This window comes from Halomonas sp. KHS3 (genome assembly GCF_000830495.1).
GTDB lineage: Bacteria > Pseudomonadota > Gammaproteobacteria > Pseudomonadales > Halomonadaceae > Vreelandella > Vreelandella titanicae.
Map to the genome: position 1 here is coordinate 57672 of NZ_JWHY01000009.1, position 115343 is coordinate 173014.

91 protein-coding genes (2 of these 91 cut by a window edge) are annotated in these 115343 nt (G+C 56.2%); 41 read left to right on the plus strand and 50 right to left on the minus strand.

Features of this window, described 5'->3' with window-relative positions:
• On the plus strand, positions 1-1020 hold the 3' portion of the coding sequence (locus tag RO22_RS18525) for an MSMEG_0569 family flavin-dependent oxidoreductase (RefSeq protein WP_041159035.1). It extends 264 nt beyond the left edge of the window; 1020 of the gene's 1284 nt are visible here — the last part of the coding sequence; its start codon lies off the left edge, out of view; the stop codon is at positions 1018-1020.
• A 104-nt stretch (positions 1021-1124) separates the two neighbouring features.
• On the opposite strand, the gene ccoG is transcribed toward RO22_RS18525, so the two are convergent.
• Positions 1125-2573, minus strand: a complete 1449-nt coding sequence (gene ccoG, locus RO22_RS18530) for a cytochrome c oxidase accessory protein CcoG (RefSeq protein WP_041159036.1) — start codon at positions 2571-2573, stop codon at positions 1125-1127.
• Between the two features lie 345 nt (positions 2574-2918).
• Here ccoG and mapR point away from each other — a divergent pair, with 345 nt between their 5' ends.
• The 4 genes from mapR to RO22_RS24285 all read left to right on the plus strand — a co-directional run bounded on the left by mapR (position 2919) and on the right by RO22_RS24285 (position 7096).
• Positions 2919-4328, plus strand: a complete 1410-nt coding sequence (mapR, locus tag RO22_RS18535; protein ID WP_041159115.1) for a GntR family transcriptional regulator MpaR — start codon at positions 2919-2921, stop codon at positions 4326-4328.
• Between the two features lie 164 nt (positions 4329-4492).
• Complete coding sequence (locus RO22_RS18540; RefSeq protein WP_041159037.1) at positions 4493-5899, plus strand: cytochrome ubiquinol oxidase subunit I; 1407 nt, start codon at positions 4493-4495, stop codon at positions 5897-5899.
• Between the two features lie 30 nt (positions 5900-5929).
• Positions 5930-6937 carry a cytochrome d ubiquinol oxidase subunit II gene (cydB, locus tag RO22_RS18545; protein WP_041159038.1) on the plus strand — a complete coding sequence of 336 codons (1008 nt, stop codon included), beginning with the start codon at positions 5930-5932 and terminating at the stop codon, positions 6935-6937.
• A 36-nt stretch (positions 6938-6973) separates the two neighbouring features.
• Positions 6974-7096 carry a DUF2474 family protein gene (locus RO22_RS24285; RefSeq protein ID WP_082116842.1) on the plus strand — a complete coding sequence of 41 codons (123 nt, stop codon included), beginning with the start codon at positions 6974-6976 and terminating at the stop codon, positions 7094-7096.
• A gap of 91 nt (positions 7097-7187) precedes the next feature.
• Here the strand turns inward: RO22_RS24285 and RO22_RS18550 are convergent, their stop codons facing one another.
• From RO22_RS18550 to RO22_RS18585, 8 genes are all read right to left on the minus strand, one after another.
• Positions 7188-8570: an L-serine ammonia-lyase gene (locus RO22_RS18550; protein ID WP_027958309.1), complete on the minus strand. Its 1383-nt coding sequence runs from the start codon at positions 8568-8570 to the stop codon at positions 7188-7190.
• Between the two features lie 284 nt (positions 8571-8854).
• Complete coding sequence (gene purU / locus RO22_RS18555) at positions 8855-9721, minus strand: formyltetrahydrofolate deformylase (protein WP_022521486.1); 867 nt, start codon at positions 9719-9721, stop codon at positions 8855-8857.
• A gap of 75 nt (positions 9722-9796) precedes the next feature.
• Positions 9797-10432 carry a sarcosine oxidase subunit gamma gene (locus tag RO22_RS18560; RefSeq protein ID WP_041159039.1) on the minus strand — a complete coding sequence of 212 codons (636 nt, stop codon included), beginning with the start codon at positions 10430-10432 and terminating at the stop codon, positions 9797-9799.
• Positions 10425-13475 (minus strand): sarcosine oxidase subunit alpha family protein, encoded by a 3051-nt coding sequence (locus RO22_RS18565; RefSeq protein WP_041159040.1) that lies wholly within the window; start codon positions 13473-13475, stop codon positions 10425-10427. Before RO22_RS18565 ends, RO22_RS18560 begins: the two co-directional genes overlap by 8 nt.
• Positions 13472-13813, minus strand: coding sequence for a sarcosine oxidase subunit delta (locus tag RO22_RS18570; protein ID WP_022521483.1), 342 nt, complete (start codon positions 13811-13813; stop codon positions 13472-13474). Before RO22_RS18570 ends, RO22_RS18565 begins: the two co-directional genes overlap by 4 nt.
• A gap of 24 nt (positions 13814-13837) precedes the next feature.
• Positions 13838-15088, minus strand: a complete 1251-nt coding sequence (locus RO22_RS18575; RefSeq protein WP_027958314.1) for a sarcosine oxidase subunit beta family protein — start codon at positions 15086-15088, stop codon at positions 13838-13840.
• Between the two features lie 47 nt (positions 15089-15135).
• Positions 15136-16449, minus strand: a complete 1314-nt coding sequence (gene glyA / locus RO22_RS18580) for a serine hydroxymethyltransferase (protein ID WP_041159041.1) — start codon at positions 16447-16449, stop codon at positions 15136-15138.
• 285 nt (positions 16450-16734) lie between these two features.
• On the minus strand, positions 16735-17841 hold the full coding sequence (locus RO22_RS18585) for a hybrid-cluster NAD(P)-dependent oxidoreductase (protein WP_027958316.1): 1107 nt from the start codon (positions 17839-17841) through the stop codon (positions 16735-16737).
• Between the two features lie 363 nt (positions 17842-18204).
• On the opposite strand from RO22_RS18585, the gene RO22_RS18590 reads away from it, so the two are divergent.
• The 3 genes from RO22_RS18590 to RO22_RS18600 all read left to right on the plus strand — a co-directional run bounded on the left by RO22_RS18590 (position 18205) and on the right by RO22_RS18600 (position 22472).
• Positions 18205-19491, plus strand: coding sequence for an aromatic ring-hydroxylating oxygenase subunit alpha (locus RO22_RS18590; RefSeq protein WP_041159042.1), 1287 nt, complete (start codon positions 18205-18207; stop codon positions 19489-19491).
• 133 nt (positions 19492-19624) lie between these two features.
• On the plus strand, positions 19625-20263 hold the full coding sequence (locus tag RO22_RS18595) for a TetR/AcrR family transcriptional regulator (protein ID WP_027958318.1): 639 nt from the start codon (positions 19625-19627) through the stop codon (positions 20261-20263).
• A gap of 157 nt (positions 20264-20420) precedes the next feature.
• Positions 20421-22472, plus strand: coding sequence for an NADH:flavin oxidoreductase (locus RO22_RS18600; protein WP_041159043.1), 2052 nt, complete (start codon positions 20421-20423; stop codon positions 22470-22472).
• A gap of 20 nt (positions 22473-22492) precedes the next feature.
• On the opposite strand, the gene fdhF is transcribed toward RO22_RS18600, so the two are convergent.
• From fdhF to fdhA, 3 genes are all read right to left on the minus strand, one after another.
• Positions 22493-25354 (minus strand): formate dehydrogenase subunit alpha, encoded by a 2862-nt coding sequence (fdhF, locus tag RO22_RS18605; protein WP_235270531.1) that lies wholly within the window; start codon positions 25352-25354, stop codon positions 22493-22495.
• A gap of 10 nt (positions 25355-25364) precedes the next feature.
• Complete coding sequence (locus tag RO22_RS18610) at positions 25365-27083, minus strand: NADH-ubiquinone oxidoreductase-F iron-sulfur binding region domain-containing protein (protein ID WP_041159044.1); 1719 nt, start codon at positions 27081-27083, stop codon at positions 25365-25367.
• A gap of 138 nt (positions 27084-27221) precedes the next feature.
• Positions 27222-28412: a formaldehyde dehydrogenase, glutathione-independent gene (gene fdhA, locus RO22_RS18615; protein ID WP_041159045.1), complete on the minus strand. Its 1191-nt coding sequence runs from the start codon at positions 28410-28412 to the stop codon at positions 27222-27224.
• A 243-nt stretch (positions 28413-28655) separates the two neighbouring features.
• Between fdhA and RO22_RS18620 the strand changes: the two genes are divergently transcribed.
• Both RO22_RS18620 and RO22_RS18625 read left to right on the plus strand, forming a co-directional pair.
• On the plus strand, positions 28656-30236 hold the full coding sequence (locus tag RO22_RS18620) for a BCCT family transporter (protein WP_041159046.1): 1581 nt from the start codon (positions 28656-28658) through the stop codon (positions 30234-30236).
• 64 nt (positions 30237-30300) lie between these two features.
• Positions 30301-31188: a DMT family transporter gene (locus RO22_RS18625; protein ID WP_041159047.1), complete on the plus strand. Its 888-nt coding sequence runs from the start codon at positions 30301-30303 to the stop codon at positions 31186-31188.
• Between the two features lie 81 nt (positions 31189-31269).
• Here the strand turns inward: RO22_RS18625 and RO22_RS18630 are convergent, their stop codons facing one another.
• The 8 genes from RO22_RS18630 to RO22_RS18665 all read right to left on the minus strand — a co-directional run bounded on the left by RO22_RS18630 (position 31270) and on the right by RO22_RS18665 (position 42306).
• A complete protein-coding gene (locus tag RO22_RS18630; RefSeq protein ID WP_041159048.1) occupies positions 31270-32088 on the minus strand; it encodes an electron transfer flavoprotein subunit beta in 819 nt (272 codons plus the stop codon).
• On the minus strand, positions 32078-33382 hold the full coding sequence (locus tag RO22_RS18635) for an electron transfer flavoprotein subunit alpha/FixB family protein (protein ID WP_041159049.1): 1305 nt from the start codon (positions 33380-33382) through the stop codon (positions 32078-32080). The genes RO22_RS18630 and RO22_RS18635 overlap by 11 nt, the downstream gene beginning before the upstream one ends.
• A complete protein-coding gene (locus RO22_RS18640; protein WP_041159050.1) occupies positions 33379-35397 on the minus strand; it encodes a (Fe-S)-binding protein in 2019 nt (672 codons plus the stop codon). The genes RO22_RS18635 and RO22_RS18640 overlap by 4 nt, the downstream gene beginning before the upstream one ends.
• A gap of 83 nt (positions 35398-35480) precedes the next feature.
• Positions 35481-37553 carry a dimethylglycine demethylation protein DgcA gene (dgcA, locus tag RO22_RS18645; RefSeq protein ID WP_041159051.1) on the minus strand — a complete coding sequence of 691 codons (2073 nt, stop codon included), beginning with the start codon at positions 37551-37553 and terminating at the stop codon, positions 35481-35483.
• A gap of 23 nt (positions 37554-37576) precedes the next feature.
• A complete protein-coding gene (locus RO22_RS18650; RefSeq protein ID WP_027958329.1) occupies positions 37577-38122 on the minus strand; it encodes a DUF5943 domain-containing protein in 546 nt (181 codons plus the stop codon).
• 232 nt (positions 38123-38354) lie between these two features.
• Entirely contained in the window at positions 38355-39332 is a 978-nt protein-coding gene (locus tag RO22_RS18655; protein WP_009286052.1) for a dipeptidase, read from the minus strand.
• A 248-nt stretch (positions 39333-39580) separates the two neighbouring features.
• Entirely contained in the window at positions 39581-40726 is a 1146-nt protein-coding gene (locus RO22_RS18660; RefSeq protein WP_022521465.1) for a GlxA family transcriptional regulator, read from the minus strand.
• A 296-nt stretch (positions 40727-41022) separates the two neighbouring features.
• On the minus strand, positions 41023-42306 hold the full coding sequence (locus RO22_RS18665; RefSeq protein ID WP_041159052.1) for an MFS transporter: 1284 nt from the start codon (positions 42304-42306) through the stop codon (positions 41023-41025).
• A 330-nt stretch (positions 42307-42636) separates the two neighbouring features.
• Here RO22_RS18665 and RO22_RS18670 point away from each other — a divergent pair, with 330 nt between their 5' ends.
• Both RO22_RS18670 and RO22_RS18675 read left to right on the plus strand, forming a co-directional pair.
• Positions 42637-43257, plus strand: a complete 621-nt coding sequence (locus RO22_RS18670; protein ID WP_041159053.1) for a LysE family translocator — start codon at positions 42637-42639, stop codon at positions 43255-43257.
• A 22-nt stretch (positions 43258-43279) separates the two neighbouring features.
• On the plus strand, positions 43280-43843 hold the full coding sequence (locus RO22_RS18675) for a flavin reductase family protein (protein ID WP_027958332.1): 564 nt from the start codon (positions 43280-43282) through the stop codon (positions 43841-43843).
• 291 nt (positions 43844-44134) lie between these two features.
• On the opposite strand, the gene RO22_RS18680 is transcribed toward RO22_RS18675, so the two are convergent.
• The 3 genes from RO22_RS18680 to RO22_RS18690 are packed head-to-tail and all read right to left on the minus strand — an operon-like array spanning position 44135 to position 47669.
• Complete coding sequence (locus RO22_RS18680; protein WP_041159054.1) at positions 44135-45541, minus strand: Na+/H+ antiporter NhaC family protein; 1407 nt, start codon at positions 45539-45541, stop codon at positions 44135-44137.
• Between the two features lie 34 nt (positions 45542-45575).
• Positions 45576-46865 carry an NAD(P)/FAD-dependent oxidoreductase gene (locus tag RO22_RS18685; RefSeq protein ID WP_041159055.1) on the minus strand — a complete coding sequence of 430 codons (1290 nt, stop codon included), beginning with the start codon at positions 46863-46865 and terminating at the stop codon, positions 45576-45578.
• 6 nt (positions 46866-46871) lie between these two features.
• Positions 46872-47669: an IclR family transcriptional regulator gene (locus tag RO22_RS18690; RefSeq protein ID WP_022521459.1), complete on the minus strand. Its 798-nt coding sequence runs from the start codon at positions 47667-47669 to the stop codon at positions 46872-46874.
• A gap of 289 nt (positions 47670-47958) precedes the next feature.
• On the opposite strand from RO22_RS18690, the gene RO22_RS18695 reads away from it, so the two are divergent.
• The 4 genes from RO22_RS18695 to paaX all read left to right on the plus strand — a co-directional run bounded on the left by RO22_RS18695 (position 47959) and on the right by paaX (position 52231).
• Complete coding sequence (locus RO22_RS18695) at positions 47959-48435, plus strand: NYN domain-containing protein (RefSeq protein WP_022521458.1); 477 nt, start codon at positions 47959-47961, stop codon at positions 48433-48435.
• Positions 48436-48769: 334 nt separating this feature from the next.
• Entirely contained in the window at positions 48770-50122 is a 1353-nt protein-coding gene (gdhA, locus tag RO22_RS18700) for an NADP-specific glutamate dehydrogenase (protein WP_041159057.1), read from the plus strand.
• Positions 50123-50234: 112 nt separating this feature from the next.
• Positions 50235-50648, plus strand: a complete 414-nt coding sequence (gene rnk / locus RO22_RS18705) for a nucleoside diphosphate kinase regulator (protein WP_022521456.1) — start codon at positions 50235-50237, stop codon at positions 50646-50648.
• Positions 50649-51304: 656 nt separating this feature from the next.
• Positions 51305-52231 (plus strand): phenylacetic acid degradation operon negative regulatory protein PaaX, encoded by a 927-nt coding sequence (paaX, locus tag RO22_RS18715; protein ID WP_041159059.1) that lies wholly within the window; start codon positions 51305-51307, stop codon positions 52229-52231.
• A gap of 48 nt (positions 52232-52279) precedes the next feature.
• Here paaX and RO22_RS18720 read toward each other — a convergent pair whose 3' ends face one another.
• Positions 52280-54217 (minus strand): sigma-54-dependent Fis family transcriptional regulator, encoded by a 1938-nt coding sequence (locus RO22_RS18720; protein WP_052475693.1) that lies wholly within the window; start codon positions 54215-54217, stop codon positions 52280-52282.
• A gap of 238 nt (positions 54218-54455) precedes the next feature.
• Between RO22_RS18720 and RO22_RS18725 the strand changes: the two genes are divergently transcribed.
• The 3 genes from RO22_RS18725 to RO22_RS18735 are packed head-to-tail and all read left to right on the plus strand — an operon-like array spanning position 54456 to position 58683.
• Complete coding sequence (locus tag RO22_RS18725; protein WP_041159060.1) at positions 54456-55940, plus strand: aldehyde dehydrogenase family protein; 1485 nt, start codon at positions 54456-54458, stop codon at positions 55938-55940.
• A gap of 53 nt (positions 55941-55993) precedes the next feature.
• The gene (locus RO22_RS18730; RefSeq protein ID WP_052475694.1) at positions 55994-57307 is read left to right on the plus strand and encodes a hypothetical protein; all 1314 of its coding nucleotides are present in this window, start codon (positions 55994-55996) and stop codon (positions 57305-57307) included.
• Positions 57307-58683 carry an NAD(P)/FAD-dependent oxidoreductase gene (locus RO22_RS18735; protein ID WP_052475695.1) on the plus strand — a complete coding sequence of 459 codons (1377 nt, stop codon included), beginning with the start codon at positions 57307-57309 and terminating at the stop codon, positions 58681-58683. The genes RO22_RS18730 and RO22_RS18735 overlap by 1 nt, the downstream gene beginning before the upstream one ends.
• Here the strand turns inward: RO22_RS18735 and RO22_RS23900 are convergent.
• The 7 genes from RO22_RS23900 to paaY all read right to left on the minus strand — a co-directional run bounded on the left by RO22_RS23900 (position 58596) and on the right by paaY (position 66749).
• Positions 58596-59297 carry a hypothetical protein gene (locus RO22_RS23900; protein WP_052475696.1) on the minus strand — a complete coding sequence of 234 codons (702 nt, stop codon included), beginning with the start codon at positions 59295-59297 and terminating at the stop codon, positions 58596-58598. The genes RO22_RS18735 and RO22_RS23900 overlap by 88 nt on opposite strands.
• Entirely contained in the window at positions 59288-60988 is a 1701-nt protein-coding gene (locus tag RO22_RS18745; protein ID WP_052475697.1) for an ABC transporter ATP-binding protein, read from the minus strand. Before RO22_RS18745 ends, RO22_RS23900 begins: the two co-directional genes overlap by 10 nt.
• Positions 60989-61085: 97 nt before the next feature.
• The gene (gene peaD, locus RO22_RS18750) at positions 61086-62201 is read right to left on the minus strand and encodes a quinohemoprotein amine dehydrogenase subunit beta (RefSeq protein WP_041159062.1); all 1116 of its coding nucleotides are present in this window, start codon (positions 62199-62201) and stop codon (positions 61086-61088) included.
• Positions 62201-62554, minus strand: a complete 354-nt coding sequence (gene qhpC / locus RO22_RS18755; protein ID WP_052475698.1) for a quinohemoprotein amine dehydrogenase subunit gamma — start codon at positions 62552-62554, stop codon at positions 62201-62203. Before qhpC ends, peaD begins: the two co-directional genes overlap by 1 nt.
• Positions 62551-63978 (minus strand): quinohemoprotein amine dehydrogenase maturation protein, encoded by a 1428-nt coding sequence (gene peaB, locus RO22_RS18760; RefSeq protein ID WP_041159063.1) that lies wholly within the window; start codon positions 63976-63978, stop codon positions 62551-62553. The genes qhpC and peaB overlap by 4 nt, the downstream gene beginning before the upstream one ends.
• A gap of 9 nt (positions 63979-63987) precedes the next feature.
• On the minus strand, positions 63988-65550 hold the full coding sequence (gene peaA / locus RO22_RS18765) for a quinohemoprotein amine dehydrogenase subunit alpha (RefSeq protein ID WP_041159064.1): 1563 nt from the start codon (positions 65548-65550) through the stop codon (positions 63988-63990).
• A 599-nt stretch (positions 65551-66149) separates the two neighbouring features.
• On the minus strand, positions 66150-66749 hold the full coding sequence (gene paaY, locus RO22_RS18770) for a phenylacetic acid degradation protein PaaY (protein WP_041159065.1): 600 nt from the start codon (positions 66747-66749) through the stop codon (positions 66150-66152).
• Positions 66750-67335: 586 nt separating this feature from the next.
• On the opposite strand from paaY, the gene paaG reads away from it, so the two are divergent.
• The 10 genes from paaG to paaZ all read left to right on the plus strand — a co-directional run bounded on the left by paaG (position 67336) and on the right by paaZ (position 76508).
• On the plus strand, positions 67336-68127 hold the full coding sequence (gene paaG / locus RO22_RS18775) for a 2-(1,2-epoxy-1,2-dihydrophenyl)acetyl-CoA isomerase PaaG (protein WP_027958339.1): 792 nt from the start codon (positions 67336-67338) through the stop codon (positions 68125-68127).
• 1 nt (position 68128) lies between these two features.
• Complete coding sequence (locus tag RO22_RS25080; protein WP_022521452.1) at positions 68129-68296, plus strand: 3-hydroxyacyl-CoA dehydrogenase NAD-binding domain-containing protein; 168 nt, start codon at positions 68129-68131, stop codon at positions 68294-68296.
• Entirely contained in the window at positions 68289-68756 is a 468-nt protein-coding gene (gene paaI, locus RO22_RS18780; RefSeq protein WP_027958340.1) for a hydroxyphenylacetyl-CoA thioesterase PaaI, read from the plus strand. The genes RO22_RS25080 and paaI overlap by 8 nt, the downstream gene beginning before the upstream one ends.
• A gap of 110 nt (positions 68757-68866) precedes the next feature.
• Positions 68867-70180, plus strand: a complete 1314-nt coding sequence (paaK, locus tag RO22_RS18785; RefSeq protein ID WP_041159066.1) for a phenylacetate--CoA ligase PaaK — start codon at positions 68867-68869, stop codon at positions 70178-70180.
• A gap of 307 nt (positions 70181-70487) precedes the next feature.
• On the plus strand, positions 70488-71474 hold the full coding sequence (paaA, locus tag RO22_RS18790; protein WP_041159067.1) for a 1,2-phenylacetyl-CoA epoxidase subunit PaaA: 987 nt from the start codon (positions 70488-70490) through the stop codon (positions 71472-71474).
• Between the two features lie 134 nt (positions 71475-71608).
• Complete coding sequence (paaB, locus tag RO22_RS18795; RefSeq protein ID WP_022521442.1) at positions 71609-71890, plus strand: 1,2-phenylacetyl-CoA epoxidase subunit PaaB; 282 nt, start codon at positions 71609-71611, stop codon at positions 71888-71890.
• An 11-nt stretch (positions 71891-71901) separates the two neighbouring features.
• Entirely contained in the window at positions 71902-72726 is an 825-nt protein-coding gene (gene paaC, locus RO22_RS18800) for a 1,2-phenylacetyl-CoA epoxidase subunit PaaC (protein ID WP_052475699.1), read from the plus strand.
• Positions 72710-73294 (plus strand): 1,2-phenylacetyl-CoA epoxidase subunit PaaD, encoded by a 585-nt coding sequence (gene paaD / locus RO22_RS18805; protein ID WP_052475700.1) that lies wholly within the window; start codon positions 72710-72712, stop codon positions 73292-73294. The genes paaC and paaD overlap by 17 nt, the downstream gene beginning before the upstream one ends.
• 19 nt (positions 73295-73313) lie before the next feature.
• On the plus strand, positions 73314-74396 hold the full coding sequence (paaE, locus tag RO22_RS18810) for a 1,2-phenylacetyl-CoA epoxidase subunit PaaE (protein ID WP_041159068.1): 1083 nt from the start codon (positions 73314-73316) through the stop codon (positions 74394-74396).
• A gap of 69 nt (positions 74397-74465) precedes the next feature.
• The gene (gene paaZ, locus RO22_RS18815) at positions 74466-76508 is read left to right on the plus strand and encodes a phenylacetic acid degradation bifunctional protein PaaZ (RefSeq protein ID WP_041159069.1); all 2043 of its coding nucleotides are present in this window, start codon (positions 74466-74468) and stop codon (positions 76506-76508) included.
• 119 nt (positions 76509-76627) lie between these two features.
• Here paaZ and RO22_RS18820 read toward each other — a convergent pair whose 3' ends face one another.
• From RO22_RS18820 to RO22_RS18835, 4 genes are all read right to left on the minus strand, one after another.
• Entirely contained in the window at positions 76628-77923 is a 1296-nt protein-coding gene (locus RO22_RS18820; RefSeq protein WP_022521437.1) for a TRAP transporter large permease, read from the minus strand.
• The gene (locus RO22_RS18825) at positions 77916-78458 is read right to left on the minus strand and encodes a TRAP transporter small permease (RefSeq protein WP_022521436.1); all 543 of its coding nucleotides are present in this window, start codon (positions 78456-78458) and stop codon (positions 77916-77918) included. The genes RO22_RS18820 and RO22_RS18825 overlap by 8 nt, the downstream gene beginning before the upstream one ends.
• A 27-nt stretch (positions 78459-78485) precedes the next feature.
• Positions 78486-79535, minus strand: coding sequence for a TRAP transporter substrate-binding protein (locus tag RO22_RS18830; protein WP_009286067.1), 1050 nt, complete (start codon positions 79533-79535; stop codon positions 78486-78488).
• 430 nt (positions 79536-79965) lie between these two features.
• Positions 79966-80454, minus strand: coding sequence for a MarR family winged helix-turn-helix transcriptional regulator (locus RO22_RS18835; RefSeq protein ID WP_022521435.1), 489 nt, complete (start codon positions 80452-80454; stop codon positions 79966-79968).
• 333 nt (positions 80455-80787) lie between these two features.
• On the opposite strand from RO22_RS18835, the gene RO22_RS18840 reads away from it, so the two are divergent.
• From RO22_RS18840 to RO22_RS18870, 7 genes are all read left to right on the plus strand, one after another.
• Positions 80788-81756 carry an MBL fold metallo-hydrolase gene (locus RO22_RS18840; protein WP_022521434.1) on the plus strand — a complete coding sequence of 323 codons (969 nt, stop codon included), beginning with the start codon at positions 80788-80790 and terminating at the stop codon, positions 81754-81756.
• Between the two features lie 75 nt (positions 81757-81831).
• Positions 81832-83562 carry an FAD-dependent oxidoreductase gene (locus RO22_RS18845; RefSeq protein ID WP_041159070.1) on the plus strand — a complete coding sequence of 577 codons (1731 nt, stop codon included), beginning with the start codon at positions 81832-81834 and terminating at the stop codon, positions 83560-83562.
• Entirely contained in the window at positions 83549-83749 is a 201-nt protein-coding gene (locus tag RO22_RS18850) for a DUF2783 domain-containing protein (protein WP_027958349.1), read from the plus strand. Before RO22_RS18845 ends, RO22_RS18850 begins: the two co-directional genes overlap by 14 nt.
• A gap of 83 nt (positions 83750-83832) precedes the next feature.
• Positions 83833-85140 (plus strand): homogentisate 1,2-dioxygenase, encoded by a 1308-nt coding sequence (gene hmgA, locus RO22_RS18855; RefSeq protein ID WP_041159071.1) that lies wholly within the window; start codon positions 83833-83835, stop codon positions 85138-85140.
• A 36-nt stretch (positions 85141-85176) separates the two neighbouring features.
• A complete protein-coding gene (locus RO22_RS18860; RefSeq protein WP_041159072.1) occupies positions 85177-86196 on the plus strand; it encodes a fumarylacetoacetate hydrolase family protein in 1020 nt (339 codons plus the stop codon).
• A gap of 11 nt (positions 86197-86207) precedes the next feature.
• Positions 86208-86852 (plus strand): maleylacetoacetate isomerase, encoded by a 645-nt coding sequence (maiA, locus tag RO22_RS18865; RefSeq protein ID WP_041159073.1) that lies wholly within the window; start codon positions 86208-86210, stop codon positions 86850-86852.
• A 106-nt stretch (positions 86853-86958) separates the two neighbouring features.
• Entirely contained in the window at positions 86959-88149 is a 1191-nt protein-coding gene (locus RO22_RS18870) for a multidrug effflux MFS transporter (RefSeq protein ID WP_041159074.1), read from the plus strand.
• 70 nt (positions 88150-88219) lie between these two features.
• On the opposite strand, the gene RO22_RS18875 is transcribed toward RO22_RS18870, so the two are convergent.
• On the minus strand, positions 88220-91750 hold the full coding sequence (locus RO22_RS18875) for an indolepyruvate ferredoxin oxidoreductase family protein (RefSeq protein ID WP_041159075.1): 3531 nt from the start codon (positions 91748-91750) through the stop codon (positions 88220-88222).
• 177 nt (positions 91751-91927) lie between these two features.
• Between RO22_RS18875 and RO22_RS18880 the strand changes: the two genes are divergently transcribed.
• The gene (locus tag RO22_RS18880) at positions 91928-92410 is read left to right on the plus strand and encodes an Lrp/AsnC family transcriptional regulator (protein ID WP_022521426.1); all 483 of its coding nucleotides are present in this window, start codon (positions 91928-91930) and stop codon (positions 92408-92410) included.
• A gap of 184 nt (positions 92411-92594) precedes the next feature.
• Here the strand turns inward: RO22_RS18880 and RO22_RS18885 are convergent, their stop codons facing one another.
• The 3 genes from RO22_RS18885 to RO22_RS18895 all read right to left on the minus strand — a co-directional run bounded on the left by RO22_RS18885 (position 92595) and on the right by RO22_RS18895 (position 96459).
• Complete coding sequence (locus RO22_RS18885) at positions 92595-94055, minus strand: sodium-dependent transporter (protein ID WP_041159076.1); 1461 nt, start codon at positions 94053-94055, stop codon at positions 92595-92597.
• A gap of 331 nt (positions 94056-94386) precedes the next feature.
• Positions 94387-95949, minus strand: a complete 1563-nt coding sequence (locus RO22_RS18890; RefSeq protein WP_041159077.1) for a sigma-54-dependent transcriptional regulator — start codon at positions 95947-95949, stop codon at positions 94387-94389.
• A gap of 33 nt (positions 95950-95982) precedes the next feature.
• Positions 95983-96459 carry an Lrp/AsnC family transcriptional regulator gene (locus RO22_RS18895; protein ID WP_022521423.1) on the minus strand — a complete coding sequence of 159 codons (477 nt, stop codon included), beginning with the start codon at positions 96457-96459 and terminating at the stop codon, positions 95983-95985.
• Between the two features lie 128 nt (positions 96460-96587).
• Here RO22_RS18895 and hppD point away from each other — a divergent pair, with 128 nt between their 5' ends.
• Together hppD and RO22_RS24295 are read left to right on the plus strand one after the other, a co-directional pair.
• The gene (gene hppD / locus RO22_RS18900; protein ID WP_022521422.1) at positions 96588-97694 is read left to right on the plus strand and encodes a 4-hydroxyphenylpyruvate dioxygenase; all 1107 of its coding nucleotides are present in this window, start codon (positions 96588-96590) and stop codon (positions 97692-97694) included.
• Between the two features lie 14 nt (positions 97695-97708).
• Positions 97709-98086, plus strand: coding sequence for a Rieske (2Fe-2S) protein (locus RO22_RS24295; RefSeq protein WP_081742564.1), 378 nt, complete (start codon positions 97709-97711; stop codon positions 98084-98086).
• 280 nt (positions 98087-98366) lie between these two features.
• Here RO22_RS24295 and RO22_RS18905 read toward each other — a convergent pair whose 3' ends face one another.
• Positions 98367-99434: a TRAP transporter substrate-binding protein gene (locus RO22_RS18905; protein WP_009286077.1), complete on the minus strand. Its 1068-nt coding sequence runs from the start codon at positions 99432-99434 to the stop codon at positions 98367-98369.
• A gap of 77 nt (positions 99435-99511) precedes the next feature.
• On the minus strand, positions 99512-101863 hold the full coding sequence (locus RO22_RS18910; protein WP_200890267.1) for a cytochrome P450/oxidoreductase: 2352 nt from the start codon (positions 101861-101863) through the stop codon (positions 99512-99514).
• Positions 101864-102065: 202 nt separating this feature from the next.
• Here RO22_RS18910 and RO22_RS18915 point away from each other — a divergent pair, with 202 nt between their 5' ends.
• Entirely contained in the window at positions 102066-102746 is a 681-nt protein-coding gene (locus tag RO22_RS18915; protein WP_022521418.1) for an IclR family transcriptional regulator, read from the plus strand.
• A 346-nt stretch (positions 102747-103092) separates the two neighbouring features.
• Here the strand turns inward: RO22_RS18915 and tcuB are convergent, their stop codons facing one another.
• On the minus strand, positions 103093-104202 hold the full coding sequence (gene tcuB, locus RO22_RS18920; protein ID WP_041159078.1) for a tricarballylate utilization 4Fe-4S protein TcuB: 1110 nt from the start codon (positions 104200-104202) through the stop codon (positions 103093-103095).
• A complete protein-coding gene (gene tcuA, locus RO22_RS18925) occupies positions 104189-105613 on the minus strand; it encodes an FAD-dependent tricarballylate dehydrogenase TcuA (RefSeq protein ID WP_052475701.1) in 1425 nt (474 codons plus the stop codon). The genes tcuB and tcuA overlap by 14 nt, the downstream gene beginning before the upstream one ends.
• A gap of 161 nt (positions 105614-105774) precedes the next feature.
• Here tcuA and RO22_RS18930 point away from each other — a divergent pair, with 161 nt between their 5' ends.
• Entirely contained in the window at positions 105775-106464 is a 690-nt protein-coding gene (locus tag RO22_RS18930; protein WP_041159079.1) for a GntR family transcriptional regulator, read from the plus strand.
• A gap of 1 nt (position 106465) precedes the next feature.
• Here RO22_RS18930 and RO22_RS18935 read toward each other — a convergent pair whose 3' ends face one another.
• The 7 genes from RO22_RS18935 to RO22_RS18965 form a co-directional block, all read right to left on the minus strand.
• A complete protein-coding gene (locus RO22_RS18935; RefSeq protein ID WP_200890268.1) occupies positions 106466-107950 on the minus strand; it encodes an aldehyde dehydrogenase in 1485 nt (494 codons plus the stop codon).
• A 30-nt stretch (positions 107951-107980) separates the two neighbouring features.
• Positions 107981-109909, minus strand: a complete 1929-nt coding sequence (locus RO22_RS18940) for a TRAP transporter permease (protein ID WP_052475702.1) — start codon at positions 109907-109909, stop codon at positions 107981-107983.
• 97 nt (positions 109910-110006) lie between these two features.
• Complete coding sequence (locus RO22_RS18945; protein ID WP_051430490.1) at positions 110007-110975, minus strand: TAXI family TRAP transporter solute-binding subunit; 969 nt, start codon at positions 110973-110975, stop codon at positions 110007-110009.
• Positions 110976-111025: 50 nt separating this feature from the next.
• On the minus strand, positions 111026-111904 hold the full coding sequence (locus RO22_RS18950) for an NAD(P)-dependent oxidoreductase (RefSeq protein ID WP_200890269.1): 879 nt from the start codon (positions 111902-111904) through the stop codon (positions 111026-111028).
• A 459-nt stretch (positions 111905-112363) separates the two neighbouring features.
• Positions 112364-113293 (minus strand): SMP-30/gluconolactonase/LRE family protein, encoded by a 930-nt coding sequence (locus tag RO22_RS18955; RefSeq protein ID WP_027958364.1) that lies wholly within the window; start codon positions 113291-113293, stop codon positions 112364-112366.
• Positions 113294-113383: 90 nt separating this feature from the next.
• Complete coding sequence (gene dctP / locus RO22_RS18960) at positions 113384-114400, minus strand: TRAP transporter substrate-binding protein DctP (protein ID WP_022521409.1); 1017 nt, start codon at positions 114398-114400, stop codon at positions 113384-113386.
• 217 nt (positions 114401-114617) lie between these two features.
• Positions 114618-115343, minus strand: partial view of a TRAP transporter large permease gene (locus RO22_RS18965; protein WP_041159080.1) — the 3' portion only. 561 nt of this gene lie beyond the right edge of the window; only the last 726 of its 1287 coding nucleotides appear in the window; its start codon lies beyond the right edge, outside the window; its stop codon occupies positions 114618-114620.

Genomic DNA, 115343 nt, shown 5'->3' on the forward strand with positions numbered 1-115343 from the left:
CGCTTTGCCACCAAGGTTCAGCCTCCCGCCCTCGAAGGCGTTGCCGTTAATCGCGTCAGTCTGAATAGCAATGGGAAGTACGAAGTGAAGAGTTCCGCGGGTGAGTTTAGCGCGGATCAGGTCGTGGTGGCCTCCGGCGGTTATCATCTCCCTATCATTCCACGTATGGCAGAGCGATTGCCCGATCGGTTGTTCCAGCTACATTCCGCAGAATACCGAAGCCCTGAACAGTTACCCGAGGGGGCAGTGTTGGTGGTGGGCTCCGGCCAATCTGGCGCCCAGATTGCCGAAGACCTGCACATTGCTGGGCGAAAAGTCTTCCTCGCCACCGGTGATGCCCCGCGCGTGGCGCGTCAATATCGCGGCAAAGATGTTGTCGAATGGCTTGATGAAATGGGCTACTACGAGATGTCGGTCGATCAGCACCCATTACGTGAGGGAGTAAGAGATAACACCAACCACTATGTTACAGGGCGTGATGGGGGCCGGGAAATCGACCTGCGTAAGTTCGCGCTCGAAGGCATGGAGCTATTCGGGCTATTAGAAGAGTACCGCAATGGGGACTTTATCTTTCGCGATAATTTGCAAGCCAACCTCGATCATGCCGACAGTGTTTACTGCAACATAAACCAGCGAATTGATGCCTATATCGCCTCCCAGGGTATCGAGGCCCCACCAGCGTCCGAGTACACGCCATGCTGGGAACCGAACCAAGAGCGTTCCGAGCTAAATCTGGTCGACGCAGGGATTAGCGCCGTTATCTGGTGCATCGGCTTTCGCCCTGACTTTCACTGGCTTGATGCTTCGGTATTCAATGGTCAGGGCCATCCCATACACAAACGCGGTGTCACCCAACAGCCCGGCCTCTACTTTATTGGCCTGCCATGGCTGCATACCTGGGGCTCTGGGAGGTTCTCTGGGGTGGCGGCTGACGCTGAATACTTGGTTGAACGCATCAAAGCTTATCAGCGACAACAGGATGCGGCGTTACAACCGCTCTCGGAGCAAGCGTCAGCCTGACGCGGTTCACACTAGCCATTGGGCTGCTATCAGAGTGTTACTGCATCGTTACTCGCTTTGATCGCAGGTTTTTTCGCTTTTTAGATCGTGGCTACCCGTACCCACTACTCCCCTGAAGGCCCCAGGAAACGTGTTTCACTGACCTTCGTGATGGAAGGGTTATCTAATGCGATAAAGCGCAGTTCGATGGGATGGCTAGGTTGTGAAAGATTGTCCGCATCGGCGGTGAGTGCTAGACGCAGGCTGCGTGTTTCAAACGCCGCCACCTCTAAGGTATCCACTCCCTGCAGACGAAGCCCTGGCAACCCCGAGGCTGATACCGCGTAATGATGGGTTTGGCCATCTTGATTGCGCAGCGTCACGTTGTAGTAATTGATAATGCGACCCTCTACCGTGCTTTCAAACAATGCCTGACGGTCGCGGGCAATCTCTACATCAATGGGCACCCGGGCGTTCAAGAAACCGACTAACAGTACCACCATGGAGAATAACGCCGCCGTATAAGCCAACAGCTGGGGGCGCCAAAAACGGGTCGCTTTACCTTCCAGAACACGCTCGGTGGTGTAACGAATCAGGCCCAGCGGTTTATCAATCCGCGCCATAACGCTGTCGCAGGCATCGATACACGCCGCACAGCCAATACACTCGTATTGCAGCCCGTCACGAATATCGATACCGGTGGGGCATACCTGAACGCAGAGTTCACAGTCGATACAGTCACCGATTCGAGTTGCCTCAACACCCTTTTGAGAATGGTAACGGCGCGGCTCACCACGGGCAGCGTCGTAGGAAACAATCAGCGTATTAGCATCGAACATCGCTGACTGAAAGCGCGCATAGGGACACATATGCAGGCATACCTGATGGCGGAGCCAACCGGCATTCAAGTAGGTAAACAGGGTAAAGAAACCGATCCAGAACAGCTCTAAAGGGTGCATGTCCAGGGTAAACATATCCACCACTAACGCTCTTATCGGCGTGAAGTAACCAACGAAGGCTATTCCCGTTGCCAACGCAATCAGCAGCCAAGCCGCATGTTTGGCGGTTTTGCGCCATAGCGTATTCAAACTACGCGGTGCTTTATCAAGCCGAATGCGCCGGTGCCGAGGCCCCTCCAGGCGATGCTCAAACCAGATAAACAGAAACGTCCACACGCTTTGCGGGCAGCTGTAGCCACACCACACTCGCCCAGCCACTACCGTGATCAAAAACAACCCAAAAGCGCACAGCACCAGAATCCAGGTGAGCAAGATAAAGTCCTGTGGGTAAAACGTCGCCGCAAACAGGTGGAACTCCTGGGCTGAGAGGTCAAACCACACCAGCGGCCGATCACCCCAATTGATCCACGGTAAGCCGAAATAGAGCGCCATCAACAGCCAGTTAGAAAAGCGCCGGATACGCTGAAAAAAGCCGCTTATTTCTCGCACATAAATATGCCCGAGCTTCGGTGGCTTGCTACTGGGAGGCCGAGAGTTGGGCGACTTAGACGGAGGCGTATGGTGTTCAACCGCCGCCTCGGTAGTCAGGTCTTGCAGTGGAATGCGTTGCGTCATACCGATATCCAAAAAAGAGAGAATGGAGGTTTATGCGGTCGAGGGGCGTCGCGAGGTAGATGATTAAGCATTTGTTAGAAGGCGCGACTTTTAAGTTAGCCGCTACTATGCTCATACAGGGATGGCACAAACAGATGCAGTTTTAGAGAAATAAGGCGTATCAGTTAGCACTAACCTCTCATACAGCTGCTTTCTGATATGCTGTTTATTACTATATTTGAGCCTGTTTTACGCTTCGCACATGCGGCACAGTGGTGCTTTCTATCAGCAGAGAGGCGCGCTGTGCCAGCTAACACTGTGATGGAGCATTCGGGCGTTTTACTCAATGCACCGACGGTTTATCCCATGAAACGCTACGAACAGTTTGCCGATGAGATAGCGACGCTGATTCGCCAAGGTGTGCTTGGCCCAGGGGAACGAATCCCCTCGGTGCGCCAGGCTAGCCGCCATCACGGCATTAGCCCTTCTACGGTGTTCCAGGCTTACTATTTACTTGAGAACCGTGGGCTTATCACTGCAAGGGCACGCTCGGGGTATTTTGTGCGTGAACACGCCCGGCGTCTGCTGGACGAACCGCGTGTAACGCTGCAGCCCACCGACCCAGCAGAGGTAGAAGTCAGCGAGTTGGTGTTCTCGGTGCTTGGCTCGCTTCAGGATGACCGCACGGTGCCCTTTGGATCGGCCTTTCCCAGTCCTGAGCTGTTTCCGCTTTCGCGCTTGAGTATCAGTATGACGCGGGGGTTACGGGCGCTTTCGCCCCAACAGGTGGTGGCTGACATGACCACCGGGCATACCGATCTGTGTCGGCAGATTGCCCTGCGCTACATGCTGGGCGGCATTCAACTGCCGATGGAAGAGCTGGTGATTACCAACGGCGCGATGGAGGGCCTTAATCTAGCCCTACAGTGCGTTACCGAGCCGGGCGACTTGGTGGCAATCGAGTCCCCAGCGTTTTATGCCAGCCTGCAGGTGTTGGAGCGGCTAAAACTTCGTGCGGTGGAGATACCCGTTCACCCACGGGAGGGCATCGACCTAGAGGTACTGGCAGAGCGGCTAGAGACGCTTCCGATCAAAGCCTGCTGGTTTATGAGCCATCTGCAAAACCCAATCGGCGCCAGCCTGAGTAAAGAGCGCAAACAAGTGCTTTATCAGCTGCTAAAACAGCACCAAGTGCCGATGCTAGAGGATGATGTGTATGCCGAGCTGTATTTTGGCAGCACGCCGCCCGTGCCAGTCAAAGCCTTCGATGATGAGGGTTTGGTCATCCACTGCAGCTCTTTCTCAAAGTGCTTAGCGCCGGGCTACCGGGTAGGCTGGGTAGCGGGCGGTCGCTATGCTCAGGCCATCTCGCGGCTAAAGCTAATGACGACGATTTCGCCTTCCGTGCCCGCTCAGGCAGCCATCGCTGACTACTTGCAGCATGGCGGTTATGACCGCCATTTGCGCAAGCTCCGCCATGCCCTGGAAGCCCAACAAGGCAGCATGCTGGCAGCAGCAGATCGCTACTTTCCTGCCAATACTCGCATCACCCGTCCGGCGGGCGGCTACTTTTTATGGGTGGAGTTTCCCGAGCAGGTAGATTCGTTGCGGCTATTCAATACGGCGCTCGACCATGGCGTTAGCTTAGCGCCGGGCCCAATCTTTTCCGCGACCCAGCAGTTTCGCCACTGCGTGCGCCTGAGTTACGGCCACCCCTGGACACCTAACAGTGAGCGCGGCATGGAAACACTAGGCAGGTTATTAAGCCTCTTTTAGCGGGTACTCCAAACGCCATCTCCTTTCGACTGATCCGGTTTTTTAGTGAAAAACTGAGTCTGTTATGAAACACAGCGAAAGATAGACTGTTCCGATGAAGCCACACAGCGGCTATACCGGCCCACTATTTAGTTAAGACAGTGGCTGTCAGCGGAGGAAGCGCCATGTTCGGAATCGCGGCCATTGATCTGGCCAGGGTGCAGTTTGCCTTTACCATCTCCTTTCATATTATTTTTCCCGCCATCACCATCGGTTTAGCCAGCTACCTGGCCGTGCTGGAAGGGCTATGGTTAAAGACCCAGCGGGATACCTATCGTCACCTTTACCACTTCTGGTCAAAAATATTTGCCGTCAATTTTGCCATGGGCGTGGTCTCGGGCATTGTGATGGCGTACCAGTTCGGTACTCACTGGAGTGGCTTTTCCGCCTTTGCGGGCAGCGTCACGGGGCCTCTGCTCACCTACGAAGTGCTCACGGCCTTCTTTTTGGAAGCCGGTTTTCTGGGCGTCATGCTCTTTGGCTGGGAGCGCGTCGGCCGGGGCCTGCACTTTTTTGCGACCTGCATGGTCGCACTCGGCACCCTCGTGTCGATGTTTTGGATTCTCTCTTCCAATAGCTGGATGCAAACCCCGCAAGGCCACGACATCGTCAACGGTGTGGTGATCCCCGTTGATTGGATGAAGATTGTCTTCAATCCGTCTTTCCCATACCGCCTGGCCCATATGGCGCTAGCAGCTTTTTTAAGCACGGCGCTGTTTGTCGCGGCCTCTGCCGCGTGGCTGTTGCTAAGAGGCCGACAATCGCCTGAAGTGCGCACCATGCTCTCCATGGCGCTGGTCATGCTGGCGATTACCGCACCACTGCAGGCCGTGGTGGGTGACTTTCATGGCCTTAATACCTTGGAGCATCAGCCCGCCAAGATCGCCGCTATCGAAGGGCATTGGGATAACAGCAGCGGCGAACCCACTCCGCTCATTCTGTTCGGCTGGCCCGAGATGGCGGGTGAAGAGACCAGCTTTAAGCTGGAAATACCTGTGCTGGGCAGCCTGCTGTTAAAGCACAGTTTGACCGAACAAATTCCCGCTCTTAAGGAATTCACCCCAGAAGACCGGCCCAACTCGACCATCGTGTTCTGGAGCTTCCGGCTGATGGTCGGGCTAGGGGTGTTGATGATTGTGCTTGCCATCGTGGGCAATACCCTGCGCGCGAAAGGTCGGCTATACGAGTCTCGCCGCTTTCTACTCTTCACTTTATGCATGGGGCCAGCGGGGCTAGTGGCATTACTGGCGGGCTGGTTTACCACCGAAGTGGGCCGTCAGCCCTGGGTGGTTTATGGGTTATTAAGAACCGCCGATGCCGCTTCAGCACACAGCGCCCTCCACCTCAGCATTAGCTTAACCGCCTTTGTGGTGGTTTATCTGGCGGTCTTCGGTGCCGGCGTTATCTACATGATGCACCTGGTGAACAAAGGCCCAGGCGATCCCTCTGCGCCCGCCTTAGGTGGCCCAGGCCATCACCGCACACCCGCCCGGCCTCTCTCGGCGGCTAACGAGACGCTGACGGCTCACTAACAATTCGCTAATAGTTATGAGGGGTGCATTATGGGAATCGAACTATCGCTCACCTGGGCCATTATCATTCTGTTTGGTTTGATGATGTATGTAGTCATGGATGGTTTTGACTTAGGTATTGGCCTGCTTTTTCTGCGCGTGCATGACGAGCAGGAGCGCGACATTATGATGAATACGGTTGCCCCGGTGTGGGACGGCAACGAAACCTGGCTGGTACTTGGCGGTGCGGGGTTATTCGCCGCCTTTCCCCTCGCTTACGCAGTGGTGCTGGAAGCGCTGGCCATTCCGCTAATCGTGATGCTGCTGGGGCTGATTTTTCGTGGCGTCGCCTTTGAGTTTCGCTTCAAAGCATCCCCCGAGCGGCGCCATGTGTGGGACAAAGCCTTTATTGGCGGCTCGCTGCTGGCGACCGTTGCACAAGGGGTTGCCTTGGGCGGCTATATTCAGGGTATCGCCTTCGATGGCGTTCGTTTTAGCGGTGGGTCGCTGGACTGGCTCACGCCTTTTTCGCTGCTTTGCGGCGTTGGTCTACTATTTGCCTATGCGCTGCTGGGCAGCACCTGGCTGATAATGAAAACCGAAGGCGCCCTGCAACAGCGGATGTACCGGATCACCAAACCGTTGATGCTCGGGCTGCTGGTGATGATCGCCCTAGTCAGTGTATGGACACCGCTGGCTTACCCGAATATTGCCGCCCGCTGGTTTTCGCTACCCAACCTGCTGTGGTTTTTACCGGTACCGCTGTTAGTCATGCTGGTAGGTTGGTGGCTATGGCGTGCTATCGCCTTTCAAGACACCGCCCTGCCCTTTGTGTTGGTCTTAGCGCTGGTATTTTTAGGCTACAGCGGTCTGGGCATTAGCCTGTGGCCAACGATTATACCGCCCGATGCGTCTATCTGGCAGGTCGCCGCCCCCGCCCAAAGCCAAGGCTTTGCCTTAGTAGGCACGCTGTTTATTCTGCCTATTATCTTGATGTACACCGCCTGGAGTTACTACGTCTTTCGCGGCAAGGTAAAACCTGGCGACGCTTATCATTAACCCCCCCTATCCCCTGTTGCATTGAGGAGTAAGACAATGAAGCCTCTCGCCAAGCGCCTGGGCTGGTTAGTCACCATCTGGCTTTCGAGTGTGGGTGTTCTATTGCTGATTTCATTGGGACTTAAGTTTGTGATGGGAATGGCGGGATTGACCAGCTAACGACCTCTTTTGCACCCATAGCTCAAAAAGAAAATGCTGAATCCTTTCTCAGCAAGGATCCAGCATTTACATCTACTTCAACAGCGGCTTGTTAACACTCAATAGCATTAACCGCTAATCCACCTTTAGATGTTTCTTTATACTTATCCAACATGTCTTTCCCTGTATCACGCATGGTACGAATCACTTTATCTAACGATATAAAGTGAGTGCCATCGCCGCGTAATGCCATCTGAGCGGCATTGATCGCCTTTACCGTTGCGATGGCATTGCGCTCGATACAGGGAATCTGAACTAACCCACCCACAGGGTCACAGGTTAATCCTAAATTGTGCTCCAAGCCGATTTCGGCCGCATGCTCTACTTGTTCGGGAGTGCCCCCCATCACATCAGCCAAGCCAGCGGCTGCCATGGCACAAGCTGATCCAACCTCCCCCTGGCAGCCCACTTCGGCTCCGGAGATCGAAGCATTTTTCTTACACAGAATGCCAATGGCGCCTGCCGCCAGCAAAAAATCCACCACGTTTTTCTCACAGGCATTGGGCTGAAACTTCATATAGTAGTGTAAGACGGCGGGGATGATGCCCGCAGCGCCATTGGTGGGCGCCGTGACCATGCGCCCCCCTGCGGCATTCTCTTCGTTAACGGCGAGGGCAAAAATGTTCACCCACTCCATCGCTGAGAACGTTGAGGCGATCAGGCAATCGTTCTGCTCTGCCGCTTGAAGATGCTGGTGAAGCAGCTTAGCCCTGCGCTTAACGTTTAACCCCCCCGGCAATACCCCTTCGTGGGTTAATCCATTGTCGATGCATTCACACATCACTTTCCAGATACGCCACAGTTCGTTTCTGACCTCCTCCTCCGTCCGCCAGACTTTCTCATTTTCCAGCATCAGCCGGCTGACACTTAGCTGCTCTTTTTTACATAGCGCCAAGAGCTCGTCTGCCGTATCGAAGTTGTAAGGAATGGTAACGCCACCCAAATCGTCCAGTGGCATATCCACCTGGGCCTGTTCAACCACGAAGCCGCCGCCCACCGAGTAATAGGTATTTTCATACACCAAGTCGCCCTGATGCGTAAAAGCCGCCAGCTTCATGGCATTAGGGTGATGTGGCAAGCTCTCTTCATGAAAATAGAGGTCACTCTCCCAAACAAACTTCACTTCTTTTTGTCGACCAAGCTGTAATGACTGACTCTCTTTAAGCGCCTGAATGGCTGGCTCAATAATCGAGGGATCTATTGTGCTAGGGCGTTCACCCATCAATCCCATAATAATTGCGTTATCGGTGGCATGTCCGATACCCGTGGCAGACAACGAGCCATAAAGATGGACTTCAAGATGCCCTACCTCATCGAGCTGGCTGTTTTCGCGCAGGGTTGTGACATACTTAAAAGCCGCCTGCATGGGCCCGACGGTATGGGAACTGGAGGGGCCTACTCCAATCTTAAAAAGGTCGAAAACACTGATAGGCATTGGAGCACCTCTTGACGTATAAACAGGGGGAAATCAGGCGGTGCCTGACAATTTCAATAAGTTATTGATGTGATGATAAATAAAACTAATCTATCTTTTATTGATGATATTTTTATATTTATAAAATGATACTTTTAGGCACGATTTATCACAAATAACAAAGGGTTACGTATCGCTCTGGCAAAAAGCTTAGCAACGACAGCAACCCAGTTATAAAAGCGCGCTCAAACTGTTTGCGTTTATTAACAACAGCATTAGGCAAAAAGCATTGGTTACCAAAAAGACTAGTTACCAAAAACCACTGTGCGCCCTGAATAAAAGAACACACGACGTTCCAAGTGATAGCTAATCGCTCTAGCCAGGGTGAGGCACTCGATATCACGCCCCTTGGCAACCAGATCCTCAGGGTAGTGGGTGTGATCCACAGGCTCGACACCTTGGGCAATAATCGGCCCTTCATCAAGGTCATTATTAATGTAGTGCGCCGTTGCGCCGACCAGCTTAACCCCTTTCTCATATGCCTGATGATAAGGCTTGGCGCCTTTAAAACCGGGCAGCAGCGAGTGGTGAATATTGATCGCCCGTCCGGCTAATAGTTCACACATAGAGGGGGAAAGCACCTGCATATACCTTGCTAGCACCACCAATTCAGCGTCGGTATCCGCGATGATTTCGCGTACCTGGGCTTCCTGCTGCAATTTCGTCTCGGGCGTGATCGGCAGATAGTGGTAGGGCAAATCGTGCCATGCTGCCAATGGCTCCAGATCAGGATGATTGGAAATCACCGCTTTGATATCCAGCGGAAGCTGCCCTGTCCGATAACGGTAGAGCAGATCATTCAAGCAGTGATCGGCCTTGGAGACCATAATCACGGTGCCGGTGCGTTTGCCCGGCGCCGTCAACTCGAACTGCATATCGAATTCGCTTGCCCGCGCTGAAAAATCGGTGTGAAAGCGCTCTTCATGAAACTCATCTTGCTCTGGGCGAAACTCGGCGCGAATGAAAAAGCGCCCGCCGAGCCGATCATCGAAAGAGTTGAGTTCAGTGATGTAGCACTGCTGCTCTTTTAGAAAGCGGGTGACGACGTCCACCGTTCCCAAGCGACTAGGGCATTGGGCGGCAAGTATCCAGGTATCGCTCATTCGGCTCATAGTGCATGCTTCTCAGTTAGCGGCAGACCGTTGCGGAAGATCATAGCGGCCGGAACAGCGCTCCGGCCTGCCCGCTTATTGTTGTACGTTAATGCCGAATTCTGCCCCGGCATCCAGCAACCAGCGGTAGCAGTAGTCGGCAAAGCTGCGCCGCACCACTAACTCCCAGCGCTCTTCACTGGGACGACGAAGAATAGTGGTCGCCTTAGCGAAGACGGTAGTGACACCTTTCCCCACCGGGAAATTGCTGGGATGAACATCGTAGATCACCGTTTTCATCAACAGCTCTCGGGCTGCTTCGCCGGAAAGCTCTAATAGCGTCTGGCCGCCGCTGACGTCGCTAATCGCGAAGTGGGCACTGCCCAATTGCTCGCGCAGCTTGGTCTCCAGTGGAAACTCTTCGCCACCTGGCACGATGACCAGCCACTCGTCCGGGGAGAGCCACTGGATAGAACGTTCACCGCTGGCATCTTGTACCAACGACTGGGGTTGTCCAGGCAAGCTGATTCCCAGCACGTCGCGCACCGCCTCGTCGAGCACGATGGCACCACCCCGTAGGATCAAATGCCCAAGCATTGCCCGCTCGCGTAGCTGAAGCCGGCTTGGGCCGCCGGCCTGGGGCGCACCGCTGCGACGATAGCTATAGGCTAACGGGGATTCTACCGGGATAGCGGTATCAGTACGGGTGTCGAAAGTGGCCGCGTTAGACATGCTGGCGCTCTCCCTTGGGGTCGTAGAAAATGGTGCTGACGATTTCAGCCTCATGGGTTTGCCCATCCGCCATGGGCAGGTAAACCGTTTCACCCAACTTCTGATGGCCACCCTTAACCACCGCTAGCGCAAACCCTGAATCCAGAATCGGGCTGTAGTAGCTGGAGGTAACATGCCCCACCATCGGCATAGGAATCGCATGCTTGGGATCAAGCACGATCTGAGCGCCCTCTTCGAGGATCACCTTCGGATCCTTGGGCCGGAGCCCCACCAGCTGCTTGCGGTTCTCACGTTTGGTGTCACTGCGCGTCAGGGCCCGCTTACCAATCCATGAGTAGGGTTTGTCGTAGCCAACGCACCACTGCATGCCTAAGTCTTCCGGCGTAACGGAGCCGTCGGTTTCCTGACCCACGATGATGAAGCCCTTTTCAGCGCGCAGAACGTGCATGGTTTCGGTGCCATAGGGCGTCAAGCCATACTTCTCGCCATGCTTGAACAGGGTCTGCCACACATGCATGGCGTAGTTTGCCTGAACGTTGATCTCGAAGGTCAACTCGCCGGTAAAGGAGATGCGAAAGACCCGTGCAGGCACCCCCGCCACTTTCCCGGATCGCCAATCCATAAACTTAAAGCTATCGCGGTCAAGATCGAGATCACTGATCTCAGCGAGCAGCTTGCGCGCTTCCGGGCCGGTGATCGTCATGGTGGCCCAGTGGTCAGTCACTGAAGAGAAGTAGACATCCAGTTCCGGCCATTCGGTCTGATGCCACAACTCCAGCCACTCGAGGATGGCCGCCGCGCCACCGGTGGTGGTGGTCATCAAAAAGTGATTTTCAGCCAGACAGCTGGTCACGCCGTCATCGGTGACCATGCCATCGTCTTTGCACATCAGGCCGTAGCGGCACTTGCCGACTGCCAGCTTCTCCCACTTGTTGGTATAAATCCGCGCCAGAAACTCACGCGCATCTGGCCCTTGAATATCGATCTTGCCAAGCGTCGAGGCATCGAGAATACCGACCTTCTCGCGCACGGCCAGACACTCACGAGCCACTGCCTCGTGCATCGTCTCGGTCTTGCCATTCACCTTCTGTGGGTAGTACCAGGGGCGCTTCCACTGGCCGACGTCCTCGAACTCGGCGCCACGCTCTACGTGCCACTGGTGAAGCGCGGTGTAGCGCTCAGGGTCGAAGAGGTCACGGCAGTGGCGACCAACAATGGCACCGAAGGTGACGGGGGTATAGTTGGGGCGGAACACCGTGGTGCCCACCTCGGGAATGGAGCGATTCAAGCAACGGGCGGCAATCGCCATGCCGTTGATGTTGCCCAGCTTACCCTGATCTGTACCGAAGCCCATCGCGGTGTAGCGCTTGATGTGCTCGATGGACTCGAAGCCTTCCCGGGTCGCCAGCTCGATGCCCGCCGCGGTGACGTCGTTCTGTAGGTCGACGAACTGCTTGGGACCACGCAGCGTGGGCTTCTCGTGAGGCACCTGGAAGAGCGCCACCGCAGGCCCTTGCTGCAGACGTTCAGCGCTCGGCAGAGTGACCGTCTGAACGGCATGACCCATGGCGGCCGCTGCCTTGATGCCCGCCTCGACACCTTCCGCCAGCACGTCACCCAGGGCATAGCAGCCGTTGGCACCGCCACACGCCTGAACGCCCTTCACTAGCCTCGGCACGAAGCCGAGAATATCGTCGCGCCAGGTAGGCCGCGCGCCGGTGTGGGAAGCCAAGTGAATCACCGGGCTGTAGCCGCCGGAGCTGGCGATGGTGTCGCAGGCCAACTCCTGAACCGGGCCGCTGACTTTGAAAGCGCCAATATCAATCTTGGCGACCCGCGCTGCAGTAACCCTATTGCTGCCCTTCGCCTCGATAACGGCGCTGCCCGTAATAATCTTGATGCCCTGGGCGCGAGCGGCATCGACCCAATCGCCCGCCGGCGCCTCACGGGCGTCCACGATAGCGACGACCTCACAGCCAGCCTCTTTCCAGTCCAGGGCAGCGCGGTAGCCGTAGTCGTTGCTGGTGGAGAGCACCAGCTTGCGGCCCGGTGCCACGCCATAGCGTCGGATGTAGGTCGACACAGCGCCAGCCAGCAGGTTGCCCGGCACGTCATTGCCCGCGTAGACCAGCGGACGCTCGTGGGCGCCCGTGGACAGGATCACCTGACCAGCGCGTACCCGGTGCAGGCGTGCTCGTACCTGACGGTGGCCATTTTCCACCGGTGCCGTATCGCCCAGGTGTTCAGTGCGCCGCTCATGTAGGGTAACGAAATTGTGATCGTGATAGCCGTTGGCCGTAGTACGCGGCAGCAGCGTGACGTTCTCGCAGCTCGCCAACTCGTCCAGCACCCGGGCCACCCACTGATCCGCCGGCTTGCCTTCCAGGGTTTCGCGGCTGGCCAGCAGCGAGCCGCCCATCTCTTCCTGCTCATCGGCCACCATCACCCGAGCGCCGCTGCGCGCGGCGGCCAGCGCTGCCGCCAGACCCGCGGCGCCTGCGCCGACGACCAGCACATCGCAGTGCTGATTGAAGTGATCATAGTTATCCGGATCGGCTTCCATGGGGCTGCGACCCAGCCCCGCCGCCTTGCGGATGTACTTCTCGTAGGTCAGCCACATCGAGGCCGGCGCCATGAAGGTCTTGTAGTAGAACCCCGGTGGCATAAACTGCCCGCCCAGCTTGCCGAACAGGCCCATCAGGTCGCGCTGTACGTTCGGCCAGCCATTGGTGCTGCTGGCGGCCAAGCCTTCATATAGCGCCTGCTGGGTGGCGCGTACATTGGGCACCTGGGCCGCTTCACTGCTGCCTAGCTGCACGATGGCATTGGGCTCCTCGGCGCCCGCAGCGACAATGCCGCGGGGCCGAGAGTATTTAAAGCTGCGGTTAACGATATCCACACCGTTAGCTAGCAGCGCCGAGGCCAGGGTATCCCCGGGGTGCCCTTGGTAACGCTGGCCGTTAAAGGTAAAGCTCAACGTGCGGGAGCGATCGATACGGCCGCCCGTGTTAAGGCGGTACACTTGTTGCTTGGACTGGCTCATGCCCGCACTCCTTCTTGTTGGCTTACCGCAGCGCCCTCGCGAGCCTGGCTCTGGCTGTCAGCGGTAATCGACGGCTGCTCGCCCATTTTGTAAGTCTCGAGAATCTCGTAGCTCACCGTGTGACGCGTCACGTTGAAAAACTTGCGGCAACCCACCGCATGCACCCACATTTCATGGTGAACGCCACGGGGGTTGTCACGGAAGAACAGGTAATCCCCCCACTCTTCGTCACTACACGCCTCGGGCTCCTTGGGGCGCTCGATATGCGCCTGGCCCTTGGGGTGGAATTCCTCTTCCTCACGGTGTTCGCCGCAGTAGGGGCAGTAGATATAGAACATGCGAATACTCCTCTCGTATGAACCCTAGTGGGCCACGCCGGCAGCGCCGTGTTCGTCGATCAGCGCACCGCTATGGAAGCGGAACATGGAGAACGGCTCGGCGATGGGGTGCATTTCCCCCTTGGCCAGGCTGGCAGCGAATACATGCCCCGACCCTGGTGTGGCTTTGAAGCCGCCGGTACCCCAGCCGCAGTTGAAGTACAGACCCTTCACCGGCGTTTTAGAGATAATCGGACAGGCATCCGGGCAAGTATCGACGATACCGCCCCACTGACGGTTCATGCGTACCCGAGAGAAGATCGGGAACATTTCAACGATCGCCTGGAGCGTGTGCTCCACGGTGGGATAACTGCCGCGTTGACCATAGCCGTTATAGCCGTCGATGCCCGCGCCGATCACCAGGTCGCCCTTGTCGGACTGGCTGATGTAGCCATGCACCTGGTTCGACATCACCACCGTATCGAGAATAGGTTTGATCGGTTCAGAGACTAAGGCTTGCAGCGGATGGGACTCCAACGGCAAGTTAAAGCCGCCCATTTTGGCCAGCACGGAGGAGTTACCGGCAGTCACACAACCGACGGTTTTGGCTTCAATATCGCCACGGTTGGTGTGTACACCGTAGATCTGGCCATCACGAATCTTGAAGCCGGTGACTTCGGTCTGCTGCAGAATATCCACTCCATGGGCATCGGCACCGCGGGCATAGCCCCAGGCCACGGCATCGTGGCGAGCCACGCCTGCACGCGGTTGCCAGGAAGCCCCCATCACCGGATAGCGAGCGCTCGCAGAGCAGTCCATGATCGGCACCAGCTCCTGCACCCCTTTGGCGTCTAATACTTCGCCGTCAATGCCATTCAGCCGATTAGCATTAACCCGGCGCTGTATATCGCGCATGTCCTGCAGGGTATGCCCCAGGTTGAGCACCCCCCGCTGGGAGAACATGACGTTGTAGTTAAGGTCTTGGGAAAGCCCTTCCCACAGTTTCATGGCGTGTTCGTAAAGCGCAGCGGATTCGTCCCATAAGTAGTTGGAACGCACGATGGTGGTATTACGGGCGGTATTACCACCGCCCAGCCAGCCTTTCTCAATCACCGCCACGTTCTTGACGCCGAACTCTTTCGCCAAATAGTAGGCCGTGGCCAAGCCGTGACCGCCACCACCAACGATGATTACATCGTACTGCTTCTTGGGTGTGGGGTTGCGCCACTGGCGCTCCCAGTTCTCGTGGTGGCTCAGCGCGTGCTTGACCAGGCCGAAGCCGGAATAGCGTTGCATAGTGGTCTCCTCAGTTCAGCCGCGCCGGGCCCTGCCGGCAAGCCGATTCAAGCAATGGATTCGACGGCTTCAGCGGCGGACTCAGCGTAGACAGGATGCTGGGCACACACGTCGGTCACTTTGGACTGCACCTCGGCTTCAATGGAAGCCGTATCTTTGCCTGCAGCCAATTCGTCTAAGATGTCGCAGATCCATCCAGCCAGCTCGCTACACTCCTCGGCATCGAAGCCGCGCGTGGTGACCGCAGGGGTTCCAATACGCAGTCCAGACGTCACAAAGGGGCTTTGCGGGTCGTTGGGCACCGTGTTTTTATTCACCGTGATATGTGCGCGACCAAGTGCAGCATCCGCATCTTTACCGGTAATGCCTTGGCGGATAAGCGAGACCAAAAAGAGGTGGTCGTCGGTGCCGCCGGACACTACGTCGTAGCCACGCTCCATAAACACCTTGGCCATGGCCTGGGCGTTATCGATCACCTGCTGCTGGTAGCGCACAAACTCCTGGTTCATGGCTTCCTTAAACGCCACCGCCTTAGCGGCAATCACATGCATCAGCGGGCCGCCCTGCTGCCCCGGAAATACCGCCCCATTGAGCTTCTTGTACAGAGCCTCGTCGCCATGAGCGGAGAGAATCAAGCCACCGCGTGGGCCGCGCAGCGTTTTATGGGTGGTGGTGGTGACCACATGAGCGTAAGGGAGCGGGCTGGGATAGAGACCAGCGGCTACCAGGCCAGCGACATGGGCCATATCGACCATCAACCAAGCGCCTACCTCATCGGCAATGGCGCGAAAACGCCGCCAATCCACCACGCGAGAATAAGCGGAGAAGCCCGCGATGATCATCTTCGGTTGGTGCTCGCGAGCCAAGCGCTCGACTTCTTCGTAGTCGATCTCGCCGGTTTCTGGCTTGAGGCCATACTGCACGGCGTTGTAGTGCTTACCCGAGAAATTGGGGGCGGCACCATGGGTTAAGTGACCGCCGTGTGCCAGGCTCATCCCTAATACCGTATCGCCCGGCGATACCAGGGCCATAAACACAGCGGCATTGGCCTGGGCCCCGGAGTGCGGCTGCACATTGGCATAATTGGCACTAAAAAGGTGGCAGGCTCGCTCAATGGCCAAGGCTTCAACCTTGTCAACGAACTCACAACCACCGTAGTAACGGCGACCTGGATAGCCTTCTGCATACTTGTTGGTCAGCTGTGTACCTTGCGCTTCCATGACAAGTTTGCTGGTATAATTTTCGGAGGCGATTAATTCAATATGCGCTTCTTGGCGAACCGTTTCTTCAGCAATTGCTTCAGCAAGCAACGTGTCGTAACTGGCCAAACGTGCATTAGGGGAAAAATTATTTTGAAGCATTACCGCCTCCTCATTAGTCACTTTTTTATTAAGTGCTGGACATACTCTTTAATGCTGATAAACCCCGGCCGCTTTCAACCAAAGTCCCTATCAACGCGTTCTTACCGCGATACTATCGTTGGAGTCCGGGCCCAAGATGCTTGCCGACGTCACCACGCGATGTATTTGCGACATCGGCAAGATTTAGCCAATAACACGGCTGACGCCGCCAAAAAAGCAAAGCGCCCTAGACGGGAAGTAACCGTTTAGGGCGCTTAAAACTAGGCAGCAAGGTGCTTGCCGGGGCTAAAAATCGACGATTAAATCCCCCTTCGGCCGACTGCAGCACGACAGGATATAGCCTTCTTCGACATCCTCATCGGTAATGCCGCCGTTATGCTCCATTTCCACTTCTCCCGACTTGAGCTCCACTCGGCAAGTACCGCAAATCCCCATGCCACAAGCTTTGGGGATATGCAGACCCAGCTTGGCCGCCGCCGCATGAACCGTCTCCCCCGGCTGAATACGCACACTTTTCCCTGAAGAGGCAAACTCGATACTAAACAAGTCGCTGGTGTCGACATTTTCGGCGTCGACCTCTGCCTGTTCGGCCAGCTCAAGGACATCTTCACGTACCTCAACCGGCGTAGCGCCAAACGACTCCTCATGGTAGTGATCCATGTTGAAGTTGTTGGCACGAAGAATATTTTTGATGGCGTTCATGTAAGGGGTCGGGCCGCAGCAGAATATCTCCCGCTCCATAAAGTCCGGCACAATGAGTTCGAACAGCGGCTGGGTAAGGTAGCCACGGTAGCCGGCCCAGGCCTCGCCGATATCCTCTTTGTTCTCGCAAATAATATGCAGCTTGAACTCGGGAATACGCGAAAACATATGCACCAGCTCGCGGTGATAAATCACATCACGGGGGGCTCTAGCGCTGTGTATGAACTCAACGTCAACAGCGGCGTTGGTATCAAAAAGCCAGCGTGTCATGGACATCAAAGGGGTAATGCCCACACCGCCCGAGAGAAACAGCACTTTTTCGGCAGGGAAATCGATAGAGTTAAAATTACCTACCGGCCCGTGCACCACCAGCTCGTCGCCCACCTTCAGATTGGCGTGTAGCCAATTAGATACTTTACCGCCCGGCACTTGTTTAACGGTGATAGAAAAGCTGTAAGGGATGGAGGGGGAGCTGGAAATCGTATAGGAGCGCATAATCGGCTGATTATCAATCTCAAGCTCGAGGGTCACGAACTGACCGGGCTTGAAGAAGAACAGTACGGGCTGCTCGGCCATGAAGCAGAATGTGCGCACATCCTGGGTTTCTTGAATCACCTTGACGCAACGCACCTGGTGGCGGCCGTTGGTCCAGGTTTGGGTCGTGACCGGATTGAAAAAATTAGTTGTCATTGTCGCCTCTGCCTGACCAGCCTTCATCACCATGCATCGCCGAACCGTATCTGCGATACGGTCAGCACCTTTGAGCTGCATTTTGGGGACGCGCCTGCCGACCGACTTACCTGACAGCGACTCGCACTTACCTCGTGCCACTCTTTATCGTTTAGAAACCTCTTTTTTCGTCGCCACTACGCCATCTAATGTCGCGGGCAGACAATTGGCAGGCCAGCGCCTGCAACACAATCGGAGCCTGACGTCAGGCCACATTTGAATCAAACGCCAGGTTACGCAACAGAACAACAAGATACGCAATCTTGACTATCGGCCGATTCGCAGCCCTTGAGGGGGGAGCGGAGGTTTACGAGGATACTGGTAATGGAAAAAAATGTTTCTAATCGGATGGATGATCCACTCGCTGCAGCTCGTGACTCAACGGTTCAGATGCTGCAAGAAAGAGGACGTACCTTTTCGCTTCCACAGCCGTTTTACAACGATGCCCGCCTGTTCGCGCTTGATATGCAGGAGGTCTTCGAAAAGGAATGGCTGTTTGCCGGCATGACATGCGAGATCCCTACCAAGGGCAACTTCATGACATTGGATATTGGTAATAATCCCATCGTCATCGTGCGCGGCAGTGAAGGCGCTATTCATGCGTTTCACAATGTTTGCCGCCACCGCGGTTCGCGCCTTTGTGTAAAGGATAAGGGTAAAGTTGCAAAACTCGTCTGTCCGTATCACCAGTGGACCTATGAACTTGATGGCCGCTTGTTGTTTGCCGGTAGCGATATGGGCACTAACTTCAATCTCGATCAATTTGGCCTCAAACCGGTCAACGTGCATACAGCCGGAGGCTTCATCTTTATCAACCTGAGCGATGAACCGCCTGCGATTGATGATTTTCTGCAAACGCTTGAGCATTACCTTGAGCCGTACCAAATGGACAACGTCAAGGTTGCCGTCGAGTCCAGTATCGTCGAGCAAGCCAACTGGAAGCTCGTCATCGAAAACAACCGCGAGTGCTATCACTGCAACGGCGCTCATCCTGAGCTGCTGAACTCATTGCAAGAGTTTGATGACACCGAGGATCCGCGTGCAACGCCTGCCTATAAGGAACTGGTGGCATGCAAACAAGCAGATTGGGATGAGGAACAAGTTCCCTATCAGTTGAAGCGCCTTGGCAAACGCAATCGACTGACCCGCACGCCGCTGCTGGATGGCATTGTCTCCATGACAATGGACGGTAAACCCGGCTGCAAGAAACTAATGGGCCGATTAACAAGCCCTGATATGGGCTCACTGCGCATTCTGCATCTGCCCAATTCATGGAATCACTTCATGGGCGATCACGCGGTGGTATTTCGCGTGCTACCGCTTGGCCCGCAGCAAACCGTGGTGACCACTAAGTGGCTGGTTCATAAAGATGCCGTAGAGGGCGTTGATTACGACCCCGACCAACTACGTCGGGTGTGGGATGCGACCAACGACAAGGATCGCCAACTCGCCGAAGAGAACCAGCGTGGCATTAACTCCAAGGCTTACCAACCCGGCCCTTACTCCGAGACCTATGAGTTCGGCGTTATCGACTTTATCGACTGGTACGCCGCCCGGATGCTTGAGAACCTAGGATATGATGCGCCGACGTTACACTTAGCCCAAGGTTAAAACTTGAAGGACCAAGGCAGCGACGTTTACCGTCACTAGGACTTAGCCAGAGTAGCTGACAACGTGTACACATAAGAGACACCTGTGTACACTTTGCCACACTATTCCTAGACTATTCTTAGAGACCTGCTCAATGCCATCCACCGATATTCCCGCTGCCAAGGGTTCTCAAGACGTCTGGCTTGATGCGGCGTTTGAGCTGCTACTGGAATCGGGCGTCGATAGCGTGCGCATTCTTTCCCTGGCCAAGCGACTAAAGCTTTCTCGAACCAGTTTCTACTGGTTCTTCAAGGATCGCGAGGCACTGCTGGAGGCACTGATCGCACGCTGGCGTGAAAAGAATACCCAAGGGCTAGTGCATCAAACCGAAGCCTATGCCGAGAATATCGTCGAGGCGATGCTCAATGTCTTCGACTGCTGGCTGGATCCTAAACTGTTCGACTCCCCGCTAGAGTTCGCCATGCGCAGTTGGGCGCTACAGTCAGCGTCAGTAGTGAGTGAAATCGATGCAGCTGATGCCACCCGTATCGAAGCACTGGCGCGAATGTTCCAGCGCTACGGCTATGATCCGCTGGCGGCCAACGTTCGTGGCCGCACCATCTATCTAACCCAGATCGGCTATATCTCGATGAAGACCCAGGAACCGCTCGAGGTGCGCATGCAGCGCATCCCCGCCTATGTCGAAATCTTCACCGGCCAGCCGCCTGGATCCAGGGAATTGCAGCGCTTCCATGCCCGCCATGGATATTATTCTCCAACCGGTACTTACTAGCCCACAGCAAGCCTGATCGGCTAACACCACCTACCTCCCAGCCGTACCAGCGGTTAAACATGCTCGCCTCGAAATGTACATCATTGAACATTTAATTGACAACTATGAACATTAGCACCTAGATTTATTAAATACACAATAAAATAGAGCGCTACCCATGGTTAACGATCCGCTGCTGCAGCCCTTCCAGCTCAAACATCTCACCCTGAAAAACAGGCTTATGATGACAGCCCATGAGCCCGCTTATCCTGAGGATGGGATGCCCAAGGCACTCTACCGTGCCTACCACGTCGAGCGCGCCAAGGCAGGCCTTGGCCTGACCATGACTGCCGGATCCGCGGCGGTAGCCAAGGACAGCCCTCCAGTGTTCAACAACATCCTCGCCTATAAGGATGAAGTGGTGCCCTGGATGCGTGAGCTGACCGACGCCTGTCACGAGCACGGCACCGCAGTGATGATCCAACTCACCCACTTGGGCCGGCGCACCCGTTGGGATAAGGGCGACTGGCTGCCAGCGGTGTCGCCTTCTCATCGTCGCGAGGCGTCCCACCGCGCCTTTCCCAAGCAAGTAGAGGATTGGGATATCGAGCGCCTAATCCGCGACTACGCCGATGCCGCCGAGCGTATGCACGCCGCCGGTCTCGATGGCATCGAGCTACAGGCCTATGGTCACCTGATGGATCAGTTCTGGTCGCCGCTGACCAATACCCTTGAGGAACCTTATGGCGGCGATCTCGATAACCGACTACGTTTCACCTTCGACGTGCTGCGCGCTATTCGCCAGCGGGTGGGTGAAGCGTTTATCGTAGGCGTGCGCTACACCGGCGACGAGATGCTGCCGGGCGGGCTGACCTCCGGCGATGGGATGGAGATATCGCGACGCTTGAAGAGTAGCGGCCTGATCGACTTCCTCAACGTGGTTCGCGGCCACATCGACACCGATGCAGGGCTCACCGACGTGATTCCCATCCAGGGCATGCCCAGCGCCCCGCACCTGGATTTTGCCGGCGAAATACGTCGCGAGATTGACTTCCCCACCTTCCATGGCGCCAAAATCCAGGATGTCGCCACTGCCCGTTATGCCATCGCCTCAGGCAAGGTCGACATGATCGGCATGACCCGTGCCCACATGGCCGACCCGCACATCGTGCGCAAGATCGCCGAAGGGCGGGAGGAAGAGATCCGCCCCTGCGTTGGTGCCAACTACTGCCTTGATCGCATCTATCAAGGCGGTGCCGCCTACTGCATCCATAACGCCGCCACCGGGCGCGAAACCACCATGCCCCACACCATTCCCAAGGCGGCACAGCAACGGCGAGTCGTGATTATCGGCGCAGGGCCAGCAGGGTTGGAAGCCGCTCGTGTTGCCGGTGAGCGTGGCCATTCGGTGGTGGTGTTCGAAGCCGCCAGCGATGCTGGAGGGCAGATACGTCTTACGGCGCAGAGTGAGCGGCGTCGCGAGATGCTGGGCATCATCGATTGGCGCCTGGCGCGCTGTGAGGCACTCGGCGTCGAGATCCGCTACAACGTCTGGGCCGAAGCCGAGGAAGTGTTCGCCGAAAAGCCGGATGTGGTGATCGTGGCCACCGGCGGCTACCCCATGGAAGACCAGCCCGCAGTCGGCAGCGACTTAGTCGTCAATACCTGGGACATACTCTCCGGGCACGTGCCGCCGGGCAAACGGGTATTGCTGTTCGACGATGCAGGCGACCACGCAGCCCTGCAGGCGGCTGAGATCATTGCCGCCGCGGGGACCGAGCTCGAGATTATGACGCCGGATCGCACCTTCTCCGCAGAGATCATGGCCATGAACCTAGTGCCCTACATGCGTTCCCTGCAGCGTGCCAACGTCACCTTCACGCCGACTTACCGGCTGAAGTCCGTGCAGCGCGACGGCAGTGAACTGCTCGCCGAAATCACCAGCGATTATGCTATTCATGGCCAGCAGGATAGTGGGCATGAGCGGCGTATCGACCAAGTGGTGGTCAACTACGGCATCACACCGCTGGCCGATATCTATTTCGAGCTAAAACCGCACGCCAGCAACCGCGGCGAAGTGAATTACGATGACCTGATCGTGGGCGCCCCCCAGACCGTGACTAGCAACCCGGATGGCCGCTTCCAGCTGTTCCGGATCGGCGATGCCGTCGAGTCCCGGAACACCCACGCGGCCATCTACGACGCGCTCAGGTTGGTCAAAGACCTTTAATACAAGCGCCGATCCACTATCTATATAGCTCCACCATCAGCGGGCAACTTTCCGGCAGAGGCAAGGCTGCAGGCCGCATATTTGAACTCCGGAATCTTGCCATAGGGATCCAGCGCTGGATTAGTCAATAGATTCGCTGCTGCTTCCCCGTAACAAAAGGGTACGAAGACCATACCCTCTGGCATACCCGGATCCGTCCTCACTTTGAGGGTGATGGCTCCTCGCCGGGTGGTGATCGTCAGATCATCGCCTGGCGCCATCCCAAGCCGGATAAGCTCAGCGGGCGCCAAGCTCGCCACGGCTTCCGGCTCCAGATCATCGAGCACTTTGGCACGGCGGGTCATGGAACCCGTATGCCAGTGCTCTAATTGGCGCCCGGTAGTCAGCACCGTTGGGTAGTCGTTATCTACCGGCTCATCCGGTGGCAGTGGCCGCGTGGGTGCGAATTTCGCCCGGCCGCTGGCGGTGGGGAAGGCATCGCTGAAGACTACGTCTTGCCCCGGCGCGTCCTCTGCTGGGCAGGGATAGGTCACCGACTGCTCGCGCTCCAGACGCTCCCAGGAGATATGGTCGAGTGAGGGCATGCCGCGTTTCATTTCGGCGAAGACGTCCCGCGGGTGCTGGTAATCCCAACCCAGTCCAAAGCGTTTGGCAATCTCCTGAATGATCCACCAGTCCGGCTTTGCCTGGCCCGGCAGCGGCAGCGCCACACGCCCCATTTGCACCTGGCGATTGGTGTTGGTAACGGTACCATTCTTCTCAGGCCAGGCGGAGGCCGGCAGGATGACATCAGCGAACTGGGCGGTCTCGGTGACAAACAGATCCTGTACCACCAGATGTTCCAGCTTGGCCAGGGCGGCCCGGGCATGGGCCAGATCCGGGTCGGACATCGCCGGGTTTTCGCCCTGGATATACATGCCGCGAATGGTGCCCGCGGTGATAGCGTCCATAATTTCCACCACGGTGAGACCCGGCGTGGGATCCAGTTTGGTATTCCACAGTTCTTCGAACGCCGCACGAACCTGATCATCATTGACCGGCTGGTAGTCGGGCATGACCATGGGAATCAGCCCGGCATCAGAAGCCCCCTGAACGTTGTTCTGCCCCCGCAAAGGATGCAGGCCGGTGCCAGGGCGACCGGTCTGGCCGCAGGCCAACGCCAGCGAAATCAGGCACCGGGCGTTATCGGTACCGTGGGTGTGCTGGGAAATGCCCATGCCCCAGAAAATCATTGCCCGTTCGGCGTTGGCATAGAGCCTGGCCACCTCGCGAATGGTCTCGGGCTCAACGCCGCACAACCCGCTCATCGCTTCGGGGGTCATGTCGACGGTATGAATTTTCAGGGCCTCGAAGCCCTCGGTATGCTCGGCGATATAAGCCGTATCATAAAGTTCTTCGCTGATGACCACATTCAGCATGGCATTAAACAGGGCCACGTCGGCGCCCGGTGAAAAGCGCACGCTCAGGTGGGCGTAGGCATCCAGCGACTGACCACGGGGGTCGATTATCACTATCTTGGTACCGCGCTTGGCGGCCTGTTTAAAGAAGGTAGCCGCCACCGGGTGGTTCACCGCAGGATTACAGCCGGTAAGAATCACCACGTCGGCCTGGCTGGCCTGCATAAAGGAGGCGGTTACCGAGCCTGAGCCAATACACTCCATGAGTGCCGCCACGGAGCTTGCGTGGCACAAGCGGGTACAGTGATCCACATGGTTGGAGCCAAAGCCGGTACGCACCAACTTCTGGAACAGCCACGCCTCTTCGTTGGAACACTTGGCGCTGCCGAACCCCGCCAGGGCATCAGGGCCATGGGCCGCTTTAAGGTTCACAAGCCCGCCGGCGGCAGCCTCCAGGGCTTCATCCCAGCTCGCCTCGCGGAAATGCGTCAGAGGTTTGGCGGGGTCGAAGTCCGGGTCGATTCTCTTTGCGACACCCTCGCGACGAATCAGCGGGGTAACAAGCCGGGATGGATGGCGCGGATAGTCATAGCCGAAGCGCCCTTTAACACATAGCCGGTTCTCGTTAGAGGGGCCGTCGCGCCCCTCCACATAAAGGATCTCATCGTCCTTGATATGGTAGGTGAGCTGGCAACCCACCCCGCAGTAGGGGCATACCGAGTCGACCTTACGGTCGGCGACGGCAGAATCGCCGTGGCCCGCCTGATCGACCAGGGTAGCGGGCATCAGGGCGCCGGTGGGGCAGGCCTGAACGCACTCGCCACAGGCCACGCAGGTGCTATCCCCCATAGGGTCGTCGAAATCAAACACGATCTTGGACGCCGCCCCCCGGTGAGCCAGTCCGATCACGTCGTTAACCTGTACTTCGCGACAGGCACGCACACACAGGTTGCACTCGATGCAGGCGTCAAGATTGACGCGCATGGCGGAGTGGCTGCTGTCCTGCGCCAAACTATCCGTCCGGGAAGCCACATGATGCACGGTGGGCATCTCGCGCTCTTCGCGCCTGGGCAGCTTACGGCGCACCGCCGTGGCATCAATGGCCAACTGGTCAGCCATGGCCCAGAAATGGCTTGAGCTGTCGGGGCTCTCTTCCCGCTCAGGCTGGTCGACCAGCAGCATCTCCATGACCATCTTGCGGGCGGTATGCGCCCTTTCGGAGTTGGCGCTTTTGACCACCATGCCAGGGGCTGCCTCACGGAGACAGCTGGCGGCCAGGGTGCGCTCGCCCTCGATTTCCACCATACAGGCGCGGCAGTTGCCGTCGGCGCGGTAACCGCTTGTGTCCTTAAAACAGAGATGGGGAATGGTTTCGCCGGCACGCTTGGCCACCTGCCAGAGGCTTTCACCGGGGGTTGCACTCACCTCAACGCCATCCAGCGTCAGGGTAAAGCTTTTGCCTGGGTTTTGTTCGCTCATGCTCATGTTCATCCCCCTACCCCTTGACGATTACGTTCTGGGCGGCCAGCTCGCCGCGGAAATCCTTGAGCAGCCCCAGCACCGGATTAGGTGCCGCTTGGCCGAGCCCGCAAATAGAGGCATCTATCATCACCTGGGAGAGCTGCGTCATCAGCCCGGCGTCCCACTCGTTGCGCTCAAGCAGGGTGAGCATTTTTTCCGTGCCCACCCGGCAGGGTGTGCACTGGCCACAGGACTCATCGGCAAAGAAGGCCAGCAGATTGGTCGCGACCCCGCGCAGATCGTCCTGATCGGAGAGTACGATTACCGCAGCGGAACCGATAAAACAGCCGTGCTCCTGAAGGGTGTCGAAGTCGAGGGGAATATTGGCCTTGGCAGCGGGCAGAATCCCGCCGGAGGCGCCGCCGGGCAGGTAGGCCGCCAAGCGGTGGCTGTCGGCCATGCCGCCGCAATACTCGTCAACCAATTCGTTGAGCGTGATACCTGCGGGCGCTAAATACACACCAGGACGCTTGACCCGGCCTGAAACCGAGAAACTGCGCAGCCCCACGCGGCCGTGGCGACCCTGGCTGGAGAAAGCCTCAGCGCCGCGCTGCCAGATCATGGGAATCCAGTAGACGGTCTCGACGTTATTGACCAGCGTCGGCCGATCAAAGAGCCCCTTCTGAGCCACAAACGGCGGGCGGTGCCTGGGTTTGCCCGGCTTGCCTTCCAAAGATTCGATCATCGCCGACTCTTCGCCGCAGATATAGGCGCCCGCGCCGCGGCGCAGCACAATGTAACCCGGCGCCACCAGACCAGCGGCCTCCAGTTCGCCAATGGCCTCGCGCAGTACGCCATGTAACGCCGGGTACTCATCGCGCAAATAGATATACAGCGCCTCGGCCTCTACCGCCCAGGCGCTGACCAAGGCACCTTCAAGAAACTGGTGCGGCGAATTTTCCAAGTAATAGCGATCCTTGAAGGTACCGGGCTCTCCTTCGTCGGCATTAATAGCGCAGTAACGGGGCCCAGCCTCCTGGCGCACGAAAGTCCACTTTTTGAAGGTAGGGAACCCCGCGCCACCCAGGCCGCGCAGATTGGCCTGCTGCATCGCCTCCATGAGCGTTTCCACCGTGACTTCGCCGCTGTGGCAGGCCTGGAGCAGCGCGAAACCGCCCTCGTGGCGATAACCGTCCAGCCGCTGCCACTCGATGGGATCAGGGTGAAAGTGGCCCTTTTCGATCACCGACGCGATACGCGCCTGGGTGGCGAACAGCACATGATGATGGCCTACTTCGGCTACCGGCGCTGCGTCGCATCGCCCCATGCAGGGGGCCCTCAGCACCCGCACCTGCTCGATATCCACGTTTGCCTCCAGCTGTGCCTTAAGCGCCTCGGCACCGGCTAGCTGGCAGGTTAGGGAGTCGCAAACGCGAATAGTCACTGCCGGCGGCGGCAACTGATCGTCGTGGATGACGTCAAAGTGAGCATAGAAAGTGGCCGTCTCGTAGACGGTCGCCATGGCCAAGTTCATGTAAGCCGCCAGGGCACGCAAATCCGCCAGCAGTAGATGGCCCCGGGTGTCCTGAATGTTGTGTAAATGTTCAATGAGTAGGTCGCGGCGGCGCAGCGTGGCGTTCTGTCGTTCGTCGCCCAGCAGTTCACGCAACCCCTCAAGAAGACTGGGATCGAGATCACGGCCGCGGGGCTTGCCGCGGAAGCGGCGCTTGGGGGTCACGGTCTGGACGGTCATGGGGTACTCATTATTATCTTGATCGGTTTTATACCGGATGAACAAAAACGGCACCCCTCGGGGCGCCGTCTAGGGTCGCACTAACCTGCCCTCAGGCAGGGATTAGGTCTTGTTGCTCAGTACTTATCAAATAAGTTATTAAGCCACGCTGCCATGGGGGTCAATAACGAATTTCTTAGCAGCGCCGCCATCGAAGTCGGCGTAGCCCTGGGGTGCCTGATCCAGAGTGATCATCTGGACATTCACCGCATCGGCAATATTGACCTTGCCAAACAGAATAGCCTGCATCAGTGGTCGATGGTACTTCATCACCGGGCACTGTCCAGTATGGAAGCTGTGGGACTTGGCCCAGCCAAGACCAAAGCGCATGCTCAGAGCCCCCTGCTTGGCGGCCTCGTCCTCCGCACCCGGGTCTTCGGTCACATAGAGGCCCGGAATACCGATTTGACCACCTGCACGGGTCAACGACATCGCCGAGTTCAGCACGGTCGCGGGCGCTTCTTTGCCGTGATTGCAGCCACAGGCGTGAGCTTCGAAGCCGACACAGTCGACAAAGGCATCGACCTCACGCTCGCCGAGGATCACCTCGATCTTGTCGGCCATGTCGCCGTCCTGGGTCAGGTCGATGGTCTCGCAACCAAAGCTGCGTGCCTGGGCAAGACGCTCTTCGACCATATCGCCAACGATCACGCAGGCCGCCCCCAGCAACTGAGCGGAAACCGCGGCCGCCAGACCTACGGGCCCAGCACCGGCAATATAGACAGTGCTGCCAGGGCCGACACCGGCAGTAACGCAGCCGTGGAACCCAGTGGGGAAGATATCGGAGAGCAGGGTCAGATCCTTGATCTTCTCCATGGCCTGATCGGCATCCGGGAACTTCAGCAGGTTAAAGTCGGCATAGGGAACCATGACATATTCGGTCTGGCCTCCGACCCAGCCGCCCATATCCACGTAGCCGTAGGCGGCGCCAGGACGGGCTGGATTGACGTTGAGGCAGATACCGGTGCGGCCTTCTTTACAGTTGCGGCAGCGACCACAGGCAATGTTGAACGGCACAGAAACCAGGTCGCCGGGTTGAATAAACTCGACGTCGCGCCCGCACTCGACGACCAGTCCAGTGATTTCGTGACCAAGCACCAGGCCCGATGGTGCAGTGGTGCGGCCGCGTACCATATGCTGGTCGCTGCCACAGATGTTGGTGGTAACTACCTTGAGAATCACGCCGTGATCGCACTTGCGATTGCCGAGGGCGAGTTCAGGATAGGCAATGGACTCAACGGCGACCTCTCCCGGCCCCTTGTAGACCACTCCGCGGTTGGCTGCATTCATGGCTGGCTCCTATGGCTTATTGTTCTGTTCATGATGGTTGATTGCGCTACCCCACCCTATCCCCTCCGCGCCTTGGGACTTACCCCAAAAAGGCACTCACATATCTATTCAAGACATCCTAGCCAAGATGAATAGCTAGAGGTCGCTTTCACGACACTCCCCTTTTGCAACAAGCCCAACAATTCATAGCGTCGGCAATGTAATGCAACGCCGACATCTAACAAGAGCCACCAAGGAAACCCAATGAAAAACAATGACGACCCGGTTCTGTCGCCTGGACAGGACAATACCCAAATATTGGGGTTGGACTTTCATAACCCCGTCTTTCCGTTTTCTGCTCTAGCCATCCTACTGTTTATTATCTACGCGCTGGTCTATCCAGATGCTGCTAATACTCACTTAGGGCTTGCCAAGAACTGGTCGATTGAACACTTCGACTGGCTGTTTATGATTGCTGGCAATATTTTTGTGGTGTTTTGTCTTGTGCTGATCTGCTTGCCACTCGGGCGGATTAGGCTAGGCGGCAAGGATGCAAAACCGGAATACTCACGCACCTCCTGGTTCGCCATGCTGTTTGCGGCGGGCATGGGGATCGGCCTGATGTTCTGGAGCGTTGCTGAACCAGTAGCCTATTATACCGACTGGTATGGAACCCCCTTGAATACGCCAGCGGGAACGCCGGAGGGCGCCAGCGCCGCCATGGGGGCAACCATGTTCCACTGGGGACTGCACCCCTGGGCCATTTATGGCGTGGTGGCACTCTCACTCGCTTTCTTTGCTTATAACAAAGGCCTGCCACTGACGCTTCGCTCCGCCTTTTACCCGATCCTTGGCGAGCGAACCCGCGGCTGGGCAGGCCATATCATCGATATTCTTGCCGTGCTGGCCACCATCTTTGGCCTGGCCACTTCGCTTGGCTTTGGCGCTACCCAAGCGGCTGGAGGCCTCGCCTATTTGTTCGGCATTCCCAATACCATCGGCACACAGCTGGCGATCATCCTAGTGGTCACGGTGATCGCGCTGTTCTCGGTATGGCGGGGAATCGACGGTGGCGTTAAGTTGTTCTCGAATATCAACATGGTCATTGCGGCGGCGCTGCTTCTGTTTGTGGTTATAGCGGGGCCTACCTTGATGATTCTGACAGGCATTGGCACCACGGCTCTGGACTACGTGGGCCACCTTCTGCCGCTGTCGAACTGGATTGGCCGCGAGGACGATACCTGGTACCACGGCTGGACGATCTTTTACTGGGCGTGGTGGATCTCCTGGTCTCCGTTTGTCGGCATGTTCATTGCCCGCGTATCCCGGGGACGCACGGTGCGTGAATTCCTTATCGCCGTACTGCTGGTACCCACCCTGGTCACCTTGGTATGGATGAGTGCTTTTGGCGGCACGGCACTTTTTCAAGCCTCAAACGGCGTGGGCGAGTTGGCCAACGGCATTGGCGACGTCTCACTCGCCATGTTCCACATGCTGGAGCAACTCCCCCTGACCAGCATTACCTCGACGCTGGCGATCATTCTGGTGCTGGTGTTCTTCATCACCTCTTCAGACTCCGGCTCGCTGGTGATTGATAGCATCACCGCCGGCGGCAAGACAGATGCACCCAAGAGTCAACGAGTGTTCTGGGCGACGCTGGAGGGTATTATTGCGGGTGTGTTGCTGTATGGCGGAGGGAGCACAGCACTCAGCGCCCTGCAGGCGGGCGCAGTCGCTACGGGACTCCCCTTTACGCTGGTGCTGTTACTGATGTGTTTTAGCCTCTATAGGGGGCTCCACAAAGAGTGGCGCGAGCTCAACGCGGTGCCCAGAATCGCGAGCTAATCAACGCTAAACCGCCCGCCTATCCGGCGGGCGGTTTCCTTTTGTGTCAGCCGGGAGTAAGACAATGCAGTCAAGCCCTTACCAGCGCGGTCTGCTCATGGTGGTGCTGGGCGTCATATTTCTCAGCTTCGACGGGTTGCTGATCCGCCTAGCGCGCGCCGACGGCTGGACCATCGTGTTCTGGCGCGGTCTATTGATGTTCTGCGTGCTGGGGCTTTTATGCTGGGCAGGCAAGCGGCTGGCAACACTGAGCAGCAACCCGCTCTCCTCACTGGCCTCGGCGCTGCTGCTGGGCCTGATATCCAGCCTGTTTGTGCTGGCGGTCATGAACGCCAATGTGGCCAATGTGGTGGTGATCCTGAGTACCGCGCCGCTGTTTGCTGCGCTGTCTTCACGGGTTTTCCTGGGTGAAAAAGTCGCGCTGCGAACACTGGTGGCCATTGCTGTCTGTATGCTGGGCATGGGTCTGGTGTTCATCGGCGAGGGGGCCATGGGGATGCTGGTAGGTAATCTTTATGCCTTGGCGGCCGCGGCAGCTATCGGCGGCAACCTGACCCTGCTGCGCCGCTATCCAACGATTGATCCTATGACGGTGATTGCCGGTGGTGGGTTGCTCTCGGCGGCGGTTGCTCTGCCCATGGCCTCCCCGCTGGAGCTGGATGCCCAGCGTTATGGTGTACTGGCGCTGATGGGGCTGGTGCAGATGCCCTTGGCCACGGTGCTGATCAACAGCGCCACCCGTTACCTGTCGTCTACTGAGGTGGCGCTGTTTTATTTGGTCGAAACCGCATTGGGCACGCTGTGGGTATGGTGGTTGTTAGCGGAGACACCCACGACCTCAACGTTACTCGGTGGTGCTGTGGTTATCCTGGTGCTGGTAGTGCATGCCTGGATAGGCTTGCGTCTGGAAAGGCAGCGCCTTCAGCTTTATCCGGGCTTTGTTGGCAAATAGTCAATGCGTCGTGTGGGCCATCACCCAACAAAAAGCCCGCAGGGAAGCGGGCTTGAACGATGGTTAGAGGCGTGTTGCGTTTCAGCGCAGCACTTCTTCCTCCTTGAGCAACTTGTAGATCGCCTCGGCGCCCTGCTCGAGGGTCACATCGGTGAGCACCTGCCCGCCTTTGCCCTCGGACTTGGCCGCCGCCGCCTTGAAGCGATCCCGAGCCGAAGCGGCCTTGACGATTTTCAGGCGTTTGGGACGTTTACGGGCGGGAGTCAGGTGCCACTGGGCCAGCTCGCTGTCGGCTTCAGGGGTAGTCGGCGTGACCGCAAAGGTGGCGCGACGCGCCGGGCCGAAGGCGCTTTGACGCGCCGCCGACGCTGCTTCATCCACACTGATGATAGCGGGCAGACGCACCTTGAGACGGCGACGCTGGCCCCTTGGCAACGCCTGAAGCAGCGTTACCACACCATTTTCCACCTTTTCTATCGATGCCAAGCTATTCACCAATGGCCAGCCGAGATGTTCTGCCAATGCATAGGGCAAAAGCCCAGAGCCTTCACCGCGCTCTGCCCGGGCACCGGTGATCACTAGCTGAGGCGAGGTAGCGGCTAAATGTTCCACCAGGGACAGAATGGCATCGCTGCCCGCGGGCTGTTCGAGCAAGGTCATGGATTCAAGCCCCATGCCTAGGTAGCTGCGTAGCGCCAATTCGCTGTCATCCGCCTGGGGCCCCGCATGCAGTACGCTAATCCGAGTGCCCGGCAGTTCGGCCTCCATGGCCAGCGCTAGCTCCAGGCCCCGGGCATCCTGTTCGGCGCGCCGCGCGCGTCCGGTTGTCGGGTGACGGCCTATGGAGACCAGCACTGCCACGTCGATTCCCTGCTGTTGTTGCTGTCGATCAGGCTGCATCGCGCTGACCTCCCCGCTGCTGTTCCACCATGGCCACTAACGCGGCCAAAATTTGCGTGCTGTCGCCAATCACCGCCAGGTCGGCGCGCTTGATGATGTCGCACCCCGGATCGAGATTGATCGCCACCACCTTGTCGCAGCGCTGAATGCCCTGCAGGTGCTGGATAGCGCCTGAAATACCCACCGCCATATAAACTCGGGCGGTTACCCAGGTGCCGGTCGCACCCACCTGACGATCGCGGGCCATAAAGCCGTCGTCCACCGCGACACGGGACGCCCCTTCGGTAGCGCCGAGGACTTTCGCGGCATGGTGGAAGGCATCCCACTCTTTAACACCGTTGCCGCCGGAGAGGATGAACTCGGCCTCAGCCAGCGCCACACCGGCGGGATCCACGGCCACTTGGCCCAAATCGTCGATCCGCGATAGCGTGGAAGGTATCGACGCCGCCAGGCTCAGATGCTCCGCCGCGTGGCGCGTCTCGTCCACCGGCTCGGCGCACTCGGCCAGTGCCAGGGCAACCCGCGGCAGCGGGCGCTGGATATCCAGGCTCCCGGCGCCGCCACGAGCCGTACAGCGCCAACCCAAAGAGGCCTCATTATCAGTTTCCACCTGCCACACCCCCGTGGCAGCGCGTTCACCCAGGCGTAAGGCAAGCCGCCGCCCCAGATCGGCTCCGCCCAGGGGTGAGTCCGGAAACAGCCAGAAGCGCGGCGTCATCTCCCGCTCAACGGCGCTTAAAGCCGCCAGACGCGCTTCAGGCGCAAACCCCGCGTAAAACTCATCATCAAGATGCACGACGCGATCGATCCCGGCTTCGCCCAGCGTCTGCTCCTTAAGCTCGCCGCCACCCTCGCCCTTATACTCACCAAATAGGATCGCCACCACAGCGCCGGGCTGTTCGGCGTCGGCATCCGCCACACGCCGGGCCAGGCCCAGCAGATCCTTGTCATGTCCGGAGAGACGCCCGCCGGTCAGGTCGGGCACCACGGCCACCAGGAAGGCGGGCTGATCAATGGTCACCGTGCGGCGGCTATCGCGGGCCGCCGTGGTGGTCGCGGTGGCCTGCCCCCCTTGTTGGAGGCCACTACGATCAATCCGTTTGACGCCATTGGGACCGATAAAGCCGATGGCACGAGGATCCTTGCGCACCACGCCGTTGGGGCCCATCCATTCGCTGACCGCTCCGCCGCCCCTGTTTACACCCAGGGCGGCCAGCACCGCGGCGTTGTCGGGGTGCAGACGATTTCGGGCGATCCACTCACGACGTGGGTCGCGGCGAATAATCTCACTCATACGATCACCTCTTCAGCAGTCGTCGATGCAGTGGTTCGGCGGGATGCGCCGGTCACATCGTCAGCGGAACGCTCAACCAGCGCATCGGCCACCAGTTCGGCGATATCGCGCACTTCGGCGCTGGCATCCACCACGCCTTCCAGCATGGCGGTACATTGAGGGCAGCCCACTGCGACCAGTTCGGCGCCGCTCTCTTTGACGTCATTCATGCGCATGTCGGGAATCCGCTGCTTGCCGGGAATATCGGTAATCGGTGCCCCGCCGCCGCCGCCGCAGCAGCGCGAGCGGTAGCCGGAGCGCTCCATCTCCTTAACCTCGATACCCAGCGCCTTAAGCACGTTGCGCGGAGCCTCGTATTCACCGTTATAGCGCCCCAGGTAACACGGGTCGTGATAGGTGACGCTGCCGCCTTTCCAAGGGGCAAAGGTCAACCGACCGGCGTCGTACAGTTCGGCGATAAAGGTACTATGGTGACGTACCACATAATGACCGCCCAGCTCGCCGTACTCATTGCCCAGCACATGAAAGCTGTGGGGATCGCAGGTAACAATCTGCAGGAAGCGATACTGAGCCAGGGTGGCAATATTGCGCTTCGCCAGGGATTGGAACGTCGCTTCATCGCCCAGACGCCGGGCCACGTCGCCGCTATCACGCTCTTCGGTACCCAACACCGCAAAATCGACTTCAGCGGCGCGCAGCACTTTGACCAGTGCGCGCAAGGTGCGCTGGTTGCGCATATCAAAGGCGCCATCCCCCAGCCACAACAGCACATCGACCTGCTTAAGATCTGCCATGAGCGGTAGGTTAAGATCCGCCGCCCAGTTGAGCCGCGAGCCAGGATCGAAACCGCCGGGATTGTCGGTGGCGATCAAATTGTCGAGCACCTCGGCGCCTTTGTTGGGCGTTTTGCCACGCTCCAGAGTCAGGTAGCGGCGCATATCGACAATCGCATCCACGTGCTCAATCATCATCGGACACTCTTCCACGCAGGCACGGCAGGTCGTACACGACCACAGGGTATCGGCGTCAACCAACGCCTTTCCTTCCAGCGCCACGATGGGCCCATGGGGAGAGCCTGCGTGTTCACCTACCGGCTTGCCCCCAAGCCCTTGTGAAGGGTGCGGGGAGCCAGCATAGGCAGCATCACTGCCCCCGGCCATGCCCACCACCATGTCCTGGATTAGCTTCTTGGGGTTGAGCGGCTGACCGGCGGCAAATGCCGGGCATACCGCCTCGCAGCGACCACACTGCACGCAGGCATCGAAGCCAAGCAGTTGGTTCCAGGTAAAGTCGGCAGGCTTTTCCACGCCCAGAGGCGCTGCTTCATCCTCAAGGTTTAGCGCCTTGAGACCCGTTGACCGGCCGACGCCCCCTTTTTTCGTGGAGAAGCGCTCGGCGCGGCGATGGAAGGCCAGATGTAAGGCACCGGCGAAGGCGTGCTTCATGGGCCCGCCCCAGGTCATGCCAAAAAACATTTCCCCCAGGCCCCAGGCCACGACGCCCGCTAATACCAGCGCCAGCAACCAGCTACTGCCCCCTTCAAGCAAACCTTCGGGCAGCAGACCTACCGTGGGCAGAGTGATCAGGAAGACGCTTATCGAGAACGCCATCAGACTCTTGGGCAGGCGCATCCAGGGGCCTTTGGAGAGCCGAGCTGGGGGGTTAAGCCGCCGCCGCGCCACGAAGAGGCTCCCGACGAACATGGAGGCGCTCGCCAGTAGCAGTAATCCGCCTAGCAATGGGTTGGCGATCCCCAGACCGTGCACCAGGATCATCAGCACGGCGGCGGCCACGAAGCCACCGGCGGTGGCCACGTGGGTGTTGGAGATCATTTTGTCACGCCCCACTACATGGTGCAGATCTACCAAATAGCGGCGCGGCAGGGCCACCAGCCCCTTGAACAGGTTCACCCGCGATGGGCGCCCCTGACGCCACAGGCGTATACGGCGTACAGCGCCGATTACTGCCAGGGCCAGGGCAGTAAAAATCAGTATCGGCAAGAGCGTTTCGAGCATGGTGCTCACCTCATCTTTGGTGCCATTGGCTTCGGCGGCGGGGCTGCTCTGGCGCCCCGCATTATTGTTGGCTTTCGCCTAAGTCAAAAGTCCTTGCAGATTCGCAGGGCGTCGTAAATGGCCGCATGGGTGTTACGCGGTGCCGTGCAGTCGCCTAGCCGGAACAGCAGGAAACCATCTCCTGACTCGCTCAGACAAGGCTGCGGCTGGATTGCATAGAGTGCTTCCAGATCCACCTGCCCTCTGTTGCGGGACTGCTCTTTAAGCGCGTAATAAAGCGCCTCATCAGGGCGTACACCGTTCTCCACCACCACCTGATCCACCACGCGCTCTTCCAAAGCACCGGTGTACTCATTTTCGAGCACCGCTACCAGTCCGTCGCCCTCGCGGTAAACCTTATGCAGCATCAGGTCGGAGGACATGATCACCTCCTTCTCGTAGAGGCTGCGGTAGTAGGTGGGGAAGGTGGTACCGCCCACCGCCGCGCCGGGCTTGATATCGTCGGTGACGATCTCCACCTTGGCGCCCTTATCGGCGATAAAATCCGCCGCCGAGACGCCGGAGAACTCGCAGATGGCGTCATAAATCAACACGTTTTTACCTGGTGCCACTTTGCCAGAGAGAATATCCCAGGTGCTGACTACCAGGCTCTCCTCAGCATTCTCCGAGTAACCCCACTCGGGGTGCTGGCTAAGGAAGGGCTGGCCACCGGTGGCAAGCACCACGATATCCGGGCGCAGATCGAGCAGCGTTTCCTCATCGGCGCGGGTGCCCAGACGCAGGTCGACTTTTAGCCGCGCCAGCTCCAGCTGGAACCAGCGGGTGATACCGGCGATCTGGTCACGCTGGGGTGCCTGGGCGGCAATCGTGATCTGCCCACCCAAGGAGTCAGCGGCCTCAAACAGCGTGACGTCATGGCCACGCTCGGCGGCGACGCGCGCCGCTTCCATACCACCAGGGCCACCGCCCACCACGACGACTTTGCGTTTGGCGCCCTCGGTTTTCTCAATGATGTGGGGCAACCCCATGTATTCACGGGATGTAGCGGCGTTTTGAATACACAGTACGTCAAGGCCCTGGTACTGTCGGTCGATGCAGTAGTTAGCGCCCACGCACTGCTTGATCTGATCGATCTGGCCCATCTTGATCTTGGCAATTAGGTGAGGGTCGGCAATATGTGCCCGGGTCATGCCCACCAGGTCTACGTAGCCCCCTTCGAGGATACGCTGGGCTTGATTGGGATCCTTAATGTTCTGGGCGTGGATCACCGGCACGGTCACCACTTCCTTGATCCCTGCCGCCAGGTGTAGAAAAGGCTCCGGCGGGTAGGACATATTGGGAATGACGTTGGCCAGGGTGTTGTGAGTGTCGCAGCCAGAACCGATAACGCCGAAGAAATCCACCATACCGGTGGCATCGTAGTAGGCGGCGATCTGCTTCATATCGTCGTGAGAAAGACCGTCCGGGTGGAACTCGTCGCCGCAAATGCGCATGCCGACGCAGAAGTCGTCGCCCACTTCAGCACGCACGGCTTTAAGCACTTCCATACCGAAGCGCATACGGTTCTCGAAGCTACCGCCCCACTCGTCCTCACGCTTGTTGACCCGTGGGCTCCAGAACTGATCGATCAAATGCTGGTGCACGGCAGAGAGCTCAACACCGTCGAGGCCCCCTTCCTTAGCCCGGCGCGCGGCCTGGGCAAAGTCGCCGACAATACGCCAGATCTCCTCTTCCTCAATGGTCTTACAGGTCGAGCGGTGCACCGGCTCGCGGATACCGGAGGGTGATACCAGGGTCGACCAGTCGAAACCGTCCCAGCGGGAGCGGCGTCCCATATGGGTAATCTGGATCATGATCTTGCCGCCGTGCTTATGCACGGCATCGGCCAAATTCTGGAAGTGCGGAATAATGCGATCGGTGGAAAGGTTTACCGAGCTCCACCAGCCCTGAGGGCTATCGATGGACACCACCGATGAGCCACCGCAAATACATAGACCACAACCACCTTTGGCCTTCTCCTCGTAGTACCTCACGTAGCGCTCAGTGGTCATGCCGCCGTCGGTGGCATGCACCTCAGCGTGAGCGGTACTGACCACACGGTTGCGGATGGTCAGCTTACCGATCTCGATCGGCTCGAAAATTGCGTCGAATGCCATGTTTGTCTCTCCTCGTACCCCAGTTAGCGGGCAGCGTCGGTCAGCGGCTGGACGGCGAAGATGCCTACATCACAGCCAGGCTCGGCTGCACTCTGCGTCTGCTCGGCAACGGTACGCAGTGAACTTCCGCAGGCAGCGAGGATTTGATCCATGGCCCCGGCGAACCAACCGGTGAACATGTACTCTTCCTTGTTCCCGGTTTTGCCAAGCTGGTAAACAAAAGCGCTGTGCTCAAGTCGTACTTGGGCAGTGCCCGAGTCGAGATCGATCTGCTCAGTAAGGAAAAGCCCCCAGCCGCGCTGGGAGAGACGATTCATGTAGTGCTCGAAGACGGCCACACCTTCGATGCCGTGACATTCGGCCTCTTTTTCACACCAGTGCCAAGCACTCTTGTAGCCGGCGTGATAGAGAATCTCGGCATACTTCTCGGCACCCAGCGCCTCTTCGACGGCCACATGGTTGTTGATAAAAAAGTGCCGTGGTACATAGAGCATAGGCAGCGCATCGGTCGTCCAGACGCCTGTTTCGCTATCCACTTCGATGGGCAGTGCGGGGGCCAGTTTGGTCACGGTTGTATTCCTCAAATCTTGCTGATTGTTATGAAGTAGCTAAGCAGCCGTTCTGCAAGGGAAGCGGCGCCGGGGATAGGCCGTAGAGGGGGTCTTTTGCCATGGATGGCAAAAGTAGCGTCCAGGGAGGGATTCACAGCGCCCCCTCGTAGGCCTATCGCCGGTAAAGCCGCGTGTCAGGGCACTACTGCGGCTTTACCTCTGGCGCCCGTCCCTTGCTATGGCGGTATCCTCAGGCGCCCCACACATCCTTAAGCACACGCACCCAGTTCTCGCCCATGATCTTGCGCACCTGGGTCTCACTTAAGCCGCGCTTGAGGAGTGCCTCGGTGAGATTGGGGAACTCCCCAATGGTGCGAATTCCTTTGGGATTGATGATCTTGCCAAAGTCAGTGAGGCGACGGGCGTAGCCCTTGTCGTGGGTCAACCACTCGAAAAACTCTTGGCCATGCCCTTGGGTGAAATCGGTACCGATGCCGATAGCGTCCTCACCGACGATATTCATGACGTACTCGATCGCCTCGCAGTAGTCTTCGATGGTTGAGTCGATACCCTTTTTGAGGAACGGCGCAAACATGGTGACACCCACAAAACCGCCGTGGTCGGCAATGAACTTCAGCTCTTGATCAGATTTGTTGCGCGGATGCTCTTTGAGGCCGGAGGGCAGGCAGTGGGAGTAGCAGACGGGCTTTTTGGACTCAAGAATGACCTCTTCGGAGGTCTTGGCACCGACGTGAGAGAGGTCGCACATGATGCCGACCCGGTTCATCTCGGCAACGATTTCGCGGCCAAAACCAGACAGGCCGCCGTCACGCTCGTAGCAGCCGGTACCCACCAGATTCTGGGTGTTGTAGCACATCTGTACGATACCCACGCCCAACTGCTTGAAGATCTCAACGTAGCCAATTTGGTCTTCAAAGGCATGGGCATTCTGGAAGCCGAAGATGATGCCGGTCTTGCCCTCTTCTTTCGCGCGAGTAATGTCAGCGGTGGTGCGAACAGGGCGCACCAGGTCACTACACTCCGCCATCAACTGGTTGGACTTGACGATATTATCGACCGTGGCCTGAAAACCTTCCCACACTGAGACTGTGCAGTTGGCAGCGGTAAGACCGCCGCGACGCATGTCCTCAAGCAACTCACGATTCCATTTGGCGATGATCAGGCCATCAATGACGATAGCGTCATTGTGCAGTTCAGAGGGGGTCATAGCTAAGCTCCAACATTGGTTAATGTAGCGAGCATAGCGCTGACGTTGGGTTTAGCTGCTCTTGGAAACGACGGCGGAAATTCCAAAAGCGTCATCGTGTCGTGAACACGACAACTACTCATGCTCCTGCAAACATGTTCCTGCAAGCACTGCAGCGGAGTAATCTTAAAATAGTGAGTAGCATTCATAAAAAAACGTGCTCCCCGAAGGCGGGCAGCACGTTTCAAATGTTGATTACCCAGTGAGTCTCAGTTCAAGAGCGGCACGCTGGCAAAAGTAGGCTCGCCCTGGGCATAGGCAAGCGCCTGCTGGGCACTCGAAAGAGGTTCGCTTTTATAAGGCTCGCCTCCCCATCGTTTGATTAACGATGGCGACTTAGTTTGGTTATTTCCTTGGCGGTCGTGCACACCCAAGCGCTCATTTCTCGGCGGCACACCAAAATATTCACGATAACACTTGGAAAAATGAGGCGTGGACACAAAACCGCAAACAGAAGCAATCTCGATAATCGACAGAGGCGTTTGCTTGAGCAACTGACGAGCGCGCACTAAACGCAGCTTGAGGTAATAGCGAGACGGTGAACAAAGCAAATAGCGCTGGAACAACCGCTCCAACTGGCGCCGTGAAACATTCACATAGCTTGCCAGTTCGTCGAGCTCGATGGGCTCTTCAAGGTTGGATTCCATCAACGCCACAATTTCTAACAACTTAGGCTGAGTGGTGCCCAGCACGTGCTTAAGAGGTACCCGCTGCTGATCCTGCTCGTTACGCACGCGTTCATAGATAAACATCTCGGAAATGCCTGCCGAAAGCTCGCGCCCATGGTCGTGAGCAATCAGGTTGAGCATCATATCGAGCGGCGCTGTGCCGCCTGAAGCGGTGAATCGATCACGATCAATAGAGAAAAGGTGCGGGGTCAGAATAACGTTTGGGAACGCTTCCTGCATGGAGGCCAGACACTCCCAGTGCACACTGGTTTCATAGTGATCCAGCAATCCGGCCTGCCCTAGCGCCCAACTGCCCGTACATACCGAGCCTAATCGTTTTAACTGGCGTGACTGCGACTGAAGCCAGCGTATGTGGTCACGGGTAACGCTGTGCTGCGGACCTACCCCGCCACAAACGACCACCCACTCAAGTGAGAGCGGGGTCTGCATAGAGGCATCAGGAGTCACCTGCAGCCCATCGCTGGCGCGTACGGGCAGACCGTCTTGGGTCAGGGTAAACCAGCGATACAACTCACGACCGGCCAGTTGATTGGCCATCCGTAAAGGTTCTATCGCCGACGCCAGGGAAATCAGTGTGAAATTATCTAATAGTAGAAAACCAAGGGTTTGCGGTTCGCCCGCACGATTGGTATTTGCTGCCGGGTCTTTTGCTAGATTTGATGTCATGGTTTTACCCTCCGTCACCTTTTAATCATCTTTTTTTTTCTTATTAGTATGTAGGCGTCGCTGGCGTCTTTTAGTTTCCCTTTACTAGCGTGAATACTCACTAGTTCAGGGGTGGCATTGCTCTTTGGTCGTATATTGGCACGAATAGGGCGGATAGCGGCAAAACGATTGCGCGAACTTGGCTCTCCGTCGCAAATGCAACACTGGAGGTCGTTTCCGAAACCTTTGTAAGGTCACGGAGGATAATGCAATGCAGCCTCTCGCCAAGCGCCTAAGCTGGCTAGTAGCTTACTCAGCTAAGGGGCCTCGGCATCTTCAGCAACAGGTTTGATGGGGTCACCGTTTTCATCCAGCAGTTGATGATCGTAAGCGGCCTGAAGGCCAGTATCTTCAACCTCTGTCGGTTGCGGCTCTTCTTCTGTCAAATAGTCGATATGGCCCGGATAAAGCGGTGATAGCACCGCGACCAGGATGCCGACCACCGAAAAGATCGAAAATGCATCCGCATACCCAAGCCTGTCGACCAGCACACCAATCACCGGCGAGCCCACCGCCTGCCCAAGCGCGCAGGCCATAAAGGGTAATACCGGCCCCATCGATAACCGCCCAGGCAGCAGTCGGATGCCGGTCATCAGGTACAGCCCCGTTAAGCTCATGTAAGCGAGACCGAAAACCATCGCGGAAAATATCGCCAGCGCTAATTGACCAGGGCTAGCGGCCAGCAACGCCAAGCTTGAAGACAGCATCATCAACATCAACGCCTGGGTGATGGGTGGATTATTACGGTCGGCCAAATCACTTATCACGGCACCGCCGAGCCCGGCGATACCTACCGCGAACCATAGCCAACCGGTGTGCCCTGGAGAGAGCGCGCCAAGGGTAACCGCCAGATCGGGAGCAAAAAGCCAGTACGGCGCAGATACAAAGCCCATTGCGAAGGCAAAAATCGTAAGCCGAATGAGGCGCGACCATTGCGACCTAGTGATGGGCGGTGGTGGTGCAGCATTAGCTGGAATGACCCGTGACACTGAAGGGATGAAGTACCATGCCGCCACGCCCCCCATAGCGGTAAGCGCAGCAAATATCGTGTAGGTCAGTCGCCATGCATCCGACAAGAACACAACGGTCGGTACCGCCACGATAATACCGATGCTAGTACCGGCATTCATAATCGAGCTGACGCGCCCATGCATTGCACGGCTCACCAGCGCCTGCATCGCAGCGGTCAGCGCGGGCATCATTAAACCAGTGCAGATCCCGCTGATAAACACACCAATACCAAGCGATAGCGCGTCTGACGACTGGCTGATCAATGCTAAACCGCCAACACCGAAAGACCCTGAGAGAATGGCTAAGTTGCGCGCACCGAGCCGATCAGCGGCAAGCGGCGCGACCAGTGTGGAAAGCACAAAGCTAATAAACGGCAGCGCCCCGATAATGCCGACCAAGTAAGACGTCAGCGAAAGCTCGGCACTGATAGAAGGTACAAACAGACCAAAGGCAAAACGTGCAAGCCCGTAACTGATCGCCACCAGCGCGGCTCCAAATAGGGCAAACCCCATGTTCGACAACGCTTTCATGCGGAGTCCTCCACTGCCATTGGCTGCATGTATACAAGGTCGCTATGAGCATTGTCTTCGCAACTTCCGCGATGAGCAATGCAGATTTTGAACAGGTAGCGGGTAATCTCCAGTGATCATCAGAACGATAAGTGGAGTTAAGCAGGCAGCCTTTGTTGAATGTCCGCTTTCAGGCTTACGGAAGCCTCCACCAAGGACTACCAGCCATATCTTCCCTCACTCACATAGGTGAGAGAATGACCACTGAACATAATTGCCACGCGGCATTCCAGGGCTTACAACTATACGGCGAGATAAAATTAATAATTCAACAACAGGAAGATTAACGCTATGTCGATTGAGCTTTGGCTATCGTTTGTGTTGGCTTCGTTTTTGGTTATCGCGTCCCCCGGCCCCGCCGTTGCTCTACTGGTAGTGACCGGCATCAATCAAGGTCGCAAAGCTGCTCTGGCGATGTTGCCTGGCTTTTTCTTGGGTGACCTGGTGGCGATGTCACTTTCGTTTGCCGGCGTAGGCGCGTTGCTGATGGCATCGGCGGAGCTATTCGCCATGGTTAAATGGCTAGGGGTTCTCTATCTGCTTTATCTAGGCATCAAGATGTGGCGTGAATCCGGCCAATTGAATGACCTGGAAGCCTCTGGGGTGAACGTTCAGCAAAGCACCGCAAAAGCATTCTGGGTGACGCTGCTAAACCCCAAAAGCATTCTATTCTTCATGGCATTCATGCCGCAGTTTATTAACCAAACCCAACCTCTGGCGCCCCAGTTGGCGATTCTGTTTGCTACGTTTCTTGTGATCGGTGTCATCTCAGATCTCGGCTACACACTGCTGTCGACCACTAGCAGACAGCTGATGACCGCCAAGTTTCGCCGCCTCTTACACCGCTGCGGCGCCGGTAGTTTGATTGGCGCTGGTGTGCTGATGACCTTAATGCGCCGCCCGACTGCCTAACTAATCTAATCGGAGGTTATTTATGCCACACCCGATAGCGAAGAAGGATTTTCCTGTCTCCAACGTCAGGCACTTTCTTGAACCTGGCCCGATTGTGCTGGTGTCATCACAATGGCAACAACAAACCAACATCATGACCATGGGGTGGCACATGGTCATGGCGTTCTCCCCCTCACTCCTAGGCTGCGTTATTGATGCCGGGAATCACTCCCATGCGCTGGTGTGCAACAGCGGTGAATGCGTGATCAATATTCCTTCGGCATCACTTGTCGATAAGGTCGTGGGTATCGGTAACTGTTCAGGAAGCGAGATCGACAAGTTCAAAGCGTTTGAGCTAACCCCAGGCAAGTCAGAAAAGGTCGGGGCGCCACGGATAGAGGAATGCTATGCGTCTTTCGAGTGCCGCTTGCATGATGACGCCATGATTGAACGCTACAACCTGTTTGTTTTTGAGGTCGTTAAAGCCCACGCAGCGCCTTCGGCAGATGAGGAAGAATCGCTGCACTACCGGGGTATGGGAGAGTTCATGCTGTCGGGTCAATCCATCGACCGTACGGAACTGTTTAAGCCATCAATGCTTATTTAAGAACTGCCATCGAGGCTTTCGCCACTCCCTTTCTATTAATTTAGCCAGTAAGGTCGGCTCACTAACTTGCTGCAATAGCGTTCAGTTGCGGACTATTAGACTGACCAATGATCTCGAATAGAGATTAACAGGGGTAACATTTCGCAGTAACCCAGTGTAATGAGGAGCATTGATGCGGACGATGCAGCAGAAAGGATATTGATGACCGTGATGCGCCGCCCATCAGGGTAGTAGCAATTGGTGTTAACCCTACGACAACGCCTTCTCTCTGTTATCGCAGGGCGGAGAGGGTTACAGAGTAAGGCCAAGCAATAGATAAGCAGCCAGGGAAAGCAAGGCGACGGCTAGCGCAAAGGGAATTTGCGTTTTGATATGGTCGATATGATCAGAGGCGGCCCCGGTCGAGGCGAGCACAGAGGTATCCGACAAGGGTGAGCAGTGATCCCCGAAGACACCGCCTCCTGCCACTGCGGCCACTGTGGCATACACCAGCGGTGTAACCATATCGCCGCTGAAGTTAAAGGCGAGCGGCACGGCGAGTGGCATCATGATAGCGAAAGTGCCCCATGAAGTGCCGGTGGAAAAAGCGATAACGGCGGCAATAAGGAACGTCATGGCCGGGAGCAAAGCAGGTGTTAGCCAGCCAGCGGTGGCTTCGACGATATAGTTGGCCGTGCCCATGTCTTTGGAAAGTTGATTCAACGAGTAGGCTAACGCCAGAATGATAATGGCTGGCATTACTCCCTTCATCCCTGCCATCGAGGTTTTCATAATGTCGTTGAAGGGAATGCCCTGAAGGCGCATAACGATACCGAGAAACACGGAAGCCGCCAGAAATGCCTCCATGGTCTTGGCCGAGTCCATCACGATAAAGGTGCCCACCGCAACGCCGATCACTACCAGTACCGGGGCGAAAAAATTCCAAAACAGGCTGGTACGTGCTCCTTCATAAGGCGGAATTTCCGTCAGTTCCTCACCCACCAGCGGTTCTGCCCCATCGCGTAGCACTTTGCCCTCTTCCTGAGCCCGACGCTCAGCTTCACGCATCGGCCCGAAGAGCGGAATGACGCCCACGATCACCAGCCCGACCACCAACACCGATAGCCATGCGTAGAGATTGAAAGGTATGGCATGCAGAAATACCCCCATCGCCTGGGCAGCATTTTCGATGGGGCCCATGCCGATCAACAAACCGGAGATAAACACTGCCCAGCCAGTGATAGGCACCATTACACTCACCGGGGCCGAGGTGGAGTCAGCGATATACGCCAGCTTTTCCCGCGAGACCCGGTAACGATCCGTCAGGCCACGCATGGTGCTGCCGACAAACAGGGGGCTGAAGTAGTCGCTGAAAAAAACGAACATGCCCATCACCCAGGCAATCAACTGAACCCGCACCCGCGATAAAGCACGACGTTCTACCCAGGCGGTAAAGTTCTGAATCGCACCTGTGCGTTGGAAAAAAGCGATCACCGTACCAATGAACAACTCCAAAAGCAGTATCCAGGAGAAGCTAGTGGTGCCCAGGGTTTCCTTTAACAGTGTAGGAAACCCCATCAGCCCATTGCCCAAGGTAATCACCCCAACGAAACAGGCAACAGCCAGCGAGAAAACCGTATTACGGGTGACAAATGCCAGCACGATGGCCAATGCCGCTGGCATGATGGACAGCAGCCCAATATGATCTTGAGGATCCATTGTCATCTCTCTTTTTTTATAGTGGTGGGTGGAGTCAGGTTTCGTTTTTTGCCTTTCGGCGCTCCATTTCACTGGTCAGGTAGAAACCCAACCGACGTACGGGATCGGGCGGCATCCAGCTCGCTTTGCCGAATAAAGACGCAATATTCTCGACCGGCTGGCCGAGCGCGTGGCGAGCCAAAGCATCACCCAGAAAGGTACCCTTGACGATACCGCCGCCATTGCACCCCGCTGATACATATAATCCGGGCTGGATCTCGCCCCAGAGCGGAGCGCCGTTATAAGTCAGCCCGGTGGTACCTCCCCAAACCTTGTCGAAGCGCACTGGGGTAAGTTCGGGGTAGCGGGCCTCAAGGCTCACTTTCAGTTCGGCCTCGATACGGGCGTTATCGGCTTCGCGCTCATAGCTGTAACGCGAGCGGATCATCAAACGTCCGTCAGCGGTGGTGCGCAACGTACAGCCTAAGCGGTGTGCGGGTAGCAGTCCCCAGGTCGTCTCGGCGATGCGTTGGCGCTCGGGCTGCGGTAAAGGCTCGGTAATAGCGGCATAGGTATAAATAGCGGTTAGCCGCGAAGGGTCTGCACCCAAAGCCCTAGAAAAAGCGTTATTGGCCAGAATCACCTGTTCAGCCGTCACTTCACCTTCGGGTGTAGTGACACGCCACTTCTTGCCATCAGGCACTATTTGAGTCGCGGGCGAGTGCTCATGCAGTTCGATTCCGGCTTCCAATGAATCCGCTAAACCAACAATCAATGCTGCAGGCTGGACGAGATAGCAGTCCGGCGAATAAATACCCTGTGTGTAGTAGCGCGTACCGATTCGCTCCGCGAGTTGGTTACTGTTCAAGGTCTGGTAAGACAGACCGGCAGCCTTAAGAAACGCTTCATACTGGCTCAAGGCACGTTGGCCTATCGTGCTACGGGCAGCGCGATAGGTGCCGCTACGCTCGAGTTGGCAGTCAATGTCTAGGCGTTCGACGCGCTCGCGTAGTAACGCCATGGTTTGTCGGCTTAACGCGTTCAGCTTCTCCATGCGCTCAAGCTCTTCGGGGCGAGCATCGTTGGCTAGAGCAATTTCCAGCATAAAGCCGGAGTTACGCCCTGGACTCCCTTCACCTACCTGGTCAGCTTCGAGGATTTTGATGCGGTCTTCAGGGCGCGCCTGCTGCCAGGCCGAGGCTGCCGCAAAACCGGTATAACCAGCCCCGATGATGACGACATCTGCCTCAGATTGACCACTTAAGGCGGGGCGCGGCTGGCGCTCGGTTAGCCACGCGTTCCAGCCGCAAGGGCGTTGATGGCTTGGGTGCGTAGTGTGTGGCATAGAGAGTTAATCCAGATACAGCAGGCCATGGGCCTGATTGACCATGGCAGCCACTTCTTCCTGCATGCCTTGGAGTACGTCCAGCTTATGGCGCTTCGTCATACGCGATTTGAGCATCGAACAACTCATGGCACCCAGGGGGTGGCCGCTATGATCGAGGATAGGAATGGCCAGGCCGCTGTATTCCGGAAGTAAAGAACCTTCTACTCCACGGGCGTAACCATGTTTCAGTTGATGGGCAATTTCGGCTTCGATGTCAGCGATGGCAATCGAGTATTCGTCTATCAGACGCTCAGCGTTATGGTTAAGTATTTCGCTTCGCTCATCAGCCCCCAGGTAGGCAAGTAAGGCAATCGACGCTTGGCCAACGCCTAGCGGCAAACGTCCACCCGTCGCCCTAACGAAGCTGCCCACGGGATAAGCGCCGTTCTGCACTTCCAGGCAAACGGCATTGACGCCATCGCGAGCGAACAGATAGAAGCTGTCTCCCCAGCGCTGCGCGAGTGTCAGCAACCTTGGCCGGGCCAAATCACGCAACCCAGCACCATTTCCCGCTTGGGCGCCAAGCACCAGCAGCTCATAACCCAGCAGGTAACGCCCACGAATGGGAGAAGATCGTAAAAATCCCTGCTGCTTGAGACCTTTTAACAACCGATAGAGAGTAGGACGGCTGAAACTCAATTCATTCAGATAATCGTCTACACTTGCACCCCGGTGGCCGCCACGTGCAGTAACCTGCAATATCTGCATGGCATGAACGAGAGTGGTAGGGCCTGATGAGGTGATGCTTTCATTTACCGGCATTATGTTTATCGTTATTTGTCTATGTGAGCTAAAACATAACAAGACAAATTCACGAGTTCATCTCACTAAATGAGACAAAGCCGCATTAGCGCATACGAGGTAGAGGTTGGCATAGGTCAACATATGACGACATTCAAAATCAAAAACTCATACAAAAGCTACCGATAATTGTACAAAAATGATCTTCTATAGCCTTGCGCCCAACGGATGAAGGGCGACAACCGGCTGAGTGTTAGACTGGTGTTAGCTAACCCGGCTTCTTCTAATATGTTCCTGAAAAGGCGAATTGATGACCACCGTTGCCGTATTTGTTGATATTCAAAACGTCTATTACACCGTGCGCGAAGCATATGGCAAAAACTTTGATTACAACAAATTCTGGGCACGAGTAACCGCTAACAGAGAGGTTATTAAAGCTGTTTGCTATGCCATCGATCGAGGTGACCAAAAGCAGCGAGAGTTTCAAAATATACTCAGGGCGATTGGTTTTGAGGTGAAGTTAAAGCCTTTTATTCAGCGGTCAGACGGTTCCGCAAAAGGCGATTGGGATGTAGGCATCGCGCTTGACGCCATGGAGTACGCAGAACAGGCAGATGTGATCGTGCTGGTATCCGGCGATGGTGATTTTGATCTACTAGTCCAAAAAATCCGTGCTAAGCATGGCAAAAAAGTCGAAGTTTATGGCGTTCCCCAACTGACGGCAGCATCGCTAATAAATGCGGCCAGTGAGTTTATAGCGATAGATAAAGCGCTTCTATTAAATTAATTATAGTTCGAAAAGAGTCTACGCTGCTGTTGATAGCTATTTCGATAGAAGGCTGCCGCGAAGAAATGGGGATTGACCAGGTTTCCGGCCGGTAGCACATCTATCTAGACGCTATACAAAAATATCAACCAATTCAAAACGTTTATCCATCGTTTATTAGATTGTGGAAAATAAGCGAGGCGAACCTTTCAAACGCATACTTTAGTCTAAACCCCCCATCATATTTGCCCATACCGAACCGGCATAGGCTATGCACAGAAGCATGCTGCCAGTTAAATATTCTAACGCTCTGGCCAGCCAATACTCTGTTGAATAACTATGATGATATGTTCCGATGCCCTACGTTCACGATACGCTGACACGCCTTAATAAAAGCAGCCCTGCACAGTCAGAATTTTATCAAGCCACTGAAGAAGTGCTCGAATGCCTGCGCCCGCTACTTGAGCAAAGTGATTACTATCATCACCACAGCATTATTGAGCGAATAGTCGAGCCCGAACGACAAATCATGTTCCGGATAAGCTGGGTAGATGATGCTGGGAAAGTGCGGGTCAACAAAGGCTATCGCGTTCAGTTCAACTCTGCCCTTGGCCCTTACAAGGGTGGCTTACGATTCCATCCCAGCGTTACCTCGGGCACCATCAAATTTCTCGGCTTTGAGCAAATTTTCAAAAATGCGTTAACCGGTTTGCCAATCGGCGGCGGTAAAGGCGGCGCCGATTTTGACCCCAAAGGAAAATCAGATAACGAGATCATGCGCTTTTGTCAGGCGTTTATGAGCGAGCTCTACCGCCATATTGGTCCTCACTGCGATGTACCTGCAGGCGATATCGGTGTCGGTACGCGTGAAATTGGCTATCTCTTTGGTCAGTACAAACGACTCACTGGCCACTATGAGGGCGTGCTAACAGGTAAGGGGCTGAATTGGGGAGGCTCGCTAGGCCGTAAAGAGGCCACCGGCTACGGTGCAGTGTACTTTGCACAAAACATGCTGGCTGCCCGGGGAGAAGAGCTGCGCGACAAGACCTGCCTCGTTTCCGGCGCTGGCAATGTAGCCATCTATACCATTGAGAAGTTATACGAACTGGGGGCTAGACCAGTCACCTGCAGCGATTCACGTGGCACCATTCACGATGAAAACGGTATTGATTTAGGCTTACTCAAACAGCTCAAAGAAGTGCAGCGCACCTCTTTAGAAGCCTACTTACACGAGCACCCTGACGCGCACTACATTTCTGCACGTGACTACCCCCAGGGCGGGCATGCCATATGGCGTATTCAAGCCGATGTTGCGTTCCCCTGCGCGACGCAGAATGAGCTGACCGAAAGCGATGCGGAAATCCTACTCGCTAATGGCATAACGTGTATTAGTGAAGGGGCCAACATGCCTTCTACCAAAGAGGCCGTCGACCTGTTTCTAGACGCTAAAATTGCCTATGGGCCTGGCAAAGCGGCCAATGCAGGTGGCGTTGCTACCAGTCAGTTAGAAATGGCACAAAATAGCAGCATGGAGCAGTGGCCACTGGAGAAAGTCGACCAAAAATTAAAACAGATTATGGCCAATATTCACCGCCAGTGCGCCGACACTGCCGAGGAGTTTGGTGATAAAACCAATTTGGTACTAGGCGCCAATATTGCAGGTTTCAGAAAGGTGGCTGATGCCATGATTGAACAAGGGGTCACCTGATCGTCTTTATTTTATAAATCGCTTATACTATAAAAAGCACGCAGTCCTTCCTTTATTGGGGAAGGGCTGTTTTTTATTGGTTTAAACTTATTGCTTTCTAAGGAGAGTAATCATGGGACAACGTCCTGCTATTATTATTAACCGTCTTGATGCCGAACGCCTCCAGCGCTTGATCGACAATGCATCCGAGAAAGACATGGCCGTGGCTCAGCTACTTGAGGAAGAGCTAGCACGAGGTGAAGTCTGTGATCCGGAGGATATTCCAGATGACGTGGTCAGCATGAATAGCCAGGTTCGCTTCACCGACCTCACCCGCGGGCTTAAGATGATTCGCACCTTGGTCTATCCGCACTCCCTGGAAAGCGTTGCGGATGGCATTTCGGTCATGGCACCTATTGGTGCTGCATTGATCGGCCTTAAAGTGGGCGACATCATCGAATGGCCGTTACCCAACAATACCGAAGCACGGCTCCGCATCGATGCTATTTATTGGCAGCCCGAACGCGAAAAGCAATTCCACCGATAAGTCGCGATAAAGAGTGAGCTGGCTCCGCTAGCTCATGGTTAGGTCAACTATTTTATAGAGATAGATAGAAAGCTTTAGCTAAGCATCATTTTGTTGTGCAAATTTATCAAGAGCTCCAGGTTGCAAGGAACTAGATTCAAAATGAAAAAACTCTGGGCATTTTTAACCATTATTTCAGCTGCCGGTGGACTGTATTTCCTCTACCTATCTGCTAAATATGGATTCAGCTATTTTTCTCGCCCTCTGAACCCACATAGAATGGAGTCTATTCAGGGCGCCATACTGTCATTGATTATCGCCACACCCTTTTGGTTTGCGGCATCAGCTTTCACATATCCCCTTCGGAAGACGATATCTAAGCGGCTCTTTATCGTATTAAACACACCGTCCCTGCTATTAGTCATAGCCATGGTACTTTTCACAATTCTGCCAGTGATAATGTACACATTGGACGATTACCTTCAAACCTGACTTAGCAGAGCATTACAGCGCTCATAGACGCCATTACGCCAGGAAGTGGACGCAGCGACTTCCTATCAAGAGAGTGCCGACTCAGGCCAAATCACAAGAAAACGTGATACGATAATCTTCTACATTCATCATATTTTCTGTCGCTTTTAGCGACAACCTCACCGCAAAGGGAACCAACTTTCACCATGTCGTCAGCTAAAGACTGCGTCGCTACGCTTATTGATGACTTCCAGAAGCGTCGGCCAATTCGCGCCGGTTCATTGATTATTACCGTCTATGGCGACTCTATCGTTCCGCGGGGCGGCACTGTGTGGTTAGGCAGTCTATCGAAACTGGTGGAGCCCATCGGTATCAATGAGCGGCTGGTGCGTACATCGGTTTACCGGCTGACCAATGAAACCTGGCTACGGGGAGAGAAGATTGGTCGTCGCAGCTACTATCGGTTGAGTGGCCCTGGTCGGCGTCGTTTCGAACAAGCCTTCAAGCGTGTCTATCACGGCACCCAGCCAGCTTGGTCGGGACAGTGGACATTGGTATTGCTGACACAGCTTCCCCCAGACCGGCGCCAGCAGATTCGTGATGAGCTTGAATGGCTAGGCTTTGGTAGTTTTGCTCAGGGCGTGCTGGCGCATCCAACGCTGTCATGTGCAGAGACCATGGCGGCCTTGCAAGAACTAGATGCAGCAGACGATACGATTGTAATGCAAACGCAGGCAATGGAGCCCATGACCAGTAAGCCGCTGCGTCTCCAGGTCAGAGAGAGCTGGAACCTCGACGAATTAGCCGAGCTCTACCAACGCTTTCTCGTTAAGTTTCGCCCACTCTGGAACGCGCTCAACGCAGAGAACCATTTGGGGCAGGAAGAGTGCTTCATTGCCCGCACTTTGCTTATTCACGAGTATCGCAAGGTTCAATTACGCGACCCCCTCCTGCCTGAGGAACTACTCCCCACGGCGTGGGAAGGACGCTACGCCCATCAGCTCTGCCGCAACCTTTATCGTTTGCTCTACGAACGTGCAGAACGCTGGTTGGATCAACATCTGGAAACCGCCGAGGGCCCACTACCCGCCCCTGGCCCCAGCTTCTACCAGCGCTTCGGCGGGCTGGATTGAACGCCTAACGAGCCCGATGAATCAGTCGTCACATCCATCCAGTGGGGCTCATCCCAACCGTCGATAGAGCGTCGAGCGACTGATGCCTAGCGCCCGGGCGGCGGCAGTCATGTTGCCGTCGTGGGCTTCGAGCGTGCGCACCATATGGGCCCGCTCCATTTCGCGCAGCTCCTGGGAGCCGTTGCACACACCCTCCGATGTGGCCGTACTGTCGACGCCACTCTCCATGGGCTGAGTCAGCTTGCGCTGCCAGCGTGGCGAAAGCCCTTCCATGGTCAGCCGTTGGCACTCTGGTTCGGCTCCCACCAGAGCCGCTTCCAGGCAGTGTTCCAGTTCCCGCCAGTTGCCAGGCCAAAGGTAGGCGGTCAAACGCTCTACCAAGGTCTCATCCAAAACCAAATGGCGGCCATGACGGCGGCATAGCGATGCCCAACGTTCGTGAATCTGTCCGGCTAGATCGCCCTGCTCATTCAGCGTGGGAAGCTCTACTACTACTCCAGCTAGGCGGTAATAGAGATCCTCGCGGAAGTCGCCGGCCGTCACCAGGATCTCTAGATCGCGATGGCTAGCGGCTATTACTCGGCAGTCGATAGGTACCTCGCGGTGATCGCCCAGCGGCGTCACCACTCTCTCCTGAAGCACCCGCAGTAGACGGGCCTGCAGCGCCAGCGGCATGTCACCGATCTCGTCGAGCATCAAAGTGCCGCCATTAGCCTGCACCAGCCGCCCGCTGTAGCCCCCCTTACGGGCGCCGGTGAAGGCACCTTCCCCATAGCCAAACAGCTCTGCCTCGATAAGGCTTTCGGGCAGGGCTGCGCAGTTGAGTGCCACGAAGGGCCGCTGCTCACCAAGGCTGGTATGCAGCGCTCGGGCCAATTGCTCTTTTCCGGTACCAGTTTTGCCCTGCAGCAGTACTGGCAGGCCTACTTCCAGCGCCCGACTAGCCCGGCGTGCCTCCCGGGCCAGAGCCATGGGCCACTCCTCAACTAACGCCTCAAGATCACGGCAGAGGGATGGTTCGGGCGAAACCGGCACCACAGAGGCTTCGTTGCTCAGAGCCGCCGGCTGCCACTGGTCAGGGGGATTGAGTCGCCCCACCAGTTGGCCACCGGTGAGCGGCAGCCCCAGCAAGGCCGAACAACTTTCGCATTGGCGACAGATCTCTTTCCAGGAATTGCCTAATAACTCTTCAATATGACGGCCGATTAATGCGGCGGAGGCCTTGCCAAGCCATTGGGCGGCCTGGGAATCAACCGCCAGGATCAGACCGGTCTCATTCAGTGCCACCAAACCGCAGCTCACGCTGTCCAGCTCGGCCAGCGATGCGTGCACCTGGAGCACCCAGTGCTGCTGGTAGTGGCGGAAAAAAAGCCGTTGCTCCAGGGCCCCGGTGAGCTGCTGTACTCGGCGTAGAAAAATTTCGGGGCGGGGGTGGTCGGCCTCAAAAGTAAGATCGATCAAGCCTAGACAGTCACCGTTGAGATCTAACAGCGGGGCAGCTACACAGGAGACCGGGTTGTCGGGGAATAGCAAGTGCTCGCAGGATTTGACCAATACCGGCGCCCGCTCGATGAGCGCCAGGGCCGGTGCATTGGTACCGAACCAGCGTTCGTCCAGGTTGATGCCGGCCCCGATGTGAAAGCGATCATTAAGCACGAAGCGCTGACCATAGCTCTTGAGTACGGTGGCATCTGGGGTGGCCAGCAGCAACTGGCAGCCACGCAGATCCTCGGCCACTCGCCTGATCAGGGGATCAGCCAGTTCGATCAGACGACGATGCGTCTCACGCTGAGTGCGCAGTTCGCCACTATCGAGCCGCGGCAGCTCAGGCCGGGTACCAGGCTGCAGCCCGTGCTCCATACATCGCTGCCACGAACGGTCGATACAGGCATCGAGCATGCCTAACGGTAGCTGCTGGCCGCGGAGCAGATGCTCACGGGCCTGGCGAATCACGTCAGAGGTTCTCAGGGCTGCTCTGGAGATCATGGCTCTCTCCCCGCGAAGTTGGCGACCTGTCCCAGGATGCGACAGCTGTCGTGTCCGACGACAAAACGACGCAGGAACAACGACAGAGCATCTTCAGAACCGACCTGCAACTCGCTGATTTTGTTTTGATTATATTGTACCCCTGAGCTGGCACGGGGCTTGCTAGGGAGTATTGGAGGCGTGCAATGACTGGCACGCTCTCAAAACAATCATAAATCAGCCTAACAGGAGCACAACCATGACGCAGCACTCCACCGCCATTCAAGCTTGGCTTGACAAGAGCCACACCCTCTTTATCGGCGGCCAGTGGCGTCCTGCCACCAGCGGCCAGACCCTGGATGTCTATAATCCCGCCACCGCCGAGGTGATCAGCCGGGTTCCGGCGGGCGATGCCAACGATATCGACGCCGCGGTCAGTGCCGCCCGGGAGGCCTTCCGTGGCTGGCGCAAGTCGCGCCCCTCCCAACGGGAGAAGCTGTTGCTGGATCTCGCCGACGCTCTGGAGGCCCGCGCCGATGACTTCGCCCTGCTCGAGACCCTGGACAACGGCAAGCCGGTGACCTTTTCACGGCATATGGACGTGGCCCTGGCCATCGACTTCATCCGTTATACCGCGGGTTGGGCCACCAAGATCGAAGGCCGCAGCATGGCCCCCTCCATGCCCTTCCTGCCCGAAGACAAGCAGATCGTCGCTTATACCCGCCGCGAGCCCATAGGCGTCGTGGGCGCCATCATCCCCTGGAATTTCCCGCTGTTGATGGCAGCCTGGAAGGTGGCCCCAGCCCTAGCCGCCGGTTGCAGCATCGTGCTCAAGCCCGCCGAGGACACCCCGCTCACCGCCCTGTTGCTGGCGGAACTGGCCGAGCAAGTGGGCTTCCCGGCCGGCACTCTCAACGTGGTCACTGGTCTGGGTCATACCGCTGGAGCAGCGCTGGCTGGCCACCCAGGTATCAACAAGGTGGCCTTCACCGGGTCGACCCCTGTAGGCAAGCAGATCGGGCATTCCGCCATGGAGAACCTGACCCGTACCACCCTGGAACTGGGCGGCAAATCACCGGTGATGGTGCTGGCCGATGCCGATATTGAGGCAGCCGCTGCCGGCGCGGCTCAGGCAATCTTCTTCAACCAGGGGCAGGTCTGTACCGCCGGATCGCGGATCTATGTGCATGAGTCGATCCACGACGCCTTCGTCACCAAGCTAGCCGAACAGGCCCAGGGCCTGACGCTAGCGCCGGGTTGGGAACCCACTTGTACCCTTGGCCCGCTGGTCTCTGCCAAGCAGCAGCACCGAGTACTGGCGTATATCGAGCAGGCGCGCAGCGACGGCGGCACCATCGTTACCGGCGGCGGTAAGGGCAGCGAAACGGGCTACTTCGTAGAGCCCACGGTGATCACCGGCTTGGCCCAGGAGAGCCGCTGCGTGCAGGAAGAAATCTTCGGCCCAGTAGTGGTGGTACAGACCTTCCGCGAGCTGGAAGAACTGGTGTTACTGGCCAACGACTCTCCCTATGGGCTGGCCGCGAGTATCTGGTCCAACGATCTTGCCGCGGTTAATCGTCTGGTGCCGGAGATTGAGTCCGGCAGCGTCTGGATCAATGGCCACAACCTGCTGGATGCCTGCATGCCCTTCGGTGGCTTCAAACAGTCGGGCATTGGCCGCGAGCTCGGCGATTCACTGATCGAACATTACACAGAGCAGAAATCGGTTGTGATGATCGTTTGATGTAGCCCTGTCCTGGCATCGTGACTGGCCTTCCTCCTTCAAGGGAATATCCAATGCATAAGAACAACTTTAACTCGCGTTTCTCCGGCTCGATAGGCGGACTGCTGCTGGCCGCCACACTCCCCGCTCAGGCCTACGAGATGGCCGATATCGGCCACTCCACCGTGAATATCGATATTCAGGCGTTGCTCGGTACTTTCCACAGCGACCGGGGGTATGCCACCGGGGCCGCCGAGGCGAAGCGTCACCGCTGGCAGGAAGGAGTGCTGACCCTGGGCGCCGAACTCGCCCCCAAGGCGGATGGCCTCTATGGTCGAGTTAGCACCGTAGGCACCGCCACCTGGGGCGACGGCGACGCCGCTGGTTTTACCTCTGGCAGCGAGCGTGAGCTCGATTTTGAGGACGCCTTTCTCGGCTACCGTAGCGAGTCGCAGGGCGACTCCAGTTCGCCCTGGCGCGTGGATGTTTCCGCTGGACGCCAGCCGATTACCCTCGGCGACGGCTTCCTGGTGGCTGGCGATGCGGTCAGCCTGGGAAACTCCCTGGGCGATGAGTTGGATCGCGGCGGCGCCTACTATCTGGCCGGGCGCCAAGCCTTTGACCGCACCGCAATGGTAGCCCTGGGTCACGAAGGCTGGCAAAGCCAAGTGGCCTGGTTCGAGTCGGACAATCCGGCTCAAGCCAGCACCGAGATGGCCGCTCTCACCCTGGCCCACGATCACGGTAGTGGATTAGTGGAGGCGACCTATTTGCGCGGTCTGGGAGTTGACAAGGCCCAAGCTGACGACTTCCTGGCCCAGCGCGATGGTATGGATGTCTATGGACTGCGCTTCGAACAGCGCATCCTGGACGAGGCCTTGACCCTGCGCGGTGAGCTCGCACATCAGCGCAAGAACACCCGTGAAAACGCCTGGGCACTAGAGCCGGCCTGGACTTTCAGCGAGCTACCCGGTCAACCTACCCTGTCGCTGCGCTACAGCCGCTTTTCCGAAGAGTGGGATCCGCTCTTCTACGGTTTCACCCGGGGCTACGGAACCTGGTTCCAGGGCGAGGTAGCAGGAAACTATGCCGGCCCCTTCAATAGCAATACCGAGGTGTGGCGGCTGGGTCTGGAGGGCTCGTTGAATGAGAGCCTGCACCTGGGACTTCTGGCTTACGACTTCTCCAGCCGTGACACAACTAACCAGCCCGACATGGGCGGGCGTGAGTTCAATCTCTATGCCGAGTGGCTGCCCATCGATTGGCTCTATGTCTCACCACTGCTCGGCTGGTACAGTCCGAACAAGAGGGCGGCCCAGGGCGGTATTCAGCTTGGCGACGACGACACCGCTTTCTATGCCCAACTACTAGTGGGATTCTTCTTCTGATGCGCCAAGACGTGGATAGCGAGATAGTGATCGCCGGAGGCGGCCCCGCCGGGGCAGCTCTGGCCATGCTGCTGCATCGCGCCGGTCGGCGAGTCACCCTGGTGGGGCGTGTCCGCTACTACCGGGCCATCGAGGGCATTGCCCGGCGCAGCCTCCAGGCCCTACACAGCCTGGGGCTGCACCGGGCCGCCGCCTGCGCGGTGGGGCCCCTGCCGCGGCGGGTTATCTGGGGTGGTGAGATTCGGGCGCCCAACGCCGAGTGGCTGCTGCCGCGCCCGGCCTTCGATGCCGCCCTGCTGGAAGATCTTCACGAGGCCGGCATCCCGGTGATCAAGGCGCGGATCACGTTCCTGGAGAGCCTGAAAAGTGACGTTCGCCTTGGTTTGGCAGATGGTCGCATACTGACCGCTTCCTGGGGCGTGGAGGCCCGAGGTCGGGCGGGGGCGCGGCGCCAGTTCCGCGACGCCGCCCCCTGGTCAACCCCGGCCTGGATCCTACGCGGCGAGGCCGCCGACTCCGCCCCCGCCAGTGCCGCCCTGTCGTTGCCCGGCGGCGGCTGGGCCTGGTGGTCGCGGCTCAAGGGCCAGCAGTATCTGCAGTTGGCCCTGACGGAAGCGTCGCTATGCCAGGCGCGCTGCGACCCCGATGCCTGGCTCGCCGCCCAGCCCGACCTGGCCCAGCTCTGGGGCCAAGCCAAGATCCGCCACCACTACCAGCGCCCCAGCCTGCTGGGGCGCACCCAGGTGAGAGAGGGGCGCCTCTGGCGCCTGGGGGATGCCGCCATGGCTATCGACCCACTCTCTGGACAGGGCATTTTCAATGCGCTCTCCTCGGCCCACGGCTTGGCACCGGTTCTCAATAGCCTGTTCGAAGAAGCCCGCATCGCGCCCCTGGAGCGCTTCCATCAACGCCGCCAGGATGCCCAGTACTGGCGCTTCGCCCGGGCTGGCCGAGACTTCTATCGCCAAGCCGCCTACCAAGAGTCGATAGACACCGATCCGGCGCCCTACTGGACGGCACGCTGTCACTGGCCCGATCATCAACCGCTGCATCTACCGGAGCCCTGGGCCCGGGTACAAGTAGGCCGCGGCCTGGCCATCATCGGTACACGATTGGCTGAGCGGGAGCTGGTTTTTACCCCGGATCAGCCATTGGGGATCCAGGCAGTGGCGGGAACCCCCCTGGCGCCCCTGGTCAAGGCCATGCAGGAGGACGACCACGACGCTGCCCGGGCGCTATTGGTGGCCGCTGGCCCCGCTGCCATGGCGGTGGCCCGCTGGTGGGCCGGTCACCCCGACTGGCCGACGCTACCCGAGCCCGCACTCCACTCTTCCGGCGTCACCACCCCTTCACCGGTCGATTCCGCCAGCCAATAGCCCAGGGCATGGGCGACGGCGAAACTTGACCCACCCAGCGATGGTGGCGTTCCTGCCGGTGGTGGCCCCACCTGCCAGGGCTGCCAGACCTGGCCTTCCTCGGAGAGCCCTCGGCCCGCCCAGACGCAGGCGTACCAGCGGCCATCCTGGTCACGTTGGGGAGGGCCCGGCATCAGCCCCGCGGCGCCGCTCACCGCTATCACCCCGGGCCAAGCTGCAGGGTAGACCGGCGCCCCAAAACGCGGGCTGGCAGCGACGATGCGGGTGCCCGCAGCCTGAAGCCTCTCCACCGCCGCCTGCAGCCGCGTATCGGCCCGGGGCAACCCCAGACTACAGAGCACCCAGGCCGGTGGCACCTCAGCTTGCCACTCGAAGGCCGCTGCCAGGGCATCGGCGTTAGCGGTGAGACGCTCTTCGAATAGCTTGTAGAGGGCGATCTCCAGCCGCGTCAGCGGCAAATAATGACCCAGGGTGGCGAGGATCGCCTGGCCATGACCAAGGCGATCCCCGGGGTCGGCACCACTGGGTGAGTGGAAACGCGCCAGGGCCGTACCAGGAGGTACCCCGCTATCGATCACGCCCAGGGTCGGACTGAGGGCCGATATTAGAGACATGATGCCGCCTCCCCCGCGATCAGCTGCCCTTGCTGGAGTCGATAGCAGGCATCCAGATTGCCAAAGTGGTCGCTCTGGTGGCTGATGATCAGTCGGGTGGTATCCCCCAGTACCTCGTCAAGCAGGGCATCGAAGGTTCGGGCTGCTGCCGAATCCAGCGCCGCGGTGGGCTCGTCCAGCAGCACCAAGCGAGGCTTTTTTAGCAGTGCCCGAGCCAGGGCCAAGCGCGAGCGCTGGCCGCCTGAGACCTTGCCACCCAAATCGCCCAACTCGCTCTCTAACCCTTCTGGCAGGGCATCCAACCAGTCGGCGAGTCCAACGCGGGAAAGCGCATCGAGCAGTTCGGTGTCACTTGCCTCGGGGGCCAGGGCGCGCAGGGTCTCGGCCAGGCTACCGCGTAGCAGGCTGGGGTGTTGCTCCACCCAGGCAACCTGCTTGAGCCAGTGATGGCGGGAGAGCTCGCCGAGCGGCACGCCATCGACACGAATCTCACCCGACTCGGGCGACTCCAGCCCCAGCAGCAGGCGGATTAGGCTGCTCTTGCCAGCTCCGGAGGGACCGGCGATCAGCACCTTGCTGCCCGGCGGAAGCGCGAGATCGATGTCATCCAGAAGCCAATCGGCTTGGCCGGGGTGGCGGAAACGCACACCCTCCAAGCAAAGCTCACCAGGCCCGGCAGGACGGCTGCCGCGGTAGGGATCACGCATGGCGGGCTCACTGAAGAGCTCGGCCAGGCGGCAAGCGCTGACCCGGGCCCGCTGCCAACCTCCATAGAGTCCCAGCAGGCCGCCGATGGGGGCCATCACCATACCGAGATACGCCAACAGGGCCATCAGCTCACCGAGTTGCAACTGCCCCTGAATCACCAGATAGCCGCCCAACAGCAGCACCCCGGCCCGGGCCAGGGAGAGGATCAGTTGGGGCCCCACGTCGCTGAGAAAGCCCACCTGACGCACCGCCAACAGGCGCCGCAGCTGTTCGTGGCCAAGCCCCTGGAGGCGATTGAGGCGCGACGGCTCCAGCGCCTGACCTTGAAACCAGGGGCCATGGGCCAGGGTATCCTGCCAGAAGCCGGAGAGTTCACCGCTCTGCTCACGGAGCGCCTGCTGACGACGAGTCAGGGCCGGGCGCCAGGCGCGCAGCCACAGCCACTGGATGGGTACCAGCACGGCAACCAGGGCCATCAGCATGGGGCTGAACAGGCCAATCATGGCCAGCGCTCCCACCAGCCCTAACAGGTTGGAGAGTCCGCTGAGCAGACCGTCCAGGGCGAACCCCTGGAGGATAGACAGGTCGCCATCGAGACGGCTCATCAGGTCGCCTCGCCCTCGGGCCTGCCAGCGGGCCGGAGCCAGGCGCAGCAGATGGCGCAGCAAGGAGCGGCGCAGCGACAGCAATAGCCGGGCGGAGAGCGCCACATGCTGCAGCCGGGTTAGTCCCTGTAGGGCCAGAGCGGCGAGTCCTACCACCACCAGGGCGGCAACGTAGGTAGAAACGGTGTTGAAGTCCCCCTGCATCAGGCCGTGATCGATCAGCCGCTGGGTGAGCAGCGGCGGCAACAGCGCCAGCAGGGTCGCCACCAGGCTCAGCGTCAGCAGCCGGGCCAGCGCCAGGCGCCGCGCCTTGAGGGGGCGGTAGAGCCAGCCCCAGGGCAGCGCCCCTGTGTCGCGAGTGAAGTCAGGCTCACGCATCGACGCTCTCTTCATTCATCATTCATAGGGGCTGCCCCCAGCAAAAAGGGCCGGTCGCTTTAGCAAGCGCCGGCCAGAAGGATCATGTAACGGCAACCTAGAAGCGTGCCACCTTCAGCGTTGCTGTGCTCATATCACCGGGCAAGCGGATGCGCCCCAGATCATTGAAGTCATCATCATAGATGGCGATATCGCTGGAGGCGCCGCCCAGGTAAATCCGCGAACCGTCATAGGAAGTGTTGATGCTGTAGTAAGTATGATCAAGATCGATCACATCCACGATCTCTTGGGTGCGGGCATCCAGCTTGCTGAGTTGGGTGTAGACGCCGTAAAAGACGTCCCTCTCCCGGGGATCAGAAACCATGGAGAAGATGATGAACTCGAAAGGGACAATCTCCTTGTTCTCAGTCTCGCCGGTGGCTAGGTCGACTCGGCTGACGCCCCAGTGCCAGGCCTCGTTCTCCTCGCCGGGATGCTCCGCCACCGTGTAGGGGCGCAGGAACTCGTTGGTTACCTCGCCCATAGACCACACGGCTAAGGAATCTGGCGAGCTAAAACTGGGGCGATCCCAATTCCGGTTGGCGATGGCGATCTCAGTCTCGCCGCTTTCCGGGTCGAGCCGATATATATCAGCGCCAGCGAGATAGAGATAACCGTCCTCGGCGGCTCCCATGGTCGTCACCTGGCGCGGTGCCGGGAAGGTGGTCAGGGGCTCGGCAGCGAGACCCGCTGTCGTGTCATAGACCGCCAGCTGTGGCTCCAACACTTCGTAATGGTCGATACCTAGCCGCACCCGATCCCAGATGCTATAGAGTCGGCTACCGTCCGGGCTCACGGCCAGGGAGGCGATGGATTTAGCGCGTATTGAGTTGCCTGAGCCGCTGGCACGGAAGACTTCCTCACAACTGGTGAGGTCGATGCCCACCACGTCTTCCCAGCGGTTGTGCAGCACATAGGCGATCCGGTCATCCGGTGATAGCTGCAGAGTGCCGGAGCCGAAGTCGCCTTCTACGTCACAGGTGCGCACCACTTCCTGGGCCTCCGGGTCGATCACGTAGAGCTGGTTGGGACGGGCCATGGTTACCAGATACTCGCGTACTTCGTCAGCGCTGGCTTCACCGGCGACAGCAGCATTAACCACCAGGGGCTGGGCAGCGAAGGCCAACAGCCCTATTAGGGGCAGGGTGAGCCGCTTCATTTCTGAGGTATTCATCACTTCTCGTCTCCCGGATAGACGCTATCGAACTTGCGCCAATCATCCTCAGCGCGATCGGCCCCATCCCCCCATTGGGGGTAGGTGTTCATGGTGTCCGGTACCTGAGCAGGCCACCAGCAGGGGTCAGCGCAGCCATAGAGATCTGCCTCCATCGGTTGGCACAGCGAGGCCACGCCGCCGAAGGGATCCACTTCCCAGCCCGGGTCGAAGCTGGAAGTGCACCCGGCGATAGTCTGCATGGCCTGCACTTCTTCCAGGGCCTCTGGGCTGGCGGCCCGCTCCATTTCGCGGGCCTTGCGGTTGAGGGGGGCCAACCCCAGTGCGGTCAAGTTCTTCTTGTTATTCGTCATGCTGTTTGCCTCCCGGCCAGGGGGCCGTCGAGAAAATCGGGGTTATGGCGCAGGATGCGGGCATAGGCCTGAATGCCGAAATCGACCCAGTCGCGCATCAGGTCGCAGTAGTGATAGGTGGGGGTCATGGGGTCGCCATAGCGAGCGTAGCTCTCGTGGTAGCAGCCACCGGAGCAGAGGTTGCGGATCCGACAGTTGCTGCAGCCACGCTCGGAGCGATCGCTCCTGGCTTCGATAAACTGCTTGAGACCAGCGTGATCAAGCCCCTCCTGGACGCTGCCGAAGGTAGGCATCTCGGAGCCAGTAAAACGGTGACAGAGGTGTACATCGCCCGCATGATCCACCGAGACCAACCCTAGGCCTGCGCCGCAGGGCACCGCCTTGCTGCGCCCTTCCCAAAGATCGGTGAGCAGTTGGTTGAAGTTGCCGAAGCCGATATCGCGCCCCTGAATGGCGGCTGCCACGGCCCGCTCACCGAGCTCGACCATACCGTCGAAGACCTGCTTGAGCTCGTCGCCGGTAAGATTGTAGGCCGCCATATCACCAGAGGTGACGGGAGCGAAGCCCGCTTCGGCGAAACCCAGCTCATTGACCAGGTGGGCGTGGATACCGATGACGTCGGTGATGCCACGAGTCAGGGTCACCCTGGCCCCCACCGGCCGTGAGCGATAGCTGGCCAGCAGAGGTTTAATGCGCTTGGCCACCAGATCGTAGGTGCCCTGGCCGTTGACCGCAATGCGGTTCTTGTCGTGGATCGCCTTGGGGCCGTCCATGCTCACCGTGAGTCCAAAACGATGGGCGTCGAAGAAGGCGATTTTCTCCTCATTCAGCAGGGTGGCGTTGGTGGTCAGCGTGAAATCCACTGCCTTGCCGAGCCCGTAGATGCGCGCCTCGGCCCAGTCAACCACTTGGCGGATCAACGGCATGTTGCTGAGCGGCTCGCCGCCGAAGAAGACGATGTTGTAGCGATCCCGCTGGGGGGCCTCGCGCAGCATCATCTCGATGGAGGCCTGGGCGGTGGCCAGATCCATCTTTTTGCCGTCCCGGGGGGTATCCAGGTCTTCCTTATAGCAGTAGCTGCAGCTCAGGTTGCAGCCGGTATTGACGTTGAGCACCACGGTAGAGAGCGGGAACTGCTCCACCTTTACGCTGGGATTATAGGCCTGGACGACTCCATCGGTGATCAGCTTCAGCGCTTTGAGCTGTAGCAGCCGCTCCTGAATATCGTCGCCGCTGACCTGATGTGTCAGATGTCCCGGCAGCGCCCCGCTGTCGAGCCCCTCCTTTCGCCCGGCCAGAGCCAGCAGCTCCTCGCTGAGGGCATCCGGGGCAAACAGGCTGGTGGTGGGGATATGGAACCACAGCGGCTGGCCTTCCACTTCCATCCGATGCAGGTTCTCGGGTATGGCTTGTAAGATTCCCATGGTGACCTCCTAGCGAAGCGGTGGGTTGTTCCAGCGTTGCACGGTAACGATCAGTTGGGCTTCGTCCTGTATCGCCTCCTGTCCCACCACACTGGCGGTCACCCGCAGGTTGCCCACGCTGTTGGCGTTGTACTGGCGCAGCGGGTTGGGCCCGGCCCCGGCCGGCGAGAAGATCCCTGTGGCGGCGTCCAGTATGCCCGCAAACCTGACATCCTCGTCGCGCTCGGCGATCTCGTCCCAGGGGGACACGCTCCAACGTACCGGTACCTGCCCCAGCGGGATGGTCTCATCAGCGCCATCCAGATAGCCGGCGGCGGTGAAGACGCCGCTCACTGGCGGAGTCTTATCGTTGCCGATGCGAGCAACTCCCAGCGTTGGACTTACCTCCAGGCGATCCACCGTGCGGTAGCCAGCGAGCAGTCTCTCAGCGCTGATCTCGCCAATCTGCATAGTCAACCAGCCGGGCGTAAGATCGGTGCTGGCCTCAACGTCCAGCACCAGGCGCATGTCGCTACGTTCGACCACGTTACGCACGGTGACGCCCTCCCCCAGATTGATCTCTCCCTCCCCAAGGCCGTAGCCCAGCAGCACCAGCCGGCTGCGCTCGCCGGCCTTGAGCGAGGCGGGCAGGCTGGCCAACACAGCAGACTCGGCCGCTTCGTGAGGCACCATTTCCACCATCATGCCAAAAGCATCGTCATGATCATCGAAGATGCGCCCGCTGGGATGCACGCCGGAGAGATCCAGCACCTGCTTGAAATCACGGCCGTTGAGGTTCAGGTTGGCGCGCCACTCGTAGCCGGTATAAACGATGGCCTGGCCTTCGCCACTGAGCGGGCGACCACTGGTGAAAGCGCCGTCCAGGCTAAGGGAGTAGGCATCCTCGCCTTCAGCGGCGTTAATAGTCACGTCGGCATAAAAGTCGCCTTCTCCGGGCCAGTGCCCCCAGAGCTGCCAGTCGCCCTCAGGAGAGGTCTGTTCGGCCTGCTGCCATGACTCCCAGGCTTCATTTTCGAGACTTTGAGTCTCGGCCAGCCAGGGAGCGATCTCGTTCAGGGCGAGATCGAACCAGTCACGATCCCGTGCCATGGCCTGGTACTCAATGGTCTGGAACTGGCCCACATGGAAGTGCACCAGTCTCTCCCACTCTTCCTGGGGACGGCGCTGCAGTTGGGCGCGGCCGCCAGTATGACAGCGGGCACACATCTCCTGGTAGCTGGGATGATCGAAAGACTCAATACGGTTGAGGCGTCGCTCGATCAGCTCACGTTGGGGCGCGCTCTCCTCAGGGGCCAGGCCGCGGGTATCGGCGAGGAACTTGACGATATCCCGGCGCGCCTCCAGGGGCAGCTCCAGGCCGTGCATGGTCTGCATGCGCGCGATCGTCATGTCCCAACCTTCCGGGGTCTTGCGCTGTGCACTAATGCGGCTCCAGCTCTGGGGGCCACTTTGGGTCTGGTGGCAGCCTGAACAGTACCTGTCGATGGCCTCGCTGCCAGCAGAGGCCAAGACGATGCCCGTAGGCAGCAGCAGGGCTAGGCTACAGAGCCCTATGGGAAGTGCATGTCTCATCACGGAGAGTTCTCCACGCATTATTATTGTCGTGATGTTCGTCTGCGGTGGTCTGCGCAGGCGAACATCGAAGGTATGTGCCAGTACCATTCAACCTGCATTGACCGCGCCGACTATCAACAACTTCTTTTTATTCATGTGGTTGGAGTGATTTTCTTGCCCGAGTTTTTTAGATGCTTGGCCAGCAAGCGACAATCGGTGCCCCAAGTTGCGACAGTCGCGTATGGTCTTGAAACACTTTGCCTCTGCGAATTTGGTCATCATTGACCGTGGCGGCACCCGAATTTTCCGACCGACTCAGGTCTGAGACTTGGCTCTCAAGGGGGGTTATGGGGCTGCGGTGCCTCTGCCTGAACCTGGGGCTGCCGCCCAGGACGCGCGCACAGCAGCTAGCGGTGTCGTCTAGTGCAGCGTAGCGGCCCCAGAGGAACTAGACGTTGATCCGGCCGTGTTCGTGGCAATGAATCTCTTCACCTTCAGGGGCGATCACAAAGGCCTCCTGGGGCCATCGACCCATGGCTGGGGTTGGGGGATGGCCCGCCAGGGGGGAGTGATGTGGTTGTGGTAGCGAGCCATACCAACAGCATCGCCTTGCCACGCTATGCTAAGGTCTGCTGCTTGGGCTGAGTATCACCAGCCAGCAAGGTTGGACGGTCAGCATCGAGTTCTGCCAGCGGTTCACAGGGCTCCAGGCTATCCCGACAACGGCCCACTAAGCGCTGATACTCCTGGGTACCCTGCTGTTTCCAGTCGAACTCTTCATCACTCAGCGCGCGCTTAACCTTTGCGGGTGCCCCCATCACAAGTGACTGGGGCTCACACTCGAAGCCCGCCTTAACGAACGCTGCCGCCGCAACGATAGATCGTTCGGCAATGTTGGCGCCGTCCATCACCACGGCATTCATGCCGACCATGGCATCACGCCCAATCACGCAGCCATGCAGTACCGCGCCATGGCCGATATGGCCATCCTTCTCAACCTTGGTGACGCAGCCTGGGAAGCCGTGCATCACACAGGTATCCTGAAGGTTAGATCCCTCTTCCAGCACCAGCCGCCCGAAATCACCACGCATCACCGCGCCGGGGCCTACATAACAGTTGGGGCCCACGATTACGTCGCCAATTAACACCGCAGTAGGATGGACATAGGCGGTCGGGTGTACCACCGGCGTCACCCCTTCAAGTCGATAGTAAGGCATAACACTCTCCGTTAGCTTGATTGGCCGTGTGGGGTGCTGCCCCCATCGCCCGCTCTTCGAACTGTTCGGCCCCTGCCCCATCAGTTGTGTAGCCACCTAGGGTTATCGCGCCTTTGCTGCGCTGATTGCGTCATGGGGCGCTCCTGCGCTCAATCTATCTTGATACGCAATATCAACTAAGATTATATTTTACGTAACAAAACATCAAACACTTTACCTGTCGCCGTCTACTGAAGAATGGGCACACCGCTATCTAAAAACTCGACGCACCCTGCTGTAAGTCAGTTTTTTAGACGACCTTGGTTTTTTTATACCATCGTCTAACAATTATCTTATATTCGCAAAAAAGTCACACAAGTTATTGTTAATAACTAACAAACTACCAACAACACCAACAAGCGACACATTATAATCACCCATATAATATTGATGTGTATCAAAATAAATCTATACTCGGCAGAGATTCATCCTGTGGATCACAGGCCGAACGGTCACTGGCGGGCACCGCCGACCGCGAAAAGGGCATGCGCCTTCCAATAAAAACGACCTGCCACTTTTCAAGGGCACTGACACAAGGACATTACCCATGAGCCAAGCGCCCCTGCTTTACAGCGTGGAAGACGGCGTCGCCTGCATCACGCTGAACCGCCCCGAAAGCTTGAACAGCTTCAATACCGAAATGCATGCCGAGATGCGCAAGGTGCTAAAAGCCGTGCGCCAAGACTCAAGCGTTCGCGCTTTGCTGCTGACCGGCAGCGGTCGAGGCTTCTGCGCCGGCCAGGATCTTTCCGACCGTAGCGTCGCGCCCGGCGCAGAAGCCCCCGACCTCGGCGAGTCGCTTGAGAAACGTTACAACCCCATGCTGCGCGCCCTTAAAGACATGCCGTTCCCGACCATTTGTGCGGTGAACGGCGTGGCCGCAGGTGCCGGTGCCAACATCGCCCTGGCCTGCGACATCGTATTGGCCGCGCGCTCGGCAAGCTTTATTCAGGCCTTCTGTAAGATCGGTTTGATTCCAGACTCTGGCGGTACCTGGACATTGCCTAATTTAGTGGGCATGGCTCGCGCCAAGGGCCTGGCGATGCTGGGCGACAAGCTCCCCGCCGAGACCGCCGAACAGTGGGGCATGATCTGGCGCTGCGTCGACGATGAGGCGCTTCAAGAAGAAGCCATGAGCATGGCTCGCCACCTGGCCACTCAACCAACCCATGGCCTAGCGCTGATTAAGCGCGCCCTGCATGCCAGCAGCGATAACAGTTTCAACGAACAGCTCGACCTGGAACGCGACCTTCAGCGCCTTGCTGGGCGCAGCGAAGATTACCGCGAAGGCGTTAGCGCTTTTATGGAAAAACGTCGCCCCACCTTCAAGGGAGAGTGATATGCCAGCCATTCTCTCTACCGCCACTATTAGCATCATCAGCACAGGCGCCATTAATGCCTTGACCGATAGCCGTTTGGTTATCGAGGCTATCGTCGAGAACCTTGGGGCCAAGCGCCAGGTGTTTGCTCGGCTCGAAGCCCTATACGAGGAAAGCTTCCATGCATGATTCCCAACTGACCCCGCAGCAACTGGCGGAAGCCTGCGCCGAGGCAATGTTTTCCCGCGACCATGCCAGCCAAGGGCTGGGGATGCGCATTACTCGCGTGGCTCCCGGCTTCGCCGAACTGACCATGACCGTGCGTCAGGACATGGTGCAGGGGCACGGCAACTGCCATGGCGGATTTCTGTTTGCCCTGGCTGACTCAGCCTTCGCGTTTGCCTGCAACAGCTACGACGAAGCCACAGTAGCCTCCGGTTGCAGTATCGACTATCTCGGCCCCGGCCAGCTGGGCGACGAGATCACCGCCACCGCCGAGGAGCGCAGCCGCCGCGGGCGTACCGGCATTTACGACATTACATTGCGCAATCAGCACGGCGATACCGTTGCCTTGTTCCGCGGGCGTTCCTACAAAATTCGCGGCAGCGTACGCCGCCTGGAAGACACCGCTGCTGGAGATAACCAATGAAAGAGGCGCTGATCATTGAGCGCTTATAAGCCCATTACTAAAGCCATTTCATCGCCCATGGCGCATTTAGAAATTAGTCCAATAACAACTAGCTTGATCGGAGACCCCTGATGAATCAGCCCGCAACGCGTATCAACACCGCGACTCTCGATCCCCTGGAAACCGCCAGCGTCGACGAGCTGCGCGCCACTCAGGTCAAGCGCCTGAAGTGGAGCCTGAAGCACGCTTACGACAATGTGCCGTTCTACCGCCAGTCCTTCGACAAGGCTGGAGTGCATCCCGACGATATCCAGACGCTGGAGGATCTCGCCAAACTGCCTTTCACCACCAAGGCAGATTTGCGCGACAACTACCCGTTCGGCATGTTGGCCACACCGATGAGCGAGATCGTTCGCATCCATGCCTCCAGCGGCACCACCGGGCAACCGACGGTGGTAGGCTACACCCAGAACGATATTGATGTGTGGTCCGATGTGATGGCGCGCTCGATCCGCGCCGCCGGCGGCAGCCGCAACGATAAGGTGCATGTGGCGTATGGCTATGGTCTATTCACCGGTGGGCTGGGCGCGCATTACGGTGCCGAGCGCCTGGGTTGCGCGGTGATCCCCATGTCGGGTGGCCAGACCGAGAAACAGGTTCAGTTGATCCGTGATTTCGAGCCGGACATTATCATGGTCACTCCCTCGTATATGCTCAACATCGCGGACGAGATGGAGCGCCAGGGCATCGATCCCCACACACTGCCGCTGCGTACCGGCATTTTCGGTGCCGAACCCTGGACCGACAGCATGCGCACGGCTCTTGAGAAGCGCCTGGGTATCGATGCATTGGATATCTATGGCCTGTCGGAAGTGATGGGCCCCGGCGTGGGCATGGAGTGCCTGGAGACCAAAGATGGCCCGACCATCTGGGAAGATCATTTCTACCCCGAGATCATCGACCCGGTCAGCGGTGAAGTGCTACCCGACGGTGAATACGGCGAGCTGGTGTTCACCACCTTGACCAAAGAAGGCCTACCGGTGATTCGCTACCGCACCCGTGACCTGACCCGCCTACTACCGGGCACCGCGCGCCCCATGCGACGCATCGACAAAATCACTGGCCGCAGCGACGACATGCTGATCATTCGCGGGGTGAATGTGTTCCCCACCCAGATCGAAGAACAACTGCTCAAGATCGCGTCGCTTTCTCCCCACTACGAGATCGAAGTCAGCCGCCAAGGCAATATGGACATGGTGCTTGTTCGTGTAGAGGCGAATCATCATGACATCGCCCGCGACCCCGTGGCTTGTGAAGAAGCCGCGAAACAGCTCCAGCATTCCATCAAGACGCACATTGGTATCAGCACCCAGGTCGAGGTGTGCCCGGTAGAGAGTGTTATGCGTTCGATGGGTAAGGCTAGGCGGGTAAAAGATCTTCGCTGATTCAGCCTCTCTAGCGCCTAGCCGCCGTTTAGCGCCACCCCCCTCTTGTCAGGCAAAGCCCTTTAAAAAACTCCTTTAAGGGGCTTTTATGCGCCTAAACAGTCAACTTTAGCTAGAAAAATCGGCACATCAAGAATCATTTATAATTAGCGATTTTTCCTTTATAAACCAATAACCTTGGATTTATACGTTATCATAAAGTCTTAAAGCGACACACAAAAATACTTATTGATAAAATATTTCGTGTCACTATACTTTAGGAAAGATAAGCCACACTCCCTGATATGCCGACGCCGCGGAGGTCTCTATGTACGCGCAGCTCGTTGAAACCGGTTCTAACAAACTCAAAACGCTTGATGAGATGAGCCCTGAGGAACGCCAGTTCCAGGAGCGCATCAATGATGAAATTAAAATAGAACCCAAGAACTGGATGCCGGACGCCTACCGCAAGACCTTGATCCGCCAGATCTCGCAACACGCCCACTCAGAAATCGTCGGCATGCTGCCGGAAGGCAACTGGCTGACACGGGCACCAACCCTCAAGCGCAAGCTGCAGCTAATGGCCAAAATTCAGGATGAGGCAGGTCACGGCCTGTACCTCTATAGCGCTATGGAAACCCTGGGTGCCGACCGCGACGAAGAGATCGACAAGCTTCACGATGGCCGCGCCAAGTACTCCAGCATCTTCAACTATCCAACGCTCAACTGGGCAGACATGGGTACCGTCGGCTGGTTGGTCGACGGCGCAGCCATCGTCAACCAGGTGCCGCTTCAACGCACCTCTTACGGCCCCTATGCCCGCGCCATGATTCGTGTGTGTAAGGAAGAGAGCTTCCACCAGCGCCAGGGGTATCAGATTCTGCTGACCATGATGCAAGAGGGCACCGACGACCAGAAAGCCATGGTGCAGGACTCCATTAACCGCTTCTGGTGGCCCTCGCTAATGATGTTCGGGCCATCCGACGAAAATTCTCCCAACAGCGCTCAGTCGATGGCCTGGAAGATCAAGCGCCATAGCAACGATGAGCTGCGACAGCGCTTCCTCGACCAAACCGTACCGCAGCTAGAGCTGCTGGGCTGCACCGCCCCTGATCCGGATCTCAAATATAACCAAGAGACCGGCCACTACGAGTTCGGTGAAATCGATTGGCAGGAATTTTTCGACGTAGTGAAGGGTAACGGCCCCTGCAACCGCGAGCGCATCGAAGCACGCCGCAGCGCCATCGATAACGGCGCCTGGGTACGTGAAGCCGCCGTGGCCCACGCCGCCAAGCGTCAGCACCGAGCAGCCTGAACTGGCCACGCCTGCTTGGGCACCCATGAAAAGCAATAACTCAATTTTTTAGAACCCTATTTTTAAAACGCTATCTTTTAAAACAACATGGAGTCTTGCGAGACGAGACTCCTCTGACCACTGAGGCTTTTCTCATGGCTGACTGGCCCCTCTTTGAAGTTTTTATACGCAGCAAGCACGGTCTTAACCACAAGCACGTCGGCAGTGTGCATGCAGCCGACCGCCGCATGGCAATCGAAAACGCCCGTGAGCTGTACACCCGTCGCAATGAAGGGGTGAGCATCTGGGTGGTTCCGGCCAGCGAAATCACCGCCTCGTCTCCCGATGAGAAAGAGCCGCTGTTCGACCCGTCTAACGATAAGGTCTATCGCCACGCATCCTTCTACAAACTGCCGAAAGAAGTCGGCCACATGTAAGGGAGGTAGCGATGCAAAACATATCTCATCGAAGCTCGGCTCAGAAAAACACAGCTCAAAAAACACAAACCCCGTTGATTGATTACCTACTGCACCTTGGCGACAACGCCTTAGTACTCGGCCAGCGCCACGCACAACTGTGCGGCAAGGCACCAGCGCTGGAAGAGGAACTGGCCTTAATGAACGTGGGTCTCGACCTCTTCGGTCAGGCGCGCAACTGGCTGGGCTATGTTTCTGAACTGATGGCTGCTGAACGGATGGCTGACAAGATCGATGCCGACCATCTGGCCTTTCGTCGCGACGCTCAGGACTTCCATAACCTGTTGCTCGTCGAACAGCCCAATGGTGACTTCGCCGACATCATGGGGCGCCAGTTCCTGTTCGATGCATGGCACGTCCACCTGCTTGATGGGCTGTCTCACTCCAGCGACCCACGCATTGCTGAAGTGGCCGCCAAGTCGCTTAAGGAAGCAACGTACCACCTACGTCGCTCCTCTGAATGGGTGATTCGCCTGGGCGATGGCACGGAAGAGAGCCACACCCGCATGCAGCGAGCGCTCGACAACCTCTGGCAGTTCACCGGTGAGCTACTGCAGGGCGACGAGGTTGATCAGGCCATGCTGGAAGCAGGTATTGCGCCAGACTCAGAGACGCTAGCCACCCGCTGGAAAGCCACCGTGGAAGAGGTGCTTGAAGAAGCCACGCTGGAGCGGCCTTCTTACGACGCCTGGATGTATACCGGCGGTAAAGTCGGCCATCACACCGAGCACCTGGGCTTTCTATTAGCGGAAATGCAATACCTACCGAGGGCATATCCCGATGCGACCGTCTGGTAACCATCCGTCTGCGCTTGCCGATGACTGGCCCTCCAGCGACTTGATCGGCAGCGACCGCAGCGGCCTGCCGCCAGCCGGTGACGAAGGTGATATCAACGCCGTGCTGGCGGTTTTACAGGAAGTGCCAGACCCGGAAGTGCCGGTGGTTAGCGTGGTGGAGCTGGGCATTGTGCGTGATATCGACTGGCTGGATGGCAGGTTAGCTATCAGCGTGACCCCAACCTACTCCGGCTGCCCGGCCACGGAAGTTATCGAACAGCATATCCATGAAGCGCTGGTGGCCGCTGGCTATTCAGACCCGCTGATTCAGCGCCGCCTGTCGCCCGCCTGGACCACCGATTGGCTTTCAGAGGCCGGGCGCGAAAAGCTGCGCGCCTACGGCATCGCGCCACCGGTGGAAAGTGCTAGTAAGCGCAGCCTGACGGGCCAGCCTGATCCGGTAGTGCCCTGCCCTTTATGTGGCAGCAACGCCACCGAACGCGTTAGCGAATTCGGCTCGACGGCTTGCAAAGCGCTCTACCGCTGCCGCGACTGTCTGGAGCCTTTCGATTATTTCAAGTGTCTGTAAAACGACGAGACCATTTCCCATGAGCCGATTTCACGCCCTGACCGTCAAGGATGTGCGCAAGGAAACCCATGATGCCGTTTCCATTGCCTTCGACGTTCCCGATGACCTGCTGGACGCCTTTCGCTTTACCCAAGGGCAGTACCTGACGCTACGCCGCGACATTGAAGGCGAGGATGTCCGTCGCTCCTACTCGATTTGCACCGGTGTCCACGAACATGAGCTGAGAGTCGCCGTCAAGCTGGTGCCGGGCGGCAGTTTCTCCACCTTTGCCAACCAGCACTTGCAGCCCGGCGACCGCCTGGAAGTGATGCCGCCCCAGGGCAAGTTCTTCGTGCCGCTCGCCCCCAGCCGTGAAGGACACTATTTGGCGGTAACCGCTGGCAGTGGCGTCACGCCCATTATGTCGATTGTTTCCACCACGCTGGAAAGCGAGCCAAAGAGCCGCTTTACCGTAATCTATGGCAATCGTTCCACCACGGGTACGCTGTTTCGCGAACGCCTTCAGGATCTCAAGGATCGCTACCTGGAGCGCCTCAACATCATTTATGTGTTCAGCCGCGAACAACAGGAGATCGATCTTTACAACGGCCGGATCGACGCCGACAAATGCAACGCTCTGTTTGACCGTTGGGTAGACGTACCCAAGCTCGACGCCGCGTTTATCTGTGGCCCGCACGAAATGACCGAGATCGTGCGTGGTGTTCTGAGCCAACATGGAATGCCGAAGGAAAAAGTGCACTTCGAGCTGTTCACCACTGGGCTACCGACGGCAGGCGCCAAGCGCCGGCAGGCGACGAAAGCGGCCCAGGTGAAAGCAGAAACCTCGCACATCAAAGTGATCATCGACGGCCGCACCATTGAGTACGACCTGCCCCGCAATACCCAGAGCATTCTGGACGCAGGTAACGAGCACGGCGCGGATATACCTTTCTCATGCAAGGCTGGGGTGTGCTCCACCTGCAAGTCAAAAGTCATCGAAGGCGAGGTGGAAATGGACGCCAATTACGCCCTGGAAGATTACGAAATCGATGCCGGCTACGTGCTGTCCTGCCAGTGCTATCCGATCAGCGACAGGGTGGTACTTGACTATGACGAGGTATAAACCCTAACCCACCCACTTCCAAGCCGGCGACCGCGTCGGCATAGTCCATGTTTTGCAGGAGAACGCTCAATGCCAGTTTTACAGAGTTTCATCGCAGGCCAGTGGTTCGGAAAGACCGAGTCCAAAGCACTGATTAGCGCCATTAACGGCACAACCGTTGCGCATACCCACCAAGAAGAGATCAACTTTCGTGAAGCGGTGGCGTATGCCCGCAACACCGGTGTGAAAAATATGCTGGCACTGGATTTCCAGCAGCGGGCCGCCATTCTTAAAGCCCTGGCCGCCTATATCCAAGAGCGTAAGCGTGAGCTCTATGCCATCTCTCACCACACTGGCTGCACTAAGGCCGATTCCTGGATCGACATCGACGGCGGTTTCGGCACCCTATTTACCTACGCCTCCACGGGCCGCAAGGAACTACCCTCCGGCAATGTGGCCCATGAAGGCCCGGTGACCCAATTAGGTAAGGATAACCACTTCAATGGCACCCATATTCTGGTGCCCCGCCGCGGCGTCTCTGTGCATATCAATGCGTTTAACTTTCCCATATGGGGCATGCTGGAGAAGTTCGCACCCGCCTTTTTGGCAGGCATGCCGTGTATCTTCAAACCGGCAACCGCCACTAGCTACTTGACCGAAGCAGCCGTGCGCGTCATCAACGACTCAGGCCTGCTGCCGGAAGGAGCGCTGCAACTGGTTATCGGCGGAGCCGGTGACTTACTGGATCATCTGGAAGAGCAGGACTTTGTCACCTTCACCGGCTCGGCAAGCACCGCCCTGAAGCTGAAAAGCCACCCTAACATCATGGCGAAGAGCATCCCGTTCAACGCCGAGGCGGACTCGCTCAACAGCGCCATCATGGCCCCGGATGTTAGCCCGGAAGACGAAGAGTTCGAAATCTTTGCCAAAGAAGTGGTCAAGGAGATGACCGCCAAGGCAGGTCAGAAATGTACCGCGATCCGCCGAATTTTAGTGCCTGCCGAGCATCTGGATGCATTGGCGAACACACTTAAGTCGCGGCTTGCCAACATTGTGGTCGGTGATCCTCATGAAGAAGGCGTACGCATGGGCGCGCTCTCTTCCCGTGACCAATTGAGAGACGTTAACCACGCAATTGAACAACTGCTAGAGACCAGTGAGTGCGTCTTCGGCAGAGACGGCAGCTTTAAGCCTGTCGGCCAGGGTGTTGAAAACGGCGCCTTCATTACTCCCCACTTGCTGATCAATCGTAACCCGTTGAACGACGGCGGCGCTCACGACATTGAAGCCTTTGGCCCCGTCGCAACGCTAATGCCCTACAGCAGCATCGACGAAGCCCTGACCATCGCCGCCAAGGGCAAGGGCAGCTTAGTGACCACGCTGACCACGAAAGACCCTGCCATTGCGGCTGAAATGATCCCCATTCTGGCCGCCCAGCACGGCCGCCTGCAGATTCTGGATGCTCAGGCGTCAAAGGAATCCACTGGCCACGGCTCTCCGCTACCGATGCTCAAGCATGGCGGGCCCGGCCGCGCAGGCGGTGGCGAGGAACTCGGCGGCATTCGTGCGGTTCACCACTATCTACAGCGCACCGCCATCCAGGGCTCTCCGAGCATGCTCGCGGCAGTCACAAAGGAATATGTGCGTGGCGCCAAGGTGATCGAGACTGACGTCCACCCGTTCCGCCGCCATTTCGACGACCTGCAGGTTGGGGAGTCACTGTTAACCCACCGCCGCACCGTCACTGAAGCCGACATCGTCAATTTTGGCTGCCTTTCCGGCGACCACTTCTATATGCACTTCGACGACATTGCCGCCAAAGAGACCCAGTTCGGCCAGCGCATTGCCCACGGCTACTTTGTGCTGTCTGCCGCTGCGGGTCTATTCGTTTACCCAGGCGAAGGCCCCGTACTGGCTAACTACGGCCTGGATACACTGCGCTTTATTACACCTGTGTTGGTCGGCGACACTATCCGCGCCCGCCTAACCTGCAAGCGCAAGATTGATCAGGGCCGAACTTCTCCCGATGGGCACCCACAAGGGGTGGTGATGTGGGACGTAGCGGTGACCAATCAACATGATGAACTGGTCGCCAGCTACGACATTTTAACGCTGGTCGCGAAGCGGCAGTAACGTCCCAGCCGATACAACCAGACAAAAATGTAATACAAAAAAACGGATGACAGGGCACTTAACCCTGTCATCCGTTTGTTTAGCAAGGACGTTAATAGAACCGTATTAATAGTGTAGTTTTAATACAGTAACTGCGGCAGGAAAAGCACGATCGCTGGGAATATAAGCACCAGTAGTGCGCGTATGGTACCGGCGACCCAGAAAGGGGTGACGCCGCGGAAGATAGTGCCTGTCGATACGTCCGGTAATACGGCACGCAGTACGAACACGTTCATACCGACAGGAGGCGTTATCAAACTGATCTCAATGACGATAACCACCAGAATACCGAACCACACCAAATCATAGCCAAGCCCCGCCACGACCGGGAAGAAGACTGGCACGGTCAGCAGCATCATCGACATGCTTTCGAATACACAGCCTAACAGTACGTAAATGGCCAAGATAACGAGAATTACCACGAAGGGGGCCACGTTCAGCCCGGTGACCAACGCCAGGAGGTCATTGGGAAGCCCCGCGCGGTTAATGAAATTAGCAAAGATTAGCGCCGTCAACACCACCGCAAACAGCATCGCTGTTGTTCGCACAGTGTCCATCAGGACATTCATGAGTATAGTCGGCGTCAAAGCACGCTTGAGCAGCGCAATCACAAAGGCACCCATTGCGCCAATACCCGCCGCTTCCGTTGGGGTGAATATACCCAAATAGATGCCGCCGATAACCAATACGAACAGCGCCAGGGTACTCCCCACATTTTTTAGGGCCGCAAGGCGCTCGTTCCAGGGTACTTTTTCGGCCGCTGGCCCAGCGCTGGGATCACGCCACAGAACCCACTTAACCGCGCCGAGATACATCACAATGCCCAATATGCCGGGAATAAAGCCCGCTGCAAACAGTTCACGGATACTGGTCTCAGTAATGATGCCGTAGATCACCAGCATCACGCTGGGAGGAATCAGTATCCCAAGGGTTCCGCCCGCTGCAATGGAGGCTGCCGCCAGCGAGTCCTTGTAGCCGTACTTGCGCATCTGGGGCATGGCAACACGCCCCATAGTGGCGCAGGTCGCAAGACTCGACCCACAAATAGCACTAAAACCACCACAAGCCACGATGGTGGCCATCGCCTGACCGCCCTTACGGTGTCCAAGAAAACCATTGGAGGCCCGGAATAGCGCATCAGAGAGCCCAGCATGGGACACCAAGTTACCCATCAAGATAAACAGTGGTATCACCGATAGACCGTAGTCCCTAGCGGTGTCGACTACCCGGCGCGACGCCATGGCTTCAGCCGCGTTCCAGTTACCGGTCAGGTAGTAGAAGCCCACAAAACCCACGATCCCCATGGCAAAAGCCAGAGGCATGCGCAGGAATACCAATATCAACAGCGCTGCAAACCCATAAAGTGCTTCAATCATGCTTATCTCCCTGGCTGACTGGGCCACCGCACTTAATCACACCCACGCCTTCTAGGAGGTAACTCACCGCTCGACCGAGGGTGAGTAGAGCGGAAAGAAACAGCATGATGGCAATCAGGTAAATAAGGTAACCATCGGGAATGCGTAGAAACTCAGTGACATCGCCCCACTCGAAAGCACGCACGCCCAGTGCCCAAACCCGTGTAGCGATCACCCATAAAGCCACGGCGATAATTAAGTTGACGATCATCTGGCGCAGCCATATCCAGCGCACAGGGAATATGGCATCCAAGAGATCCACGCTAACGTGCTCTTCACGCCAGCATGCTACTGGCAGTGACAAGAACACCACAGCGGCCAGCATCTGCTGGGTCAACTCGACGGTTCCAAGGATAGGTAAATTAAAGAAATAACGGCCTACTACATCAGCAGTCGTCAGCAGCATCAAGGCAAAGAGGGTGGCACCCGCCACCCCCTCCAGCGCCAGCTGCATGACCCTACCGACATTTGACCAGCGAGACGTCAGGATCTGCATAGTCGCCCTCCACTTGGCGAAGGGTAATTATGATTGTGGCACTAAGGATGCCACGCTCTCTTGTGTAGCAGCTTCTTCAAGCTGTTGGTGGAAGTAATCGAGCGCCGCCTGCGCATCGACACCCCGTTCACTTACGTTCTCGGACCAGGTGTCAACCAGATCACTACTGATACCGCGCAGCGTCTCAAGATCTTCGTCGCCGAGGGCTGTAAAGGTATGACCCTGCTCTTCGGCGAACTCGACGCCCCGCTCATCGGATACATCCATCATGTAGCCAAACAGTCGCGATAACCGCTCACCCGAGACGTCTTCCACAGCGGCACGATCTTCTGCAGACATCTCATCCCAGATACTCGGATTCACTACAATGGTGAAGCTGCCTCGATAAAAGCCCCCATCCACCGTCAAGGTATAGGGAAATACCTCGGCTACCCGAAAGCTTCTAAGGCCTTCCGGCACCAGCATAGCGCCATCAATAACGCCCTGAGAGCCAGCTTCATAGACCCCGGTTGGCGGCAAAGCCACGCCGGTCAGATTAAGGGCATTAGAGAGATCTCCCATGACCCCGCCGCCGACGCGAATGCGCTCGTTCTCTAAATCAGCAAGAGTTTGGTACTGCTCACGACTAAAGATCCAACCCGGGCCATGTACTCCCGCAGCCACCACATCAACGCCGCGATGCTCATCAGCTTGGGCTAAATGCTCCTGATGCGTATGCCAATAAGCAGCAGAGGCGTTCTCCGAGGAGAAGTCTTCAAAGGTAGGAAATTCGGGTAACTGAGTGGCCAGAAAACGCCCTGCGTTATAGCCATGGAATACCCAAGTAGCATCAGCAATGCCGTCGGCGACCATCTCCATCTGGGAGGCGGGAGGTCCGAGGTCGTGCACAACGTCAACGGTCACGCGCCCGTCAGTGGCTTCTTCAATCCACGCTTTCCACGTTGGCCATACCATGGTGTTGATGCCGTGATTGGGACCAGCCCAGGTACTCACGGTGATTGTCGTTTGTGCAAAGGCGGAGGTGCTCAGCGTTGCGGCGGCAATAGCGCCGATCATCAGGTTTGTTGTTTTATTCACTTCTCTTTCCTCTGGTCGTCACGAACTGGGTAAAGCGCTCATCGTTTTTGTTGAATGATGTTGATAAGCCATGCGTGCGGTGGGTGAGATTGCTAGTTAATCACTCATTGCGCCTAACGTGATACTTTATTATTAAAATATAGAAATTATACGAATCACGTTATTTATCACAATGCCTTTAGATACGTGGATCATGCAACGATCCATCAACTAATAGATTCTAATACTTAAGTATTAATTTACATTATTAACTTAAACTACAACCACTTACACCAAAAGCATTGTTTCTTCGAGTGACTATCAATGGCTATATGGGGCTATTTTTCGCCCATTCTTTTGTTACACAAATCTTATCTATCAATACACTAACGACACACCACCGGCAAAAATGCGATTTGTCACCTGGGCTCGACTTCCCAGCATCAAGCCTCTAGCCAATTCTCTCCAGTTGCCGTTCAAGCTTGCGCATTGTATTAAGCAGATCACGATATTCACCAACGCTCAGGGTCGACACCAGGCCGGCCTCCCACGCCTGGGCTTCGGGCACTAACTTATTGAGTAGCGCTTGTCCGGCGTCCGTCAGTTGCAAGTCATGTAGTCGCTGATCCTGCTGTGAGGGCGTGCGGCTTATCAGTCCACGGTCTTCCAGTGACTGAATAGCGCGAGACACGCGAGCCTTATCCATATTGGTGTAAGCGCAGACCTTCTTAGCGGTTAAATCATCACAGTGGCTAAGCCAGGCAAGCACACGCCACTGGGCAATATTGAGTTCATAAGACTCGGCATAAAGCTTCTCTAACGCCTGGCTGATTCGGTCAGCTAAACGGTTAAGCTGATAGGGTAAAAATTGGTTGAGATCCAGCTCTACCCTGGCTGAAGATTCCAGTGACACATCGCCGTCTGCTTTATCCATCGTCATTTTGTTTCTCCTAAAGCCACCGTTTATCAGAAGTGGTGATGACCAAAATCCGCACGATAGCTGGGAATGTAGGCTCCAGCAATGCACCTATCATAAGGTGGAACAGTGCCGACAGATACTCTCCCTTGCAACTAATTTAACAATTTTATTTATTATACTTAAGTATTAATTTGCAATAATCACCTGATTTATTAAGAATTATCGTCAATACGATGCAAAAGACAGAGTGATTCGTCCATGAAACATTGGACATTTAGTTTCATTAGAAACTATCCTTCAAGCACACAACAATTCAATGAATACCTGAATCACCCTGATAGCACCGGAGATATCATGAGCAAGAAATTCGCGTCCCATGCCGATACCGAAGAGAAGAAGATCAGCTTCACCAAGCTGGCAGAAGGGCTCTATGCTTACACTGCTGAAGGTGACCCCAATACGGGCATCGTGATTGGCGATGACAGCGTGATGGTTATCGACACCCAGGCAACGCCCGTCATGGCTCAGGATGTCATCCGCCGTATCCGCGAAGTGACTGACCTACCGATTAAGCATGTGGTAATGACCCATTACCATGCCGTGCGTGTTCTCGGCGCTTCCGCGTACGATGCAGAGAATATCTACGCTAGCCAGAACACTTATGACCTGATCAACGAGCGTGGTCAGCAAGACTATGAGTCAGAAGTCGGTCGTTTCCCTCGCCTGTTCAAGGGTGTGGACTCTGTGCCTGGCTTAACCTGGCCAAACATAGTTTTTCAAGAGAAGCTGACGGTTTACATGGGTGAGCGTGAGGTACAGATCATCCACCTTGGCCGCGGACATACCAAGGGCGATACCGTCGTCTGGCTGCCGAAGGAAAAAGTAATGTTTTCCGGTGACCTCGTTGAGTATGGCGCCACCCCTTACACCGGTGACGCTTACCACGAGGACTGGCCTGCCACGCTTGATCGCCTGCAATCCATGCAGCCCCAAAAGCTGGTGCCCGGCCGCGGTGATGCACTGCAAACTGCCGAACAGTGCCAGGAAGCCATTCAGGGCACTCGCGACTTCCTAAATGATATGTATGGAAGTGTTAAAGCGGGCAAGGCGGCGGGCAAGTCTCTCTCCGAGTGTTACGCCGAGACCTACGCGGTACTTAAGCTGAAGTATGGTCACTGGGTCATCTTCGATCACTGTGTGCCTTTCGATATCACTCGCTGCTACGACGAAGCAGGCGGCGAGTACCCGGATCCCCGCATCTGGACGGCAGAACGCGATACCGCTATGTGGCACTCGCTACAGGACGCCGTCGAAAATCAGTAAGTGCCACCAGTGACACCCACTGATCATGCCCAGCAGTCGGGTGTCACGCACCCGACGCTGAACGGGAGCAAATAGATGCCAACAACCTATAAAAATCCTGTCTATCCTTATCGGCGCCCGCCTGAACTCGATATTCAAGAAGTTCGCCACTATCCGGTAGTGATTGTCGGAGCGGGACCTAGCGGCCTCGCCGCCGCCATCGACTTGGCTCACCAAGGCGTTAATTCGATTCTTCTGGACGATAACAACACCGTTAGCGTGGGGTCGCGGGCCCTGTGTTTTGCTAAACGTTCGCTGGAAATTGTAGACCGCCTGGGTTGCGTCGAGCCGATGCTTGCAAAAGGCGTCACCTGGCAGCACGGTCGCGTCTTCTTCCAGGATCGCGAGGTCTATGACTTCAACCTGCTGCCAGAAGACGGCCACCGTATGTCCGCCTTTATTAACTTACAGCAGTATTACTTTGAAGAGTTTCTGGTCAACCGCACTCACGACTTTCCAGAGCAAATTGACCTTCGTTGGAAACATAAGGTCATTGATGTCGATGCTCAGCCTGAGTGCTCCGCCATCAAGGTCTCTACCCAAGACGGTGATTACCAGCTGACTTGTGACTACCTCCTCGTCTCGGATGGAGCTAACAGCCGAATCCGAGACATACTGGGCCTTGAGTGCAAAGGCCAAGTATTTCAGGACAGATTCCTGATTGCTGATGTGGTGATGAAGGCCGACTTCCCTACAGAACGCTGGTTTTGGTTTGACCCGCCCTTTCATCCCAATCAGTCAGTCCTGCTGCACAAAGAACCGGACAATGTGTGGCGTATCGACTTTCAATTAGGATGTGATGCTGACCCGGAAGAAGAAAAGAAAGAAGAGAACATTCGCCCACGAGTTCAGGCAATGCTTGGCCAAGAGGTGGAGTTCGAGCTTGAGTGGGCCAGTGTCTACACCTTCCGCTGCCGTAAGATGGATAATTTCATTCACCATAGCGTGATATTCATAGGTGACGCGGCTCATCAGGTATCCCCCTTTGGCGCCAGGGGCGCCAATGGTGCCCTACAGGGTGTGGATAATTTAGTGTGGAAACTAGCCCGCGTTCTCAAACAGCAGGCGCCAAAAACGCTTTTGTCCACCTACAACACTGAGCGCCAGCATGGCGCGGCAGAGAACATCCTTAACTCGACCCGCGCCACTGATTTTATTACCCCGAAGAGCCATATCAGCCAAGTGTTCCGAGATGTGACGCTGGAGCTGGCTGAGAAACATGCCTTCGCACGTAGCCTGGTCAACAGCGGTCGCCTTTCCATGCCCTGCCGCTATGACACCTCACCGCTCAATACACCCGATGTTAATGGTGGCCCGAGAGAACTGCGCCCCGGCAGCCCGGCCAAGGACGCTCCCATTCGATTGAGAGAAGAGAACGCCTGGCTACTCAATCAATTTGGCGATGGCTTTGTGTTGTTACTCGACGGCCGCTTTGAGGATGGACACACCAACACGCTTGCCGCGCCGTTGAAAGAGCTGTTAGGCCGTCGCACTGATTTAAGCCTGGTGGTCGTTGGCCCAGCAACGGATGAGCTTAGCGCTCTACCGCGCACAACCATCGTAGACGATTCCGAGGGGCTAGTGACACAACGATATGGCCTGAAAGCAGGTGGCGGGTACCTTATTCGCCCTGATCAACACGTTGCTGCCCGCTGGCACGCCATCACGGCCCGCAGGGTTGAAGACGCATTAGACCGCGCGCTGGGCGTTTATCTTGCGGGTGCCGCTGACACTACCTTCCAGGAAAGCTGCCATGCCAAGGCTTGAGCTGAATTCGAACTTCACTGATCCAGACGCCTTTTACGCTGCGCTCACGGCGCTACATCGCGACCGCAGCGAAACAGAGAGCGAGCGCATCAATGCACGCCTGATTCTCTTACTTGCTAATCACATCGGCGATCAAACCGTGCTTGAAGAAGCGATTTCCCATGCGGTTGGTGATGGCGATCAATAGCCGCGCCCCTTGGTTTATCAACATACAGTTTTATCAAAATATAGCTTTATCAAAATAACGTTCCAATAAAGCAGGTCTTAACAATGAATGAACAATTGAAATATCAAAATGGATTTCATAATCACTTTTCAACCGAAGCGCTGCCGGGTGCACTGCCGATTGGGCAAAACTCACCTCAACGCTGTGCTTATGGCTTGTACGCTGAACAACTAACCGGTTCCGCATTCACAGCGCCACGTCATCAAAACTTTCGCAGTTGGCTTTACCGCATTCGCCCTTCTGTCGTTCAGAGCGCTTACCAGCCACTAGAAAATAACAACGTACACACGGCCCCGTTAGACAAGCCAGCGGCGGATCCTAACCAGATGCGCTGGGATCCCGTTTCATTACCTAATGAACCGACTGATTTTATCGATGGCTTGTTTACCATTGCGGTGAACGGCGATGCGGGTACCCAGGCTGGCGTAGGCGTGCATGTCTACACCTTTAATAAAGACATGACCGAGCGGTTTTTCTACAACGCTGACGGAGAGCTGCTGTTTGTTCCGCAACTGGGCGCCATTCGTCTACGTACCGAGTTTGGTGACATCGAGATCGATAATGGTGAAATTGCCGTTATTCCACGCGGTGTAAAATTCCAAGTACGCAGAGCTCAGGGCGTTGATGCTGTGCGGGGATATATTTGCGAGAACTACGGTAGTCCCTTAGAGCTACCAGGCCTCGGCCCCATCGGGTCTAACGGTTTAGCCAACCCACGTGACTTCCAAAGTCCTGTGGCCGCCTACGAAGACCTGGAGGGCGACTACCGCTTAGTGGCTAAGTTCTCTGGTCGTTTCTGGGAGACAAAACTAAACCACTCGCCGTTAGATGTGGTGGCATGGCACGGCAACTGCGCGCCTTATAAATATAATCTGGCTAATTTTAATACCATCAATACGGTTAGCTTCGATCATCCGGATCCGTCAATCTTCACCGTCTTGTCGTCCCCCTCCGATACGCCGGGAATGGCGAATCTTGATTTTGTCATTTTCCCACCGCGCTGGATGGTTGCCGAGAACACCTTTAGGCCACCCTGGTTCCATCGCAATCTAATGAGCGAGTTTATGGGGCTTATTCATGGCGAGTACGATGCTAAAGCTGAAGGCTTCACACCTGGTGGCGCCAGCCTACATAACTCAATGTCGCCCCACGGCCCCGATGCTGAGACATTTGAAAAAGCCTCCAACGCTGAGCTTAAGCCCCACTTCATAGGCGATACACTGGCCTTCATGTTTGAGAGCCGCTACTTCTTTCACCCAACCCCTGCGGCTCTGAATGCTGATTTCCGTCAACGTGACTATGTGGATGTTTGGTCGACGCTGCGCTCCCACTTCAACCCAAGCCAGCCCTGAACCCTATACCACCCTGACGACAAGGATTGAATCACTATGAAACTGGCAACACTTAAGAAGGGCCGCGACGGAGAACTCATCATCGTCTCGCGTGACCTCTCCCGCGCTGTGAGCGCCGTTGATATTGCTCCCACACTTCAGGCTGCCCTCGAGAACTGGGAAGCGGTTAGCCCTCAGCTTGAAGAGCGCTATGCTCAGCTTAATAAAGGTGGTGCTGAAAACGCGTTTAAGCTTGATCAGAGTGCGCTGCACTCCCCTTTACCGCGTGCCTATCAGTGGGCTGACGGCTCCGCCTATCTGAACCATGTACAGCTGGTACGCCAGGCGCGCAATGCCGAGATGCCTGAAACCTTCTGGACAGACCCGCTCATGTATCAGGGCGGTAGCGACTGCTTCTTGGCACCCACCGATGATATCGAGGCGGTGAGCGAAGAGCATGGCATCGACTTTGAAGGCGAGATCGCTGTTATCACCGATGACGTCCCGATGGCAGTCACGCAGAAGGAAGCTGCCAAGCACATTAAGCTAGTAATGCTGGTTAACGACGTGAGTCTGCGTGGTCTGATTCCAGGTGAACTCGCAAAGGGGTTCGGTTTTTTCCAAGCAAAGCCCGCCTCTTCGTTCTCGCCCATTGCGGTGACCCCAGATGAACTGGGCGATGCCTGGCAGGATGGTAAAGTGAACCTGCCACTGACCGTGCACTTGAATGGCGAGAAGTTTGGCGAGCCTGAAGCCGGGCCAGATATGATTTTTAACTTTCCACAGCTGGTGGCCCATGCGGCTAAGACCCGCTATCTCGGTGCCGGCGCTGTCATTGGTTCAGGCACCGTTTCCAACCCAGACCCCGACGGCGGCCCTGGAAAGCCGGTGGCTGACGGTGGCGTTGGCTATAGCTGTCTAGCCGAAGTGCGCATGGTGGAGCAGATACTGTACGGCCAAGTAAAAACCCCTTTTATGCGTTTTGGCGACCGGGTTCGTATCGAGATGTTCGACCGCGATGGCAACAACATATTTGGTACGATCGATCAGCAAGTAGTGCAGTACCAGCCCAAATAAAGGAAGGCAACATGACGACGCTTTACGGCTATTTCCGCTCGTCGGCTGCTTACCGGGTGCGTATTGCCTTAAACCTTAAGGGACTGGATTATGACCAGATCCCGGTCAACCTGGTGAAAGGTGAGCAACGGGGTGACGACCACCTGATGCGCAACCCTCAGGGGCTGGTGCCTAGCCTGGTGTTGGACGATAGCTCGGTGATTAACCAGTCACTGGCGATCTGCGAGTATCTCGATGAAGTACATCCCGAGCCTGCCCTGCTGCCGATTAACGCGTTAGAACGGGCGCGGGTTCGTGCGCTCGCTCAGTCGGTGGCCTGCGAGATTCACCCACTCAACAACCTGAGGGTACTCAAGTATTTAGTGAGAGAAATGGGAGCGGATGAAGCGGCTAAGCTAGCTTGGTACCACCACTGGATTGCCGAGGGTTTCACCGCTCTGGAAGCAACGCTCTCCAATGCCCCCAGCAGTGGAGATTTTTGCCATGGCGACACCCCTACGCTTGCGGATATATGCCTGATTCCCCAGGTGTACAACACGGAACGTTTCGAGTGTGATTTGTCAGCCTATCCGACGATTCAGCGTATCGCTGCCAATTGTCGTTCACTGCCAGCCTTCGAAAAGGCAGCACCAGAGGTGCAGCCTGACGCCAGCTAAGTCAAGCTATACTAAGCAGGCTAACATAAGCGGGCGTCTTTCCATTCGGGAAGGCGCCCGCCTCGTGTCCGAAGGGGCATCACGTCCAACCATAAGGAGTTAAGGGGTGCTAAAGCTGCCCTCTACCGCCACCGTCGTGGCCCTGGCTGCAGTGACTGCGCTCGGCCCGCTGGCGACGGATATGTACTTGCCAGCCATGCCCGCCATGGCAGAAGCGCTGAATACTGGCCCAGACCGAATACAGCTGACCCTTAGCCTCTATATGGCTGGATTCGCTCTGGCCCAACTATTGTGCGGGCCAATCTCTGATCGCTTTGGCCGCCGCCCGGTGATGATCACAGGGTTATCGCTGTTTCTCGCTGCGAGCCTACTGTGTGCCTGGGCGCCTAGCGTCGAGTGGTTACTGGCAGGCCGCTTTTTGCAGGCCTTCGGCGGTGCTGCTGGACCGGTATTAGCACGGGCAGCGGTACGTGATATTCATGGCCCCATCGAGGCCGGACGTATCCTCGCCTATATGGCAAGTACCATGGCGCTCGCCCCTGCTCTGGCCCCTGTGGTAGGCGCGGGGTTACTGCTGTTTTTTGGCTGGGAATCGGTGTTCGTGGTGCTGGCGCTCTACGCGGCAGTGATGCTGGCGGTGCTGATACTTATGCTGCCCGAGCCGTTGGCGAAGGAGCGGCGGCAATCGATCCACCCGAAATCCGTACTGGCTAACTTTCGCTTACTACTGACTCAGCGTGCCTTTATTGGCTACACCTTGGTGAATGCTGCCGCGTTCTCCGGGTTATTCGCGTACCTTTCTGGCTCATCTTTTGTGCTCATCGAGTACATGGGCGTCGCCCCTACCCTTTATGGCGTGCTGTTCACGCTGATTGTCGCGGGCTTCTTCGTCGGGACGCTGGTCAGCGGCCGATATAGCCACCGCTTGGGTCGTGATCGCCTCATTACCCTGGGCACCGTAATCTGCGCAACTGGGGGCCTCGTCATGGCGGGCTTGGCTGCCGTTGGCGTCCATCACCCCTGGGCGGTGGTGGGCCCCCATATAGTGTTTATGCTGGGGGTGGGCATTTTGATGCCACAAACAATGGCCGGTGCACTGGCGCCCAACCCTCAATGTGCAGGCGCGGCATCTTCCTTGTTTGGTTTTCTGCAAATGACAATTGCCGCTGTGGTAGGTGGATTAGTCGGGCAATTCCACAACGGCAGCTCGCGCACCATGGCCTTGACGATCGGGCTGATGGGGCTACTCGCCTTGCTAAGCCACTGGCTGCTGGTACGCCGCCGAAAAGAGGCTTAGTGGGTCGTTGTATAGATGCATAGCAAAAGGCCACGCATTACGTGGCCTGTTCTTACCTATATGAGTCAACTCAAGCGGCTTCCACAGCGATGGTCTTCGAGTGACCTTCGCGTAGCTCCACCAGCAACGTCTCGCGGCGCTCGTTGGCTTTCTCGGCAGCTGCTTCGCGAACTGGCCCGAAGCCACGAATCTCTTCCGGCAGCTTAGCCAGCGCCAAGGTAGTCCCATGATTAGTGCCATCAAGACGAGCCACTAACTCATCGATAAGCTGCTCGTAATCAGCCAATAAGGCGCGGTCGAGCTTGCGGTCGGCGCTGAAGCGGAAAGGATCGAGAGCCGTGTTGCGCAAACCGCGCATCTTTGCCAACGCGCCCATTGCCTTCAGCATCCAGGGGCCGAAGCGGCGCTTCACTGGACGCCCCTGAGCATCCTTACGACCACCTATAAGCGGCGGCGCCAAGTGGAAGGTTAACTGGTAATCACCAGAAAACGTTGCTTTGATCTCATCTAGAAAATCGCTCTGGGTGTAAAGTCGCGCCACTTCATATTCATCTTTATACGCCATCAAACGATAGAGCTGATGAGCAACGGCCTCACTCAGTGATTGGCCACATTTTAGCGCTGTTTCTGCTTCACGCACTTTAGTCACCTGGGTCACGTAACGTTCAGCCCAGGCTCGGTTCTGATAGCGCTCCAGGTGGCGACGATTACGCGCTACCACTTCGTCCAGTGTGGCATTCGCGGACAGTGGCATCTTATCCAGGTGCTGCTGGAGGTAATCGGGTTCCACCGCTGCCAAGCGCCCCCAGGCAAATGCTTGGCGGTTCTTTTCCACTGCGACGCCATTGAGTTCTAGAGCACGCTGCAGCGCAGGCTCAGAAAGCGGCACCAGCCCTTGCTGCCAGGCAAACCCGAGCATCATCATATTGGAGAATACGGTATCCCCTAGCAGCTGTTCAGCTAGGCGATTGGCATCTAGAGAAGCAAAGCGTTCATCTCCTACCGCTTCACGCAACATGTTAAGACGCTTGCTGGGCTGCATATCCGCATCGCGATAAAGCACATAATCCGCTGTGGCTAGCTCGGCCAGATTCGCCACAATACGCGTGGTCGGCTGCAGCACATTCAGCGCTTTCTGAGAACTCGCCACCACCATATCGCAAGCGATCATCGCATCGGCCTGCCCCGCTTCGATACGTACCTGATTAAGCTCACTGGGCTGAGATGCCAAGCGCACATAGCTCAGTACTGCCCCACCTTTTTGCGCAAACCCCATAAAGTCGAGCACGCTGGAGCCCTTGCCTTCCAGGTGTGCCGCCATGGTGATCAGTTGCCCGACGGTCACCACCCCCGTGCCACCAACGCCCCCTACCAGCAGGTCATAAGGAGCATTCAAAGGGGCGATAGCAGGACTAGGCAAATGCGCTATACGTTTCCAAAAGGCATTATCTGCCGCAACGCCCTGGCCTTTACGCAGCCCGACACCTTCTACAGTGACAAAGCTGGGACAAAAACCACTGACGCAGGACATGTCCTTGTTACAGGAGGACTGGTCGATTTTGCGCTTGCGACCTAGCTCGGTCTCGCGAGGCACCACCGATAAACAGTTGGACTGTACGGAACAATCACCACAGCCTTCGCAAACATGGTGGTTGATAAACACCCGGCGGGCAGGGTCTTCCAACTGACCGCGCTTGCGCCGACGACGTTTCTCAGCCGCGCATGCCTGATCATAAATCAACACCGTACAGCCTGGAATTTCGCGCAGCTCACGCTGCAGCGTATCCATCTCTTCGCGGCTATGGAAGGTAACCTCTTTAGGGAATTCCTTTTCATGCCCCCGGTACTTCTCCGGTTCGTCACTGACCACCATGACTCGGCGAACGCCCTCATCCAGCGATTGCCGGGCAATCATGGGCACGTTGATTTGCCCGTCCACAGGTTGTCCGCCCGTCATGGCAACCGCGTCGTTGAACAGAATTTTATAGGTAATATTAACGTTGGCAGCCACTGCCTGGCGCACGGCCATTGAGCCCGAGTGAAACCAGGTGCCTTCGCCTAAGTTCTGGAAAATATGGCCATTGCCGGTAAAGCGGCTCTTGCCCACCCAGTTAACACCTTCGCCACCCATCTGAATTAACGATTCAGTGCTGCGATCCATCCACGAAGCCATAAAATGGCATCCGATACCCGCCAGCGCCTTGCTGCCTTCGGGTACCTTAGTCGAGCTATTATGCGGGCAGCCGGAGCAGAAATAGGGCATGCGGCGTACACCGCCGAGCTCCTTAACGCCGGCTTGGCAAGCATCAACGGTTGCCAGCTTGTCGCTAAAATCAATCTTGAAAAAGCGCTCCAAACGCTCTGCCACGAAGCCTGCCAAGAGACGCGGGCTCAGCTCTCCAACAAAGGGAATCAAGGGCTTGCCGGTTTCATCTTGCTTGCCGGTCACGATGACCTCGCCTGGATGATCGGGTTCCGACATGTACTCCTTCAGCTGGCTTTCGATAATGCCGCGCTTTTCTTCAATGACCAGCACCTCGCGCTTGCCATGAATAAACTCAAGGATGCCGGGGCGATGAAGCGGCCACACCATCCCGACCTTATATATCTCAATCCCTAGATCACGCAGTTTGGCTTCATCCAGCCCCAACAAACGCAGCGCTTCAAGTAAATCCAGATGGCCCTTGCCTGTGGTGACTAGCCCAAAAGTCGCCTGTTCCTGGCGAAATAGATACTGATCAATCGGATTGGCCGTGGCAAACGCCTGAACGGCAGCCAGCTTGTGCTCAAGGCGAGTCTCAAGCTGTGGCCCCGGCAGATCGGGCCAGCGGTAGTGCAGCCCGCCTTCCGGCATATCGAAATCGGGCGTTACATATTCTGGCAAGGGAGGCACGTCCACCGACGCGCCACTCTCTACGGTTTCAGAAACGGCTTTGAAACCCACCCAGCAACCCGAGAAGCGTGAAAGTGCATAGCCCCAAAGCCCAAAGCGTTCATATTCCGCCAATGATGCAGGGCTCACTACCGGCATGAACCACGCCATAAAGGCGACATCAGACTGGTGTGGCATGGAGGACGACACACACCCATGGTCATCCCCGGCGACCACTAGCACACCGCCAGTCGGCGAGCTACCGTAGGCATTACCGTGCTTTAAGGCATCGCCCGCGCGATCAACGCCAGGCCCCTTGCCGTACCACATGCCAAACACGCCATCTACTTGCTTATCGGGGTCTGTCTCGACTTGCTGGCAACCCAGCATCATGGTGGCGGCAAGGTCTTCGTTTATAGCAGGGACAAAATCGATGTGGTGCTCTTCCATGGCGGCTTTCGCCCGCCAGATCTCTTGGTCTACACCGCCTAAGGGCGAGCCTCGATAGCCGCTGATGAGTCCTGCCGTATGGCGGCCATTGTGGCAATCAAGCTCGGCTTGGCGTAAGGCGATACGCACCAATGCCTGGGTGCCGGTGAGAAAGACACGGCCTTCTCCGCGGGTATAGCGATCGGCCAGCGCATAGTCATCGAGAAGATTGTCATCGAGTGCAATATCGAGAGGCTGGGCAATAGAACCCGCCTGCTCAGCGATCGAGGGGGTTGTCATGGGAGTTCACCAGTACGGTTGAAGAGTTATGGTTGTAATACGCTTGAGTCTAGCCAAGAGCGCACTAAAGGTGCTTGCTAATTCACTCTTCAAAAGCCTGGTTATTGATCATTACTTTCATTTTTTGAGATTTAACGCAATGATATTCAACAAACCACAAACAAATGAAATGGCACTATGAAAGAAGCGACCAAACTAATCACCTTAGACAGGCATGATCAGCGCATTCTTACCCTGCTTCAGCAACAGGGGCGCATTACCAACAATGAGCTCGCCGAACAGATCGGGCTATCCCCCGCCGCCTGCTGGCGACGTGTAAAGGCTTTGGAAGATAGTGGCGTGATCCGCCGCTTTGCGGCGTTGGTGGAACCCAGCCTGGTGGGCCAGCCACTGTCGGCATTGGTGATGGTGACGTTGGTTCGCCACCACATCGACAACACCGTCGAGTTCGAAAACCGCATCCTGCAATACCCAGAAGTGCTGCAGTGCTATGCCACTACCGGCAACGCGGATTTCGTGCTGCGAGTGGTTATCGAAGACATGGCGGCTTATGACCGCTTTCTGAATGAGAAACTCTTCACCTTGGATGGCATTTCCCAGGTCAATTCCAATTTCGTGCTACGTAATATCAAAGAAGAGACCGCTATTCCGATTCGCTAACAAAACGCTGCTATGTAACGTCAACCGCAACGTTAGCCCACAACTTAAAACAGGAAGTGGCAGGGCAACTGGCAGCAGGCAAACCGGCTCATTGTATCCCTCTAACGTAAAGCGCCCCCATCTGTGGATGGGAGCGCTTCAATCTCTCTATTCAGATCTATTGAGCACTTGTTCCTGAAAAGCTTCAGGAAGCCGGTTGACGTAATCGCGGGCTAGCGAACTCTCCTACCACGGTGATCAGCACCAGCAGTGCTAGCAACCACGGCCACTGAGTACCTATCTGGAGTGTCGCTAGGCCCAGCGTATCAATGAAAATTAACACGATGCCTAATGGGCTGACGTAACGCACCATAAATAGCCACAGTGCATGCTGGGTACGGGAGAGCCCTAGCTCCTCCCTGAATATTTCAGTACGCAGCAGGAAACCTGCCATTAGCGCCATACCCAAACCGCCTAACGGCATCATCCAGCGGGAGGTCAGGTAGTCCAGCCAATCGAAGAAAGTGCGACCTGCAAACGTCCAATCCGCGCCCATGTTGAATGACAGCATTGCCAAGGTACTCACCAACCACAGCACGATACCCACACCCCACGATGCTCGTTTACGCGTCAGCCCTTTGCTTGCAACAAGCCAGGCGACTGTCGCCTCAATCATCGAAATCGACGACGTAAGCGCAGCCATCGACAGCATGACAAAGAACAGAACGCCAAACAGCGTACCAAACGGCATCGCTTGGAAGGCCAATGGCAAGCTCATGAAGATCAATCCTGGCCCTTGGCCGGGATTCATTCCGTTTGCGAAAATAATCGGGAAAATAGCCAAGCCTGCCATTAGTGCGACAACGGTATCGGCAATGGCCACGCTGAATGTCGTGCGCGCGATGGAGTGCCCTTCTGGCAGGTAAGAGCCGTAGGTAAGAATCGCACCCGATGCGAGCGACAAGGTAAAGAAGGCATGCCCCAGCGCTGCTAATAATCCTTCACTGCTTAACCCTTCGGTATTGAAAGAGAACAGGAAAGACCATGCTTCAGCAAAGCCACCGGAAAAAGCACCGTAGCCGATCAATATACCCAGCATGATCACCATGCCTGGCATCATCCAGCTGACACTCTTTTCAATGCCAGCCTGTACGCCTTTGCCGACGATGAACATGGTCAGCACCGTCACTAGCGTACTCCAAGCACCTAGCGTGAAAGGGTTGGCATTATTAGCGGCGAAAATTGCTGCCATGTCATCGACGCTATTACCGGCCAGTCCGCCGCTCAGCATTTTCCACAGATAGGAAAATGACCAGCCAGCGACTACGACGTAGAACGACAGAATCATGAAACCACAGAGCATGGCCATCCAGCCAAAGATCGACCAAAAACTACCATGGCCCGACTCATGCACCACCCGACGGATAGCGTCAACCGGGCTTCCTCGCCCACGGCGGCCAAAACTGATTTCAGCCATCATGATGGGGACGCCTACCGCCAATATGCAGGCCAGGTAGACCAGCACGAAAGCGCCACCCCCGAACTCGCCCGTGATGTAAGGAAACTTCCAGATATTACCGAGTCCCACTGCAGAACCAGTGGCTGCCAGTACAAATCCCCAGCGGCCCAGCCACAGCGTATTGGGAGGCGTATTTGTCGTTGTCATTGGGAAACCTTATAAATTGATATTGTTTTTTAGGCTATTTATTTATGAGCAGCTAGAACAGCTACTTAAGAGCGATTAGCTACTTATAAAAGCCAACCAACTGTGATCAACCAGTCATCAAGAGCAATCTATAAAGAGTCTATGGGGATAGCGATAGGGCAGGAATGGGGTCACATCGCATTGGGCGCGATGCTACCCACATAAGAGAGGTGCAACTGTAAACTAATCGTTACGCTTAAGAGGATATGCCGAGGGCAGGGGTCTTGCCGTTGCGTTTTTCTGACACCCCGTAAACAAATCGTGACAGTTAATTCACCTGCCATGGGACTTTTTAAGAATCTTCTTGAGCACCAATGCCGTAACGCTTGAGCTTATTGGCAATAGTGGTGTGCGAAACGCCCAACCGCTTTCCTAACTGGCGGCTGGAAGGATGCTGTTGATACAACGTACTTAAGATATTTCTTTCCACCTCCCCTAACATGTCGCTCAAGCTTCCCTCTAAGGGAATGCCAGTAAGCGCAGGCGACACTTCGCTGTGCGGAAGGCGCAAATGCGCTGGCTGAATGGCCGTCTCTTCGCATAATGACACCGCCTGAAACAGCACATTTTCCAACTGACGCACATTACCCGGCCAGTCGTAGCCGGTTATCTTTTCCAACGCAGCAGTCGAAAGCTCCGGTAAAGGACAGCCTATCTGACGCGCCGCACGATCAAGCACATAGGCCGCCAAGTCTTCGATGCCGTCCAGGCATTCGCGCAAAGGGGGCACCTGTAGAGAGAGCACATTGAGACGGTGATAAAGATCTAGCCGAAACAGACCTTCACTACATAGCTGAGGTAGGTTTTGCTGAGTGGCGCAGATCACCCGCACATCAAGAAAGGTCTCTTCGTCGCTCCCAACTCGACGGAATCCGCCATCCTGAAGGAAGCGTAACAGTTTCGTCTGCAGCCGAGGGCTCATTTCACCGACTTCATCAAGAAAGACCGTACCGCCTGCATTAAGCTCCAGAAGGCCAAGCTTTCCTTCCGGGCGAGCGCCCTCGAAGGCACCGGGTGCGTAACCGAAAAGCTCTGTTTCGGCCATTGATTCAGGAAGCCCAGCACAATTAAGCACCACGAACGGCGCTTGCCCACGGGGGCTGGCCAAATGACAGGCTCTGGCCACTAGCTCTTTCCCAGTTCCCGTTTCACCCATAATCAGTAGCGGTGCGTCTAATGGCGCCATGCGACGCGCCTCGTTGATCACGGCCTCCAATCGCGAACTCGATTGAAAGATGGCTTCAAAGCCACGCAGCTCTTGGCGCTGTACTTGATAAATACGGGCACCGATGCGGTCAGCACGATGTAACGTCATAACCGCTCCGGCTAATGAATCTACATTCGTGTCTTCGGTGTGCAGGGGAGCGATATCAGCAAGATAGGTATCGCCTTTCAGCTTGATCCGCAGCCCATTGATGCGTGAGTTGTTACGGCGAATTAAATCGGGAAGGTCTACCTCATCAAGGTAACGATCCAGCGAGAGCCCTGGTACTTCTTGAACACGCACCCCCAATACCTGGACAGCAATACGGTTGGCCGCCACAATCCGACCCTGCATATCTATCGACATCACTGGGTCAGAAAGCGAGGATAGCAGCGCATCCAACTCCAAATGGCGCCGTTCGCTGGGCATCAAGCTAGCGCGCTTAACACCAAACACACCGGGAATGCCTTCCAATACTGGTTTAAGCGTACTCAACTGAGCATTAAGTAATTGTGGGACATGTAGATAGATGGTACTGCCGTGATCGCCCCCCACTTCACCTCGCGCGACATTAATTCTGTAGTCAGCAAATTGGGCCACAATATCGCGAAGAATGCCGATTCGATTCTGACAGTGAAATTTAAGACGCATAGAACCCTCACAGCACAAAACAAACGCAGTTACTTAGCCACCTTCCACCGGCAACCCCTGCTCCTCTTTCATACTACGCAGTATTATTTCAGAGCGAACCTGGGTGACATTAGGATGAGGTAATAAATGATGATGAATAAAGTCCGAAAACGCTGTTAGATCCTTGGCGATGATATGTAACACATAGTCTGCGTCTCCCGACACAGAATAGGCCTCACGAACCATGGCGTGCTTCGTCAGTAATGTCACAAAATCATCATCCATGCTTTCACCATGAGCTTTGAGATTAACCCTGGTGATAGCGCGCAGCCCAAACCCTAGGCTAGTAGCATCAAGCCTAGCCGAATAGCCCTTAATCACACCTTCGGCTTCTAGCCGCGCTTTGCGTCGGGAGCACTGAGAGGGAGACAGGCTGACTCGCTCACCCAGCTCTGAATTGGTGAGGGCTGAGTTCTTTTGCAATGCTGACAAAATTGCAAGATCATAACGATCCAATGAAATTCCGTGCATACAGCACTCCTTTTGCGCACATTCTATGCACTATTTGGCTGCATCTTAGGTTAGTTTGCAACCTAATTGTACCGGCTCTTCCCTATACTGAACTTGTCACCCAACAAGACAATAAAGGAGAGACAACGATGGGCCCCTTCCCTCATGACGCACCCAAAGCAACCATAAATGATGCAAACCCAGCGGGCACAGATGGCTTCGAGTTTGTTGAATTTGCACACCCCGAGCCGGAAAAACTAGATAGTTTATTTCGGCAAATGGGTTTCGTTCCCGTTGCAAAACATCGTGACAAGTCGATCACCGTTTATCGACAAGGCGATATCAACTACCTTCTTAACAGTGAGCCTAACTCGCATGCGTCAGCATTTATTGAGGCGCACGGCCCCTGTGCTCCAGCAATGGCTTGGCGCGTCGTTGATGCTCAGCATGCGCTAAAACGTGCCGTCGACTTGGGTGCAGAAGAGTTCACAGGTAATAAGTCCATCGATGCGCCTGCGGTTATTGGCATAGGCGGTTCGCTGCTTTACTTTATTGATACGTATGGCGAAAAAGGCAGCTGTTATTCAAACGAATTTGAGTGGTTCGATGAGGTAGATCCTAATCCTAAGGGGTTTGGTTTTTACTATCTTGATCACCTCACTCATAACGTTATTCGCGGCAATATGGACACATGGTATAAGTTTTACCATGACACCTTTAACTTCCGCGAAATACGCTACTTTGATATCACCGGTAAAATGACAGGCCTTACCAGCCGTGCATTGACTTCTCCCGATGGTAAAATTCGCATACCCATTAACGAAAGTGCCGACGATCACAGTCAGATTGAAGAGTACTTGCGCGAATATAACGGCGAAGGCATTCAGCATATCGCCATTGCCACAAACGACATCTACTCCGGTACTGACTTAATCGCTGATGCAGGTCTCGAATTTATGCCTGGCCCGCCGAGCATCTACTACGAAAAGTCGCTAGAGCGTGTTAAAGACCACCAGGAGCCTCTCGATAAACTGCGCAGCCGTGGCATTTTGATTGACGGCGAAGGTGTCGTGGGCGGCGGTGAAACCCGAATTTTGCTACAAATTTTCTCCAAAACGGTGATTGGCCCCATCTTTTTCGAGTTCATCCAGCGTAAAGGCGATGATGGTTTTGGAGAGGGCAATTTTAAAGCACTTTTCGAGTCCATCGAAGAGGATCAGATTAACCGCGGCGTGTTGCAAAGTACCGCTGAATAGTAAAAGGGCACACCGTGCATGACGCTTGGCGTAACTATGAAAATGCCCCCCAAGAGGGGGCTGTTATTTGCCCTTCTAGCGCTATACCAGAAGGCAAAGCACGCTGCGTGGAAGTAATGAGCAGCAATGGATCTTTCCCGGTCATTGCAACACGCATAAATGGCACGATTTATTGCTACGTTAATGCCTGCCCCCACCAATATTTACCTTTAAACTATCGGTCGGACAGTATCATTTCATCAGATGGCCACCGTTTTCTATGCAGTGCGCATGGGGCGGCGTTTGACATTAAAACGGGAGACTGCTTAACAGGCGACTGTGACAAACTTGACGCCATACCTGTCGTTGAAGACTTAGCAGGCAACTTATGCATAAAGCATAGAGAGCCTTAACAGTATCACTTCATAAATTCTAACTTATTTTTATCTCTAGTTAAAAACCTGACAACCATGGCCAGATCGAATAAATAACCCACAATTATTCAGCCACATCATAAGCGAACTCAACGAGTTCGCTTATGAGCAATACAGCTCCTCAGAAACGCTATACTCACCAAAAGCCTATTACTGCCTAGATCAAGACTCCCTCATTCCGATACGTTTTGCCAATATATCTTTCTCTAAGCGAGGCAGCATTGACTGAATACGAGTTAGCACATTAAAAACACGTATTTTAGGCGTCTGGATCAACCACATCGTCAGCGCTCAGGCCTTCATCGTCGCCTGCGACAACCTGCAATTGTTCGAGAAAGAATGCGCGGGCGGCCTCTCCATCAACATCTTTCGCAGCGGCCACTTCAAACCAGTCGCTGGGGAGGCTGGCCGCCAATTGCATGAAGTTTTCGACCTCTTCAGAAGGCAACTCGATAAAGGTGTTGCCCTCCTCCTTGGCAAACTCAACGCCACGCACATCGACGGTATCCATCATGAAACCAAACAGACGGGACAGCTTTTCGCCTGAGACATCCATAATGGCGTTACGGTCTTGCTCGGAAAGCGACTGCCAGGTATCAGGATTGATGACCAGGGAAAAGCTGCCACGATAGAAGCCGCCCGGCATTTGTACCGTGTAGGGCAATACCTCGGCTAATCGAAAGCTCTTAAGTCCCTCAAGGGTTAGCATTGCACCGTCGATCACTCCTTGCGTGGCTGCTTCGTATGTCCCACCTGGCGGTAGTGCGACACCGGTGAGGCTTAGCGCGCTGGAAATATCTGCCATCACGCCGCCCCCTATACGCGCCCGTCTACCTTGCAAATCGTCAAGGCTTTCGATCGGTTCAGCCAGGAAGAGCGCCCCAGGGCCATGCACTCCCAAACCCAGGACTTCTACGCCGCGATGCTCTCCGGCATCGCTTAGGTATTCTTGGTGAGTACGCCAGTAAGCCACGGAGGCATTTTCTGATGAAAAGTCTTCAAAGGTGGGGAATTCCGGTAGTTTGGTCAGCTCAAAGCGCCCTGGCATTAAACCGTGGAAGAGCCAGGTGACATCGGCGACACCGTCTGCCACCAACTCCATTTGCGCGTTAGGCGGCCCAAGGTCGTGGGTCACATTGACACTGACGCGACCATCGGTCGCCTCTTCAACCCATTTCCCCCATGTGGGCCAGACGATGGTATTAACGCCGTGGTTAGGGCCCGCCCAGGTACTCACTTGAAGCACGGTATCGGCCGCTGCCGCGCCTTGAAAAGAGCTCAAGAGCATCAGGGCTGAAAAGGTGGTCAAAGTCGCCATTTTTTTCATTGTGATTATCCTTTTTGATGGTTCATGTACCCGATGGTGCCAGTGTAAAACAGAGGTTCTTTTAAGGGTGTTAGCGTTTAGAGCGCCAGAGTCAGGCGCTTGCCCGCTGCCCGCGAGCAGCAGGCCATCATGCGATCATTTGCGTCGCGCTCAGTACGGCTGAGCACTAGGTCTCGGTGATCGATATGCCCCTCGATCACAGCCACTTCGCAGGTACCACACAGGCCTTCGCAGCAGTCGCTCGGTACATCCACCCCCGCCGAGGTTAGCGCCTCAAGCAGGGTCTGGTGGTTACCGACCTGCAGCGTCAGGTCGGAGTCCGCCAGCACTACTTCGAAGGCGTGCTCGTTCTCAGGATCGAGGATGTTGGAGCGAGCGGTGAAGTGCTCAACGTGCAAGGTACCCTCGGGCCACTTCTCCGCCAGCGACCCAAGCGCCGCCAGCAGGCGCTCAGGGCCGCAGGCGTAGACCTGTTCACCTTCGGCTAGGCTGCTAAGTGCACTCGGTAGATCAAGGCGACACCCTTCATCACCGGCATGGAGGGTTAGCGCGGCGCTATGGTCACGTTCGACTCTCTCCAAAAAGGCCATGGTTCGCCGTCCGGCACCGCAGTAGTGGAGTGCATAGGGCTTGCCGAGAGCCTTGAGTCGATCCGCCATGGCAATAATCGGCGTGATGCCAATACCACCGGCTATCAGGGTATAGCGCGTTGCCGTCTCGTCCAGGTGGAAATGGTTCTTGGGGCCAGCGATATGCAGTACATCCCCCGCCTTGACCGTATCGTGGAAGTGCACCGAGCCGCCGCGCCCCTCGGGTTCTCGTAGGATGGCGATGGAAAGACGGTTACGGTCATCGCGTGTCCCGCACAGTGAGTAGTAGCGGCGCCACTCTCCCGATACCAGCTCTATATGCGAACCGGGGGTCCAGTCGGGTAACTCACGCCCATGGGGATCCACCAAACCAACACAGATCACCGCCTCAGCTTCACGTTTCACCTCGGCGACCACGACCCGACGCACGATATCCTCCTTGATAGGTGCGCCAATATGGAAAAGCGTAGGGTTCTCCAACACAGCGTGGTGTCGCCGTTCAGGATTCTGCGCAGGCTCCCACTCCACCCATAGCGACGTGGGCCCACGGAAAGAGGTGTTGGGCAGATACTCAAACGGTTGACCCTCGACTAGATCTATATGGGGTAACCGACGGACAAATTCATCAAGGATGATGCGCATCTCCATGCGGGCGATGTTCTTCCCCATGCACTGGTGCGCACCGTAGCCGAAAGTGAAGTGCTCCGCTGAGTTATGGCGGTAGATATCAAACTCGTCAGGATTTTCAAAGTGTCTCGGATCGCGGTTGGCCGACGCCTGCACGATTAACAGCCTCCCCCCCTTCGGAATCGTCTTGCCCCCTAACTGGGTGTCTTCGGTCGCGATACGTCGCCAGGCCACGACCGAACCGGCGGCGCGCAGGCACTCCTCGATGGCGCTGGGGATCAAAGCAGGGTTCTCGCAGATGTCGTTCCATGACTCCCGGTTCGATAGCAGAGTACGAAAGGCATTGGTGGTGGCGAACGCGGTGGTCTCATGGGCAGCCACCAGAATGGCCATCATCATCGAGCGCAAATAGCTCTCCGGCACAATGTCAGGATGCCTGTTGTGCATGCGGATAGAGTCGTACATCCACCCCTCGCCGCTGGGATCGGCACACATGCGGTCGAGGATAGTTTGTGCGGTTTGCCAGAACTGGCCCACATCCTCGGCAATCTGCAGTTGCTGCTCCGGGGATGGGCGGCCCCAGGTATTCAGCGTGTGGGCAACCGAGAACTTGCGAAGCTCCTTGGCATCTTCATTGGGAACACCCAGGAAGCGCAGTGCGACGGTCATGGGAATTTCCCGAAACATCTCGCCCACCAGATCTGCATGCCCCTTGTCGATGAAGCGATCCATATAGTCACGCACCAACTCACGTACCCACGCTTCATGCTTCTCAAGGTTCTCGGGCAGGAAGGCATCCATCAGGAGGCGGCGGCGTTCCATGTGATCCGGTTCATCCTCGTTGACCATGGTACGACGCATTGCGAAACCGTAGCCCTCGAGAATTTTCGTCGCCTCGGGCGGTGCGGGGGTTAGTTTCTCCAACGCGATAGAGGGCGAGAAGGTGACATTGTCACGGAAAACCGCCTTCACATCTTCATAGCGGCTCACGACCCAGTAGTCGAGTTTGGGACTGTAGAACACCGGCTCCTGTTCGCGAAACCAACGCAGCGCCTCAGCGGGGTCAAGCTGATAAGGCGCATCGAAGGGATCGAATTCGGCCGCTTCAGGGGAGACAGGGCAACCGGTAGGCGATAATGCCACGGACGCTTGTGATGGTTGAAAAGGGCACTCGCCTGATGCACTACCAGAACGGTGAGACACTGATGCCATGAAGGGCTCCGTAAAATTAAGTGGCTCGTATTTGTTTTACTTTTATCGAACACTTAGTTTCTTTTAATGCACAATGAAGGTAGGCAGTTTCTGTCGGCGAGTCAACTCCTCAGCGTAGCTGCGTTAGTCTGTATCGCTTGGCTAACTATTGAGTCCTGTTATCGCGCCCACTTACCGAACCCTAATACCGAGGTGCCTTTCTATGGCTAACAACACGTTGCAAACGCTTGATCGCGGACTCAAGGCACTGGAAATTGTCTCCGAGCATAGCGATGGCATTTCCATTGCCGATCTAGCTGAACGCCTCGATATTCATCGAGCCATTGCCTACCGCATCGTGACCACTCTGGCCAGCCATGGGCTGATTACGCGCACCCCCGAAGGCCCCATTCGCCTGGGTGCTGGCACGGCACTGCTTGCGTCTCGCTTTGAACCTCATCTACGCGCTATTGCCCAGCCACTCTTGCAAGCACTAGCCAGAGCCACCCGCGCCACCGCTTTCATCTCTGTCGCTCAGGGGGAGGAATGCGTTGTGTTAATGGTGGCAGAGTCAGGAGAAATGCCTCTGCAAATCGGCTACCGAGTGGGTAGCCGCCATCCGTTGACGTTGGGCGCTGCCGGTATTGCCATCCTTGCCGAACGGCCCTCTCACCCGGAAGAAGGTGAGGCGATAAAGCAGGCACGACTCGACGGTTACAGCCTGACTCATGGGCAGCTACAACGCGGGGCAGTAGGCGTGGCCAGCGCTATCTCGTCCACATCGTTTCGCCCTACCATTGAGGCCTGTGTGGGCGTGGTGGCCATGGAGGATCTAGATAAAGAGACCGCTATCACGGAAGTAAAAGCAGCTGCCCAGCGAATTGCCGAACTGATCGCTCGATAACCTGGATTAATAAGGCCTTTGAGGTGCCTCTCAGGACTCCAGCGGATTCTAAATGGCCATTACCAGGCAAACGAATACCTTCGTGAAACAAGCGTAGCCAGCGAGCTTAACGTCAGTACTCCTACCGATCGGCTTCGCCGCACTAGGGCTACAATTCCTCATTGACGCTTTCCGTGCCGCTCAGCGTCTTCGTCGTAACAACCATGAGAGGGCAACCTCTCATGGCTAATAACCTTAGTCACAAGTCGATTCGCGGCCACTTGATAAGCGGTAAGGTGACACCTGGTAGAGGCCTACAGACGATATTATGTCGGCTGGCGTGCGGGTGCTGCCTCTGGAGAGAAGATTATTGGTCAAGGCGATTGCGCTCCAGGGCGTTACGATAGACCGCCAATAAACGATAGAAACCATGCACGAACTTGCCATAGGGCATGGTGATGAAAAGTGCCATAACCACGCCTAAATGCACCACCAGCATAACCCCCATGGCTGAGGTCTCACGTAGCAGCATTAGGGACAGGCCTGTTAAGCCGGTCAGCCACAGCAGCACTATGAAAGCCACATCCATTCCCATCTGGCGCACATCAGCAGTGTCCTGATCACGCACCAGCTTGAGGTACAAAAGCCCCGCCGGACCTATCAAAAGGCCGATGCCGCCCAAGGTACCGAACAGTTTGGGAAGACTGATAAAATCGTAGGGCGCCTGCCAGCCAAACACATAGTGATAGATGGTGCCGGTCACGGTCGCTGCGAAGCTAAGCATGAACCCGTAAAAGGTAAAATGGTGGAAGCGCCGCCGCCAGTGCGAATGATAGGCATCTGGGTAAGTGCAGCCAGCCTCTTCCTGACCGTGCAGATGCTGGAGTGAAAAAGTTTCTTTGAGTGCCTGCCGCCAGCTTTCGGCATCGCCAAGCCCAGTTACGCCCTCGCCGCTTTCGCGCCAAAAGCGCACCATCCCCATGATCAACGCTAGTAGCACAAACAACGACACCGAGCCGAAGGTCACCACCATCGTGTTATGCGGCAATAGCGCGTAGAAGTCGCCACTATGCTGTGTGGTGACCAATGCCGACAGATCACCATTTAGCGCAATGGCAATCAACAGGATGAGCGTCAACCCTACCGCCAGTGCCAAGGCGGCAAGCAAGCCACTGCGGTCAAACAGACGGGCCAACGGCTGTGGCCAAGCATACTGTCGATAAGACTCGACACGAAGCTTGGCCATTGACTGCGGTACGTTAACGGCAAACTCATGGGGCGGAGCGTACTGGCAAGCGTAGTAGCACTCACCGCAGTTGTGACATAGGTTGGCCAGATACTTAAGATCCTCGGGAGTGAACGTACGACGCCGCTCCATGGCCGGAAATACCGGGCAGAACCCTTCACAATACCGACAGGCATTGCAGATCGTCATGTTGTTGCGGGTTTCTTCGATTAGTGCATCAATCTTTTGCATAATTGCCTGCCTCTGTGCCTGCGATGCGACCAAATACGGTGCCGATGGTCATACCAAAGCCAGCAACATAGCCCTGGCCTAAAATATTACCGGCCATGATCTCACCGGCTAGGAAAACATTGTCCGCCAACTCGCCGTTAGCCATGTACATACGCGCTTTTTCATCGACTTTAGCGCCTAAGTAGGTGAAGGTAATGCCGGTACGAAGTGGGTAGCCGTAGAACGGAGGCTCGTCGATACGCTGCGCCCAATGGGTCTTTTCGGGTGTAACACCCTGTGTATGGCAATCGTCGAGCACACTGTGATCGAAGTTGCCAGGCTGTACGCCAGCATTGAATTCATCGACAGTTTTGAGTACGGCGTCAACCGGCAGATCGAGCTTAAGTGCCAACTCCTCAAGCGTATCGGCCTGCTCAGGGGGAAAAACTGAAGGCATAAAGCGCCCCTGCGCCTTGGAGTCGGTAATCGAATAGCCCACCTGCCCCGGCTGTTTGGCAATCAGCCGTCCCCAGATGGCATAACGCTTGGGCCAGAAGTCTTCGCCTTCGTCATAGAAGCGCTTGCCATCGCGGTTAACCACAATCCCCAGGGATACACAGTCGACACGGGTGACGATACCGCCATCGTACTTGGGCGCGCGTGCATCGATAGCTACAGCGTGACCTTGCGTTGGATCCCCAATCACCATGGCGCTGTTATCAATCAGGCTGCGCAGCATCTTACCCTGGTTGAAGCGAGTACCACGGATCAGGAAGTTACGGGAGACCTCTCCCCATGCTTCCTCCAACCACGCTTGGTTGGACTCGAAGCCGCCCGAGGCAATCACCACTGACTTAGCACTCACCTTGCGTGGTGAGCCATTGTAAGTCACCAATGCATGGTCAAAGCGGTTGTCATCAAAGACCAACTGTTCAGCTTCAGCCTCATAGAGGATTGTCACCCCAAGTCGCTCAGCTGCCTGGTAGTAGGTATTGACGAGTGCTTTGCCGCCCCCCAGGAAAAAGGCGTTGGTTCGCCCCAGGTGCAGAGTGCCACCCAGCGATGGTTGAAAGCGCACACCGTAGCTTTTCATCCAATCGGTGCAGGTTTCTGAGGCTCGAATCACATGCTTCGCCAACACTTCGTTGGTGATGCCGCCGGTAACACGCCAAACGTCATCGAAGAACTCATCCTCAAGGTATGCGTCACTAAGCACATCAGTAGGCTCACGATGCATGCAACGCAAATTACGGGTGTGAATACTATTACCACCACGCCATTGACGTGGAGCACTCTCCAGTAACAGCACGCTGGCGCCCTGTTCACGCGCCGATAAAGCGGCACACAACGCAGCATTACCTCCACCAATCACCAGCACGTCATGGCCAGTCAGATCGGCCTCACTGAGCCGCTCTCCAGTCGATGACAACATTGGAACTCCCTCATGATTACTGACAAGAAGAGATGGTGACGGTAAAAGCGCACACCAAATTCTAATACATACAAATGTATCCAACAGTGTTCAAAATGACAAGTGTTGTTCATTGTCATATCATTACTGTCCGTCAAAATCGCAATTTAAGGCTTGTAGCTATGACTGAATCCAAACCACGCAAGCACGCCAACCAGGCAGCCAATCAGCGCGGCGAACCGCGCAGTGAACAGGCCTACAGCTACATCATCGAAGCTATTAAGGAAGGCACCCTGCCACCAGGGACAAGGATTCGTGAAGTCGACTTATCTGAACGCATAGGCTTAAGTCGTACACCCGTACGCGAAGCTCTTAATCGTTTACAGCTTGAAGGGTTGGTAGCTAATGATCCGATCCGTGGCACCATCATCACTGAACTCGACCACAGCATGATTAGCGAGCTATATGCTATGCGCGAGATGTTAGAGGGGACGGCTGCGGGCTTTGCCGCACAACACGCTTCAGAGGTTGAAATCGCTTTCCTACGCGAAATTAGCGATCGCGATGCACGGTTAAAGGAGACCCAAGATCTAGTTAAGAATAATAAGCTATTTCATAGCACTCTCTACCGCTGCGCGCACAACCGCTACCTGCTTAAAATGCTGCACTCACTGCACGAATCAATGATGTTGCTCGGGCGTAGCACCCTAGCTAAACCAAGTCGTGCCGAAGCCGCGCGCAGTGAGCATCAGGCAATCATTGACGCGCTCGAAGCACGCGACCCAGAAGCCGCGGAAAAGCTGGCACGCAACCATATCCGTGAAGCCTACAAGATCCGTCTAGAGGCTTTTTTTGAGAGTTATGACGACTAAATCAAGTACGAATCGCAAAAGGATCGCGGGCTTCGTTAGACAAGTCGATCATCAGGTTTTTAGTCTCAAGGTACTCATCTAAAGCGTGCATTCCGCGCTCGCGGCCACTACCACTGGCCTTAACCCCGCCGAATGGTGCTTGTGCAGCATTTGTGCGATAGGTATTGACCCATACCCCACCAACCTGAAGTTGTCTGGCAACGCGATGCGCTCTTGCCAAATTTTGCGTCCATAGCCCGGCGACTAACCCGTAAGCGGTGCCGTTTGCGATGGCGATGGCCTGCTCCTCCGTATCAAAGGGAATAATCGCTAACACTGGCCCAAACACTTCTTCTTGAGCCAGTTCGGAGTCCGGCGCCACATCAGAGAATACCGTCGGCTCGACGAAATAGCCGCGACCATATACGTCGCCCTGCGGCACCCTACCGCCCGCCGCCAACTTAGCACCCTGAGTGCGGGCACGTTCGATGAAGTCAAGTACTCGTTGATGCTGCCCCTGGGTCGCCATCGGGCCCATCTCAGTGTTCTCATCGCGAGGGTCACCAATACGAATCGCCCGGGCGCGTTCACAAACCTGCGCCACCACCTGATCGTAGATGTCCCGCTGCACCAGCAGTCGCGAGCCAGCAATACAGGTCTGACCGGCGGCGGCAAAGATCCCCGCCACGGCTCCGGTCACAGCCTGCTCAAGATCAGCATCGGCAAATACAATGTTGGCCGACTTACCTCCCAGTTCAAGGGTCACCGGTGTTAGATGCTCGGCGGCGGCCCGAGAAATCGCCTTGCCTGTAGCGGTACCGCCGGTGAAACTGATCAGGTCGACATCAGGGTGCCCGGTGAGTGCCGCACCGACGCTACCGTCACCGGTCACCACGTTAATCACGCCAGGAGGAAAGCCAGCTCTTTCGCACAGCTCAGCGAAAGCCAGGGTGGTCACGCTCGCCATCTCTGAGGGCTTAATTACAACGGTGCAACCCGCCGCCAAGGCCGGTGCAAGCTTGTTGGCGAGGATCGCTATCGGCGAGTTCCAAGAGGTGATTAAGGCTGCCACGCCGCGCGGCTCGCGAGTAGTGAAATCAACCAGCTCAGGGCGGTCAAGCGGAATGCTTTCGCCTTGGAGCTTGTCCGCCCAGCCAGCAAAGTAGCGGTAGTTGCGAGCCGCAAAACGCATCTGCACCCGTGTCTCGCGGATTACCTTGCCGTTGTCGGTGGTCTCAAGTTGGGCCATGCGCTCGGTGTCGGATTCGAGCAGATTAGCCAATTCGTGCATTAGCGCAGCACGTTGTATGCCATTTGTAGACCGCCATTCGGTTTCAAAGGCATGTCGTGCAGCTTGCACCGCGTCGTCAACATCAGAAGCAGTTGCCTGAGGGATCAATGCCCATGCCTGCTGGTTAAGCGGATTGATCGACTCCAGCACTTTTCCATCTGCCGCGTCACACCATTGATCGCCAATACGAAGTTGATAGCGCTTCATTTCACCCATTACATCATTCCTTCAATTTAGTTATATGTATTAGTTTAACGTTGCAGCATTTCTGGAGAATGGCTTCACGAACGCTAGAACAAACAGCAGTACAACCGCTCCCGCGAACAGGGCATAAAGGGAAGGGATAATGGCCATCGACGCTGATACAATGCACAGCAGTGCGCCTATTTTCCTCTTCATATCTTTTTCAAAAATATCAGAGAGTACGATCGACGCTGATACCACTAGCACTGCGCCAGACAGCACCGCTTCCAATATCTGGGACACATCTCCGTTAAAGAGAACGCCTGGGTAGGTAATAAACAGAAATGGAATCACGTAGGTGACGGCTGCCAAGCGTACAGCCTGCAGCGCAGTTCTTTCCCAGCGCGTATCGGCAATCGAGGAAGCAACAAATACGGCAACACACAAAGGAGGTGTAATCACCGAAATGGTCGCGAAGTAGAAGACGAACATATGCGCGGCAATCGGCTCCACTCCTGCTGACACTAGTGCGGGCGCCATGACCGCCGCTACCAGTACGTAGGCTGCGGTTGTCGGAATGCCCATGCCCAACAACAAGCAGGCCAGCGCCACAATAAAGGCGACACCAAACAGGTAACCACCGCCCAGACCAACTGCCAAGGACGATATTGTCACGCCCACTCCGGTCATATTTATCATCGCGACAACAATCTGAGCGCTTACCAGCATCGTGATAATGATCAATATGCCGTAACCAGCATCCACGCACGAGTCAACAAAAGTGTTCAGTACCAGCTTGATGCCTTCGCCGCGGACGATTACGGCCACCGTATAGGTAATCAGCATTCCCACGATGGACAAGGATGCCGAGAAAGCGACCGAGCGACCGCTTAACACCATCACCACCAACACCCCAAGACCAACTAACAGCGGTGCTGATTTAGAAAGCTTAATGGCATCCCTAATCTTGGGCACATCGTTCTCTTCCGTCAGCCCACCGATCCCCTTTCTCAAGGCGATTAAGTGAATGGTCATAAACACGCTGGAATAAAACATCAACGCAGGGATCAACGCAGCCAACGCCACCGACAGATAACTGATGCCCAATGTCTCGGCCATTATAAATGCCGCCGCACCAAGAATCGGTGGTGTCAGTTGCCCACCAGTGGAAGCCACCGCCTCTACAGCACCAGCAATCGGTGCGGGATAGCCCATCCTTTTCATCAAGGGAATAGTCATAGCACCAGTGGTGGCCACATTGGCTACCGCACTACCATTTACCGAACCGAATGCTGCCGAGGCGACAGTTGCCATCTTGGCTGCCCCACCAACCCGGTTAGCCGCAAAGATCATGGCAAGATCCATAAAGACCTTACTGCCGCCAGTACGGATAAGAACAGCGCCAAACAGCACAAAAGAGGCAATAACCGTCGCGCCAATACCCGTCAGCATGCCCCACAACCCCAGATCCGACAGGAAAAGGGTTTCGACAACCAACTCAACGCCATACCCACGATGTCCAAAATCACCTGACAATCTATCGCCAAAGAAGACATAAGCCAGAGACAGCAACACCATCAATGGAAACGCGATCCCAACGGAGCGTCGGCATATTTCCAGTACCGTGATCACCAGAAATACACATAAGGTGATATCCACCACCCCAGCGATAGGCAACTGCGTGAGGATGCGGTTTTGATTCCAGGCCACATAAAGGCACGCGGCAATGGCAAAAACGCACAGCAAGCCATCAATGGCTCGCCCCAGGAAAAGAAAACGTCCTTTTATACTTGGCGGATACACCATGAATGCCAATAAAATCACACTTGCCAGCATCACCGAACGCTGCACAAGAGAATCAAAAGCACCAGCGATCCCCGTATAAAGGATCATCATGCCAAGTGAGAATGCAACCAGCTTTTTTATCACCTCAGGAAGCCTGGATGATGTGCTTTCTATAGGCTGTGATTCCGATTCAACAGCTTCTAACATAAGTCTCACCATGAAGATAACTTCACGCCAGAAGGCAATAGAGCTAACACTCAAGTCAGCTCTATTTCATAAAAACGACCACTCTTTATTTCACAACTTAGGGTTTAAGATGCTCAGGAACTTCATATCCCTGCTCTTCAAAATAGCGAATAGCGCCGGGATGAAGAGGCGTCGTTGCAAGCTCAATTGTCATCTCTGGGATATCTGCATCTTTTAAAACTGAGAAAGCGGCCGCCTGAGCATCCTGATGCTCGACGATAGCTTTAACGATGTTGTAGGCAACCTCTTCATCCAAGTCAGCTCTTGAACTTACCGTGTTGCCATACGCCCAGGTGGTATATGCCGGATAGCCATCACCAGCCTCATTCTCTTCAATATTCATGATGCCCAAGCTAGGCAGTTCCTGGCGAATGGCATCTGCCTGCTCATCGCTCAAGCCAAGAATATTAACTGGGGTCATAGTGGCGATATCGATACTGGAGGCATCCAGCATTCGGCCATTACCGCTCTTCACATAACCTTTGACACGATTATCCTTGATCTGGTTAACCATGTCGGTTGTGGAACCACGCACATAGTCAGGCGTTACACCGATCACATCGAACACCGCTTCGGCAGTCGCTTCCGTGCCCGATCCAACAATACCCGGGTTGAATTTGACACCTTCCAGATCACTGATAGTGTTCAGGCCAGCATCCGCTCTCACTACGACATTCTGAGCCGAAGGGCCATACACCCATAGCACATTAGTGGGGACTTCATTACCCTCGAACGCCCCCTCGCCGTGATAGGCATCATAGGCAACATTGGTGGTCACTAACCCCATATCGGCCTGATTACGTTTGATCCTTCTCAAGTTATCAATGGTTGCCCCCGTCTCCATGACGGAAGAGCGCACACCATCGACATTCTCGTTAATGATCTGCGAAACGGCGACGAAATAACCATAATGTGATGACGAAGAGGATGTAGAACCAATCGTCAATCGAGTATCGGCATGGGCAACGCCTGCTGCACATAAGGAAATTACCACCGCCAGCACGGATGCTTGCTTCGTATAAGCCATAGTCACCTCTCGTAATTGTTATATATTTAACTTTCCGTTAAAGACTAAACTCAGTCATTGCGCATACTATTAACGATGACCGGAAAGTACTGCTCTCCGTATCCTTCCTTTATAGCTTTCTGAAATAGGGACTTCGTATTTTCTGCCATTCCCAACGTCAAGCCGTAATTCTCTGCCAGTTCCAGCGCATAGCTGAGGTCTTTTAATGCATATGAGGTAGGGAATTTTTTTTCTGGGAAATCATTTTCGAGCATGAATTTCATGCAGTGGTTGCGCAGGGCAAAGCTATCTGCGGACCCTAACGACATAGCTTCAAAAATCTTTTTAGGGTCGGCGCCACTTTTCTCACAAATCACCAATGCCTCGGAAAGGCTGGCCACCGTATCGAAGAGCACCATATTATTCAGAATCTTGGCCAGTTGGCCGGCCCCAACATCCCCACAATGGATGATGTCTGATGCAATGTTCTGCAGCAGCTCTTGAATATTTCCGTAAATGGTTTCGGAGCAACCCACCATGACGCACAAGTTGCCATCAATCGCAGCCTGCCGAGTGCGCGCGACAGGCGCATCGGCAAACTTCACCTTGTAGGCCTGCAGCTCACGCTCTAACCACTTGGCATCCTCTACGGAGGTTGTGCTCAGGTCGACGACTGTAGCGCCTTGCTTGAGTTCACTGGCAATGCCGTCCTCTCCTAGCATCAAGCTTTTTACATGCTGGCCACTTGGCAAAGACAGGAAGAGGACATCACTCTCGCGCGCCACTTGCAGAGCGTCCTCGCCCTTCTGCACACCCTCAGCAACCAGTCTCTCCAGCGGCTCAGAGGCAAGGTCATAGGCCAACACCTTCTTACCAGACCCTTTGGCCAGGTTTTTACACATGGGCTCACCCATTGCCCCCAGGCCAATAAAACCAATAGTACTAATCAAACCAACACCTCCAATAAGAATACTCTTGAATACCGTTGGATACTATAATACACACACTAGCTCATAGAGCTGCAATTATCACGACATACTTTGGTCGCAATGTATGATGAAAACCGATAGCGAACCGCTGCACAAATTGTGGGGGAACTATCTGAGCGCCATAACAGCACCAGAACAAAAAGTTATCCCTCGGGCGCAATTTACTGGCCGAGTGTATGTTCTGGTGGCAATGACAATGAGAAGTGAGCCGCCAAGGTGTGCGGCACTTTTTTGAGCACTAATAGCCCTGTAGGGATCAAGGGTTGGCTGTCCTTCAATAATAATTGTTATATATTTAAATATTTCTTTAACGCAGCTCTCAGGAGAACCAAAAACAGCATGGCTAATTATTAATCTCTTTTATATCCTCCTAAATCCATTCAGTTAAATACCTTCCAAGCGCATATCTCTCTGATTAAGTTATTGGTGATGTAAACGCAAACCAGAGCGCGGCCAAGGAACAGCTAACAGCTGACCATAACCTGATAGCGTGATGTAAGCAGTCTGCAAGTTCGATCCACCAAAGCAGATATTAGTGCAATACCCTTCAGGGGCTTCATGAAACTCCAGCAAATCCCCCTGCGGAGAAAAAACACTGATCCCCCCATCCACCAGGGTGGCGACACAAATGTTACCACTCTCTTCCAAAGCCATAGAATCAAGGCGCTGATAGCCCGGCAGGCCGTGAACCAACTTGCCGCCATTGGGAGATGGCCAAGGCTCCTGACCCAGCTCACCGGGCGCGGTGATCGGATAACGCCAAAGCCGACTGGTTTCGGTTTCAGAGACGTACAACATACGCCCATCTGGCGACAGGCCAACCCCATTGGGCGTCAGCAGATGCTTTGCCGCGCGGCGAATCGAGCTACCGTCGCATCGGGCATAGTAGAGGTAACCCAGCATAATGCGGTCATCAAATTTCTTGCCAAAGTCGGTAAACCAGAAACCACCCTGATCGTCAAAAACGATATCGTTAGGGCCATGCAGCGGAACGCCCTGGCAGTGGGTGTAAAGCGTCTCAACAGAGCCGGTGACAAGGTTGACTCTTTGAATCGAACCGCCGTCATAATCGGATGCAGCGCCGGTAGGTCGGCTGTAGCCATCGTCAGTACGCCAACTGAATCCACCATTGTTGCAGATATAACAGTGCCCATCCGGCCCGAGAGCCGCCCCATTTGGCCCCCCACCCACCTCCGCCACGGTCTGTAGCTCGCCGTCAGGTAGGACACGCGTCAAGCGGCCTCTTTGAATCTCCACGACTAATATGCTGCCATCTTCCATGGCAATCGGCCCTTCAGGAAACGCCAGTCCACTGGCTAGCACCTTGCCCTGCAATTTTGTTCTGCTCATGTCATCTCTCCTGTGAACTGCCTGCTTTTCCCGCAGCCCTGCACACCCGCCTAAAACTGCCGGGCCATTTGCTGAGCCCGGCGACACCACTTACTGCATACCTTCAATTACCTCTTGAGTTGGCAGGCCGCGCGCTTTCAAGGGTTCTGCCCAGCGGTCATAGACGCCTTCAAGGTTGGCGTGTGCTTGTTCAAGATCGCTATCAGATAGGGGCACTTGGGCAATACCGTACTCCTCCTCAAGTGTCTGGATGATTTCCGGTTCAGAGTTATCCACGTAATCACAGTAGGTTTGCATAGCGTACCTTCCTGCCTCTACCAGAATATCCTGTTGCTGCTGTGACAGTCGCTCCCACACTCGGTCACTAATCGAGTAGGTGAGACCAAAGCTAGCGACGGAGAAGTTCGGAATTAATTGATCCAGTGCTGGTGCAAGGCCATAGTCCAGGATGCCTCGAAGCGGGTAATACACACCATCCAGCGTACCGCGAGAGAGTGATGTTAGTACGTCTGAAGCCTGCATTGTGACAGGGCTTGAACCCAGAGCATCAGCGGTGAGTGTCATAGGTCCACCGGCAGTACGCATTCGCAGACCATTCAAGTCATCGAGCGACGAAATATCGCTGTTGTTGGTCAGTATTCGATAGCGCCCCATATTGCCCACCCAAAGAGGGCGGATGTGATGCCGCTTGAACTCCGCTTCATAAATAGCCCCACCTGGCTGGGCCATCTCATAGAAGCTATCCGCCGCGCTACAGGAGTTTTTTACGATTTCCGGTAGCTCAACAACGCCAGACAAAGGGAGCTTTTCCGGTATATAAGCCGGAGATACGTTGGCAATATCCGCCACACCTGTCTGCAACAAGGTCAGAGATTCAGAACCACGCCCAAGTTGTTCTGCCGGATAAAAGTCGAACTGTATCTGTCCGTCGGAGAGCTCCGCCACCTTTTCCATAAACGGGTTGGCCCCATACTCTATGGCAAAAGAAGTGGTGGGCAGCCATTCGGCAAACTTCAATGTCACTGGTTCAACCTCTGCCGCGGAGACTGAACCGCATGCCAAAACACCCGTCAACAGCAGTGGAAGGTGCTTTTTATAGTTATTCATGATGGTACTCCCTTTTATCGCTCTTCAGTTTTTGTGCCAGTCATTAATCAATACAGCGGGATAAACAAAATCTTCCAATAATGCATGGTGCATTGATGATAGGTATAACGTTTTTACAACAAGCTTAAACCTTAACCCACCTTTATATAGATGAACCCTATCTATCGTTGACCCAAACTCCTACAAATTGGCGAAGACTAGTTACCAACATTACGCGTCAGTACATAGCCGTTGATGGCAGCCACAGCACAATCTGTGGAAATGCTATTAACAAAGCGATCAAACCAAGCAGCATGACGATGTAGGGTATGACGCCTGAGAAAAGCTCCTCGACAGGCACATTGGCCACTTTCGCCACCACAAAGACGTTCATGCCGACCGGTGGTGTGACAATACCGATCTCAGCCAACAAAATAACGATCACACCGAACCAGATCGGATCGAACCCGAGCGAGACGACAACCGGAAGAACCACAGGAATGGTGAGAATCAGAATAGAGATCAGGTCTAGGAACAGCCCCAGCACCAGATAGAGGATCACCAGAAAGAACAAGATAAGGTATGGCGAAACATCCAGCAGTCCCACATAGTTGACTAAGTTTCGGGTGATGCCGGTCATGGTTATGAAGTAACCGAAAACATGTGCACAAACAACAATAAGGCCGATCATGGCAGAAATGCAGCACGTATTTATAACGGCATTTTTGAATGCTTCAGCATTGAGATTGCCTGATTTCAAAGCAAGCAAAAGTGCGCCTAGTGCACCCAAAGCCGAGGACTCAACGGGTGTGGCAATGCCAGTGTAGATTAATCCCGTAACAACACTGAACAGCATCAGAAAGGGGGTAGCTACCTTCAGTGCTGTCAGCTTTTCGCGGAAGCTATAGGTCTTATTATTAGAGGCTACTGGATTTCGGATGATCAGAATCTTGATGGTAATGGC

What these genes read in the sequence shown, in the direction of transcription:
- ccoG (WP_041159036.1), bottom strand. Translation starts at nt 2,573, where the DNA reads ATGACGCAACGCATTCCACTGCAAGACCTGACTACCGAGGCGGCGGTT.
- mapR (WP_041159115.1), top strand. Translation starts at nt 2,919, where the DNA reads ATGAAACGCTACGAACAGTTTGCCGATGAGATAGCGACGCTGATTCGC.
- RO22_RS18540 (WP_041159037.1), top strand. Translation starts at nt 4,493, where the DNA reads ATGTTCGGAATCGCGGCCATTGATCTGGCCAGGGTGCAGTTTGCCTTT.
- cydB (WP_041159038.1), top strand. Translation starts at nt 5,930, where the DNA reads ATGGGAATCGAACTATCGCTCACCTGGGCCATTATCATTCTGTTTGGT.
- RO22_RS24285 (WP_082116842.1), top strand. Translation starts at nt 6,974, where the DNA reads ATGAAGCCTCTCGCCAAGCGCCTGGGCTGGTTAGTCACCATCTGGCTT.
- RO22_RS18550 (WP_027958309.1), bottom strand. Translation starts at nt 8,570, where the DNA reads ATGCCTATCAGTGTTTTCGACCTTTTTAAGATTGGAGTAGGCCCCTCC.
- purU (WP_022521486.1), bottom strand. Translation starts at nt 9,721, where the DNA reads ATGAGCCGAATGAGCGATACCTGGATACTTGCCGCCCAATGCCCTAGT.
- RO22_RS18560 (WP_041159039.1), bottom strand. Translation starts at nt 10,432, where the DNA reads ATGTCTAACGCGGCCACTTTCGACACCCGTACTGATACCGCTATCCCG.
- RO22_RS18565 (WP_041159040.1), bottom strand. Translation starts at nt 13,475, where the DNA reads ATGAGCCAGTCCAAGCAACAAGTGTACCGCCTTAACACGGGCGGCCGT.
- RO22_RS18570 (WP_022521483.1), bottom strand. Translation starts at nt 13,813, where the DNA reads ATGTTCTATATCTACTGCCCCTACTGCGGCGAACACCGTGAGGAAGAG.
- RO22_RS18575 (WP_027958314.1), bottom strand. Translation starts at nt 15,088, where the DNA reads ATGCAACGCTATTCCGGCTTCGGCCTGGTCAAGCACGCGCTGAGCCAC.
- glyA (WP_041159041.1), bottom strand. Translation starts at nt 16,449, where the DNA reads ATGCTTCAAAATAATTTTTCCCCTAATGCACGTTTGGCCAGTTACGAC.
- RO22_RS18585 (WP_027958316.1), bottom strand. Translation starts at nt 17,841, where the DNA reads ATGACAACTAATTTTTTCAATCCGGTCACGACCCAAACCTGGACCAAC.
- RO22_RS18590 (WP_041159042.1), top strand. Translation starts at nt 18,205, where the DNA reads ATGGAAAAAAATGTTTCTAATCGGATGGATGATCCACTCGCTGCAGCT.
- RO22_RS18595 (WP_027958318.1), top strand. Translation starts at nt 19,625, where the DNA reads ATGCCATCCACCGATATTCCCGCTGCCAAGGGTTCTCAAGACGTCTGG.
- RO22_RS18600 (WP_041159043.1), top strand. Translation starts at nt 20,421, where the DNA reads ATGGTTAACGATCCGCTGCTGCAGCCCTTCCAGCTCAAACATCTCACC.
- fdhF (WP_235270531.1), bottom strand. Translation starts at nt 25,354, where the DNA reads ATGAGCATGAGCGAACAAAACCCAGGCAAAAGCTTTACCCTGACGCTG.
- RO22_RS18610 (WP_041159044.1), bottom strand. Translation starts at nt 27,083, where the DNA reads ATGACCGTCCAGACCGTGACCCCCAAGCGCCGCTTCCGCGGCAAGCCC.
- fdhA (WP_041159045.1), bottom strand. Translation starts at nt 28,412, where the DNA reads ATGAATGCAGCCAACCGCGGAGTGGTCTACAAGGGGCCGGGAGAGGTC.
- RO22_RS18620 (WP_041159046.1), top strand. Translation starts at nt 28,656, where the DNA reads ATGAAAAACAATGACGACCCGGTTCTGTCGCCTGGACAGGACAATACC.
- RO22_RS18625 (WP_041159047.1), top strand. Translation starts at nt 30,301, where the DNA reads ATGCAGTCAAGCCCTTACCAGCGCGGTCTGCTCATGGTGGTGCTGGGC.
- RO22_RS18630 (WP_041159048.1), bottom strand. Translation starts at nt 32,088, where the DNA reads ATGCAGCCTGATCGACAGCAACAACAGCAGGGAATCGACGTGGCAGTG.
- RO22_RS18635 (WP_041159049.1), bottom strand. Translation starts at nt 33,382, where the DNA reads ATGAGTGAGATTATTCGCCGCGACCCACGTCGTGAGTGGATCGCCCGA.
- RO22_RS18640 (WP_041159050.1), bottom strand. Translation starts at nt 35,397, where the DNA reads ATGCTCGAAACGCTCTTGCCGATACTGATTTTTACTGCCCTGGCCCTG.
- dgcA (WP_041159051.1), bottom strand. Translation starts at nt 37,553, where the DNA reads ATGGCATTCGACGCAATTTTCGAGCCGATCGAGATCGGTAAGCTGACC.
- RO22_RS18655 (WP_009286052.1), bottom strand. Translation starts at nt 39,332, where the DNA reads ATGACCCCCTCTGAACTGCACAATGACGCTATCGTCATTGATGGCCTG.
- RO22_RS18660 (WP_022521465.1), bottom strand. Translation starts at nt 40,726, where the DNA reads ATGACATCAAATCTAGCAAAAGACCCGGCAGCAAATACCAATCGTGCG.
- RO22_RS18665 (WP_041159052.1), bottom strand. Translation starts at nt 42,306, where the DNA reads ATGAAAGCGTTGTCGAACATGGGGTTTGCCCTATTTGGAGCCGCGCTG.
- RO22_RS18670 (WP_041159053.1), top strand. Translation starts at nt 42,637, where the DNA reads ATGTCGATTGAGCTTTGGCTATCGTTTGTGTTGGCTTCGTTTTTGGTT.
- RO22_RS18675 (WP_027958332.1), top strand. Translation starts at nt 43,280, where the DNA reads ATGCCACACCCGATAGCGAAGAAGGATTTTCCTGTCTCCAACGTCAGG.
- RO22_RS18680 (WP_041159054.1), bottom strand. Translation starts at nt 45,541, where the DNA reads ATGGATCCTCAAGATCATATTGGGCTGCTGTCCATCATGCCAGCGGCA.
- RO22_RS18685 (WP_041159055.1), bottom strand. Translation starts at nt 46,865, where the DNA reads ATGCCACACACTACGCACCCAAGCCATCAACGCCCTTGCGGCTGGAAC.
- RO22_RS18690 (WP_022521459.1), bottom strand. Translation starts at nt 47,669, where the DNA reads ATGCCGGTAAATGAAAGCATCACCTCATCAGGCCCTACCACTCTCGTT.
- RO22_RS18695 (WP_022521458.1), top strand. Translation starts at nt 47,959, where the DNA reads ATGACCACCGTTGCCGTATTTGTTGATATTCAAAACGTCTATTACACC.
- gdhA (WP_041159057.1), top strand. Translation starts at nt 48,770, where the DNA reads ATGCCCTACGTTCACGATACGCTGACACGCCTTAATAAAAGCAGCCCT.
- rnk (WP_022521456.1), top strand. Translation starts at nt 50,235, where the DNA reads ATGGGACAACGTCCTGCTATTATTATTAACCGTCTTGATGCCGAACGC.
- paaX (WP_041159059.1), top strand. Translation starts at nt 51,305, where the DNA reads ATGTCGTCAGCTAAAGACTGCGTCGCTACGCTTATTGATGACTTCCAG.
- RO22_RS18720 (WP_052475693.1), bottom strand. Translation starts at nt 54,217, where the DNA reads ATGATCTCCAGAGCAGCCCTGAGAACCTCTGACGTGATTCGCCAGGCC.
- RO22_RS18725 (WP_041159060.1), top strand. Translation starts at nt 54,456, where the DNA reads ATGACGCAGCACTCCACCGCCATTCAAGCTTGGCTTGACAAGAGCCAC.
- RO22_RS18730 (WP_052475694.1), top strand. Translation starts at nt 55,994, where the DNA reads ATGCATAAGAACAACTTTAACTCGCGTTTCTCCGGCTCGATAGGCGGA.
- RO22_RS18735 (WP_052475695.1), top strand. Translation starts at nt 57,307, where the DNA reads ATGCGCCAAGACGTGGATAGCGAGATAGTGATCGCCGGAGGCGGCCCC.
- RO22_RS23900 (WP_052475696.1), bottom strand. Translation starts at nt 59,297, where the DNA reads ATGTCTCTAATATCGGCCCTCAGTCCGACCCTGGGCGTGATCGATAGC.
- RO22_RS18745 (WP_052475697.1), bottom strand. Translation starts at nt 60,988, where the DNA reads ATGCGTGAGCCTGACTTCACTCGCGACACAGGGGCGCTGCCCTGGGGC.
- peaD (WP_041159062.1), bottom strand. Translation starts at nt 62,201, where the DNA reads ATGAATACCTCAGAAATGAAGCGGCTCACCCTGCCCCTAATAGGGCTG.
- qhpC (WP_052475698.1), bottom strand. Translation starts at nt 62,554, where the DNA reads ATGACGAATAACAAGAAGAACTTGACCGCACTGGGGTTGGCCCCCCTC.
- peaB (WP_041159063.1), bottom strand. Translation starts at nt 63,978, where the DNA reads ATGGGAATCTTACAAGCCATACCCGAGAACCTGCATCGGATGGAAGTG.
- peaA (WP_041159064.1), bottom strand. Translation starts at nt 65,550, where the DNA reads ATGAGACATGCACTTCCCATAGGGCTCTGTAGCCTAGCCCTGCTGCTG.
- paaY (WP_041159065.1), bottom strand. Translation starts at nt 66,749, where the DNA reads ATGCCTTACTATCGACTTGAAGGGGTGACGCCGGTGGTACACCCGACC.
- paaG (WP_027958339.1), top strand. Translation starts at nt 67,336, where the DNA reads ATGAGCCAAGCGCCCCTGCTTTACAGCGTGGAAGACGGCGTCGCCTGC.
- RO22_RS25080 (WP_022521452.1), top strand. Translation starts at nt 68,129, where the DNA reads ATGCCAGCCATTCTCTCTACCGCCACTATTAGCATCATCAGCACAGGC.
- paaI (WP_027958340.1), top strand. Translation starts at nt 68,289, where the DNA reads ATGCATGATTCCCAACTGACCCCGCAGCAACTGGCGGAAGCCTGCGCC.
- paaK (WP_041159066.1), top strand. Translation starts at nt 68,867, where the DNA reads ATGAATCAGCCCGCAACGCGTATCAACACCGCGACTCTCGATCCCCTG.
- paaA (WP_041159067.1), top strand. Translation starts at nt 70,488, where the DNA reads ATGTACGCGCAGCTCGTTGAAACCGGTTCTAACAAACTCAAAACGCTT.
- paaB (WP_022521442.1), top strand. Translation starts at nt 71,609, where the DNA reads ATGGCTGACTGGCCCCTCTTTGAAGTTTTTATACGCAGCAAGCACGGT.
- paaC (WP_052475699.1), top strand. Translation starts at nt 71,902, where the DNA reads ATGCAAAACATATCTCATCGAAGCTCGGCTCAGAAAAACACAGCTCAA.
- paaD (WP_052475700.1), top strand. Translation starts at nt 72,710, where the DNA reads ATGCGACCGTCTGGTAACCATCCGTCTGCGCTTGCCGATGACTGGCCC.
- paaE (WP_041159068.1), top strand. Translation starts at nt 73,314, where the DNA reads ATGAGCCGATTTCACGCCCTGACCGTCAAGGATGTGCGCAAGGAAACC.
- paaZ (WP_041159069.1), top strand. Translation starts at nt 74,466, where the DNA reads ATGCCAGTTTTACAGAGTTTCATCGCAGGCCAGTGGTTCGGAAAGACC.
- RO22_RS18820 (WP_022521437.1), bottom strand. Translation starts at nt 77,923, where the DNA reads ATGATTGAAGCACTTTATGGGTTTGCAGCGCTGTTGATATTGGTATTC.
- RO22_RS18825 (WP_022521436.1), bottom strand. Translation starts at nt 78,458, where the DNA reads ATGCAGATCCTGACGTCTCGCTGGTCAAATGTCGGTAGGGTCATGCAG.
- RO22_RS18835 (WP_022521435.1), bottom strand. Translation starts at nt 80,454, where the DNA reads ATGACGATGGATAAAGCAGACGGCGATGTGTCACTGGAATCTTCAGCC.
- RO22_RS18840 (WP_022521434.1), top strand. Translation starts at nt 80,788, where the DNA reads ATGAGCAAGAAATTCGCGTCCCATGCCGATACCGAAGAGAAGAAGATC.
- RO22_RS18845 (WP_041159070.1), top strand. Translation starts at nt 81,832, where the DNA reads ATGCCAACAACCTATAAAAATCCTGTCTATCCTTATCGGCGCCCGCCT.
- RO22_RS18850 (WP_027958349.1), top strand. Translation starts at nt 83,549, where the DNA reads ATGCCAAGGCTTGAGCTGAATTCGAACTTCACTGATCCAGACGCCTTT.
- hmgA (WP_041159071.1), top strand. Translation starts at nt 83,833, where the DNA reads ATGAATGAACAATTGAAATATCAAAATGGATTTCATAATCACTTTTCA.
- RO22_RS18860 (WP_041159072.1), top strand. Translation starts at nt 85,177, where the DNA reads ATGAAACTGGCAACACTTAAGAAGGGCCGCGACGGAGAACTCATCATC.
- maiA (WP_041159073.1), top strand. Translation starts at nt 86,208, where the DNA reads ATGACGACGCTTTACGGCTATTTCCGCTCGTCGGCTGCTTACCGGGTG.
- RO22_RS18875 (WP_041159075.1), bottom strand. Translation starts at nt 91,750, where the DNA reads ATGACAACCCCCTCGATCGCTGAGCAGGCGGGTTCTATTGCCCAGCCT.
- RO22_RS18880 (WP_022521426.1), top strand. Translation starts at nt 91,928, where the DNA reads ATGAAAGAAGCGACCAAACTAATCACCTTAGACAGGCATGATCAGCGC.
- RO22_RS18885 (WP_041159076.1), bottom strand. Translation starts at nt 94,055, where the DNA reads ATGACAACGACAAATACGCCTCCCAATACGCTGTGGCTGGGCCGCTGG.
- RO22_RS18890 (WP_041159077.1), bottom strand. Translation starts at nt 95,949, where the DNA reads ATGCGTCTTAAATTTCACTGTCAGAATCGAATCGGCATTCTTCGCGAT.
- RO22_RS18895 (WP_022521423.1), bottom strand. Translation starts at nt 96,459, where the DNA reads ATGCACGGAATTTCATTGGATCGTTATGATCTTGCAATTTTGTCAGCA.
- hppD (WP_022521422.1), top strand. Translation starts at nt 96,588, where the DNA reads ATGGGCCCCTTCCCTCATGACGCACCCAAAGCAACCATAAATGATGCA.
- RO22_RS18905 (WP_009286077.1), bottom strand. Translation starts at nt 99,434, where the DNA reads ATGAAAAAAATGGCGACTTTGACCACCTTTTCAGCCCTGATGCTCTTG.
- RO22_RS18910 (WP_200890267.1), bottom strand. Translation starts at nt 101,863, where the DNA reads ATGGCATCAGTGTCTCACCGTTCTGGTAGTGCATCAGGCGAGTGCCCT.
- RO22_RS18915 (WP_022521418.1), top strand. Translation starts at nt 102,066, where the DNA reads ATGGCTAACAACACGTTGCAAACGCTTGATCGCGGACTCAAGGCACTG.
- tcuB (WP_041159078.1), bottom strand. Translation starts at nt 104,202, where the DNA reads ATGCAAAAGATTGATGCACTAATCGAAGAAACCCGCAACAACATGACG.
- tcuA (WP_052475701.1), bottom strand. Translation starts at nt 105,613, where the DNA reads ATGTTGTCATCGACTGGAGAGCGGCTCAGTGAGGCCGATCTGACTGGC.
- RO22_RS18930 (WP_041159079.1), top strand. Translation starts at nt 105,775, where the DNA reads ATGACTGAATCCAAACCACGCAAGCACGCCAACCAGGCAGCCAATCAG.
- RO22_RS18935 (WP_200890268.1), bottom strand. Translation starts at nt 107,950, where the DNA reads ATGGGTGAAATGAAGCGCTATCAACTTCGTATTGGCGATCAATGGTGT.
- RO22_RS18940 (WP_052475702.1), bottom strand. Translation starts at nt 109,909, where the DNA reads ATGTTAGAAGCTGTTGAATCGGAATCACAGCCTATAGAAAGCACATCA.
- RO22_RS18945 (WP_051430490.1), bottom strand. Translation starts at nt 110,975, where the DNA reads ATGGCTTATACGAAGCAAGCATCCGTGCTGGCGGTGGTAATTTCCTTA.
- RO22_RS18955 (WP_027958364.1), bottom strand. Translation starts at nt 113,293, where the DNA reads ATGAGCAGAACAAAATTGCAGGGCAAGGTGCTAGCCAGTGGACTGGCG.
- dctP (WP_022521409.1), bottom strand. Translation starts at nt 114,400, where the DNA reads ATGAATAACTATAAAAAGCACCTTCCACTGCTGTTGACGGGTGTTTTG.